Raw genomic sequence first — 115,343 nt, forward strand, 5'->3', positions numbered from 1 at the left:
GCGGTCGTCTAGTTCCAGCGCCTAGCCCCTCGGGGTCAAACAACCCTCAGAGAATAAAAGGAAAGACCGCCTTTTTTCTCTGAGGAACATTTGCCTGTCGGGGCTGACCAAGGCGCTTCCACTTTTGATGACAGGTGAGACCAAGGTTACGTACCCACTGGAACGTAACCCCGCAGGCAAATCTAGCTCCAGCGGCCAGCACCTAGCGGATTTCGGTCTCCTTCCTTGCGATAAGTCATCATCGAATCGCTTTCGCTCTTCGTGATTCCTTTATCTCATGCAGGAGCCCTACAATCCGTACGGTGCTGAACGGCCGCTTCCGCTTTTTATGAAGCCGAGGAGGCTCAGCGCCCGCCCCGCGGAGTCGTGCACCTGGAGCGGAAATCCTTTCTTTATACTCAGACACATTCTTTTGAAAAGAGCTTTTTATAAGGTTTTGTCCCAGCCTCTTTTTTGGTTGTCCTATTCTGTACATTCATTTCTCAGGTGTTAAAAGCATTATTATATCCATGCGGTTGGAGACTGTTTGTGGAAGTCAAAGTCTTTTGGACAGCCGTCAAGGAAGAAACTGTATTGTTTGTTAGATGGTCATATATACGTTCGTCAGGAAGCATTATTATTACGGAAGAGATTTTCTTGAGTAGAGGAAGACTTTATTTTATACTGAAAGGGTCAGCAAAGCTTGAAAGACGGTGCCGAATGTGAAAAATATGTACGATGTGCAGCAAATGTTAAAGAAGTATGGAGTTTTCATTTACCTGGGTGATCGAGCGGCAGATTTGGAAATGATGCAGGAAGAAGTGAGGGAGCTGTATCAAACAGGCTTGATCAGCCCTGCTGACTTCCAAACATCCATGCTTATTCTGCGAAGTGAACTCACAAAGGAAAACAATAAATAGAAACAGGGTGAAATTATTTATGTCAGATAAATGGCTTGTCGGTGTAGATTTAGGCGGAACCACAACTAAAATAGCTTTCATCAGTTTTTACGGGGAGATTGTACATAAATGGGAAATTCCCACAGATACCTCTGAAAATGGTAAGAATATCATCGTTGATATTGCAAAGTCGATCGATCAGCATCTGGACGAACTAGGAGAAACGAAATCTAAGCTGAGGGGTGCAGGAATGGGGGCACCGGGTCCTGTAGATATGGACAATGGCATTATTTATGAAGCGGTCAATCTGGGCTGGGAAAAGAATACCCCTTTAAAAGATCTGCTAGAAGTTGAAACGGGTCTTCCATGTGTCATTGATAATGATGCAAATTGTGCTGCCCTCGGTGAGATGTGGAAAGGCGCCGGAAATGGTGCAAAGGATATTGTAGCTGTAACCTTAGGAACCGGAGTAGGGGGAGGAGTCATCACGAACGGTGATATCGTCCATGGAAGTAAAGGTGCAGCTGGTGAAATCGGGCACATTACAGTAATGCCGGAAGGGGGCTTTCAGTGCAACTGCGGGAAGAAAGGCTGTCTGGAAACCGTCGCGTCTGCTACGGGTGTGGTGCGTTTGGCTCTCAAAGCTCTTGAAAAAAGCGAAGAAGCTTCTGTTCTTCGTTCACGCCTGCAGACTGAGGGAGTACTCAGTGCGAAAGAAATTTTCGATGCTGCACGTGAAGGAGATTTACTTGCAGTTTCAATCGTAGATGAGCTGGCTTTTTATTTGGGACTTGCGATTGCCAACTTGGGTAACGCTTTGAATCCCGACAAAATAGTATTGGGCGGCGGTGTTTCCAAAGCAGGGGAAATATTATTGAGCCCGGTCGATAAGTACTTTAACTCATTCGCATTCCCGACGGTTGCTTCCTCAACCGCCATTTCCATTGCCAGGCTGGGGAATGATGCAGGAGTGATCGGAGCCGCGTGGCTTGTGAAGAATAAACTTGGTTGAAAAACAGCCATATAATAGCGAGAAAAATTCACTTCAAAGAGTGCTGATCATAGACGATCAGCACTTTTTTTATCCCCTGGCAAAATAAGTTGAGAGTCGGATGGGAATTGCACCTGGAAATTTTTTTCCCTAAATGCAGGTTTTAAATTATAGTTCAGAGCAAATAATAAGCATTCACTGATTTTAGTGGGAAATTTTATCTCTGGCTTATTTGATCGACCAGGAGTATCATGGTGAACAATCATCTTTTCAATGAAAAGTGATAAAAGCTGTAGAAATCCTTATATCTAATTGAAAAAAACTAGTGATGTCATATTATCCCATTTATAAATCATAACATTACAAATATGTACTAGGGACAAGGGTGCTTAGTCTTGCTGTAAATTCGGCAGAAGAGGCTGAGACAAAAGAACGGACATTCACCTGAATTTGTTTGCGGGGAATGGGTATATGGTAGTGTTTATAAAAAAATGACCTTTATTTGAAACTTTTACCGGTTTGGCTCGTCTTATATAAGGGAATTGAAAATCACCCTAATACATTAGTATAAACTGTTTAAATTAACTTACAATTGACGGAATGTAAAAAAAGTATTAAGATATTGAATGATTATCAGATGGAGGCACCTGATAATGTAAAAATGAGTCAATGTCTTCCATCAAAAGGTTGTTGCGATTTAATACGCAGCAAGGAGGTAAAAAAATGAAAAACTTGAAAATGCCAAAAATCTCACTGGTTATCATTGCTTCAGTGTTACTCTGGCTAAAAACGTATATTGTCTATCAAACTAGTTTTGATATTAAAATTGAAAATCTGATGCAGGAATTCATCTTGCTCATAAACCCGTTAAGCTTTTTGCTCTTTATATTCGGGGTAAGCTTGTTCTTGAAGAGTGAGAAATCGAGGGTAAGGTACATTTTGATCACCAGCTTTGTCCTTTCCTTTATTCTCTACGGAAATGTCGCTTTCTACCGATTCTTTGACGATTTCCTGACACTGCCAGTATTGATGCAGACCAGCAACTTCGCAGACCTGGGTACGAGTGCCGGGGAGATCGTAAGCTGGTCAGACTCTTTGTATTTCATTGATACAGTAATTCTTGCCCTGTTGGTCAAATTTAAATCTTCCATGCTGGAAGTTAATACGTTCAGCAGAGTGAATAGAAGGGCTTACTTCTTTGTTGCAATAGCTCTTACGTTCTTCAACCTTGGTCTCGCTGAAGCTGAAAGACCACAATTACTGACGCGTACCTTTGACAGGGAAATACTTGTGAAAAACATTGGAACTTACAACTATCATATCTATGATGTGTTCCTTCAATCCAAATCTTCAGCACAGCGTGCGCTTGCAGACGGAAGTGAACTTGCCGACATTGATAATTATGTTCGTGCAAACCATACCAAACCTGATAATGATCTGTTTGGTGCCGCAAAAGGAAAGAATTTAATTGTCATTTCTTTGGAGTCGCTTCAGTCATTCCCGATCAACAACACTATGAATGGGGAAGAAGTAACTCCATTCTTGAACGATTTCATTAAAGACAGTTACTATTTCGATAATTTCTACCATCAAACGCAGCAGGGGAAAACATCCGACTCAGAGTTCATTCTGGATAATTCTCTTTATCCACTGAACCGAGGAGCGGTGTTCTTCACTCATTCCGGAAACGAATATCAATCCATGACAGACAGGTTGAATGATGAAGGTTATTTCACCTCAACGATGCATGCCAACAATAAGAGTTTCTGGAACCGCGATATCATGTATGACTCACTTGGATACGATAAGTTCTATTCACTGACAGAATATGAAGTTGATGAAGAGAACTCTGTTAACTGGGGAATGAAGGATACACCATTCTTCCTGCAGTCAGTTGAGCATATGAAAGAAATGGAAAAACCTTTCTATACCAAAATGATTACATTGACCAACCATTATCCTTTCTATCTTGATGAAGAGGATAAGTATATTAACGAATTTGATTCTAATTCAGGCACTTTGAATCGTTATTTCCAAACTGTACGCTACATGGATGAAGCAGTAAAAGAGTTCATCCAGGAATTGAAAGACAGTGGAGTGTATGATGATTCAGTAATCGTCATGTATGGTGATCACTATGGTATCTCTGAAAACCATAATGTTGCCATGAGCAAATACCTTGGAAAAGAAGTGGATCCTTTCGTTAGCACTCAACTTCAACGTGTGCCATTGATCATCCACATCCCAGGTATGGAAGATGGAAAGACAATTTCCAAGGTGGGAGGCCAAGTGGACCTTCGTCCAACCCTTCTTAACCTTCTTGGAATCGATTCAAAAGGAGATATTCAATTCGGTTCAGATTTATTCTCCAAAGATCGTGAGGACCTGGCTATCTTGCGAGACGGCCGTTTCATTACAAAGGACCATGTATATGCCGGTGGCGAGTGTTATAACAAAGAAACTGAGCAGCCGGACGATATGAAGTTCTGTGAACCTCTAATTGAAAGTACTCAGCAAGAATTGAATTATTCAGACCAAATCATTTATGGAGATTTGCTTCGATTCTACGAGCAAAAGAATGAAATGCGTTCTCCTGATGAAGAATAAGTAAAAGCCTGCGGACCCCTTCCGCAGGCTTTTTTTGTGGATGATAGGAGGGGGATAAGGAAAGGAACTTAGGTGGCTTTGGAATCCGGCTAAAGCGCACGTGGGCCCGTACCCACAGCTTTTTAGGTAATCCAGCTTCAACCCCAGACAGGTGGCAGATTTCGGTCTTCCTTATTGCTAATCTAGTGGCCAGGCTTCAACGACTAGCGGTCTTCCCTCCCCCTCCTTGCGATAAGTCAACATCAACTCACTACGTTCGTTATGTTGACTTTCCTCATACGAGATCTCTGCAATCTGGATAATGCTGAGCGGGAACTTACCTCTCTTTCTTGTCATCAATCATCATTTACAACATACATGTAGTAAGAGAGTTTGATTTCAGGAGGTATGAACAATGGAAGTACGAGTCAGAAGAGGCGATACTTTTTATTATTACAGTCAGTTGTTTTATCTTCCTCTCCAGCCCATTATTGATTCTAACTCTGAAGTATCCAGCAATTCACTGCAAATTGGTCAAATAATAAAAATTCCCGGTTTTTATATCGGACAGTATACAGTTCAGCAGGGAGATACATTCTGGGCAATAGCCAGAAGAAGGAACTTGTCAGTTGATGCTCTGCTTCTGCTGAATCAAAGCTTGAATCCTAATGCTTTACAGGTGGGAGAGAACCTGAACATACCCCTGAGGATTACACAGCCAGTGGTAATGGGACAGCAGGCGTACTCTTTTGATATTATGGATCGGGATATCAAAAGGTTGGAAAATGCATTTCCCTTTATTAGGGTCAACCAAATCGGTGAATCTGTCTTGGGGAAACCCCTTTATGAAATTCTTATTGGAAATGGTGAGAAAAAGGTGCATATCAATGCATCCTTTCATGCTAATGAATGGATTGCGACGCCCATTTTGATGCGGTTTATGAATGACTATTTATTATCTTTGGTCAATCGAGGAAGTATCAGAGGGGTTGTTACAGAGCCACTGTATTCAAAGGTTACCCTTTCATTGGTTCCGATGGTGAATCCAGATGGAGTGGATCTTGTGATTGAGGGGCCCCCTTCATCTTTAAGGGAAGAACTGATTGAGATGAACAAAGGAAAAACTAATTTTTCAGGGTGGAAGGCAAATATCAATGGCGTAGATCTGAACAATCAATACCCTGCAAAATGGGAATTAGAAAAGGAAAGAAAAGAGGAGAAGAGCCCTGCCCCGCGTGATTTCCCAGGCTATAAACCATTATCGGAACCTGAGGCTGCTGCGATGGCTGAGCTTGCAAGGAATGGAGATCTTGATAGAGTTCTTGCCCTTCATACTCAAGGAGAGGAATTTTATTGGGGATATGAAGGACTTGAACCTCCTGAATCCGAGATGCTCGCTGAGGAATTTGAAAGGGTAAGCGGGTACCGTTCGGTGAGATATATTGACAGCTATGCTGGGTATAAAGATTGGTTCATTCAAGAATTTCAGCGTCCTGGTTTTACTATAGAACTTGGGATGGGTATCAACCCTCTGCCTTTATCTCAATTCAATCGGATATATGAATCGGGACTTGGGATATTTCTTGTAGCAATCTACCGGTAAGTATATTGAAGATTGTTATATTGGCAAATGCGAGTTAAAATGTACTATAGTCATTTATTCTTATATCAAGGATGTAATTGTTTAGAGTGCTGCTTTCGAAAAATTTCAAGAGCCGGATTTTTTACTTGAAGAGAGTAACCCTTTTCTTTTCACATATATTTAAGTGAATTATGGCAGTCTTTTATAGAATTTTATATTGAACAGCAACTAAGTATACGAAAAGAACCTATATTAAAGGTTGATCAGAGGTCTATGTACCCTGACAGCCTTTTTTTAGAGCTTTTAAAAAGGGGCAAGAAAGCTCGTTATTATCTGCTTGCTTATCACAAATTAAGTATAGAAACTTGTGGTGTCTGTCCCGTTCATCACCTCTAATAGGGGAAGGAAGGCAGGCAGGGTAGAGGATAAGTTGTCATATTCTTTTAAAAAATTGAAACATTTTCGTGGAATTAACGTACTAATTAATAGGGAGTAAGAATGGGGGAGGGAATAAATATGAAAAAAACTTATAAGCTTTTTTACTTTTGTCATGCTTATTTCTATTAGCCTCATGTAGTGGCGAGACTCCTGAAAGTAATAAGTCGGAAGAAAAACCTGTTTCAGAAAACGAGCAGGTGAAGGATCAAAAAGAGGCTGAAAAAAAAGAATTAAAACCTCTTAAACTGGAGGAAACTTCTTTTCAAAGAGTTATAGACTGGATTGATAGTGACCGGGTCATTATTTTATCTAAATCCGGAAATGAGAATCAGTTACTGGATTATAATATTTTCAGTGGTGAACAAAATATTATATATTCTGATGAAGAGGTTATTGTGGATGCAAAGATAAGTCCTGACAGACAAAGGATATTGATTCACAGCGCCCCGCTTACTTATTCGGCCTCAATGACGATAATTGATCTAAACGGAGATGTGATTTTCGAAAAGGATATCGAGTCGTATGAAGTGGCTTTTGAATGGAATGACAGAAATCCTGATTTGTTATTTATATCCAGGTTTGCGGAGGATTGGACATTTGAGGTTATGCTGGCAGACTTGTCACAAGGTACTGTATCATCCGTGGACTCACCCCAGCCGTTTATTAAATGGGTTAATGAGAGCAGCTTCCTCTACCAGGAGTGGCCCGAGGAAAGCATCAGTCTAACAGCTCCTTTGTATTCCCGGAACCTGTATTCGGAAGAAAAAGTTCTTGTGGAAGAAGAAACGATTCACTTTGATACGCTGCCTCCTTACATACTATCAATCTCAATAGATGAAGGAACAGAAGGAAAGGCGGTTTATCAATTTATAACAGAAGAAGGAACGATAGCTTCCTCATTGGAACAGCCCCTGCTCAGCAGCTATTCTAACTGGGTGGTCCCTTATTATGATAAGATAGATTCTGAACGTACATTTGTCTCTTTGACCGCTGGCGAATCAATTCCTGAAGATTCCTATCAGGGTACATTCACATTGGAAAAGTGGAACATGAAAACGGGTCAGCGTGAACAAATACTGCACGGACTCCCAAATGAACCTCTTGAGTGTTCACCATCGGGGGATTATTGTTTAACAGGATATGAATTGAAGCAGGCCGTTGATCTGAAAAATAAAGAGGCAGCAGATTTAGTGATCATTAAATAGAAAGGATGATTTTTATGGCGATAGTGGATGTTACCGTTATCCCTATTGGGACTGCTACACCAAGCGTGAGTGATTATGTAGCGCAGTTACAAAAGATATTAAAAAGACATGAAGACGAAGGAACCATTTCCTTCAAACTTACTCCGATGAGCACTTTGATAGAGGGAGAGCTGCCGGATTTGTTCCGGATCGTGCAGGAAATTCATGAGGCCCCATTCAGCCAGGGAATACAAAGAGTTGCAACGAATATCAGAATTGATGATCGCAGGGATAAAAAAGAAAGATGGAGGATAAACTGACCTCTGTGGAAAACAAAATGTAAGGGTGTTGTTTTAATGAATCGGCAGCTTTGCGCAGACAAATAAAAAATGGAGCCGCTTGGCTCCATTTTTTATTTAGTGTCCGCCAGGATAACCTGAGTGAAGGACGGTCATGATTGTGAACCAGCCAAAAACGCCAAGTGTTCCTAATCCGAAAAGAATGCCTAAAGCATTTTTGTTTTTCAACGCACTTACGCTGGCGAATAGAGAAAGCAAAGTCACTAGAGCTGTAATGATAACAAAACCCATTGGTCAAAACTCCTTTCAAATTAATCCCCTTTTAACGGAAGTCCCAAAAGTGAGATAATATAATTAGCATATGTAATAATGTGCACTTACATTTATTTTATATTTTTTTATGCGTTTGTACAGTTCAAATGTTTGACACTTCTTTGTCCAATAATTCAATCCTTTAATATTTTTATGAAGTCGATTCTTCTATCCATTATTATGATAGATACAAATGCGGCAAAGGCTGGATAACTTCAACAAGAATGATTTTTATCCCTCCTGCTGGAATGATACAATAGAAACAAACGATTTTTGGAGGTGGCGCAGATGAGATGGAAGAGATTACCTTTAGGTCCTTTGCAAACAAACTGTTATTGTCTCTGGAACAATAAGAAAGAATGTGTCATTTTTGATCCAGGAGAAGAAGCGGGGAAACTTATCAATTGGCTGAAGGAAAATCAATTGAAACCTCTTGCGATACTGCTTACACATGCTCATTTTGACCATATTGGGGCAGTAGATAAGGTCAGGGAGAAGTACAATATCCCTCTTTATGTTCATGAAAAAGAAGCAAAGTGGCTTATGGAGCCGGCTCTGAATGGTTCTCAGCATTTTGCGATGAGCGGCTTGATGAGAATGAAGCCGGCGGATTACATAATAACCAATGAAAAGACTCTTTCCTTCGGGGACATCTCTTTGACATTATTCGAGACACCCGGACATTCTCCAGGCAGCCTTTCATATTATTATGAAGAGGAAGGGGTTGTATTTGCTGGTGATACTCTGTTCAAGGGCAGCATAGGGAGAACCGATCTGCCTGGCGGAAACTCCCGGGAATTATTAAAAAGCATCCATGATCATTTGCTGACTTTGCCTGAAGATACAATTGTTTTATCAGGGCATGGACCAGAAACGACTATAGCCGATGAAATGGATACAAACCCGTTCCTGAACGGTTTTTAAGGAGTCTAAAGGCAAACAGAAGACAAGAAGTAGAATCGAAGTTATCCACTAGTGTAAGACTTTATTATTCTCACCATAAAAAAATCCTTAAAGCTAAAAGCTTTAAGGGTTTTTTATTAGTGCGCTGCGCCTGGCGTCATCATGAAAACTGTCCAATATGTGAAGCCGGCAAAAAATACAGTTAAGTATCCGAAGAAAATATAAATATACATACGCTCAGATAATTTCAAGTAACCCAGCAGAATGAAGAATCCTGTTTGTCCCAAAAAGATCAGTGAAGTCGTTTTCATATCTCCCAGGAAAAACATGACTGCAAATATTCCAGTCCAAAATCCCAATACTCTGTACATACGATCCATATGTATCCCTCCTTTGCACCCTCAGTCCATCAATAAACATTATAAATGAAAAATCCATCAAAAGTAAATAATCTTTGTTGCCAGTTTGTGACGATTACGCAAACTGGCTGGAGATTTTCTTATGATTCCCTTTATTATACCCTTGCTGAAATAAGATTTACTCTTTAATTTCTTAAAATACTTGATTCTTAAGTATATCAAAAAATATTAAAGAAGAAATGTTATGTAGATTGCCGGGATTAAACTCATTAAGCCGAACTCACTGATTAATAAAGATGAAAAAATCAGAGCGGTAGGCGGCCGGAATATACGGCTTCTGAAGGCAGTGCACTCTTCTGGCGAAAATAAAAATAAAAAAGTCAGATATATTGGTGTACATTAGTTATACAGGTGGTATACAATAGGTATATAAATTAAACGATTTTAAATTTGTCCACTATTAGGGAGGTTGTAAGGATGAACAAGTTAACGTTTTTACTTATCCCAGCTGTACTTCGTGCCGAAAAGCAAAAAAATGGCTGAATTCCAATTCTATTGATTTTGAAGAAAGACATATTTTCAGGGAAACTCCAACCACACAGGAAATTATAGATTTACTCTCCATGACGACGAATGGAGTTGATGAGATTCTCGCCACCCGCAGCCAGAAATATAAGGCACTGGGAGTCGAATTAGAGGACCTTAGTTTATCTGAAGTTGTGCGGCTGATTTCAGAAGAACCTAAATTGCTGAGAAGGCCGCTGCTTACAGATGGAAAGAAGCTTGTTGTAGGATATGATCCGGAGGGACTCAGAAGTTTAACAAATAAAAGGGCGATGTATGAGCTGACCGTCTAGGGAATATCTCTAATGTCCTTCACTTCATTCCTCATTTCCTATTTCTTTTCTAGATCCCGCAAGTTATGTTCTTAATTTCCCGTTTCTTGGTCAACAAAGAGAGGAAGATTCCATTTCTGGAACCTTCCTCTCTTTTTCAATACTGGGCTAGCTGGATTCGAACCAACGCGTGTCGCAGTCAAAGTGCGATGCCTTACCGCTTGGCTATAGCCCACTGGTTGAGAACGTTACATTACTAGTATGAAAAAAAATAAAAAATATACACAAAAAAGAAGGGGAAATTAAAATCTTGTCGAATTTCTGTACTGAATAAATGAAAGGTGGTGCAGCCAATATACTACTCAATTGAAGCTTTAGCTGATTCGGTCTTGAAAAAAGCCGTATCTAAGAACGTCACAGACATCCATTTGTTTCCCCGTAAGGAAGATTACCTCATGCAGCATCGAAGCAATGGGATCCTCACCCCTAATGTTAGTATTCCCCTGCCAGAAGGAGACCGCTTGATTTCACACTTTAAATTTATGGCATCAATGGACATTGGTGAAAAGAGAAAGCCCCAAAGCGGATCTTTCACGGTCCAAATGATGAATGGAATCCTCGACCTCCGTATTTCCACCTTGCCTACTACCGGCTTGAAGGAAAGCCTTGTGATCCGTATCCTCCCTCAGCAATTGAACATGCCTCTGGAAAGATTAGCTCTGTTTCCATCTTCTGCCCGAAAACTCCTTGCTTTATTGATGAATTCCCATGGCCTGCTTATTTTCACAGGACCGACTGGCAGCGGGAAGACTACAACCCTTTATTCCCTTGTAGAACATTGCTCGTCCGTGTTACAAAGAAATGTGGTCACCTTGGAAGATCCAGTGGAGAAATTCAATGATTCCCTAATCCAGGTACAGGTAAACGAAAAGGCGGGTGTAACTTACTCCGCCGGTCTTCGTGCCATACTCCGTCACGATCCCGATATCATAATGGTAGGGGAGATAAGGGATGAAGAAACGGCAGCGATTGCAATACGTGCAGCCCTGACCGGACATTTAGTCTTATCGACCCTCCATACCAGAGATGCAAAAGGAGCTGTCTATCGGTTGATGGAGCTTGGGATACAGTGGCATGAAATCCAGCAAAGCCTGATTGGAGTTTCTGCACAACGGCTCATCAACCTGGTTTGCCCTTATTGCGGGGACACCTGCACAGAAACTTGCGAAAAAGATCCACGGGAGAAAAGGGCGGCAATCTATGAAATATTAAGTGGAAAAGCATTGAATGAAGTCCTGAAAGAAGCGAAAGGAGAACGCGCACACTATTACTACCCCACCCTGACAACTTTGCTGCGAAAAGGCTGTGCCCTTGGATATATTCCTGAGCGGGAACTGAACAGGTGGAAAATTGAGTGAAAAAGACTATAAAAGATCATGGAACCTTTTTAAAGCGACTGGGAGAACTTTTGTCCAACGGCTACTCTCTGACAGATGCCATCGAATTTGTGTTTATTGGACACTATAAGGCTCAAGGTGCCATCAGACTCATGATGTTGTCTCAGCTGCAGAATGGATCGTCCCTCTCAGCTGTCCTTCAGTCTTCCGGTCTGCCTCTTCATGTATGTTCGCAGATTTATTTTGCTGAAAGACATGGCAGAATTGCGGAAACGCTTATTCAGGCAGGTGAATATTTGACCGCCAGAAAAAAGGATAGAGAAGCCTTAATGAAAGTGCTGACCTATCCTCTCGTCCTGATTATTATATTGATCGGCGTAATGATTTTACTCAAGAGTGTTCTTTTCCCTCAATTTGAAATCCTGTATTCTTCACTGGATTATACCCCTGAAAATAACTTGCGTTTATTCCTCAACATTTTCGAGAACCTTCCCGCCATTTTTTTGGCTCTTTTAGTTGCCTCAATGACTGCAGGCGGGATCATTTATCTGCGATTCCAATCTTATACCCCTTTAAAGAAAGCAGAGCTGCTTCTCCGGGTCCCATATGTTTCTCGATATATTAGATTGCTGTATACACAGTTCTTTTCAAGGGAAGTGAGCTTCTTATTGAACAGCGGGATGTCAATCAATCAAGCACTGACAGAAATGGAGAGCCAGACATACAGGCCGTTATTCGAGGAAGCTGCAGGGCGCATGATTCAAGACTTGAAAATCGGAAAGAGCTTTCCGGAAACGATCGAGTTCTTCGGACTGTTTACTGATGGATTTTTAGAAGTAATAAGACACGGTGAAAGGAGAGGCCAGCTGCCCCAAGAGCTTTTCATCTACAGCCAATTTTGTATGGAAACCCTCGAGGAAAGCGGCAAGAATATGCTGACAGTCATCCAGCCTGTAGTATTTTTGTTCATAGGTCTGTTTATTCTTCTTATCTACTTTTCTGTCATGGTACCGATGTTTCAAGTGATGCAGTCTTTGGGTTGATTGAACTGGTGTTTATACAAAACTGTGTCGACAGGAAGCCAGGTTTACTCATAGGCCTGCATCCATTGAATAATATGTGTCCAAGAGGCCGGCTTGAGGACATGAAGAACAGCATTCCTAGAAGGTGTCCCCCAAAGAGCCGTTTAACTGCATGAAAACGGCCATCTTGGAAGCAGAACCCCTCCAGAAGACTGCTGAGTGACGAGCGCTCACCCAGTACCCATCATCCAACAAAAATATCCCATATAAGGCTATCTAACCAGAAATAAAATAATTTTTAAAAAAGGAGTTACTCAAAATGATAAATAATGAAAAAGGCTTTACCCTTATTGAAATGATGATCGTCCTGTTAGTAATTTCAGTCCTGCTGTTCATCACGATTCCCAATGTCACAAAACAGGGTACATCCATCAACAGCAAGGGCTGTGAGGCTTTTGAGAATATGGTCTCAGGGCAGGTTGAAGCCTATCGGATGGAAGAAAAAGCCCTTCCTGCTGATCTCGAAGCGCTGATTGATAAAGGGTATCTAAAAGACGATTATCAACAGTGTCCTGATGGAAGGTCTATCACCATTAACAGCGAAGGAGAGGTTATCGTTGGAAGTTAATGTGAAGGGAGAACCAAATGGATATACCATGCTTGAGATGCTGCTTGTTTTATCAATATCCATTACTCTTCTTTTCTTCACCTCATTCAGCATCCTTCCTTTTCGTGAAGCTCTAACGAAGAAGAACTTTGTTTCCACCCTGATGGCGGATCTTTACTACTTACAAAGTTATGCTATAAACCAAAAAGAAAAAGTTGTATTGCAATTTTATCCCTTTGAAGGCAAGTACTCTGGAAAAGTCTATGGAGGGAAGAGCTTATTAGTAAGAACACTGCCGGATGGAATATCCCAGGCCCCTAATTCCTCATTGGAAAAGATTGTGATTCATGCGAATGGGAACACGGATAAGTTCGGAAGTATTTATTATGCGGCCGGTGAAGAACAGATAAAGCTGTCTTTCCAGATTGGGCAGGGGCGGTTCAATGTTGAACAATGAAGAAGGATTTGGAACTGCTGAGGCACTGGTGGCGATCTCGTCCATTTTTGTTGTTGTGCTTACTTTCGTTCCTTTTATAATCGATTTGGTGGCTGATCTAGAGGAAAAAGAAAGTGCTCTGACGGCTGCCAGAATCCTATATGAACATTTGGAGGAAGACCTTTTTTCCGGCAGTACAGCCAGTCATCTTTATGAAAGGGATGGGCGGCTATATGAGATCGTTAACAATACGGAAACTGGAACACTCTGCATTAAATACCAGGAGTACTTTGGAGGCCGCCAAAGTTTCTGCCTATCGAAGGATGTGAGAGGGTGAGGGACCAAAAGGGGTATACCCTGCTGCATGCTGTCTTCACACTAAGTATTTTTCTGCTGGCTGCCATTTGCACTCCAGTCATTTTTAATGCTGTATCATATGCGGAAAACAGGCTGAGTCCCTCCAAAGAGTATGAATGGAATTTATTCAGCCAGCAATTCAGGCAGGAGTTCCATGGTTCGGAGGATATAAAGGTTAATGACTCATCAATTGTTTTCAGTAAAAACGGTGAAGTGATTTTATATGAAAGATACGGGGATTTCTTGAGGAGGAGAGTGAACCGGCGGGGGCACGAATTAGTTCTTGGTCCCTTGCAGGCATTAGAATTTTCCCCGTGTAAAAACGGAGTGGAAATAAATGCAGTTTTTGAAGGGGAGGCTGAAAAGACAGGGAGGTTCTTTACTTATGCTAAATGAAAAGGGCTATATTCTGCCGTTTGCCATGCTGCTCACAACATCCATTTTAGCTTTCTCTGTTACAGCTGCATCTGTATTTATCTCCAGGTACTCATACTTGGACGTTATGGAGACTGGTTATAAAAGAGAAAGCATGCTGCTTTTCACGATTGACAAGCTTATGGAAGAAGATCACCCGGTGAATGGTTTTTTCACATACCCTGATGGTATAGTACGATATAAGGTGGTTGAAGAAGTGGATGTCAGTACTTTGATTCTTACCACAGAGACGGATGAAAAGATATATAAGCCGGTTTTTGTTACTTACTTAAATAATACAAAGGAAATTCTTGATTGGGAGCAGGGATAACATGATTTTTTTGATAGGGTTTATGGGTTCTGGCAAGTCGACTATAGGAAGAGAGCTTGCAAAAGAATTAAACTGTGACTGTTTGGATACCGATCAGTTGATTGAAGAAAAGCAGGGAATGACAATCAAGGAGATTTTCAATCAGTATGGAGAGCATAGATTCAGAGAGATCGAAACGGAAGTTCTCAAGGAGTTGAAGGGCGGACAACAGTGTATAGTCATGACCGGGGGAGGAATGGCAGAGAGGAGAGAAAACCGCGAATTGATGAAGCGCAATGGGAAGGTGATCTGGCTGAATTGCAGCTTTGAAGAAACAGCCAGACGGATTGCCGGAGATCATGCAAGGCCGCTTATCAGGGAGAAGGGAATGGATGGTTTGAAGTCGCTGTATGAAAGAAGGGTGCCCTTCTATCAAGACGCCTCTGATTTTGAAATAGAGACAGTTGGATTAACGATTGAAGAAACAGTAGAAAAAATACTAACTGAATTACTTTAAAGGTCCCAACTTAGTTCTTGGTCTATAAGCGACTAATGAACATATAAAACTTATGGGTATTTACTGAAAAAGGCTTAGAGGTTTTTTGCATCTCTAAGCCTTTTTCACATTGTAAAGAGTTATATGGTCTTCAGTTTACCATTTTGTATCTCGCAGGCAAAGCCGCAGAGGATACTCTCTGGTTTAAAGTTATAGACACGTGGTGACACTATTGGTGAAGCTCTTAAGGATGGTGGAATCTATGTCAATTAATGATTATGTGAAATATGTGACTCAAACAGCGGTCAGGCACTTTGAGAAAACACCCCAGGAAAGGAAAACCATCAAGCAGCTGAGGAAGACGGAGAAGCAATCCTTTTTGTTCCGCTGGTTTGGTGTCATCCCCTATGCTTTAATGTTCTTTTTAAGAAAAATAAGAAATCGGGATCGAAACTCAACTGTTTCCATCCCTTTTTTTATGTCTACTGGTTGAGATAAAATAGTCCTCCGTTAATAATCTCCACTTTAATTTTTGGTTCGTATTGTTCAGAGAGTGCTTGTTTTTCAACAAAGTAGGATTCAGGCTTTTCTTCCATCCCTTCATAGAATTGATCCAGCAGATCCAGATCCTCCTGCCAACGTACTCTTGCGGACTCTGCCCAGTCCGTCGGCTGTGAGAGAAGTTCTTTTTGAATTTGTGAACGAATCCGGGCAATTCCGCTCGCTGGCTTGATAATCGGAGTCAGGGTGAAGGAAAAATCCGGTATTTTAGGAGTTAGGGTTTTTTTCATGAGGTCCCTATGGAAATTCTCCCGCATGGCTCCATTAATAAGGTTAAGTCCGATTGATTTTAGTAAGTCTTTCTTGAGATCGCATTGATAGGAAATCTTGATATTTAAACCGAGCCACGGATGCAAGGGTGTTTGCTTCCCGGTCACAGCCGCCCTGTTTTCATAAAGGCGGGTATAGCTCGCCAGCTGCCGGGCTGAGCGGAAAATCTGATGTAGGCGGGGTGAACCGAAATGCAGCACTTCGCCTTTAATTGTATCGGGTGCCTTCTCCTGGTTGGTAATCAAACACAGTCTCATCGGATTAGGGATCCCGCCGGTCTTCTCAAGATAATGCCAATAAAATGGACGGTTCATCAATTCTTTATCCATCTCGATTGTAAGTTGAACATCCATATAGCCTTGCTGGTTTTCAACTATCTGGCACTCATTGGCAGTGAAGTAACGCTCAAGAAATTGATGAATTTCGTTTTGCTGCATTTTCCTGCTCCTCCTTCATCGTTTCTGCAAACTGTATCATTGCCGACAAATTATCCATCTTGATCTTCATTTCACCTTGAGAGCGGGATTTGGTGAAGATATCCTCCATGTGATCCTCGAATTTTCCGAAATCAAGCTTTGTCAGGATATCATCAAGCTGGCCAATGACTTTTTCAAAAAGAGTTATTTTTTCATAGAGCAGTTTCAATATGTGCTCTTCGACTGTATTCTTCGTGGCAAAATTATAAATATGGACATCTTTAGTCTGGCCGAGCCTGTGGACCCTCCCGATTCTTTGTTCGAGTCTCATCGGATTCCAGGGAAGGTCGAAGTTGATGATATGATGGCAGAATTGAAGGTTGATACCTTCTCCACCGGCTTCTGTTGCAATCAGTACTTGCGCATGATTTTTAAAAAGTTCCCGCATCCAGTCTTTCTTTCCTCTCTTGAATCCCCCTCTGAATGGAACGGAGCTAATGCCGTTTTGTTTGAGAAACCACTGGAGGTACAGTTGGGTCGCCCGGTATTCTGTAAAGATGATGACCTTGTCATTTACAGACTGGATTATCTTAAGTGCCTCTTGGGCCTTGGAATTACTTTGAACATTTTCAACCTTTTTCATTAATCCATTGACCCTTTCGGTGAGAAGGGGTGAAGGATGTTCTTGGCGTTCCAGCATATTTTTCAGAGTATAGAAGACGGCCTCACGGCTGCTGCATGCTTCTCTTTGCAGAGTCAACAGAGAAAAGGAACTTGATGCCCATTCGTCATGAGGCCCTTTAAGCACGTTGAAACTGTCATAAAGATCTCTTTCCTGTTCAGTGAAATCAATGAGGACGGTTTTGACATGCCGTTTAGTCCATTCAATACCGGTGTCGCTTCTCCGGTTGCGAATCATCACCTTATTGACCAATTCCTTCAGGTGAGCATCATTCCCGACAGACCGCGACCCTTTTTTGTATTTCTCGGTAAACCCTGATTCATTCCCCAGGTGTCCCGGTTTTAATAGAGAGACCAGGTGGAATATTTCTTCTACACGATTCTGTATGGGTGTGGCAGTGAGAAGAAGGCAGAACTTCTTCTTCAGGTTTTGAACAAACTCGTAATTCTTCGTCTTATGGTTCTTTAATTTATGGGCTTCATCTATAATCACAAGGTCGTAGTCCTGTTCATAAACCTTTTCTCTATGAGGACTTCTTTTCGCTGTGTCTATTGAGGAAATGACTATATCGCATTGATCCCAGACATAGCTTTTCCTCTGGGCCACTGCCGGAATAAAGAATTTCGAGTTCAGTTCTATTGCCCATTGAGAAACAAGGGATGCCGGGACGAGGATCAATACTTTCTTGACCAGTCCCCGAATCATGTATTCTTTTAAAATAAGTCCGGCTTCAATGGTTTTTCCAAGTCCCACTTCATCTGCTAATATCGCTTTCCCATTCATGGACTCCACCACTTGTCTGGCAACTTCAAGCTGATGGGGAAGGGGAGTAAGATTAGACAAATGTTTCGGTGCCTGCAGCCCTTCAAAGTTCGGAATAACCGTATGTTCCTCAACCTCTACCGCCAGCTTGAACAGATCCCAATCTGCCCATGGGCCATCCTTCTCGATTCGGGAATCGAATTCCAGGTACCAGCTGTCATCGAATAATACTTCTACGTCCATAAAAACAACTCCTTATTTTAATCATAAAAATGATTGCCGAAAATGCTTTGTTAATGATAGGATGTAAGTAGATTTTTAAAGTTTAGAAATTTGTAAAAAACCGAACATTCTATTTCGAGCAGAATTCTTTATATTGTTAGTATGACCAATTTATTCAATGAATATTGGCGAATGAAAGCAAGAGGAGAGACTGTTGGATGACAGCGCCGAAGGAGCAAGCAAATTTCTTGTGAATCTCTCAGGCAAAAAGACTCTTGCCGGACGCATCTCTGGAGAGTGTTTCAGTTTTACGAAGCCACCCACGAAGAAAGCCATCAAGATGGTAAACTTTCAGGTGAAAGGACAGAGGATCTCTTAACAGGGGTTTTTCTGTCCTTTTTTGTGTGTTTGAATGACATCTCTTGTTAACCGGTCGGGACTAGTAAAGAAGGTTCGTAGAATGAAGATATCAGGCAAAGGGGGAAATATAATGGCAGAATTGAAACGAACGCCTTTATTCCAAGTCTACAAAGAAAATGGCGGGAAGTGCATCGATTTTGGCGGATGGGAGCTGCCTGTCCAATTCTCAAGCATTAAAGAAGAACATGAAGCGGTGCGCACCAAAGCCGGCTTGTTTGATGTATCTCATATGGGAGAGATTGAAGTCAAAGGCAGGGGTTCACTCGATTATCTTCAAAAAATGATGACAAATGATATTTCACGCATCAAAAATGGCGGTGCACAGTATACAGCCATGTGCTATGAAAACGGGGGAACCGTTGATGATCTGCTGGTCTATAAGATTGAGGATCACCATTACCTCCTGGTTGTCAATGCCTCAAACATTGAAAAAGACTATCAATGGCTTCAAGATCATGCGGTTGAAAATGCTGAACTGAAGAATTTATCCGAAGAATACGCTCAATTGGCGATTCAAGGACCACTTGCAGAACAAATCCTGCAAAAGCTGGCTAAAGGCACGGCCTTAAGCGATATCGGATTCTTTAAATTCCAAAACGAAGTAGACTTAAATGGTATCAAGTCCCTTGTATCCAGAACGGGTTACACAGGCGAAGATGGATTTGAAATCTACTGCCCGGCCGGAAGCGCTGCAGATCTTTGGAAAGCGATCCTGGAAGCAGGAGAGCCTGAAGGAATCCTGCCATGCGGTCTTGGCGCCCGTGATACTCTTCGTTTTGAAGCGAACCTTGCCCTATATGGACAAGAGCTCTCTGCGGATATCACTCCGATAGAAGCAGGCATCGGTTTCGCGGTGAAAGTTGATAAAGAAGCCGATTTCTTTGGAAAAGAAACATTGGCTCAACATAAAAAAGAGGGAGCTCCCCGTAAACTTGCCGGGATTGAAATGCTTGAGCGCGGAATTCCTCGTCACGGCTATAAAGTCTATGCCAATGACGAAGAAATTGGCGAAGTCACGACAGGCACACAGTCTCCTACACTTAAAAAGAATATCGGGCTTGCTCTCATTAAATCTGAATACAGCGGCCTTGATACAGAAGTATATGTTGAGATCCGCAACAAGAAGATTAAAGCTAAAGTAGTGCCAACACCATTCTATAAAAGACCAAAGAAGTAGCAGGGAGGGGATTCCTTATGAAACATCGTTATTTGCCGATGACAGAACAAGTTCAAAAGGAAATGCTGGACACGATTGGAGTCAGCTCGGTTGATGAGCTGTTTGAAGATATTCCTGAAAAAGTAAGATTTAAAGGGGAATATAACATTAAGAAAGCGGAACCTGAGACGACCTTGATGAAAGAGTTAAGCCGGATGGCTGCTAAGAATGCGGATTTGCGTTCTCATACTTCTTTCATTGGTGCAGGGGTTTATGACCATTACATGCCTGTTATTGTGGATCATGTGTTGTCACGTTCGGAATTCTACACTGCTTATACACCATATCAGCCGGAGATCTCTCAAGGGGAGCTGCAGGCGATCTTTGAATTCCAGACAATGATTTGTGAATTGACTGGCATGGATGTGGCTAACTCCTCTATGTATGACGGCGGTACGGCGCTTGCTGAAGCAGCGATGCTGAGCGCAGGCCAGACCAAGCGGAAGAAGGTGCTTGTTTCAAGTACCGTCCATCCAGAATCAAGAGATGTTCTGCGCTCTTATGCGAAAGGACAATATATCGAAGTAGTCGAAATCCCTCATAAAGACGGTGTGACGGACACAGCTGCTCTAGAAGAGATGATGTCTGATGAAATCGCGGCTGTCATTGTTCAATATCCTAACTTCTTTGGAAGAATTGAAGAATTAGCGAAGCTTGAGGGCATCGTACATGACAAGAAAGCGATGTTTGTTGTGTCCTCTAATCCATTGGCGCTTGGCGTGCTGACGCCTCCTGGAAAATTGGGAGCCGATATTGTGATCGGTGATGCACAGCCGTTTGGAATTCCTACTGCCTTCGGCGGACCACACTGCGGATACTTCGCTGTAACAAAGAAACTGATGCGCAAGGTTCCAGGCCGTTTGGTCGGACAGACGGTTGATGAAGACGGCCAGCGAGGATTCGTCTTGACTCTTCAAGCGCGTGAACAGCACATCCGCCGTGATAAAGCGACTTCCAACATTTGTTCAAACCAGGCTCTTAATGCTTTGGCTGCTTCTGTTGCAATGACGGCTCTTGGAAAGAGCGGCGTCAAAGAAATGGCAGTCCAGAACATCCAAAAGGCGCACTATGCAAAACAAGCCCTTAAACAAAACGGTTTGGAGACTGCTTTCGAAGGTCCTTCCTTCAATGAATTCGTCATCAAAACGAATCGTCCTGTAAAAGAAATTAATTCAGCTCTGCTTCAGAAAGGAATCATCGGCGGATATGATCTCGGTCTTACAGATTCTGACTTAAATCATCATATGCTTGTAGCGGTTACAGAACTTCGCACAAAAGAAGAAATCGATACATTTGCAAAAGAATTGGGGGATTATCATGAATAAGAACGATCAGCCTCTCATTTTTGAACTATCTAAAGAAGGACGTACCGGCTACAGCCTTCCTGAAATGGATGTTCCGCAAGTTGACTTGTCCGAATTGATTCCTGCAGGATACACTCGAGAAGCATCACCCGAACTTCCAGAGGTTTCCGAACTGGATATCATGCGTCACTACACGGCCCTGTCCAAGCGCAATCATGGGGTGGACTCCGGTTTTTACCCATTAGGTTCATGTACAATGAAATACAATCCGAAAATTAATGAAAATGTAGCGAGATTCAATGGATTTGCCCATCTGCATCCTCTTCAGGAAACAGAAGGTGTCCAAGGAGCATTGGAATTGATGTTCGATTTACAGGAGCACTTGAAAGAGATCACAGGAATGGATGAAGTGACGCTTCAACCAGCAGCAGGTGCTCACGGAGAGTGGACAGGATTGATGATGATCCGTGCCTACCATGAAGCAAATGGAGACACCAAACGTACGAAGGTCATCGTTCCTGACTCTGCGCATGGTACTAACCCTGCTTCGGCAACAGTGGCAGGATTTGAAACTGTGACAGTGAAATCCGACGAAAATGGATTGGTTGATATGGAGGACCTTAAACGTGTAGTAGGTGATGATACTGCCGCGTTAATGCTTACTAATCCGAATACACTGGGCTTATTTGAAGAAAACATCCTGGAGATGGCTTCAATCATCCACCAGGCCGGCGGCAAGCTTTACTATGATGGCGCCAACCTTAATGCCGTTATGTCGAAAGCACGTCCAGGAGACATGGGCTTCGATGTCGTTCATCTTAATCTTCACAAAACCTTTACAGGACCTCACGGGGGCGGCGGTCCTGGAAGCGGACCAGTCGGTGTCAAAGCTGATTTGATTCCGTATCTTCCTAAGCCTATCCTGGTGAAGCGTGAAGACGGATATGAATTCGACTATGACCGTCCTCAGTCAATCGGACGAGTGAAGCCTTACTATGGGAACTTCGGCATCAATGTCCGTGCCTATACGTATATCCGCACAATGGGTCCTGACGGGTTGAAAGCGGTGACGGAAAATGCGGTCATCAATGCCAACTATATGATGAGAAGGCTGGCTTCTCACTTCGACCTGCCGTATGACCGCCACTGCAAGCATGAATTTGTCATCAGCGGAAAGCGTCAGAAGAAATTGGGAGTCCGCACCTTGGATATCGCCAAGCGTCTGCTTGATTTCGGCTATCATCCGCCAACCATCTACTTCCCATTGAATGTAGAGGAATGTATGATGATCGAGCCGACTGAAACAGAGTCCAAAGAAACCATCGATGATTTCATCGATGCCATGATCCAAATTGCCAAAGAAGCAGAAGAAAATCCTGAAATTGTACAGGAAGCACCGCATACGACTGTCATCAAGCGTCTAGATGAAACTCTTGCGGCACGTAAACCTGTTCTGCGTTATACAAAAGAAGGTTAACAGTAAAAGGATGTCCTCTAAGGGCATCCTTTTTCGTGTTTAAACTGGGCGGTGATTCACTTTCTTCAAGAGATCATAAGTCCAAAAATGCCCGGAACATTAAATGAAATATTTTTTAAAATGGGTATTGCTAAAACCTGGAAGAACTGATAAATTAAACTTAACCGGTAAAAATAATTTAACCGAGTTAAAAAAAAACTAGTGGTGAAAAAAATTGGAACCTATGATGATTATCAGGGATTATAATCAGCTGAAAGCTTTGAGTGACCCATTCAGAGTGAAGCTGATGTTAAGGTTGGTCGAGAGTGCATTTACCGGGCAGCAGCTTTCAGAGATATTCGATCTTTCCCGGGCAAGAATTCATTATCACCTTCGCGAGCTTGAAAAGCTGGGTTTGATTGAAATTGTGAAGACAGAAGAGAAGAATGGAATCATTCAAAAATTCTATCAATCTGTCGCCAGCGGGTTTTATCCAGATGCCAGTCTTATGCCTCATACAGAAGAAATCAGCAATACAAAAAGACAAATGATGTATGGCATGCTGGACCGAACCATGACCAGGCTGCTGGAGGCACCCAATGATGCATTTGAAGAAGCGGGGCCGAAAGATCCTGCTGAATGGAACATCCTAGCTACCTCATGGGAAACGAAGGTGACAGAAGAGAATTTCAGGTGGTATACGAATAAATATTTTGAGCTGCTGGAAGAGTTTCAGAACCGGGCAAAAGAGGATACCGACAATCCCGAAGCCAAACATTATTATATGTCTGGTTATGGTTTCCAGGTAAATGAATCTAATTTTTCAAAAAGGATTTCCAGCTCAGATGAAAATGAATAATTCAAAGGGGATTCAGCCATGAATCTCCATCTTTTAACCCTGACAGTAAAATTAATTTAACCGAGAAAAGTATTTTGTCGGACAGTATCCAAGACAGTGAAAAAATTCAATCGGATGGAAAGGAGTTTTAAAGATGAAAGAACTGTTAATGAGAAATCGGAATTTTGCTGCTTTATTTTTCGGAAGAATGGTAACCAATATGGGTGACAGTCTTTATTATGTAGCAGCTATGTGGCTTGTATTTGAATTAGGTGGAAGTGCCTTTTACACTGGCTTAGCAGGATTTCTGACCCTTCTGCCTGGAACTTTGCAATTCTTGACGGGGCCGGTTATTGATAAATTGCAGATTCAGAAACTTCTTGTATGGACTCAGATACTACAGGCGTTGCTGGTGCTGCTTATTCCTATAGCCCACTATGCAGGGTTTCTCACTATAACCTTTATCCTAGTGATCATGCCGGTTATATCTGCTATTGAACAATTTGCTTATCCTGGGCAATCGGCCCTGCTGCCGAGGCTTATCCGGAAAGACCAGCTTGTGAAGGGCAACTCGCTTTTTTCTTTCGCTTATCAAGGGGTCGACCTGGCATTTAACGCCATTGCGGGCATATTGGTCGCTTTGGTGGGTGCAATTACTCTGTATATGATCGATGCCGTTACATTCATCATTACGGCCATTCTATTCAGAATGATTAATGTTAAGGGGGAGAAGCAAATAAATGGGCAAAATGGAACTTCGGTTAAAGAAAAAGCTGTTTCGTATAAGAAAGATTTAGCTGAAGGATTTGGCATTGTCTTCCGATCAAAGCTGGCGAAATTCTTATTAGGATCCGTTGTGGCAAATTTCGCTATTGGTTCAACATACGCGGTGCTGCCTGCCTTTGCGGAACTAAGGGGAGGTTCTGAAGCCTATGGGCTTTATTTAGCAGCCATATCGGGAGGGGCATTGATAGGTGCTCTGTCTGCTTCTTTGTTGGAAAAATACTCACTAGGAAGACTTGTGATCATATTATTTTTTCTCGGAGGCAGCTGCTGGATGATATCAGGATTCATTCCATCCACCACTGTCAGTATTCTTTTCTTCGGAATATCTTGGATTCCGATTGGAGCAACGAATGTCATCATGGGAGCAGCGATTCAATCGATTGTTCCTCAACATTTAATGGGAAGAATTTTTTCGGTCACTGCTTCTCTTGGGGCAGCCGCTATGCCATTTGGCTCTTTGCTGGGAGGATACCTGGCCGATGCGGTCAACCCGGTGGCGGTATTTGCCGGCTCAGCTGCAGGAGTGATTTTTGTTTCAATCGTTTGGTTACTGGACCGGGCTTTGCGGACACTTCCCAGCTCTGTCAATATCAACCCGGAAGAGCTTGGGCTTTCAACTGATATGAAGCTGACTTCTTGAATGAAATTTCATGGGGAGGGTGAGCTTGATTTCAAGCTGAAAAAAAGCCGATTTCAGTTGAAATCGGCTTTGGTGCATTATTTCTTCTTTTTAATTTTTCCAGTCCATTTCTTGAACCCGCCCTGTAATTGGTGAAGGTCCCTGTATCCATTGCGGCGAAGCATCTGCGCTGCCCTGCCGCTGCGCATGCCGCTCTGGCAGTATAGATATACCGGCTGGTCATTGCGGACTTCCTGCTTCCTTTGTTTAAGCTGGGAAAGCGGGATATTTCTAGCACCAAGGATATGGCCGTTTTCATATTCGTTCGGTTCCCTGACGTCAATAAGCTGGGCTTTACGGTATCCTGAACGGAACTCTTCTTCCGTCAGGTTATTTACAATACGTTTTTGCAAGAAAAACGTAATTATGGAATAGACGATGATCGCCCCTAAAACGACTAGTAAAAAATATAAACCTGACAAAATTTCTGACCCCTTTCACAATTCCCTATTATCTATTATATTCTCTCTTTTGTTCAGATACAAAAGAAATCTATTTCTATTATATTATTCTCTATTAGGGAGAACAAGAATTCTTTTTGAAAGGTGTGTGACTTTTGAAGGACAGGGTGTTTTCCACGCTCTTTTTGCGAAGATCCTAATTCGTTTCCCGGCTAATCGTGCCAATAACTTTTTGTTTCCCTGATTTAACGGTGCGATTCCCGGCTAATCATGCCAATAACTTTTTGTCTTCCTGACTTAATGGTACGTTTTCGAGGGAATCATACCATTAACTATTTGTTTCCCTGACTTAATGGTGCGATTCCCGGCTATTCGTGCCAATAACTTTTGTCTTCCTGACTTAATGGTACGTTTTCGAGGGAATCATACCATTAACTATTTGTTTCCCTGACTTAATGGTGCGATTCCGCGCTAATCATGCCATAAACTTTTTGTCGTCCTGACTTAATGGTACGTTTCCGAGGGAATCATACCATAACTATTTGTTTCCCTGACTTAATGGTGCGATTCCAGGCTAATTATGCCAATATCTTTTTGTCTTCCTGATTTAATGGTACATTTTTCTATATTAACTCATCTCCCCCGGCATGCGCCCTATCTTATGGTAAAATTCATCTTCTGCTGATCTACTGTCATATCCAGTCACCATTCAACCAGGCCGGGCTTTTCTTCTTTGTTTTTTCTTATACTTTGATAGACTAGAAATCGACTTAAAAAGAGTAAAAGAGGTATGAGGTTATGACCAAAGAAGTATGGCGATATATCGATTCGGGGAATTGTTCTCCCTCTTATAACATGGCATTGGATGAAGCCTTGCTTGACTGGCATAGTGAAGGGAAAATCCCCCCCGTTATCCGTTTTTACGGATGGGATCCTGCCACTCTGTCGATAGGCTATTTCCAAAAGGTTGAAAAAGAAATCAATATGGAGGCTGTGAAGGAACACGGGTTGGGCTTTGTGCGTCGTCCGACTGGCGGCAGGGGTGTCCTCCATGAACATGAACTTACATATAGCGTGATTGTAACGGAAGAGCATCCGGAAATGCCTAAGACGGTTACAGAGGCCTACCGGGTAATATCAGAAGGGATTCTCAGGGGATTCAGGGCTTTAGGGCTTGAGGCTTATTTTGCGGTGCCGAGAACTGAAGAAGAGAAGCAGGGGTTGAAAAGTCCGCGGTCGGCTGTCTGCTTTGACGCTCCGAGCTGGTATGAACTGGTGGTGGAAGGACGGAAAGTCGCCGGAAGTGCCCAGACCCGCCAAAAAGGTGTCATCCTTCAGCACGGTTCTATTTTGCTTGATCTCGATGAAGATAAATTATTCAGCTTGTTCAAATACCCGAATGACCGGGTGAAGGAACGAATGCAGCGTGCCTTTAAGAGCAAAGCTGTGGCTGTCAATGAGATCAGCAGCGAAACCGTCACCCTCGAGATGGCGAAAGAGGCTTTCAAAAAAGGGTTTGAGCAGGGACTAGAAATAGAGCTCGAGCCATATGTGCTTTCCCAGGAAGAAACACAATATGTAGAGGACCTTGCAAGGAGAAGGTACGAATCAGATGAGTGGAATTTTAAACGGTAACTTTTTTGTGTATGAAGAGAAAACCAAATAACTTTTTTTGAATTTCAAAAAGCGATGAAAATCGCTTTTTTCCTTTTCGTAAAAGGGTTAGTAGAAGCGCGATAATTTTCAACCTTGAAAATTGTCGGGTTTTGTTGATTTGTGCTGGCTAATCTATGATTCCCTTCCAATCCCTCCTCTTTCCAGCATATTTTCAGTTTGACAAAAAAGTTTCCACATGAACGAAACACAATATGTAGTGTGTCGAAAAATATTTTACACACTATATATAGTGTGTATTGGTTGATTTTCATTACAGGCTGTGATAAATTTATTTTTGAAATTAACAACCTTGAGAGAAACAGAAACCATTCAATATAGTAGTTTAAGGAGTTGTATTTATGTCTGTCGTATCCAAACAAGAAATGATAGTTAACAGAGAGAGTCTGAATAAAGCGATCGGTATGTTTCCGCAAGTCCATCCCATTACCCCGGATATGCACATTACTCATAAGGGTGTGTCCCGCCTCGTAATGATTGACCGCTATTCATTTAAAGATACGGAAAAGATTACCCTTACTGAAGGAGATTTCGTTGTATTAACAATCAAGGAAGATCCTAAATTCCCGGCGAGGGGACTTGGCTTCATTAAAAGCCTTGACTGGGAGAACAAGCAGGCAGAGGTTTTAATCATTGAGGAGTACAGAAGTTCAATCGATAACCCTGTGGAATCTGAGAGCGGCGTTGTCAGGCGTTCTTTGGATGTTATTGAAAAGCCGCTAGAAATTTTCTATGAGCAAATAGCGAAGAGAAACGCAACTGGGCTTGCGAGTGTAGAGACGACAGAAGAAAAAAGGCAGGAATGGTTCGAGAAATTCTACCACGAACTCGTCAATATGAATTTTGTGCCGGCCGGCCGTGTATTGTACGGAGCAGGTGCTGATACGGATGTCACCTATTTCAACTGTTATGTCATGCCTTTCGTGAAAGATTCCAGGGACGGAATTTCCGACCACCGCAAACAGGTGATGGAAATCATGAGCCGCGGCGGCGGAGTCGGAACGAATGGATCTACTTTGAGACCGCGAAACACATTGGCGCGGGGAGTGAACGGAAAGTCATCTGGATCTGTATCATGGCTGGACGATATTGCGAAGCTGACTCATCTTGTGGAGCAGGGTGGATCAAGACGTGGTAAATAAGTGCCTCGTCTATAAATAAACCTCGTGAATTGCTGGAAACTCTTTAATAGTAATCATGTATATGTCATCCGAAAATGAAAATGGAGGAGACAAACATGAAACTATATGACGCTAATATTTTGCAAATTAAAGGTTCTAAACAGTACTCTAATAAAAAATTAGCGCATAAATGACTTACTGGCTACAACGCAGCTGGAAACGGCAAACGTGAATGCTAAAAAACAGTAAGTGGAAAAAGACAATCAGCAGCCAAGCTCCTTTAAAATGGAGAAGGTTCAACGACCATCGAAAGCACGCTGTAACAGCGGAAGCAAGTAGAGTAGGAATCAAGCGGTTCCCAAGTGCGAGGACACTCAAAAGAGTGTAAGATATGGTCTGAACTCTAAGGTGACTTAGAGAGTTGATGTAGCGTATCAACGTAACGTATTGGCCCAAATGATTATGTTGTCGGATTGGCACCCTGACATCATTGAATTCATCATTTCAAAGATGCAAAACCCGCGTATTCTGCGCTATCTTCTTGAAAATACAGAAGATGAGCATATCAAAAAAGCTGCTCAGGATAAATTGAAATTCACGCCTCTTACAGCACAAGAACAAGATATGTACCAAGGAATTATTAATTACAAGCAGATTCCCGGGCTGGGAGGATTTTCGGACAAGATCATCAAGGAAGCTGAAGAGAAGCTTAGAACGGGCGGTACTTACTCTGTCCATAATTCTGAATTTCTTACAGGCGCGAATATTTCGGTCTGCCTGACAAGTGATTTCATGGAAGCTGTGGAAAATGACGAAGAATACAGCCTTCGTTTCCCTGATGTTGAGAAATATAACGAAGAAGAAATGAAATTTTATAATGAAAACTGGCATGAAATCGGTGATGTAAGAGAATGGGAAGAGATGGGCTACAAGGTCCGTACGTATAGAAAGATGAAAGCGAAAGAATTATGGAATCTGATTAATGTATGTGCGACTTATTCGGCTGAACCAGGTATTTTCTTTATTGATAATGCCAACGACATGACGAATGCAAAAGCATATGGACAGAAGGTTGTTGCGACTAATCCATGTGGGGAACAACCACTCGCACCATTTTCCGTCTGCAACCTCGCAGCTGTTAATCTTGCACAATTTGCGGACAAAGAAAATAAAACAGTCGATTTTGAAAAGCTGAAGAGGACAGTAGAAGTCGGCGTGCGTATGCAGGATAACGTAATCGATGCCACTCCTTATTTCCTTGAACAGAACAAAAAACAGGCACTCGGAGAACGCCGTGTCGGCCTTGGGGTTATGGGACTTGCTGATTTATTGATCTACTGCGAAAAAGAATATGGTTCTGAGGAAGGCAACAGGCTTGTGGATGAAGTATTCGAAACAATTGCCGTGACAGCTTACCGTGCATCTGTAGAATTATCGAAGGAAAAAGGCAGCTTCCCATTCCTTCAAGGTGAGACAGAAGGGGAAACGAACCGCCTTAGAGAGGCATTCATCAATACAGGATATATGAGCAAAATGCCTGAGGATGTCCGCCAGTCTATCATGGACAACGGTATCCGAAACTCTCATCTTCTCACTGTTGCCCCAACTGGCAGTACAGGAACGATGGTAGGTGTCGCGACCGGTCTTGAACCATACTTCTCCTTCACTTATTACCGAAGCGGACGCCTGGGTAAATTCATCGAGGTGAAGGCTGAAATTGTACAAGAGTTCCTTGAGCGTAATCCTGAAATAGATCCAGATGCCCTTCCTGAATGGTTCGTCTCTTCGATGGAACTGGCACCTGAAGCTCATGCTGATGCACAGTGTGTGATCCAGCGCTGGATTGACAGCTCTATCTCGAAGACAGTCAACGCGCCAAGGGGTTATACAGTGGACCAAGTACAGGGAGTGTACGAAAGATTGTATAAAGGCGGAGCGAAAGGCGGCACAGTCTACGTGGATGGAAGCCGTGATTCTCAGGTTCTGACTTTGAAAGCAGAAGAAAACAGTTTTGATGAAGAAGAAACTGAACCACAAACACCACAAGGCAAAAAGCCTGTTGTACTAGTTGATACTATCCAGGATGTCAGGTCAACAGATGTAACAATTGGATCTGAAGTAGGCAACACCTGCCCGGTCTGCCGAAAAGGTACAGTTAAAGATATGGGCGGATGCAACACATGTACCAACTGTGGAGCACAATTGAAGTGCGGACTATAATCTAACAAAGAAGGAGGGATCTGTTCCTCCTTCTTTTTTGGTTTCGATCCTTTTCTGCATTAAAGCGTTAAAAGGGACAGTCCCTTTTAATGCTGCGATGTGATGAAGTGCACCGGCGGAATTTGGCTTGTTCTTATTCTAAAACCCTTCGAAATGAATAAGAAAGTTATAAGGATACTTCGAAGGGGATGATTCCCATGAACATCGATGGCGTGTTTTCAGGCGGCGGAATCAAGGGGCTTGCGCTGATAGGGGCTTACCGGGCAATCGAAGAAAAAGGCTTTCGATTCAAGAGGCTTGCGGGGACGAGTGCAGGCGCAATCATAGCCGGATTCATTGCAGCAGGTTATAACAGTGAAAATCTGCTCAGTATAATGGATGAAATTGATTTGTCTGATTTACTGGATAAGAATCCATTGCTCTCTTCTGTGCCCTTTGTCCGATGGCTGAAAGTGTACTGGAAGCTTGGTCTTTATAAAGGGGATGCCCTCGAGCAGTGGATTGAAGAAAAGTTAAGGGTGAGGGGGATATACACCTTTGCCGACCTGAGACCTGGAGCATTAAGGGTCGTTGCTTCAGACTTATCAAATGGCCGCTTGATAGTGCTGCCTGATGACCTGGAGAAATACGGTATACCCAAAGAAACCTTCCCAGTGGCAAGGGCGATCAGAATGAGTGCAAGTCTGCCTTATTTCTTTGAACCAGTAAGATTAAAATCTCTTGATGGATTGAACCTAGTCGTCGACGGAGGGGTATTAAGCAATTTCCCTATGTGGCTTTTTGATAAAGAAAATACAAAGAAGGTAAGACCTGTCCTGGGTATCAAGCTCAGTCATGATGCCCAGGAAAGACCTAAAAACAAAATCCAAAATGCCATAGAACTGTACGCTGCCCTGTTTCAGACCATGAAGGATGCACACGATTCCCGCTATATTTCAAGGAAGCATTCTACCAATGTTATTTTCATACCCACTGAAGGCGTATTGACAACAGAATTTGAACTGACAGATGAAAAGAAAAGAGAACTTGCAGGGTATGGTTATAATATGGCGAAAGAATTTTTGAGGGGATGGAGTTTTGGCTAGGATAGGGAGGATAAGCATCAAAGCTGTTATTTGTTACTGTTAGAGCCGCAGGGCTCCCTTTAATTCCCACAGTGATTTAGAGAATTATTTAGAAGGGCATTCATAGTGATACACTTAAAATTATCTGTTTTATCAATATTTAATTCTATCAAGCCAAATAAAAAAATCGAGCTTAGAGAGAGGCTCGATTTTTTCTATTTTTTTACCTTCAATTACCGTGAGGTTTGCCTGTGATTTTTTTCGATGGGACTTTTTGCGGAACGGATTTGGCGCGCTTGCTTTAACTGCTGCAGTGGTTTTTTTATGATTATAACGCTTCTTGGATTGTTTTGCTGCTTTCAGGAAAGCTTTTTGATCTTTGTTTTTTCCATGGCCGCCACCGCCCATCATCACTTTCCGGAATACAAAATAAATGACTCCGGCAATCACTGCAAAAATCACGATCCTTTGAAGAAGGGCAAGGGGATCTCCTATAAGCATGGAAACCAACCCTATGGATGCAAAAAGAATAATAACTCCTGCAATTATTGTACGAGCACTCAAGAAGGTCACCTCCTTTGTAACAGGATATAAGAGCATAGTAGTCCTTTATCTATATTTTAGACTATTTCTGTTGTTTTTAACCGTAAATCTGTTTATTTTACACATTTGTTTTCTAATTACGAAGAATGAAATAGATCTGGAAATTTGCAGATTGATCCTTGGAGATAGGGTAATGAGACTGGCCGCGCTTCAGTTTTGATACCTTGCAAGCGGGAATGTGTTTAAGACGGGATGCACCAAAACCTTCATTCCAGCTTAAATATGAAAGACTTTCAAGGAAATGGACATACTACCCAAAGGAGGTGTTTATATGTCTGCAAGAGAAGAAGAACCATCAAGTGATAAGAAGCTGGAACAGAATAAGCAGGAGAAGCCGTTCTCGTTCATTGGAATGGTAGTCACTACCGGATTTGCGGGAGGAATCCTGTGGAGCCTGATATCTTACATCTGCTACATGTTCTCCTTTACAAAGCTTGAGCCGAATATCATTCTTGAGCCATGGGCTGCAGGGAATTGGAAAGACAGCTGGCTTGGAATTGTGATATCCATAGTGGCGTATGGACTGATTTCCATTGGGGCTGCGCTCGTATACTATGCCACATTGCGAAAGCTAACATCCATGTGGGTGGGAGCGGGATATGGAATAGCCTTGATGCTGGCTGTGTTTCTGGTGCTGAACCCTCTGTTCCCCAGTATGAAAGCGTTGACCGACACCGATTACAATACCCTGATCACGGCTGCCTGCATTTATATCCTGTATGGAGTATTCATTGGCTACTCAATCTCATATGAAGAAAACGAACTCCGCCATCAAAATGAAAAAGAAGAAGGCGTAAGCCATTAAGAGTTCAGACATTGTAGTAGGTTTGTCAATTAGTTTGTGTTAGAATGTTCATGTTGAACATTCTATTTTTATGGGTGAATACATATGCACAAGATTCTTCTGCTTAATGGTCCGAACCTTAATCGATTAGGGAAACGCGAACCAGATATTTATGGAACTGCCACGCTAGATGAGCTTGAAGGCAATTTGAAAGAAGCGGCCATACAGGCTGGATATGAACTGACAGCCCAGCAATCGAACCATGAAGGGGTACTTATTGACTTTATCCATATGGCTGAAGATGCTGGATACGCGGGTATCATTTTTAATCCCGGAGCGTTCACTCATTACAGCTATGCGATAAGGGACGCTGTAGCTGGTGTCGATTTACCCGTTATTGAAGTTCATATTTCAAATGTTCATAAAAGAGAAGCTTTCAGGCACAAATCTGTTCTCGCAGAAGTGACCGCTGGACAGATTGTCGGTCTGGGTCTCTTTGGATATGAACTCGCCCTGCAGGCTCTTATAAAAAAACATAAGGGAGATGAAGAGGTTGAGCAAACTTGATAAATTAAGAGAGAAATTTACAGGGAACAACATTGATGGGATACTGATCACTAGTAATTATAACCGCCGTTATATGACAGGTTTCACTGGATCTTCAGGGGTGGCCCTTGTTACTGCTGACAACGCGGTTTTTATTACGGATTTCCGCTATACAGAGCAAGCTGCTGAACAGGCGCAGGGATTTGAAATCGTCCAGCATAAAGGACCAATCCCTAATGAAGTGGCGGCTCAAGCCGAAAAACTGGGCATCAAAAAACTCGGCTTTGAAAAGAATTACCTTACCTTTTCTGCATATGAAAGCTATAGCAGCAAAGTTCAAGCCGAACTTGTGCCGATCAGCGGCCTGATCGAAGATATCCGTTTAGTTAAGACAGAATCAGAACTTCAAGTAATTAAAGAGGCTGCCGATATCGCTGATGCCGCATTCAAGCATATCCTTGATTTCATTGCTCCCGGCAAAACGGAACTTGAAGTGTCAAACGAACTCGAATTCTTCATGAGAAAAGCAGGGGCGACGTCTTCTTCTTTTGATATCATCGTAGCTTCCGGTCTTCGTTCGGCTCTTCCGCACGGTGTCGCCAGCGACAAGGTCATCGAAAAAGGTGATTTCATCACATTGGATTACGGCGCATACTACAAAGGGTACTGCTCTGACATGACAAGAACGGTTTCAGTAGGCGAGCCTTCAGATAAGCTGAAAGAAATCTATGATGTTGTTCTTCAATCACAGCTGAAAGCAATGGATGGAATCAAACCGGGTATGACAGGTGCTGAGGCAGATGCCATCGCAAGGGATTACATTAAAGAAAAAGGCTATGGTGATAACTTTGGCCACTCACTAGGTCATGGCATCGGCCTGGAAGTTCATGAAGGACCAGGACTATCCCACCTTTCTGAAACAGTATTGAAGCCTGGCATGATTGTTACTGTTGAGCCGGGGATCTATGTTCAAGGTGTAGGCGGAGTGCGTATCGAGGATGATACCGTTATCACAGAAAATGGCAATGAAACACTAACGCACTCAACAAAAGATTTGATCATTCTTTAATAAAATCTTTGCCGCAAGAAAACAATATGGCATAATGAACATGCAGTAAATAGTCACTCTTCGGCTATTCAAATATTAGGAGGAACACTCATGATTTCAGTAAATGATTTTCGTACAGGTCTTACAATCGAAGTAGATAACGGAATTTGGCGCGTAATGGACTTCCAGCATGTTAAGCCAGGTAAAGGGGCAGCATTTGTCCGTTCTAAATTAAGAAACCTTCGCAATGGTGCGATTCAGGAAAAAACATTCCGTGCGGGTGAAAAAGTAGCGAAAGCTCAAATTGACAACCGCAGAATGCAATATCTATACGCAAATGGAGATATGCATGTATTCATGGATACAGATTCATATGAACAAATCGAATTGGCTGCATCTGCGATAGAATATGAATTGAAATTCTTGAAAGAGAACATGGAAGTTCAAATCATGATGTATCATGGTGAGACACTTGGTGTTGAGCTGCCGAACACAGTTTCCTTGACAGTGACGGAGACAGAGCCGGGCATCAAAGGAGATACGGCTACAGGCGGATCGAAGCCGGCGACGGTGGAAACGGGCTTGACAGTAAACGTACCATTCTTCGTCAATGAAGGTGACGTTCTTGTCATCAATACAACGGATGGTTCATACGTTTCACGTGGTTAATACTGATTGACCAAAAAGCTGGAGGGCTAAGCCTTCCAGCTTTTTTTGTTGTTTGGGAACACGTCCATGGTCAGCGCCCGAAAGCCCCATCTTCATACACATCTCAACCAAAATACATCTTTCCTGACCAAGCAGCCCCGTCTTCATACATATCCCACTAAAAATACATCTCTCCCGACCGAAGCAGTCCCGTCTTAATACACATCCCACTGGAAATACATCTCTCCCGACCGAAGCAGCCCCGTCTTCATACACATCTCAAGGAAAATACATCTCTCCCGACCGAAGGAGCCTCATCCTCATACACATCTCAAGGAAAATACATCTCTCCCGACCGAAGCAGCCCCGTCTTCATACACATCTCAACCAAAATACATCTTTCCTGACCGAAGCAGCTCCATCTTCATACACATCCCACCGGAAATACATATCTCCTGGCCTGCATAAAAACCTCAACAGAATCATTGGCTAGGAGGGGCAGGCCAAAGAGCCTGAGCCTTTGTTCTGTTATAGCTTCACCTCTTTAAAGCATAAAAAGGGACAGTCCCTCTTCGTGCTTTAAAGCGATATAGTCCGATTTCTTATATTGCCTCCCCATAATAAAGTCATATTCTCCTAATCTCCGAATAGATTTTAATAACTAAAGGCATGTACTAAAATTTTTAAAAGTACTTGCACCAAAATTAGGAGGAGGGAATATGGAAGAGATTCTATCAATCGTTCCATCCATTATCGCAGAAAAAATCATTAGCATGCCATCCCATATCCAGCCGCTGATCGAAGAGATAAGAATAAGGATTGACCGTCCGTTGGAAGTGACGGCCAGGGGTATACCTTATTTTCTTCCCTATGTTGTGACAAGGAAAGATGGAGAACAGCTTATCAACAAGCTGGCTAACCATTCGTTTTATACATTGGAAGAAGAATTGAAAAGAGGATATATCACGATAGAAGGCGGCCACCGTGTGGGACTAGCCGGCAAAGTCATCCTTGACGGTGGCAGGGTGAAAGCGATCAGGCATCTCGCCTCATTTAATATAAGGGTTGCCAGGGAAGCCATTGGTATAGCGGATCCGCTGATTCCCTACCTATTTGATGGAGGCTGGAAACATACCATGATTATCGGGGCTCCTCAAACAGGAAAAACCACTCTGCTCAGGGATATTGCCAGAAGTGTATCGACGGGTCTTTCTGAGAAGGAAATCGGACCTTACAAAGTTGGAATCGTAGATGAACGTTCTGAGATTGCCGGCTGTGTACACGGGGTGCCGCAGCTGCAGTTCGGACCGCGTGTGGATGTGCTGGATGCTTGTCCGAAAGCGGAAGGGATGATGATGCTGATCCGCTCGATGAGTCCGGAGGTCATCATTGTCGATGAAATCGGGCGCCAGGAAGATGGCCAAGCCATTCTGGAAGCAGTAAATGCGGGAATCTCCCTGATTATGACAACTCACGGCCATTCCTTAGAGGAAATTTCAAAGCGGCCGAACCTGAAAGAGATTGTGGAATTGAATGTGATAGAGAGATTTGTTGAATTGGCAAGAGGAGACCATCCCGGTCAGATAAAAGATATCAAAAATCAAGCGGGATATTCGCTTTTGAGAAAAGTGAGTGTGACATAAATGATTAAGATCATCGGTGCGGTTTTTATCATCCTTTCTACTTCCTGGGCGGGATTTGAAGCTTCAAGATATCTGAGTGAACGGCCACGGCAATTAAGAATATTGAAATCAGCGCTGCAATCATTGGAAGCTGAAATCATGTATGGACATACTCCTCTGCATGAAGCTTCACGCAAGCTTTCGAAGCAGCTTCAGCGTCCGGTTGCCTGGTTTTTTGAAGTATTCGCTGAAAAGATCACCACGGAGGAAACAACTGTACATGAAGCTTGGGAGGCCAGTCTTAAAGAGGTTTGGAAGATGACAGCACTTAAGTCCAGGGAGTATGAAATACTCAGCCAATTCGGCGAAAGCCTGGGTAAGCATGACCGGTTAACGCAGCAAAAGCATATTTTATTGACTCTGACCCATTTGGAACGGGAAGAATCGGAAGCGCTGGATAAGCAAAAGAGATATGAAAAAATGACGAAAAGTTTAGGGTTTCTTTCAGGCCTGCTTCTCATCATTTTACTGTTGTAATGATCAGGAGGGGAAAAGATGGGAATTGACGTAGATATGATTTTCAAGATTGCTGGTGTCGGTATTGTGGTGGCTTTTCTTCATACAATACTCGATCAGGTCGGAAAGAAGGAATATGCCCAGTGGGTCACGTTGTTTGGCTTTATCTACATTTTATTCATGGTCGCTTCAGTAGTAGATGACTTGTTCCAAAAAATCAAGTCAGTGTTTCTATTCCAAGGTTGAGAGGGGGAATAGGTCATTGAAATCATACAAGTAGTGGGAATAGCTCTGGTTTCCACTTTCCTCGCCTTGATTATTAAAGAGCAAAAGCCTAACTTTGCTTTTCTGCTCGTTGTATTTGTCGGCTGTGCGATCTTCCTCTTCCTGGTCGATCAGATTTACGAAATTATCCGCATGATCGAGAAGCTGGCAGCTAACGCGAACATTAATATGATTTATGTAGAAACGATTTTAAAAATCATTGGAATTGCCTATATAGCGGAGTTTGCGTCCCATATTACAAAGGATGCGGGGCAAGGAGCGCTCGCCGCAAAGGTGGAATTGGCTGGAAAAATTCTTATTTTAGCAATGGCAGTACCGATCTTGACTGTCATCATCGAAACCATCATCAATATGATTCCGACCAGTTAAGGGAGCTGGTGCTGCCTTTAGAGGTGAAAAAATGCGTCGATTATTACGAATAATTTGCTGTACTTTACTTTTACTTATTCTTGGAATCGTGCCGGCACAAGCTGAAGGAGAAGACGCAGAACCAAATACTCCCATGGGAGAAAAACTTTTGGAAGAGCAATTGGAAAAACTGGAACTGGATGAGCTGAAAGTGTATTGGGAAGAGGTCATGACCCAATATGGCGGCTTTTTGCCCGAGAGCCAAAAAGGAAGTTTGGTCGATTTTATCAAAGGGGACAAGCAGTTTTCTTTCAAGGCATGGTTTTCGGGGATCTTCCATTTTGCTTTCCAAGAGCTGATCATGAATGGAAAGCTGCTTGGAACCTTGATATTGTTGACGATCTTCAGTACGTTCCTGCAATCTCTGCAAAATTCTTTTGAAGGAGGCAGTGTCAGTAAAGTTGCCTATGCCATTGTTTTTATGGTTTTGATCATCATTGCCCTCAACAGCTTCCATGTTGCGATTGATTACACCAAGGAAGCAATCGCGACGATGACTAATTTTATCATCGCCCTGATTCCGCTGCTTCTGGCGCTTATAGCTTCTTCTGGAGGTCTGATATCAGCAGCCTTTTTCCATCCCGTGATCATTTTCCTCATGAATACGAGCGGCCTTCTTATACAGAATATCGTTCTTCCGCTCCTGTTTCTATCAGCGCTGCTCAGCATTGTCAGCACTTTGTCGCCGCAATATAAGGTAACCCAGCTGGCGAATCTTTTAAGAAACTGGAGCATCGGCCTGCTCGGGATTTTCATGACCGTTTTTCTTGGTGTCATTTCCGTTCAAGGCGCAACTGCAGCCGTCACGGACGGAATTACGGTCAGAACGGCCAAGTTTGTAACAGGTAATTTCGTTCCTGTCATCGGAAGGATGTTTACGGATGCCGCAGACACTGTCATCAGTGCGTCAGTCCTGTTGAAGAACACAGTTGGAATCGCCGGAGTTGCCATCCTCTTGATGATTGCCGCGTTCCCTGCGATGAAGATCCTCATGATTGCCTTGGTCTATAAGCTGGCAGCCGCTCTGTTGCAGCCTTTGGGAGGGGACCGGTCATCGCGTGCCTTGATACGATCAGCAAGAGTGTCATTTATGTGTTCGCGGCACTCGCCATTGTATCTTTTATGTTTTTTCTCAGCATCACCATCATGATAGCTGCAGGCAATATTACTCTAATGGTCAGGTAAGGGGGGAAGAAGATGTCGTTTTTAACAGAGTGGATCACCAATATTATCGTTTTTATCTTATTGGCCAGTGTGGTTGATATGCTTCTCCCCAGTTCCAATATGCAGAAATACACCAAGATCGTCACCGGGCTGCTGCTCATTACAATTATACTCACCCCGCTCATGAAATTATTCAGTGCAGATTTTGAAGAAGCTATTGCCGAAATCAACCTGGAGGGTCCAATTCAGACGGCTTCACTAGAAAATTCAGTAGAAATGAAGAAAAAAGAAATACAAGCCTCACAACGTGCATATATTTTAGAACAGATGGCTGTCCAAATGAAAAATGACGTAGAAAAGGAGATGATAGACAAACATAACTTGACGGTAAAACATATCGAACTGGAAGCGGAAGACCTTGAAAATCTGCCGGAAAGCATCTTGTCCGTCTCCATCCACTTGGATACCTCCAAGGAAGAAGCAGTCACAGCAATTAAACCAGTAGATATCGATACTTCTAAAAGTGTTCCTGAAGATGATGAAAGCAGCCAGGGAATCCAAAGCATGCTTTCGGAAAAATGGAATATACCAGAAGACAAACTAGTGATCATGATTGAAGGAGGTGCAGCAAAGAAAAATGAAATTTGACAAAGGTCCGCTCCAATTCTTGAAAGATTTATTTGCGAAAGAATCAGAAGAGAAGACAGAGCCAGGAAAGAAAGCGGGAAAGTACCATTACTTTTTAATTGTGCTTCTGTTCGGAGTCGCGATCATGCTCATAAGCGATATGTGGAGCGGCGGGAACCAGGAGACGGCGATGGTGATGGAAACCGGTACTCAGCCTGAAGAAGAGGATGTCCCGGCCTTTGGAAAAAAAGACTCCAAGGATTCTGTGATGGAAGAATATGAAGATCGGTACGAAAACCAGCTGAGGGAAGCACTTGAAGATATAGCAGGCGTGAGCGATCCTACCATCGTCATCAATGTAGAATCAACCGAGCGGAAGGTCTATCAAAAGGATACCTCTTCCCAAACTCAGTTGACCAAAGAAACAGACCGGGAAGGCGGAAACCGATCCATCGAAGATAAAACATCTGATGAAAAGCTTGTCATTATTAGAGATGGCGAAAAGGAAGTGCCTGTTATATTGGAGACGAAAAACCTAAAATCAGCGGCGTTCTTGTAGTAGCCAAGGGCGCTGATAACATACAAGTAAAAAAATGGATCATCGAATCTGTGACCCGTGTGCTTGACGTTCCTAGCCACAGGGTAGCGGTAATGCCTAAAAATTAAGGGGGAAATTTATATGTTATTGAAAAAGCAAACGGTATGGTTATTGACAATGTTGAGTCTGGTGATTGTTCTATCAGTGTATTACATTACATCTCCTACACAGCAGGCAACTGATATGGCTGCTGGTGAAGAAGAATCTTCAGCCCAAACTGAAGAAACATCTGCTGAAAATGAAGAAGCGGCTGCTGAAGGTGAAGTGGATATCGTAACAGAAGCTGCCGGTGATGAAGTCTTTGAAACTCTTCGTATGGAGTTCCTGGATCAGCGCTCTAGAAGCAGAGAAGAATTGGAAACAAAAGTAGCATCAGCGGACCTGTCAATCGAGGAAAAAAATGAAGCCATTGAGCAAATGGATAAACTAAAAGAGCTTGCTACTACAGAAACGGTCCTGGAAACAATGATCAAAACAATGGGATATGAAGATGCGTTGGTGAGAGCGGACGGAGAACAGGTTCGTATCACTGTGAAAGCAAAAGAACACTCCGCTGCGGATGCGAATCAAATCATCCGTCTAGTGAATGATGAACTCGGTGGAGCCATGCAAAAAGTGGCTGTCAAATTTCAGCCAGCAAACTAACATTAACTAGAGCCGGCGCCTTCATAGGCGGCGGCTTCTTTTTGTATTGGCTGAATAAAGATTATCCCGCCTGAACAAGTGGTGGCTTTCCGCTGGATACGGTTTGCCCGCTAGTTCAACGGGAGGTGGTTCTACTGTCGCAATGTTCCTCTAAATAAATAAGCAGGAGGTAGAATGGTATTTTAAAGAAACAAGCCATTAGGAAGCCTCTATGCGAGAACTTTGTTGCTATTCGAAATGAATTCAACACGATCGACTTAATTCAGGGGAAGTAATCTGGTAAGTAAGTAAGTAAGAAAGAAAGGAGCTGCTCTCCCTGTTTAGAGAGAATGCTCCCACTTCAAGAGCGGGGATTCCGCACTGTGGTTTATTCAGAAGCAGTAATTTATGAGAAAAGTAACCAGCGGTAAAATAAGGGAATTTGTTTCCTCTATTTAAGCTGATTTCGAGGTTATTTAATAATTATGGGAAATTCTTTCCTCTATTTTACAGAGGTACCTATTTTTGCCCCTGTTTAGCGAGCGGGGTGAACAGGACCCCGCTGGTTCCAAAGGAGGTCGCCACTCTAATCAAGACTTAAATATTGAAAGTAATATAAATGGTATTGAGTTAAAACCTGCCCAACAGAAAATAAGGCCCAGCAATAACTATGTTATGACGTTTTTAAGCAAGATATCATTTGGAAAGCATGAGAACCCCTGGCTCTCCCGTTCCTCTAAAAAACATTTTATGAAACTGGTTCCTCTTTTTAAAAATGGTACAACATTTTAAGACTGCACAATAATCAAGACTTTAATTGTAAGAACATATTAAGAAGAATGCCTCCCTGCGGCTTTGAAAATATGAAAAAGAAGCTTACAATAGAAGGAGGACTACATGCAGGATGGTTTTCTAACAAAACAAGGGTTCAATAAGATTAGTTGTATTATCATATTGAATTCTTACTAGGTCTTATCGTATGATATTAGTAGCTAGTCCTAATTTTGAATAATTACTCTAAGGGGTGTCATTATGTTAAAGATTCAAGAAATACGCGAGTTGATAAAACTTGTTGATCAATCAAGCATTGATGAGTTTTCATACGAACTGGATGGCAGCAAAATAAAAATGAAAAAGAATAAGGCTGTTACTTATGTGGAAGAAAAAGCAGCAATACAAAATAACGAAGTACATAAAGCTGAAGAAGTAGTCTCTGCACCGGCGGCCGCAGCACCTGCGCAAGCACCTAAAGCACAAGAAGCTTCGGTTCAAGAAGAAGCGCCTGCCCCTGCAGCGGATGAGAACCTTCATAAAATCGTCTCTCCGATGGTGGGAACTTTCTATCAATCTCCTTCACCAGATGCGGGTGCTTATGTGAAAGCAGGAAGCAAAGTCACTGACGATTCAGTAGTGTGCATTGTGGAAGCAATGAAGCTTTTCAATGAAATTGAAGCGGAAGTGAAAGGTGAAATTGTAGAAATACTAGTGAAAGACGGACAATTGGTAGAATACGGTCAGCCGCTATTTTTGGTTAAGCCTGAATAAGGAGCGAACATTCTATGATAAAAAAGCTGTTAATAGCAAATAGAGGAGAAATAGCTGTACGTGTTATTCGTGCTTGCCGGGAAATGGGAATAGACAGCGTGGCTGTTTATTCCGAAGCTGATAAAGAAGCGCTTCATGTCCAATTAGCTGACGAAGCTTATTGTATCGGACCCACAGCAAGCAAGGACAGTTATTTGAATTTTACTAACATCATCAGTGTGGCCAAGCTTACTGACTGCGACGCCATCCATCCCGGATACGGCTTCCTTGCGGAGAATGCTGATTTTGCAGAGTTATGCCGTGAGTGCAACATTACTTTTGTCGGTCCGTCACCGGAAGCGATCTCCAAGATGGGTACGAAGGATGTAGCAAGAGAGACGATGAGAGAAGCGGGAGTGCCAATTGTGCCTGGTTCGCAGGGAATCGTGAAGGATGCCGAGGAAGCGGTTTCATTGGCGGAACAAATCGGTTACCCTGTCATCATTAAAGCTACAGCTGGAGGCGGAGGAAAAGGGATCCGTGTAGCCAAAACAGAGCAGGAACTTGTTAAAGGGATCAATATCACACAGCAGGAAGCGGCAACAGCTTTCGGCAATCCCGGTGTATATATAGAGAAGTTCATTGAAGATTTCAGGCATGTTGAAATACAGGTCCTCGGAGACAACTTTGGAAACGTCATTCATCTTGGTGAAAGAGACTGCACAATCCAAAGGCGGCTGCAGAAACTGATTGAGGAAACTCCTTCACCTGCTCTGGATGAGAATATCAGGAGCGAGATGGGGCAGGCTGCGGTTAAAGCAGCTCAGGCTGTTGACTATTCAGGTGCGGGTACAGTGGAATTCATTTTTGACCATGTGAACAAAAAGTTTTACTTCATGGAAATGAATACACGTATCCAAGTGGAGCATCCTGTTACGGAACAAGTAACAGGGGTCGATCTTATCAAGCAGCAGATAAAAGTGGCTTCCGGGGAACAATTGGAGTTAAAACAAGAAGCCATCGAATTCAATGGATGGTCCATTGAATGCCGGATAAATGCCGAAAATCCTGAGAAGAATTTCATGCCATCAGCCGGTAGGATTGAACTGTATCTTCCTCCAGGCGGATTGGGTGTAAGGGTTGATTCAGCAGCCTATCCCGGCTACATGATCCCTCCTTATTACGATTCTATGATAGCCAAGCTGATCACATATGGTGCGACAAGGGAAGAAGCCATCGCCAGGATGAAAAGGGCATTGAGTGAGTTCGTCATTGAAGGCGTTCATACCACTATTCCATTCCACCTTAAAGTATTGGAGCATGAAACGTTCGTAAGCGGTGATTTTAATACGAAATTTTTGGAGATACATGAGGTAATGAAGTCCTAGTCAAAGCTGTGATATAATAAAATATAAGTATTCAGGCGAAATCAGTGGAGGTGTACATTCATGGCTGAAAATCAAAACCAAAACCAAAGCCTATTGCAAATGTCACATGGTAAAGACGGTTTAGGGAAAATTGAAATAGCACCGGAAGTAATCGAGGTCATTGCCGGCATTGCTGCTTCAGAGGTAGAAGGAGTTGCGTCAATGCGCGGTAACTTTGCCAGCGGTGTCGTTGAAAGGCTCGGAAAGAAGAACCATGGCAAGGGAGTTAAAGTCGAGCTTGCCGAGGAAGGTATCCAAGTGGATGTTTATTGCACCATGCAATTCGGTGTATCCATTCCGAATACCGCCCAAAAGATCCAGGATAACATTAGACAGGCACTTCTTAACATGACGGCTTTAGAAGCTGATGAAGTTAATATTCATGTTGTGGGAGTTCAGTTTGAAAATCAAAAGACAGAGCAGGAACTGGCTGAAGAAGAATAAGCTGGTGAGAAAAGAATCACTGAATGATAAAAACCAAAGGCTGCAGCCTTTGGTTTTTATTTGTAAACCGGGAGCCTGAGAAGTTTAAGGAATCTTCATTTGTGATAATTTTTATAGAAAGAACCTTTTTGGTTGGCTCTTTTCGTAAACTTTGTGGCTGTTTGATATTAATTGCGAAAGATAGCGCCATAATTAACCCGGAAAATCCTGTTAAACAAGAGAGAAAAGAGCTTCTCTCTTCGTCTAGAGCGAAAAAGCCTAGTATCCAGGGGGAAAATCCGGCTTTAGGGATTTTTCCGAAAGCAACAATGTATGCGAAAATAGCCTTTTGGTTTTAGTCACCGCAGCTCTAACCAGGATAAGAACCAATATATTTCATGTTTTATTTCAAGACGAACATTTTTCAGAATAGCGGATTTATTGGTGTTTGCGTGCTTTCATGGACTGGGTTATGCTATTATCATTGATATGACGAAATTTGATGAGAATAAAAGGAGTACAAAGGAATGAAAAGACGTACAGCGCGTGAAAAAGCTTTACAAGCATTGTTTCAAATGGATATGTCCGGAATGACGGCAGAAGAGGCATTAACGAATATCTATGAAGGTGCCCCATCAGATGAATATTTAGACAGCCTTGTGAACGGGGCTGCAGACAATAAAGAAAAAATTGATGGATTGATCAAGGAGAATCTTGAAAAGTGGTCTTTTGATCGATTGGCGAAAGTGGATAGAAATATCCTCCGTGTAGCTGTTTTTGAATTATTGGAAGTAAATGATGTACCTAATAAAGTTGTCATTAATGAAGCGATAGAGATTGCCAAGTCTTATGGAGACGACCAATCAGGAAAGTTCATTAATGGTGTGCTCTCAAAAGTCAATTCAATGATTGAAGAGCAGGGTGAACAAGGGGGATTATAATGCCCGCAAAATTGATCGACGGAAAGAAAATTGCACAGTACTATAGGGATTCCATTAGCGAGGAAGTTCAACTGCTAAGGCAGGAAGGGCTGGTTCCGGGGCTTGCTGTCATCCTTGTGGGCAAGGACTCCGCTTCTCAGACTTATGTCAGAATGAAACGGAAAACCTGCCAGGAGATGGGTATCCATTCAGTTTTAATAGAATACGGTGAGGAAGTCAGCGAGAACGAACTGCTTGAAAAAATTCAACAGCTGAACGGCGATAAAACGATTCACGGTATTCTGGTTCAACTGCCTCTTCCTAAAGGGATTCAGACAGAAAAAGTATTAGAGCAAATTTCTCCTGGCAAGGATGTTGATGGCTTTCATCCTGTGAATATAGGAAGAATGATGATAGGTGAAGATTCCTTTCTTCCTTGTACCCCATATGGAATTATGAAGATGCTTCAATATGAGGAAATATCACCGTCCGGAAAGCATGCAGTTGTAATAGGTCGCAGCAATATTGTCGGAAAGCCTGCGGGTCAGCTGCTTCTTAGGGAGAATGCAACCGTAACGTACTGCCATTCAAAAACGGAGGATCTTGCCTCCCATACAAGAAGTGCCGATATATTGATATCAGCTGCCGGCCGGCCTAATTTCATTCATGGAAAAGATATCAAACCGGGTGCTGTTGTCATTGACGTAGGAATGAACCGTGATGAGAGAGGCAAGCTGTGTGGAGATATAGATTTTGACAGCGCCAAAGAAAAAGCAGGGTATATCACACCGGTTCCAGGCGGCGTTGGACCGATGACTATTACCATGCTCATGTTCAATACAGTCAAATCTGCGAGGCACGTGTTCAGCAAAAAATAACTTCAGAGTGTTTTCCCTACATCCTGACCAATTTTTTGTTAAAATAATAGTATCCAGAAGGCTGCATTCCAGACAACGGAAAGCAGCTTTTTGTTAAGGTCAGCTTACATAACAAAAGAAATGAATGGAATGAGAACATAAGGCTGAGGGGAGACGGATAATGGATAATTCCCAATACCTGACGATTCAGGCATTAACTAAATATATCAAAAGAAAATTTGACAAAGACCCTCATCTTTCTAGTATTTATGTGAAGGGCGAGATTTCAAATTTTAAACGCCACTCTAGCGGGCATATGTATTTCACTTTGAAGGATGAGCGGGCGAGGATACTGGCTGTCATGTTTTCTTCCGCGAACGCGTCGATGAAATTCAACCCTGAAAATGGGATGAATGTTCTGGTGAGGGGCGATATTTCTGTCTATGAGGCAGGAGGGCAGTATCAGATTTATGTAAAAGAGATGCAGCCTGATGGAATCGGCGATTTATTCCTGGCCTACCAACAATTAAAGGAAAAGCTGGAGAAACAGGGATTATTCGCAGAATCTCGAAAGAAGCCGCTGCCCAAATTTCCTCGCAAAATCGGTGTGATTACCTCTCCTACTGGTGCTGCTGTCAGGGATATCATCACGACCATTGAGCGAAGATATCCTATTGGGGAGATCGTTGTTTATCCCGCTTTGGTTCAAGGAGAAAGGGCGGCACAATCGATCGCCGAATCCATTAAAAAAGCCAATGAAAATGCAGAAATGGATGTGCTGATCGTCGGGAGAGGCGGAGGTTCGATTGAAGAGCTATGGGCTTTTAATGAGGAGCAGGTGGCGCTTGCTATTTCGAACTCAGAAGTTCCGGTTATTTCTGCTGTCGGACATGAAACAGATTTTACAATTGCCGATTTTGCCGCAGATATGAGAGCTCCTACTCCCACGGCTGCAGCTGAATTGGCTGTTCCTCATATCGATGACCTCCTGGAAAGGGTATTAAACCGAAAAATCATGCTGCTCAGGGGAATGAAGACGAGGTTGAAGAGTGAAAGGGCAAGATTGAAAAGTGCCAGCTCTTCCATTATTTTTAGAAATCCACGCAGGTTGTATGAACAGAAGATCGAGGCTGTTGACCGTTTGATAGAGAAATTGAACAAAAACCAGCAGTTGAGGATGCAGGCAGGTAGAGATAAACTCGGACATCTGGATTCGAATTTAAAGAGAGTCCACCCGGGAAGGCTTTGGGAGCAAAAAAAGAGCAGCACCTTCGTGCGGCCAAACAGCTTGAAGCTAATTTCAACTCCATTTTAAGACAGAAACAAAACGATTTTGGCAGGACCGTTTCCACATTGGAAGCCTTAAGTCCGCTGAAAATAATGGATAGAGGGTACAGTCTCGTATACTCAAAAGAGGAAAAGCTCGTTAAATCAAAAGAAGCCGTACAAGAAGGAGAAAAAGTAACAGTTCACCTTCAGGACGGAAAGCTGCATTGTCGTGTAGATTCAATAGAGGAGAGTGAAAAATGATGGCTGAAGAAAAGAAGATGTCATTTGAAGAAGCAATGGAAAGGCTGGAGAGCATTGTCCAGCGCCTTGAAGAAGGAGAGGTTCCTCTTGAGGAGGCACTCCAGCAATATCAAAAAGGCGTGGAGCTGTCAAAGTATTGCCATGATACGCTTAAACATGCCGAGAAACAAATGACCAAGCTGATGACTGATGAAGGAGAAAAAGAATTCTCATTATCCGAGGAGGAGAGTTCGTGAGTGCTGTAACATTAGCAAGTTTTATGGAAAAATATAAAGCACTGGTAGAAACCAAATTGGATGAGTTGGTTGCCGGACTCCAAGCTCCTGAAAAAGTAAAAGAGTCCATGGCTTATTCCTTGCAGGCTGGAGGCAAAAGAATTCGGCCGGTTCTCTTATTTGCAACTCTCCATGCTTTTAGGAAAGATCCGGTAATCGGCCTTGAAGCAGCTGCTGCACTTGAAATGATTCACACCTATTCCCTTATTCACGATGATCTTCCTAGCATGGACAATGATGATCTCAGGAGGGGGAAACCCACAAACCATAAGGTGTTTGGTGAAGCAACAGCCATTCTTGCAGGTGATGGACTGCTCACTTACAGCTTTGAAGTACTGTCCGGAATTAAAGGTGTCTCACCAGAGAAAATCGTACGGCTTGTGTCCCTTCTGGCAAAATCCGCTGGTCCGGAAGGCATGGTGGGCGGGCAGGCTGCCGACATGGAAGGCGAAAATAAAACCTTGACGGTTGAAGAGCTCCAATACATACATAAGAATAAAACCGGCAGACTCCTGGCTTTCAGCGTCATGGCTGCAGCGATCCTCGCAGATGCATCCGAAAGCCAAGTGGAATTATTGGAGGAGTATGCCAGCCATATCGGTCTGGCTTTCCAGATTCAAGATGATATTCTGGATGTCGAGGGCAGGGAGGATAAGATGGGGAAGAGAGTAGGGAGCGATGAGAACAAATTCAAAAGCACATACCCTGCACTCCTGACTCTCGGCGGTGCAAAAGAGAAGCTGGGAGGCCACCTTCAAAAAGCCAAGTCCGCCCTTTCATCATCTGATCTCGACCACGGTCTTCTCGTCGAAATTGCGGATATGATAGCATCAAGAGATCACTAGTCCGCGTATTTGAGAAAAAAGCCAATTCATGATACAATGAATATAATTGAATAAGGGATGGTGCAGTATTCTAGTCGATCTACCAGTTCTGAAGGTGGGCCTAAAAATCCACTAAAGGGCACATCGATGAAGTTCCTTGTTTTGGCTTGAGGCGCCCAGCCTTGGGTCGAAGCTGGGAGTAAGGCACAAGGGCGATCCACAATGGCATGTGGGCGTTGACCCTTGCGCCGCGGAGGTTCCGTTTCTAGGCCGGCACGATGCATGAGCAATAGAACGGAGTATAGACCTGCGATGCGGTGACAATCGCTAGCAGCGTAGCCTGCCTTGAGTGAAGTGTGAGGGGATTATGGTTACAAGGTACACATCAGTTGGCCATTGATATGTGCTTTTTCGCCCATATGAAATCCTCTTTGCAAAAGAGGCTAAGAACTTGGTTAAAGGTTGTTGAGGAAAACTCCTAGACTGTTCCCATTTGTGACATATGTTGAGGATTATAGTGCGGACTAAGTGGTAATCCAGTCTAACTGCTGGTGACACAGTTAAATCGGGTTTAAAGGGAAACCGCCGGTATGGCGACATCCGGTATCTGATTGGGAAAACCTACTGGACCTAAGCTGCAATTTTTACTCAATATATGACCATCCTTTTACATATGAAGATTTCCAGGATTGCCTGACATAGATTATATAAAAAGAAACGGTGTGTAATTGCCTAATGAAGGACGTTTTAAAAAACTCAATAAAATGGAGTCTTAGCATTGCCGTTATCACGTTTGTGTTAGCGGCAATTTTTTCAATCATTTCAAATTTAATCTTGAACGAAGTTACCTGGGTGATTGGTCTGATTGTTGTGCTTATCATTGTTTTTATAGGTATCTTTTTTGATATGCTTGGAATAGCCGCCACTGCTGCAGATGAAACTCCTTTCCATGCAATGGCTGCCAAAAAGGTCTACGGTTCCAAGCCGTCTATCCGTATTGTCCGCAATGCAGATAGATTTGCCAGCTTTTGTAACGATGTAATTGGGGATATATCCGGGATTATAAGCGGAGCAGCCGCTGCAATCGTGCTGATAGGCCTGACCATCGATCTGCAAATCAACAACGGTTCACCTGCGGAGTATGCGATAAATGTAATATTGACCAGCTTTCTGGCGGCTTTGACCGTAGGGGGGAAAGCTATAGGGAAAACTATGGCTATTCAATACTCTAAGGATATTATCTTTCAAGTAGGAAAAGTGTTACAATTTGTGGAGGATAAATTCCACATTACCATCATAAAAGATAAAAAAGATAAAAAGCGAAAACAACGTGAAAAGACGAAACAAAACATTTAGGTATGAAAGTTGGTGAACTGGATGGATCTGTTATCAATTAAAGACCCTTCCTTTCTTAAATCATTATCTCAGCAAGAACTTGAACTTTTGAGCAAGGATATCAGGAAATTTCTAATAGAAACTTTATCCAAGACCGGCGGGCATATCGGCCCTAATTTAGGTGTGGTGGAACTTACAGTTGCTCTTCATAAATGTTTTGACAGCCCCAAGGACAAAATCCTTTGGGATGTCGGCCATCAATCTTATGTCCATAAGATTCTGACCGGCCGTGCGGGACAATTTGGCACTTTACGGCAATATAAGGGTTTATGCGGCTTTCCGAAAATGGTGGAAAGCGAGCATGATGTGTGGGAAACAGGACACAGTTCAACCTCCTTATCAGCTGCAATGGGGATGGCGATTGCCAGGGACGTGAAGAAAGAGGATTCTTTCATTGTGCCGGTTATCGGTGATGGAGCCTTGACTGGCGGTATGGCATTGGAGGCATTGAACCATATTGGCCATGAGCAGAAAGATATGATAGTCGTCCTGAATGATAATGAGATGTCGATTGCTCCCAATGTCGGTGCGCTGCATAATGTGCTTGGACGGCTGCGGACTGCCGGGAAATACCAATGGGTCAAAGATGAACTGGAATATATCCTGAAAAAAATTCCTGCAGTCGGAGGCAAGCTGGCGGTAACAGCGGAGAGGGTTAAAGACAGCCTGAAGTATTTGTTTGTATCGGGCATGTTCTTTGAAGAAATGGGCTTCACTTATCTTGGACCGATCGACGGGCATGATTATAATGATTTAATGGAGAACATCCAGTATGCCAAAAAGACGGAAGGCCCTGTCATCTTGCATGTCATCACCAAAAAAGGGAAGGGCTTTCACCCAGCCGAAGCAGATAAAAAAGGTACTTGGCATGGGACAGGCCCATATAAAATGGATTCTGGTGATTTAATCAAGCCGGTAAACGCTCCTCCTTCCTGGAGCGGCTTGGTAAGTGAAACTGTACGGAGATTGGCCAGGGAAGATGAACGGATCGTTGCCATCACTCCAGCGATGCCGGTCGGCTCAAAACTGGAGGGATTCGCAAGCGAATTCCCTGACCGTATGTTTGACGTTGGAATAGCCGAACAGCATGCTGCTACCGTTTCCGCAGGTCTGGCGACTCAAGGAATGAAGCCATTCCTTGCTATATATTCCACCTTTCTCCAAAGAGCCTATGACCAGGTTCTTCATGACATATGCCGCCAAAACCTGAACGTCTTCATCGGTATTGACCGGGCAGGTCTGGTAGGGGCTGACGGTGAAACCCACCAAGGTGTCTTCGATATTGCCTTTATGCGCCACCTTCCAAACATGGTACTTATGATGCCTAAAGATGAAAATGAAGGCCAGCACCTTGTCAATACGGCTATTCAATATGATGGCGGTCCAATCGCGTTGAGATTCCCTCGAGGCAATGGACTTGGCGTGCAAATGGACAAGGAATTAAAAACGATACCTATCGGACAGTGGGAAGTGTTAAGAGAAGGCGATGATACTGCAATATTGACCTTCGGGACAACGATTCCTATGGCTCTTGAAGCAGCAGAGCAGCTTGAGAAGCAAGGAATTTCCGTTAAGGTTGTGAATGCGCGGTTCATCAAACCTTTGGACGAAGCGATGCTTTCCGGAATCATGAGGGACGATATGTCGATTTTGACGATCGAAGAAGCGGTCCTGCAAGGCGGATTTGGAAGTGCAGTATTGGAGTTTGCCCATGACCAGGGATTCAAAGAGGCTGTCATTGAGCGTATAGGAATACCAGATAAATTTATTGAGCATGGCAGCGTTAACGATCTTTTGAAAGAAATTGGCATGACAACAGAAAATGTAGTGGACCGCATCCTATCAATGACACCAAAAAACAAAAAAGGGCTTAAACATGAAAGTAAAAAACAACGATTAGACGTACTCCTCGTTGAACGGGGATTGGCTGAAACAAGAGAAAAAGCGAAAAGAGCCGTTATGGCCGGCTTGGTTTACAGCAAGGAATCCAGACTTGATAAGCCTGGAGAAAAAGTGAATGAAGATATTCCACTTACAATAAAGGGAAAAGTGCTTCCTTATGTGAGCAGAGGCGGACTGAAGCTGGAGAAGGCATTGAACCGCTTTGATTTAAATGTGGACGGGAAAACGATGATCGATATCGGTTCATCCACAGGAGGATTTACAGATTGCGCCCTCCAAAACGGAGCGAAAATGTCCTACGCCCTTGATGTAGGCTATAATCAACTTGCCTGGAAATTGAGACAGGACGAGCGGGTGGTCGTCATGGAAAGGACCAACTTCCGTTATGTTAAACCGGAAGACCTTTCCGCCGGAATGCCTGACTTTGCCACAATCGATGTCTCCTTCATTTCTTTATCACTGATCTTGCCGGTATTGAAAGCACTCCTTATTCCAGGCAGTGATGTTATGGCATTGATCAAGCCGCAATTTGAAGCGGGCAAAGACCAGGTTGGAAAGAAGGGAATCGTCAAAGACCCTAAAGTCCACCATGCTGTTATAGAAAAGATTGTACAGCTAGCCATTCAAGAAGGCTATGATGTCCGGGACCTATCCTTTTCCCCGATTACCGGCGGAGAAGGAAATATTGAGTTCCTCATCCATTTATCATGGAACCAAAAAGAGACTGGTGAAAATAAGCTTTCATACACCATCCAATCAATCGTGGATGATGCGCATGGTGAGTTTAAATCGAAGGAATAGTCGTTTTTATATTGAGGGAAGATACGGGTAGCGAGATTTAAGAAGCTATACACAAAGATATATTAAGGGGAAAAGAATAAACTCAACGTTTATTCTTTTTTCTGTTAGTAAAGGCATATTCTAAGCTGTTCATTGGTTAACCAAGCCTCAAATGTGGAGTATTAGGATTAAAACACGTTTCTGTAACTTTTTTACATAATAATATAGGTCACTGAGAGCAAAAACACCTTCTTGAACGGCCCTTGTGACCAGGACAAGCCCGCCCGAGCCAGCCGTGGTGGTCTCTAAAACGTCTCTTGAGCCCACAAGAACGCAATCAGCCGTAATAGGTGTCTCTAGAACACTAAACCAATAAACCTTCAGGAATATACGGGTATAAAAACTATGAAGGATGTTGTCAAAAGAGTTTCAAAGCCCGCCTTTTTTTCTCTTGAAAACATTTGCCTGTCGGGGCTGTTCAAGGCGCTTCCACTTTTGGTGGCACATACAGCATTGTTTTTTATTGAGTTAATAATTCAAATAAGCTAACATGAATAGTGAAGTATAAATATACAGCAGTTAATTGAGTAAAAGGTGTGGGTAATAATGATGAACAAAGGGCAAAGGTTGATAAAGATCCGGGAACTCATTTCCAATCATGATATAGAGACACAGGATGAACTTGTCGACCGATTGAAGAATGCCAATTTCAATGTGACACAAGCTACTGTTTCACGGGACATTAAAGAACTGCACCTGGTTAAGGTTCCGCTGATGGACGGCCGTTATAAATACAGTCTTCCGGCTGACCAGAGGTTCAATCCCCTGCAAAAATTGAAAAGGACATTGACGGATGCGTTCGTAAAAATTGATTCCGCTGGACATATGCTCGTAATGAAAACGCTGCCAGGAAATGCTAATGCGATAGGTGCCCTTATCGACAATCTCGATTGGGAAGAGATACTTGGAACCATTTGCGGTGATGATACATGTTTAATCATCTGCAAAACAGAAAAAGATACGGAGAAAATATCGCAGCAATTTCTTGATATGCTTTAAATGAGGTGAATCAGTATTGTTACAGGAACTTTCGATCAAAAACTTCGCTATCATTGACGAACTGACAGTATCCATCGAGGAGGGGCTGACGGTACTTACAGGTGAAACGGGTGCCGGTAAATCCATCATCATCGATGCCGTCCACTTGCTTGTCGGCGGCAGGGGCTCATCCGAGTTTGTCAGACATGGTGAAAAAAAGGCTGAAATTGAGGGGTTATTTACTCTGGAAGATGAAAAACATCCCTGCTATAAAAAAGCGGCAGAATTCGGGATTGAAGTAGAAGAAGGAATGATCATCCTCAGAAGAGATATTTCCGCCCAGGGGAAAAGCGTCTGCAGGATAAATGGAAAACTGGTTACGATTGCAATACTAAGGGAACTTGGGTCAACCCTTATAGATATCCATGGCCAGCATGAACATCAGGAGCTCATGAATGAAACGCTTCATCTTACATTGCTGGATCAGTTTGCTTCGGCTCAGCTGAAAACATCCCTTCATAACTATAGAGAAGTATACAAAGAGTTTGAAGCCGTTCAAGGCCGTCTTAAGAAATACAACGAGAATGAGCAAGAAATGGCCCATAGACTTGATTTGATTCAATTCCAGCTCACTGAAATTGAAAAAGCCTCTCTAGTGCCGGGAGAGGATGAGTCACTCATGGAAGAGAAAAATAAGCTGATGAATTTTGAAAAGCTCTTCCAGTCCCTTCAGAATTGCTATAACAGCATACAGGGGGAAGGGCGTGCTTTGGATTGGACGGGCCTTGCCATGAGCCATATTGAAGGCGCAGCGGAAATCGACTCTAAATATGACAGTCTTATGGAAGCTGTTACCAACAGTTATTACCTGCTGGAAGAAGCTGCTGGCACAGTGCGTTCAGATTTGGATGAACTGGAATTTGAGCCGGACAGGCTGAATGTCATTGAAAGCCGCTTAAACGAAATTAATACTCTGAAAAGAAAGTATGGTTCGTCGATTGAAGAAATTTTGGAATACAGTTCTGCAATCGAGGAGGAAATTGAAACAGTTACAAACAAGGATACGCTCATCCACGATTTGGAAAGTAAATTGAAGTCTTTGGAACAGGATTTATACTTAGAAGCAGAGCAGCTTTCATCTATACGTAAAAAAGCCGCAAAAAGGCTCACAGGAAAAATTCATGAACAATTGAAGGAACTTTATATGGATAAAACAACATTCGAAGTGCGTTTTATTCAAGAGCCTTCCAAGTCGGCACAATTCAAATATAGAAAAGATGGAGCGGATCAGATAGAGTTCTATATCTCCACCAACCCTGGAGAACCGTTGAAGCCCCTTTCGAAAGTGGCTTCAGGAGGGGAGCTGTCCAGGGTCATGCTTGCGTTAAAAACGATTTTTTCTAAGCATCAGGGCATTACTTCCATTATCTTTGACGAGGTGGATACCGGTGTAAGCGGGCGTGTTGCACAGGCGATTGCTGAGAAGATTTATCAAGTATCGGTAAATTCACAGGTTATGTGCATATCCCATCTGCCGCAAGTAGCTGCAATGGCTGATTCCCATCTTTATATTGCAAAAAAATCAACAGGAGGACGGACAAGTACTTCTGTCACGTCCTTGAATGTTGAAGAAAAAATACGTGAAATAGGCCGGATGATATCAGGTGTTGAAATTACAGATTTGACAAGGGAGCATGCTAAAGAATTGCTTGGTCTTGCTGAATCAATTAAAAGCAAATAAATAGGAAGAGCTTCAGAACCTTAAAGGTTATGGAGTTTTTTTTGTTTTTCTTGTATAATCTTTCGTCAGCTGTGTCAATTTAATCCTATTATGTCTGTTGCACAAAGATTTATTCATCTTTTACAGCATTCCCACTGCTATCCAAAATGGGTAGCTTTTTTTACTGAACGGCTGTTATAAATGTTCTCTTTCAAGGCAAAATTAAAACTGTAGCCAAGAAGAAAGTGTGTGTGGATTAGAAGCGAGGAGAGTGAAAAAATGAATTCAGAATTACTAAGGAAATTGATTGGTGGAATTCTCCTTGTTTCACTTTGCTTCATAGGATTTTTGAAACCTGTTCAACAATATATACAAATACCAAATGAAATAGTCATGATGCAGGGTGAAGAAGTTACTCTTCCAAAGGCAGCACCTGTATCGGCAATGTCTGCTTCCAATTCTAAACTGGCAATGAAGGATACGACGGAAGCTTTAACGATTCAGGGCAATGCTGCAGGAAAAGAAGAAGTTCTCCTTGAGCTTGCGGGTGTTCCGATAAAGAAGGTTGATGTAGAAGTAATCAAGGATTTCAAAGTCATTCCAGGAGGGCAGTCCATCGGAGTGAAGTTGAATACAGTGGGTGTGCTGGTTGTAGGTCACCATTTGGTACAAACTGAAGAAGGCAAAGTATCCCCTGGTGAGAAGGCGGGAATACAAGTCGGAGACATGATCACAGAAATAAATGGAACAAAAATTGAAGAGCTTTCAGATGTGGCACCTTTTGTTCAAGAGGCCGGCGAAAGCAAAGATGCTCTGGATGTAGTTGTAAGAAGGGATAAAGAAACGATACAAACAGAATTAAAACCAATAAAAGACAGTAATGAAAAGTCCTATAAACTTGGATTATACATCCGTGATGCTGCGGCAGGAATCGGGACGATGACCTTTTACGATCCTCAATCGAAGAAATATGGTGCCCTTGGCCATGTTATTTCTGATATGGATACCAAAAAGCCGATCGTGGTCGAAGATGGAGAGATCGTCCACAGTACTGTCACTTCGATTGAGAAGGGAGCTAATGGCAAGCCGGGGGAAAAGCTGGCCAGGTTCACCGGAGATAAGGAAGTAATTGGAGATATTACACGCAACAGCCCATTTGGTATTTTTGGAAAGCTGAACAGAGACATCCAAAATGGGATGGTTGATAAAGCTTTGCCGATTGCATTGTCACATCAAATCAAAGAAGGACCGGCTCAGATTTTAACAGTGGTAGATGGAGAAGAAGTAGAACTATACGATATTGAAATCGTCAGTACCATCCCTCAAAAATTCCCTGCAACAAAAGGAATGGTCATCAAGGTGACAGACCCAGCCCTTTTAGACAAAACAGGGGGAATTGTACAGGGAATGAGCGGCAGCCCGATTATCCAGGATGGTAAGCTAATCGGCGCAGTGACACATGTTTTTGTAAATGATCCAACCTCAGGCTACGGAGTCCATATCGAATGGATGCTGAATGAAGCCGGCATTAATATCTACGAAGAGGAAAGAGAAAAAGCAAGCTGACAGGCGGGTGAAACCGTCTGTTTTTTGATGTTGATACCCGTTGAACCTAACTGTAATTAAAATCTAAGCTGAAGAGACCTGTTACTTTTGGTTTTTCAATCCTCAAAATTCTGTTAAGATAAACACATAAAGATTTTTCGACAAACCAATAACCCTCATATCGAATCAGGTCGAAAATGAGAGAAAAATTGAGGAAATAAGAGAAAATATATTATTCTTGAGATTTTTTCTAAAATTTAGAGGATTTCTTATTGCTTTGTCGAAAATTTACTTTAGAATGGAAAATAGAGATTGGATATGGATCATATCGGATTGAGGAGGAAAACTGTAGTGAATTCAATTAAAGTGTGTGTGGTAGATGATAATCGTGAGTTAGTATCGTTACTGGAGGAGTATATTTCATCCCAAAATGACATGGAGGTCGTTGGGGTCGCTCATAATGGACAAGAATGCTTAGAAATGCTGGATGAAGTGCAGCCGGATGTTATTGTGTTAGATATCATCATGCCTCATCTTGATGGCTTGGCTGTACTTGAGCGCATCAGGGAACGCAATGTCATTCCAAATGTAATCATGCTGACGGCTTTCGGACAGGAAGATGTAACAAAGAAAGCTGTGGACTTAGGGGCTTCCTATTTTATTCTAAAACCCTTTGACATGGAAAATCTGGTCAGTCACATCCGTCAGGTAAGTGGAAAATCAAGTCCGGTCTTCAGAAAATCATCTATGACACGATCTGCTGCAGAATCAAAGCCTAGGAATCTTGATGCCAACATAACAAGCATTATCCATGAAATTGGTGTTCCTGCCCATATTAAAGGATATCTTTATTTAAGAGAAGCCATCTCCATGGTGTATAAAGATATTGAACTGCTGGGTTCAATCACGAAAGTTCTGTATCCTGACATAGCCAAGAAATTCAACACGACTGCCAGCCGTGTGGAACGTGCCATACGCCATGCCATCGAAGTTGCGTGGAGCCGCGGTAATATTGATTCCATTTCGAATTTATTCGGGTACACGGTAAGCATGAGCAAAGCGAAACCTACCAACAGCGAATTCATCGCAATGGTTGCCGATAAGCTTCGTTTGGAGCATAAAGCTTCTTGAAAGAGTGAGGATTAATATAAGCAATAATACTATCTTTTAAAGTTAATCATAATCAAAACCTGGTAAATCTTTTGATTTATCAGGTTTTATTTTTCGTGTGACAGGATAGAGGTATAAACGGAAAACGATTTCGATTATGAATTTTAGTTCATCATGAAATGGAGTTGCTCTATATGACCTTAATTTTTGCCCACCGGGGATCTGCAGGGACTCGCCCTGAAAACACAATGGAAGCTTTTGTGGAAGGAGAGCGTGCAGGTGCAGATGGAATGGAGCTGGATGTTCAGCTTTCAAAAGATGGAGAAGTTGTGGTGATCCATGATGAAACAGTGGACAGGACGACGAATGGAAAAGGATTTATAAAAGATTTAACACTTAAGGAAATTAAGAAATTGGATGCAAGCTACAAGTTCAAAAAGTTTTTGCAGAAGGTCCGTATTCCGACTTTAAGGGATGTTTTTGACTGGATGGAGACAAATGAAATGATTTGCAATATCGAATTGAAGAATGGGATCATTCCATATCCTCAGCTGGAAGAAAAGGTGGTATCGCTCATTGAGGAATATGGTTTTCAAAAAAGGACCATCATTTCATCGTTTAATCACTATTCGATTGTGCATTGCTACAGACTTAACCCGGATGTAGAGATTGCCCCGCTATACTCTAACGGTTTGTTTATGCCCTGGGTATATGCTCAATCAATAAATGCCAAAGCGATCCATCCCAACGTAAAGGTGGCGCCTGATGCACTAATCATTGACTCCATGAAGGCTGGAATTAAAGTGAGGCCTTATACCATAAATAGTGAGACTCTTATGAAACGGCTGTTTACGATTCAGTGTTCAGCCATAATTACGGATTATCCCGAGAAAGCTGTCAACCTGAAGAAGTCCATGGGAGTGTAAGGATTACTTTGAATCAAGCAATAGGTAGAGGGGAATTATCAATAGTACAGAAAAAGAAATTTAGCGCTGAGAGAACTAACAATTAATATCAATGAAATCAAAAAATCTATCCATTAAACGGATAGATTTTTTGTATTAGGAATCCCTGTTCCTGAAACGGTCCTGAACTTTATTTCTTTTTCGATCTCTATGAAGGATGAAACCGGCAATGAAACCCAGGCCGCCTAAGAAAAACAGGAGTCCCAGAACGAATTGCAGCCATAATGCCGGAAAAGGCGGCTGAAGTATTCCAAACAGCATATCTCTCATCAGTTTTATTCCCAGTGCTGCAAGTGCTCCGGGTATAAGCATGATGATTAATGCGATCAATCTTTGCATAGCTTTATTCTCCTCTAATCTTTGTTTCTGGAGATATTATATCACAGAAGAAATTTGTCAACCAAAGGAAGTTGCGCTAAAATGAGAGAGTATGAAAGATATTGCAGTCTCAATACCAAGAGGTGGAAAGAACTTGCAAAAGGTTTTAGTAGTTGGCGGTGGAAAAGGCGGAATAGCGATTCTTAGAATTTTGAGGGAAACCTCGATGCTCGAAGTCGCTGCTGTTTGCGACCTGAATGAGGACAGTCCGGGTATCCGTTATGCAAAAGAAAACGGAATACCTTTCGGAAATGACTGGACAGAATTTCTCGATGAAGAAATAGATATCATTATAGAAGTCACGGGAGACCAGGCGGTATTCGAGGCCCTGAGAGAGGCCAGGGGGAAAAATGCTGTCGTCATTCCTGGAAGTGTAGCCTATTTGACGGCAAAGCTTCTTAAAGAAAAGGAACACCTTATTGACGAAATGAAGTTTGGCAATTTCAAACGCGATCTCATCCTGAATTCGACGGGTGATGGCATGGTAGGGATCGATACCAGCGGAACGATTATTTTGTTCAATAGAAGTGCTGAAAAAATGATCGGGACAGCTGCTGCAGATGCTTTGGGGAAACACATCTATGAAGTGATACCTAAAAGTGAACTGCCCAGGGTGCTTGAGTCCCGTAGAAATGAAGTCAATAAAGAACTGGTTTTGGAAAATGGGCTGAAAATCATTACAAACCGAATCCCGATGATCACAGAGGATAATGAGGTCGTAGGTGCTTTTTCTGTATTCAAAGATATAACGGAAGTCGTTAATTTGGCAGAGGAAATTACCGATCTTAAAGAAATCCAGACGATGCTTCAAGCGATCATTCAATCAAGTGATGATGCTATATCGGTTGTGGATGAAGAGGGAAAAGGAATAATGATTAACCCTGCCTATACGAGGATAACAGGCCTCGCTGAGGAAGAAATCATTGGAAAGCCTGCAACTGCCGACATATCCGAGGGTGAAAGTATTCATTTGAAGGTGCTTCAAACTAGGAGGGCAATCAGAGGAAGCAAGATGAGGGTAGGGCCAAACAAAAAAGAGGTCATCGTCAATGTGGCACCCATCATTGTGGATGGGAAACTTAAAGGCAGTGTCGGCGTCATTCATGACGTATCTGAGATTCAATCATTGACCAACGAATTGGATAGGGCTAGACGGATTATCAGGACCTTGGAAGCCAAATATTCCTTTGATGATATTGTTGGTGTTTCAGAAGAGATGAACCTCGCAGTCGAACAAGCGAAACTAGGTGCCAAGACACCGGCAACTGTTTTACTTAGAGGGGAATCCGGGACAGGGAAAGAGCTGTTTGCCCATGCCATCCATAACGCCAGTGACAGAAAATATAATAAATTTATACGAGTGAATTGCGCTGCGATATCCGAGAACCTGCTAGAAAGCGAACTTTTCGGATATGAAGAGGGAGCCTTCTCGGGTGCCAAGCGCGGCGGGAAGAAAGGATTATTTGAAGAAGCGAATAACGGCAGCATCTTCCTTGACGAAATAGGTGAATTGAAAGCGGATACGCAAGCTAAGCTCCTAAGGGTCCTGCAGGAAAGTGAAATTGTAAGAGTGGGCGGCACGAAGTCGATCAGCATAAATGTAAGGGTCATTGCCGCGACCAATGTGAATCTTGAAAAAGCTATCTCCAGCGGAAGCTTCCGGGAGGATCTTTACTATAGGCTGAACAGGATGCCGATTCAGATACCTCCTTTGCGGACGAGAAAAATAGACATCCCGTCTCTAAGCGAGGTGCTCATCCATAAGATCAACCAGGATTATGGACGGAATGTTGAAGGGATTAATCCTTCCGCGATGGACAGGCTGATGGATTATCATTGGCCCGGAAATGTTAGGGAGTTGGAAAACATCCTCGGCCGGGCAATAATATTCATGAAATATAATGAAACGATCATTGAACCGAATCATCTGCCGTTTTTAGAGACAGCTCCGGAACGCAAGGATGCGTTGAATCTTCCTGCAGGTCCGGAGGGCGGTGACCTGGCTTCCATGCTGATTCAGTACGAAAAGAATATTATTAAAGAAGTTTTAGAGCATAATAAAGGCAATAAAACGGCTGCCGCCAAATCACTTAATATATCAGTGAGAAATTTGTATTATAAGCTGGAAAAACATAAAATTGAATCAGATAGCACGCAAGATCTTGCAGACTAAGAAAAAGATTGCGCATTATAATTATTAAAAATGAAGCGTTTTCAATAGTTGTTAGTTGGCACGATTCTTGCATGTATATAAGAGTGTGAAGGTGAGATTTAGGAAAGGGGTTGAAACAACTTATGAATTTAGACCATTTAATAGAACAGGCAACCCATTTGAAAGACGCTACAGTTGCAGTAGCGGCAGCAGAAGACAAGGAAGTCCTGGAAGCTGTTTCCATGGCAGTGGACCGCGGAATGGCCAAGTTTTTGCTGTTTGGAGACAGTGGGAAGATAAACGAAATTTTGAAAGCTGTTTCACCTGAGCTTTTGGACAGTCCGGCTGTATCTATTCTTCACGCTGACAGCATAAAAGAAGCTGCTGAATCCGCTGTAAAAGCTGTGAGGAACAACGAGGCAACCGCATTGATGAAAGGAAATATCGCCACTGCGGTGATTTTGAAGGCGGTTTTAAATAAGGAATTCGGACTAAGAACCGGCAGTGCACTATCACATGTGGCCGTTTTCGAAATTCCGGGCTATGACAGACTGATTGTTTTGACTGATGCCGGAATGAATATTGCGCCGGATCTTGAGCAGAAGGTTCAAATCATCAATAATTCGGTTGGCGTTGCCAAAGGAATCGGCATCGAGAACCCGAAAGTTGCTCCGCTTGCAGCTGTTGAAGTGGTGAATCCATCCATGCAGGCAACAGTGGATGCTGCCGTTCTTACTCAAATGAACAGGAGAGGGCAGATCAAGGGCTGTGTAGTAGATGGACCGCTTGCACTCGACAATGCTGTTTCACTTGAAGCGGCCGAGCATAAAGGAATTCACAGCGAGGCTGCCGGCAAGGCTGATATATTACTGGTCCCGAATATAGAGACAGGTAATGCACTATATAAATCACTTATTTATTTTGCTGGGGCAAAGGTTGGAGCAGTCATTGCGGGAGCAAAGGCACCGATTGTCCTTACCTCAAGGGCAGACAGTGCGGAAAGTAAATTGTATTCATTGGCACTGGCGATCTGTTCTGCCTCTAGATAAAACTTAAAATATAAAACATACTCAGGGAGGAAACAAAAATGAAAATTTTCACTTATATGGAGAAATACGATTACGAGCAACTATTATTCTGCCAGGATGAAAATTCCGGATTGAAAGCGATTATCGGTATTCACGATACTACACTCGGACCAGCTCTTGGCGGTACTCGCATGTGGACCTATGATTCTGAGGAAGCAGCTATTGAAGATGCTCTTCGCCTGGCAAAAGGTATGACATACAAGAATGCAGCGGCAGGACTTAACCTTGGTGGAGGAAAGACTGTTATCATCGGAGATCCCCGCAAAGATAAAAACGAAGAGATGTTCCGTGCGTTCGGACGTTTCATTCAAGGTTTGAACGGCCGCTACATAACAGCGGAAGATGTGGGAACTACAGTGGCTGATATGGATCTTATTCATGAAGAAACTGATTATGTAACTGGAATTTCCCCTGCTTTCGGTTCTTCCGGGAACCCTTCTCCAGTAACAGCTTATGGTGTTTACCGCGGAATGAAAGCCGCTGCCAAAGAAGCTTTTGGAACTGATTCTTTAGAAGGCAAAACAATAGCCGTCCAAGGTGTAGGAAACGTGGCATTCACACTTTGCCGCCACTTGCATGAAGAAGGCGCTAAATTGATCGTGACAGACATTAACAAAGAAGCTGTTCAGCGTGCTGTAGATGAGTTCGGTGCCAAAGCAGTAGACATCAATGAAATCTACAGCGTGGATTGTGATATATATGCGCCATGTGCTTTGGGTGCCGTAATTAATGATGAAACAATCCCTCAAATAAAAGCAAAAGTAATCGCTGGTGCTGCCAACAATCAGCTTAAAGATACAGCACATGGTGACACCATTCACGAAATGGGTATCGTTTATGCCCCTGACTATGTAATCAATGCCGGCGGGGTAATCAATGTTGCAGATGAGCTTTATGGTTATAACCGTGACCGTGCGATGAAAAAGGTAGAAGGCATTTACAATAACGTAGAACGTGTAATCGAAATCGCAAAACGTGACGGCATTCCGACATACCTTGCAGCTGACCGCATGGCTGAAGAGAGAATCGAAAGAAACCGCAAGTCACGCAGCCAATTCCTGCAAAACGGAAAGCATATCTTAAGCTACCGCTAAGCTGCAGGAAGAAAACGCTTGGCTTCTTGGAAGCGAAGCGTTTCCCGGTTGGTAAGTGAGCATTCCCAGCCGGCTGTAATTTCCTTTAAAGATGAACAAGGGGTGCAGGAACAGAAAGAGAAAAAGGGGCCACTAAAGAAAGGCAAATGCTTTTCTACATTGGAGGTAACAACATTGGAAGCGAAAGAACATCGAATTCTGGTCATCAATCCTGGTTCTACATCTACGAAGATTGGTGTATTTGATAACGAAATCTCAATTTTTGAAAAGACATTGAGGCATGATGCTGAAAAGATCAATGAATTTGAAAGCATCATCGATCAATATCAGTTTAGAAAAGAAACGATACTTGAAACCCTTGATGAAGAAGGGATCAACATTTCTAAGCTCAGTGCAGTTTGCGGACGCGGGGGTCTTTTGAAACCGATCGAAGGTGGAACATACTCGGTCAATGAAGAAATGCTGAAAGACTTGCGTGAAGGATATTCTGGCCAGCATGCCTCCAACCTCGGCGGCATCCTTGCCTATGAAATTGCAGAAGGACTCAACATCCCTTCTTACATCGTCGACCCGGTGGTAGTGGACGAGCTTGCGCCGATTGCAAGAATATCAGGTGTTTCCCTTATCGAGAGAAAAAGTATTTTTCATGCCCTTAACCAAAAAGCGGTTGCCAGAAGGGTTGCCAAAGACCTGGACAAGAAATATGAGGATCTTAACCTGATCATCACTCATATGGGCGGAGGTATTACTGTAGGAGTCCATAAGAACGGCAAGGTTATTGATGTAAATAACGGCCTTCACGGAGATGGTCCTTTCAGCCCTGAGCGCGCCGGTACAGTTCCGGCTGGTGATTTGGTCGATCTGTGCTTCTCAGGTAACTATTACCGTGATGAAATTATGAAGAAGCTTGTTGGACAAGGCGGTTTGGTTGGATACCTTGGAACCAATGACGCTGTCAAAGTAGAAAAAATGGTGGAAAAAGGCGATGAGAAAGCTAAGCTCGTGTACGATGCGATGTCTTATCAGATTGCCAAGGAAATCGGGTCCGCCAGTGCTGTGCTGCAAGGGAAAGTGGATGCGATAGTCCTCACCGGAGGCTTGGCTTACGGAAAAGAGTTTGTTAAACAAATCAGTGAAAGAGTCAACTGGATAGCAGATGTCATCGTTCATGCCGGCGAAAATGAGCTTCAGGCACTTGCCGAAGGAGCGCTTCGCGTATTGAAGGGTGAAGAGCAGGAAAAAGACTATCCGGGAAATGTGAAAACAAAAGCGACAGTTTAATATACAGGAGGAGGAATACCATTGGCTGAAGAGTATGATTTGGTCATCCTGGGAGGCGGGACCGGCGGTTATGTTGCGGCTATCCGTGCTTCTCAATTAGGACTGAAAACAGCAATCGTCGAAAAAGGAAAACTTGGCGGGACATGCCTGCATAAAGGCTGTATCCCCAGTAAAGCGCTTCTTCGCAGTGCCGAAGTGTATGCAACTGCCAAAGACGCTGAAAGCTTTGGAGTCATGATCAATGATGTGAAGCTGGACTTTACACGCGTCCAAGAGAGAAAAGAAAAAATCGTTGAGGGTCTTCATAAAGGTGTTCAGCACTTAATGAAGCAAGGAAAGATTGACGTATTTGAAGGCATGGGAAGAATTCTCGGGCCATCCATTTTCTCTCCTATGCCTGGAACAGTCTCTGTTGAAATGAATAACGGAGAAGAGAACCCAATGCTGATCCCTAAGAATGTCATCGTTGCTACGGGCTCCCGCCCAAGGACGCTGCCAGGGCTTGATATCGATGGAGAATTTGTTCTTTCTTCTGATGAAGCGCTTGAACTCGAGAACCTTCCAGAGTCCATGATAATCGTCGGCGGCGGAGTGATCGGAATTGAATGGGCTTCCATGCTTTCTGACTTTGGCGTGGACATAACTGTCATCGAATATGCTGATAGAATCGTACCGACAGAGGATCACGAAATCTCCAAAGAAATGAAGCGCCTGATGAAGAAAAAAGGCGTCAAGATTGTAACAGATGCAAAGGTACTGCCTGAAACTATTGAAAAAGACGGCGGAGTGAAGATCAAAGCTGAAATCAAAGGAGAGCAAAAAGAATTCTCTGCAGATCAGCTGCTGGTTTCTGTAGGGCGTCAGGCTAACACAGAAGGAATTGGGCTTGAAAACACTGATATTATAGTCGAAAAAGGCTTCATTAAGGTGAACAAGCATATGCAGACAAAAGAGTCTCATATATACGCGATTGGTGATGTAATCGGCGGCCTTCAACTGGCTCATGTCGCATCACATGAAGGGATTTCAGCTGTTGAGCATATGGCGAATGAAAATCCAGAGCCGATTGATTACAACCTTGTTTCAAAGTGCATTTACAGCAATCCCGAAATCGCGAGCGTTGGATTGACTGAAAATCAAGCTAAAGAAGCAGGCCATAACCTTAAAATCGGGAAGTTTTCTTTCCGTGCCATTGGGAAAGCACTGGTTTACGGTGAGTCTGATGGCTTTGTGAAGATCATTGCTGATAAAGACAATAATGATATCCTCGGCGTTCATATGATCGGCCCTCATGTCACAGATATGATTTCAGAAGCAGGGCTTGCAAAAGTCCTGGATGCGACACCTTGGGAAGTAGCGCATACTATCCACCCGCATCCGTCGCTGAGCGAAGCAATTGGGGAAGCTGCATTGGCAGTAGACGGCAAGGCGATTCACTCATAAGTTTTTTGATAGTTTTTCCCACACCCATTAAGGGATGTGAGCACATAAGAGGAGTCGGAGAGCCAGCAGGTTCTCCCCCTATAAATGTTTGGGAGGTAAAATAAATGGCTGAAAATCGTCATGATGCTCTTGGTTTATCCAATGAGAAAGTATTAGAAATGTATGAAACTATGTTGATGGCACGTCGTATTGATGAGCGGATGTGGTTATTGAACCGTTCGGGTAAAATTCCATTCGTTATTTCCTGCCAAGGCCAGGAAGCTGCGCAAATAGGTGCCGCTTTTGCATTGGACCCAGAAAAAGATTACGCTCTGCCTTACTACCGTGATATGGGGGTTGTACTCACATTCGGTATGACGGCAACAGAACTAATGCTTTCAGGATTTGCGAAAGCGGAAGACCCGAACTCCGGCGGACGCCAGATGCCTGGTCACTTTGGGCAGAAGAAAAACAATATCGTAACAGGATCTTCACCGGTTACAACACAAGTACCGCATGCTGTAGGGATCGCCCTTGCAGGGAAGATGGAGAAAAAGGACCTTGTCACATTCGTTACTTTCGGTGAAGGTTCATCCAACCAGGGTGATTTCCATGAAGGCGCTAACTTTGCGGGAGTACATAAGCTTCCTGTTATCTTCATGTGTGAAAATAATAAATATGCGATTTCTGTTCCTATCGAAAAGCAATTGGCTTGTGAAAATGTTTCCGACCGTGCAATTGGTTACGGCATGCCGGGTGTGACAGTAGATGGAAACGACCCTCTAGAAGTATACAAAGCGGTGAAGGAAGCAGCAGACCGCGGACGCAGAGGCGAAGGCCCTACTTTAGTTGAAACAATCTCTTATCGTCTGACTCCTCACTCCTCGGATGATGATGATCGCAGCTACCGTTCTCCAGATGAAGTGGCGCAGGCGAAAACAAAAGATCCAATCATCACTTTTGGTGCTTACTTGAAAGAAACAGGCGTTATGAACGACGAACTTGAAAAAGAAATCAATGACCGTGTTATGAAAATTGTCAATGAAGCAACGGATTATGCAGAAAATGCACCATATCCAGAGCCTGAGAGCGCACTGAAACATGTGTACGCAGAAGAGAAGTAAGGGGGAATAATTCATGGCAGTAATTTCTTATATTGATGCAGTTACAAAGGCAATCCGTGAAGAAATGGAAAGAGACGAAAAAGTATTTGTTCTTGGTGAAGACGTCGGTAAGAAAGGCGGAGTGTTTGGCGCAACTAGAGGCCTTTATGATCAATTTGGCGAGGACCGTGTCCTGGATACGCCGCTTGCCGAATCTGCCATCGCTGGTGTTGGGATCGGTGCGGCTATGTACGGCATGCGTCCGATAGCAGAAATGCAGTTCGCTGACTTCATCATGCCTGCAGTAAATCAGATTATTTCTGAAGCTTCTCGTATCCGTTACCGTTCTAATAATGACTGGAGCTGTCCAATGGTTATTCGTGCCCCTTATGGCGGCGGTGTCCATGGAGCACTTTATCACTCTCAGTCGGTTGAAGCAGTATTCGCTAACCAGCCTGGGCTGAAAATAGTCATGCCTTCTACACCTTATGATGTGAAAGGGCTGCTAAAAGCAGCCATTCGTGATGAAGATCCTGTTATGTTCTTTGAGCACAAGCGTGCTTACCGATTGATCAAAGGTGAAGTTCCTGATGATGACTACGTTCTTCCTATCGGGAAAGCAGATGTTAAGCGTAAAGGGGAAGACTTGACTGTCATCACTTACGGACTATGTGTCCATTTCGCTTTGCAGGCTGCAGAAAGACTTGCTGAAGACGGCATCGAAGCAGAGATCCTTGACCTTAGAACCATATATCCATTGGATAAAGAGGCGATCATCGAAGCAGCTTCTAAAACAGGTAAAGTACTTCTTCTTACAGAGGATAACAAAGAAGGAAGCATTATGGGTGAAGTAGCGGCTATCATTTCCGAAAACTGCCTGTTTGACCTCGATGCTCCTATCATGCGTCTTGCCGGCCCTGATGTTCCTGCTATGCCATATTCACCGACAATGGAGAAATACTTCATGGTGAATCCTGATAAAGTTGAAAAAGCGATGCGTGAGCTTGCGGAATTTTAATAGGCTCTTTTCGTAAACTATGTTGCTTTTTCACATGAATTAAGTGATTACACCATAATTCACCTGGGATATCCTGGTAAGAAAGATAGAAAAGAGCTGCTCATTCTGAATAGAGAGAGTATCTGAGTATCCGGGGAAAAATCGGGCTTTTGGGATTTTTCCGAAAGCAGCAATTTATGTGAAAAAGCCTTTTAATAAAAGCTACTAAACCAAAATGCAGTTAAGGAGGGTTCCTCTTTGGGTATTGAAAAAATGAAAATGCCTCAGCTCGGGGAAAGTGTTACAGAAGGTACAATCAGCAAATGGCTTGTAAGTCCTGGAGACCACGTCAATAAGTATGATCCAATTGCTGAAGTCAATACAGATAAAGTGAATGCGGAAGTGCCGTCTTCTTTTACAGGAACAATTAAAGAGTTGATCGCTGAAGAAGGAGACACATTGGAAGTAGGCGAATTCATCTGCTCCATCGAAGTGGAGGGCGGCGGTTCAGCTGAAGAAGCTCCAGCCCAACAAGATCCTGTTAGTGATTCTGCTCCTCAGGAAGAAAAGACAGAAGCTAAGAAACCAGTAAAGAAAGCTGAAAAAGGCCAAGGGAAAGTACGCTTTTCGCCAGCGGTCTTAAGATTGTCACAAGAGCATGACATCGATCTTGAACAAGTCGAAGGCAGCGGCAAAGAAGGAAGAATCACTCGTAAAGACCTTCAAAAGCTGATTGACTCAGGAAATATTCCTAAACCTGGCGATGCAAAAGCTTCTGCACCGGCTAAAGAAGAGCCTAAGCAAGCTCCTGTTGAGGAGGCACCGGCGCCGGCTGCTGCAGCACCTTCAAAACCAGCTGCAGCTTCGAATGTACCTGTTATGCCTGGCGATATTGAAATCCCGGTTACAGGAATCAGAAAAGCGATCGCTTCCAACATGCTGCGCAGCAAACATGAAGCTCCCCATGCGTGGACTATGATGGAAATAGATGCTACAAACCTTGTGGAATACCGCAGCAAGATCAAAGGTGAATTCAAACAGCGTGAAGGATACAACCTTACTTTCTTTGCGTTCTTTGTAAAAGCAGTAGCGCAGGCTCTTAAAGAATTCCCAATGATCAACTCAATGTGGGCAGGGGACAAAATCATCCAGAAGAAAGACATCAATATCTCAATCGCCGTGGCGACAGATGATGCACTCTTTGTTCCGGTCATCAAGAATGCTGATGAAAAAACAATCAAAGGCATTGCCCGCGAAATCACTGAACTTGCCGGAAAAGTCAGAAGCGGCAAGCTGAAATCAGAAGATATGCAAGGTGGAACTTTTACAGTGAACAACACAGGTTCATTCGGTTCCGTTCAATCAATGGGAATCATCAACTACCCTCAAGCGGCCATCCTGCAGGTAGAATCCATTGTTAAGCGCCCTGTCGTAATGGACAATGGCATGATTGCTGTAAGAGACATGGGTAACCTTTGTATGTCACTTGATCACCGTGTTCTGGACGGATTAGTATGTGGACGCTTCTTGCAGCGCGTGAAAGAAATCATCGAAAACATTTCTAAAGAAAATACATCCATCTATTAATAGAAGAAAACCGGTTTGCCCAGCGCAAACCGGTTTTTTAAATTGCTTAGCAAGAAAAGGGCCAGTCCCTCTTAGTACTTTAAAGCAGTGAAGCGCATTTTCTAAAGTTTAGTCGCTATTATTGAAGTGCGGGCCTATTTTTTATATACTAAAATAGCATTAGTGAAAAAATTTTGAATAATTTACTGGTTTTATGAAACCGATTACAATCAATCGGGAGGGGGAAGCGTTAAGCGAATATATGGACATATATAATATGAAAAAAACTTCATTTGAACAAGTGAGTCTCCAAGACTGGCAGGTTAAGGCCGAAGAATCCCTTAAGGGAAAGCCAATAGAGCAATTATACAAGGAAGCATATGAGGGCATTACGTTAAAGCCGCTGTATACAAAAGATGATATACACGGAAAGCGAAGCTCCAGCCGCAATTCTTCCAATAGAGACTGGAAGGTAGCACAGAGAATCACAGCAGAAGACATAAAGAGTCTGCCCGAACTGCTTCAAACCTCATTAACAAGAGGCCAGGATACCGTTTCTTTTGCTGACCGCAGCGGAGAGCTCACCAAAGATGTCATGGAAAAGATTTTCACCTTGGCCATCAAAGAAAAAGCACCGTTATTACATATTACCTCACTATCTTCAGAGGGCTTCAGCTTGCTAAAAGACGGATATTCTGAACTGACAGGTGTATTTGGCGGAGATCCCATTCCTGAGATGGTGGTCGATGAATCTTCTTCCGTGGTGAACTCCTGGATAGAAAACATTACATATTTAAAGGATAGCACTCCTGAATTAAGAACCATTATTGTGGATACTTCCTCATTAAATGAAGCGGGAGCCAATGCCATTCACGAATTGGTCTATGCACTCGCTGCAGCAGTCGCTGTGATAGAGAGATTGAAAACAGAGGGATGGTCAGCAGAACAGGCTGCAGGAAAGTTGGTCTTTAATTTCTCCATAGGCAGCAATTTTTTTACAGAAGTAAGCAAGCTGCGTGCTTTCAGGACTCTTTGGAAGACTGTTGCCGGAGCGTATGAAATAAGCGATACAGGGGCTATCATAAGTGCCGAAACTTCCGGGTTCACTAAGTCTAAGCTGGATTCTTATGTCAATATGCTGCGCGCCGGGAATGAGACCTTTTCAGCGGTAATTGGCGGTGCAGACTTCATTCACACAGCACCGTTTGATGAAGTGTCAGGAACTACGACTCCATTTTCTGAGAGAATCGCCCGTAACACCCAATTGATTCTTAGCCAGGAATCCCATCTGAACAAAGTGAGCGACCCGGCAGGCGGTTCATATTACATTGAATCCTTGACGAATACTTTGGCAGAACACTCTTGGAAAAAGTTCCAGGAAATAGATGGAGTCGGCGGACTGCTAAATGTATTGAGGAATGGGCAGTTTCAGAATGAAATAACACAGATCTTCGAAAAAAGGCAGAAGGACGTTGCTGTCAGAAAACAAAATTTGATCGGAACAAATATCTTTTCCAATCTTGAGGAATCCACTGAAGGAATCTTGTCACCAGAGCAAAAGGAGCAATTACAGGGAATAAAGCGGCAGCGCCTGTCTGCTGACTTTGAAAATCTTCGCGAGAGAGCTTTGAGATTAAAAGACAAACCTCTCGCCGGCTTGATCCTTCTCGGAAAGATCAAGCAGCACAAACCGAGGGCTGACTTTGTGAGCGGTTTCCTTGCTGCTGGTGGTATAGGTGTTCTTCAGAGCGGTGAGTGCATGACGGTTAACGATGCGGTTACATTTATTGAAGAATCCAAAGCAGATTACTTTGTGATATGCGGACGAGATGAAGAGTATGAAGCCATGGCAAAGGATATCTTGGATTCTGATAATTCCAAGGGGCGGAAGATAGATTTAGCTGGAAGACTCAATAATGAAGTAATGGCAGATTTAAAGGCTGCCGGATTGGACGGGTACATTTACAGCGGCCAGAACATGGTAGAGAAATTAGATGCTCTATTAGGCAGATGGGAGGGGACTTCAAATGCAAAGTAAGCCGGATTTTCAAAAGATAGACATAAAGTCAACAAACCATGCTGCCGGTCACCAAGGTTCGGATTCAGTCTTTGAGACCAATGAAAAAATCAATGTAAAGCCTTTTTACACAGAACAAGATACAAAAGATATCTCTCATGGTGACGACATGCCCGGAATTGCTCCATTTACAAGGGGGCCTTATCCGACGATGTATGTGAACCGGCCGTGGACAGTGCGGCAGTACGCAGGCTTTTCTACTGCGGAAGAAAGTAATGCGTTTTACCGCCGCAACCTTGCTATGGGCCAGAAGGGATTATCGGTTGCCTTTGACCTTGCGACTCACCGCGGGTACGATTCAGACCATCCCCGTGTTGTCGGCGATGTTGGCAAGGCTGGTGTGGCCATCGATTCCATTTTGGATATGAAGGTCCTGTTTGATGGGATTCCGCTTGATCAAATGTCTGTATCGATGACTATGAATGGTGCCGTATTGCCGATTCTTGCCTTCTATATCGTGACAGCTGAAGAGCAGGGGGTTTCTCCGGAAAAACTGTCTGGAACTATACAGAATGATATTTTAAAAGAGTATATGGTGCGCAATACTTATATCTATCCGCCTGAGATGTCGATGAAAATCATAGCGGATATATTCGAATATACGTCCAAAAATATGCCGAGATTCAACAGCATCAGCATATCGGGGTATCATATGCAGGAAGCGGGAGCACCGGCGGACATTGAACTCGCCTATACACTGGCAGACGGCCTTGAATATGTAAGGACAGGCCTTAAGGCAGGCATCCCGATTGATAAATTTGCGCCAAGACTTTCATTTTTCTGGGGTATCGGCATGAACTACTTTATGGAAGTGGCAAAAATGAGGGCAGCCAGAAGGATTTGGGCAAGCATGATGAAGACGTTTGAACCTCAGAACCCTAAGTCAATGGCGCTGAGGACACATTCTCAAACATCTGGGTGGAGCTTGACAGAACAGGATCCGTATAACAATGTTATCAGAACATTGATTGAAGCGCATGCTGCTGCCATGGGCCATACGCAGTCCCTTCATACCAATGCGCTGGATGAAGCCATTGCCCTGCCGACCGATTTTTCAGCAAGGATTGCAAGAAATACACAATTATATCTGCAGGAAGAGACCGGCATAACAGATGTCATTGACCCATGGGCGGGATCCTACTATGTTGAAAGTCTTACAGAACAGCTGATGGATAAAGCATGGAATCATATTGAAGAAATCGAAGAATTGGGCGGCATGACAAAAGCGATTGAGACAGGCTTGCCTAAAATGAGGATAGAAGAAGCAGCTGCTGAAAGACAGGCAAAGATTGATTCCGGAAAAGAAGTCATCATAGGTGTGAACAAATACCGCCTGGATAAAGAGGATGACCTGGATGTACTGGATATCGATAACACCGAGGTTCGCCGCAAGCAAATTGAAAGGCTGGAGAGATTAAGGTCCCAGCGTGACGACAGCAAGGTGAAAGCGGCATTGGAGGCACTGGCAAACGCTGCAAAAACAGGAGAGGGCAACCTTCTTGAATTTGCAGTGTCAGCCGCCAGGGAACGCGCTACTCTTGGAGAGATATCGGATGCGATCGAAAATGCGTCAGGTCGTCATAAAGCAGTGATCCGCTCTATAAGCGGTGTCTACAGTTCCAATTTTTCAAATGAAGATGAAATCAACAGGGTGAAAAGAATGGCGGAAGAATTCAGTGAGGATGAAGGGCGCCGGCCAAGGATCATGATTGCCAAGATGGGACAGGACGGCCATGACCGCGGTGCTAAAGTAATTGCCACCGCATTTGCCGACCTCGGCTTCGATGTGGATATCGGACCTCTTTTTCAGACACCTGAAGAGACAGCACTGCAAGCGGTGGAGAACGATGTCCATGTCATAGGGGTCAGCTCCCTGGCAGCCGGCCATAAAACACTGCTCCCTGCTCTTAAGAAAGAGCTTGCGAAGCTGGGAAGGGAAGATATCATCATCGTCATCGGCGGCGTTATTCCACCAAAGGATTACAGCTTCCTTATGGAAAATGGAGCTGCAGCTATTTTCGGCCCGGGAACAGTCATCCCGGTTGCTGCACAAAAAGTGATAGAGGAAATCTACCGCAAACTCGGTTATGAGGAAGTGACAGAGTAAATGCCGGATTCCTTCAATCAGGGAAAGAAGACAAAGAGATTCAGAAAAAACCACAGGCCCATCAACCAATTGAGGAACTGACACAAGGAGTCAGATCAGGAAACAGGCGGGATCTTGCAAAAGCGATCACACTGATTGAAAGCAATTCACAGGAACATTTTCAGCGCGGCCAGGAGCTGCTCAAGGATTTGACTCCATATACAGGAAAGAGCATCAGAATTGGCATTACAGGCGTCCCCGGCGCAGGGAAAAGCACTTTTATCGAGACCTTCGGTGAATCGCTTTGTGAACAGGGATATAAGGTAGCAGTGCTGGCGGTGGATCCCAGCTCTACCGTAACGGGAGGCAGCATCCTCGGTGACAAAACAAGGATGGAGAATCTGTCTCGAAACCCGAATGCTTTTGTCCGGCCATCTCCTTCAGGAGGGGTACTGGGCGGTGTACACCGGAAGACCCGTGAAACGATGCTTCTATGTGAAGCGGCAGGCTATGATGTCATATTGGTAGAGACAGTAGGGGTAGGGCAAAGCGAGGTCATTGTCAGAGGGATGGTCGATTTTTTCATGCTGCTCGTCATTACAGGAGCGGGAGATGAACTTCAAGGCATGAAAAAAGGGATCATGGAGCTTGCCGATTTGATTGTTGTCAACAAAGCGGATGGAGACAATCTGCCGGCAGCTGAGAAAACGAGAAGAGAATATAAAGGGATCCTGCATTTCCTGCAGCCCGCGACAAAAGGGTGGGAAACCCAGGCCGTTACCTGTTCGGCGCTGCACGGGAAAGGTATTGGCGACATCTGGCAAACCATCTCAGATTTCCAAACTGAAACAAAGGAGAGCGGAGTGTTCTCCGTTCGAAGGAAATCACAAACAAAAGAATGGCTTCATTCCATGATATCTGACAGGGTCCTGAACAGCTTTTTTCATGACCCTGATATAAGAAGCAGCTTTCCGGACATTGAAGCAGAAGTAATCTCTGGGAGCAAGACTGCCTCCCAAGCGGTAGAAACGTTAATGGAGCTCTATAAAAAATGACACCAGGCAGCCTGTCTTTAGATCTTTCCGGATCTGGTCAGGCTGCCATTGTTATTTTGTTAAGAGTAAATTAGTTCATGGATACATCTTAAGAAATCTTGGGGAAAGTTTCTCTTCTACTAATTAGTACTGGCGGCGGTCCTTGTTTGACCGAGCCGGCATTTTTATTGACTAAGCTATTTTCGTCATCGTTATTTCTATTATTTCATACGGCAGCCCTAAAATCTTTTCGTCGCTGAACGGCGCTTCCGATTATACTTGACTGCCAGCCCTTCGAGTCGTCCCACTGGACAATCAGAATTTTCAACAACTTAACTCTTTGAAAAAGGTTCTTTTCGTAAAATTTGCCTTTACATATGAACTTGGTGGGGTAACGCCATAATTCCCTGACACATCCTGGTAAGTAAGAAAATAGCTAATCACTCAGAAAGCATGTATTTATGTAAAACAGCCTTCGATCAATATGTATCGGATTCTATCTTCCAGGTTAGGTTAAGTCTGCAGAAACTATACTGAGCTGGAGCAGACAGGAGAATGAACGAAATGAAAAAAATAATCAATCTTCCCGCATTATTGATTTTGGATGTACAAAAGGGTTTTGATGATCCCAGCTGGGGACAACGAAATAACCCGCAAGCTGAACAAAATATGGCAAAGCTGCTGACTGAATGGAGAAAAAGAAGCGGCACGGTGCTCTACTCTAAACATTTATCCTTGCAGCCCGATTCACCTCTTTACCATCGAGACCCGGTCGGCACTGAATTCAAAGAAATTATTCAGCCGGCAGCAGGAGAAAAAATCTTTCCGAAAAATTTCAATAGCGCTTTTATTGGAACAGATCTCCAATCCTACCTTGATCAGCATGAAATAAAATCAGTCATGATAACTGGCTTATCCACGCAGCATTGTGTTTCCACATCAACCCGAATGAGCGGCAACTTTGGCTATCAGACCTATCTGGTATCTGATGCCATAGCGGCATTTGAAGTCACTGATGCCAATGGTAAAAAACATTCAGCAGAGTCTATCCAAGAGGCTGAGCTAGCGATGCTTCACAAAGAATTTGCCACTATTATTACCACAGATGAAACACTTAATCAGTTACACCAGTTACCTTACAGTAGCAGGTAGGAAGGAGAAGATCCTTTCCCCACACCGCTGATTTATAAGCATGAGAAGTGTTATGTTCTATAGAACCCCTGTCAGCGATTCTGCCTGAACCAATTTCTTGGCGGTTCCGGGTATTCCTCCCGCCACACCTAAAGGTTTTTTTCGTAAACTTTGTTACTATTTTATAGGAACTTTGTAAGGCAACGAAATTATTAATAGGAAATATTCTGTTCAGCAAGAAGAAAAGAGCTGCTTCCCCTTTTCGAAAGAAAACTTTGGTATTAGGGGGAGAATCTTTAATCCCACTTTACGTAGGAGGATTGGAGCGGAAGGCGTACGACCTCCTGCGGGACTAGCGGGACAGGTGAGACCCCGCAGGCGCAGCCGAGGAGGCTCACCGCCCGCCCCGCGGAGTCGTGCGTCTGGAGCGGAAATCCATTACTTCTTAATAGCCACAATCTTTGCGAAAAGTGCGTAACTAAAAGAAGCTCGTCTTTTTGAAGGTATTTGCCTGCAAATAAAGAATTAGTAGGTAGAGAAAACACATAAAGGAGACGAATTGCATGGACAGCATTATTTTTGATTTGGATGGAACTTTGTGGGACTCTATGGATACAGTCCTCACTGCATGGAACAGCATAACCAAGGAACACCCTCAAGTAGAAAGGGAGTTCAACAGGGAGGAATTCAGCTTTACAATGGGGCTGCAAATCGAGGAAATTGGAGAGCGGCTTTTTCCTGCATTGTCTGCAGTGGAACGGAAGACTCTTCTGAAAGAGTGCTGTGACCTTGAAAGTGAATATTTGGGAAATCAAGGCGGGGACTTATATGAAAATATCGAAAAAGTTCTTGAGGTACTTTCAAATAAATACAAATTATTCATTGTCAGCAACTGCCAGGATGGATACATAGAAGCGTTTTATAAATACCATGGGCTTGAAAAGTTTTTTGTGGATTATGAGAATCCGGGCCGCACGGGGCTTTCCAAAGGAGAAAATATTAAGTTGATCATGGAAAGGAACAATCTTTCCAGCCCTGTTTATGTTGGCGATACTGAAGGAGACCTGCAGGGGGCAAAATATGCAGGCATTCCCTTTGTTTATGCTCATTATGGATTTGGGGAAGCAAAGGAGTATGATTTTTCCATAGAAAAGTTTGAAGATCTAATCGAGTTGTTTGGATAAAATTCAAATAAAATATTCAAAATAATGAAACTTTTTCCATTTGGGAATCTTCCAATTAGAAAGACCAATTAGAAGGGGACCAAGAAGATGAAAAACTATAAACTTCAAGAGAGCGCTTCTATAAGATCAGGCAAAAGAAAATTTTGGTTTGCGAAAACATTGTCAGGTGTCTTCATAGCTGCCTGTCTCTCTTTGTTTGTGTTTTTTGGTGCAGCTAATCTAGGATTAATTGAAACAGAAAATGGAGATTCTGTTCCCTCTGGTTTTTACAAGACGGACCGGGATCAGCTGGAGCTGCCCGCTGAGTTGAAATTTCCTGAAATCATTCCCTTTGTGATGACAGAAATTTCACTAGTTGAAAATGCAGGAATGGAAGCTCATTCTCCAGCCCCTTACTGGATTAAGATAGAAGGAAAGGAAGAGCAGGTTCTTCATCTCAGTTATACACCAGGTGCCAGGTTCGTTGATCAGACGGACGAAGACCTGCCGGAATCGATAAGGGAAACTTCAGTGGAAATAGAAGCGTTGAAGGTCAATGGAACAGTTGGGAATTACCATGAAACAAGATTTTCCAGCATTCTTTCATGGCAGGAAGAAGATGTTTCAGTCACAGTTTCGTATGAAAAGGGCGGATCTGATAAAATGATTGGCAGCTCTGAACTCCTTGCTGTGGCTGAGTCCTTTAGATAATTATTGACAGAATAGAGGCCATCAGAAAACAAGCGGCCTCTTTCTTTATGCATTCTCATAAACTTTTTGATTGTAGAATATGAAATTCGAAACCCAACTTCGATTATTAAGAAGAAATCGTTATAGACTAGCAGTACGAATGGAGTCAGAAGAATGAACTTTAATATAGAAGAACTCCACTGACTCTGCATAGTTTGGTGTTCGGATTATCGGACAAATGGCTGGTTTCTGACGAAGGGGAAGGAACCTGGAATGCTATACAGGCGGCCGACCATCTTATTGAATGTGAAAATTACAACTGGATTCCGAGGCTGGAGACGATTCTGGAGGAAGGGGAGAAGACAGTTTTTCCTCCGTTTGATCGTTTCGCCCATTTAAATAACGTACAAAGTGTGCCGCTGAAGCAAAAGTTAGAGGAGCTCCAAAAGAGGAGGGAGAAAATCTTAAGATGAAAGAGCTGGTAATGCCTGAAGCAGATTTAGACCGCACCGGACTTCACCCTGCCTTTGGAGTAGTAAAAGCCAGGGATTTGCTTTCCACCTGGGTAGTTCATGATTTGACTCACATTGCACAGATTTCCAGGATACTGGCGGAAGGATACCGGGAAGAGGTTGGTCCCTGGAAGGAATATCTTGGGATTTTGAAGAACGGATCATAAATTTTTGTTAAACAGAAATACATTATAAATAGAAAGTTTTTTAAAAACTCATCCCTTTAGAATGCACATGTTTGTGGGAAGATAACTGTTGAAATTCATAAACAGTGAAGAAAACCATTACGCAGAACTGTACAGTTTAAGAGAAAGCGAGTATACTTACGCTGAGGTGATTTATTTGGGAAGTTGTATAAGATAGGTGAACTGGCTAAAGTCTGTGAAGTATCCAGGCGCACGATTGATTACTACACGAGAATGGGGCTTCTGGAATGTACGAGATCGGCCAATAACTACCGGTATTACGACCTCAACGCCCTTGAGAACTTAAAGATGATTGAACACTGCCAGCAAAATCATATGACACTGGCCGAAATAAAACAGAGATTGTTATTAAAGAAAACAGATAATATAGATTATAGAGTTGTTGAGGAACAGGTCAACCATATCAAAATTGAGATGGATCATCTCAATGGTGAAATAAATGACATCCTCCATTTTGTGAATTCTCTTAATGAAGAAGATAAAAAGAAGGTTTTGAACAAAGTTTCCCCTCAAGCAGTAGCATTGCTGCAATCGCTGGTGATGCTTTCTGTTTGATTAGTTTAAATATAATAGATGAAAATATTTTAGGAGCGTGACGTTTTTTTGGACGATATACCACTGTATTCATTGATTTTGCTAGGTGTTTTAATTTTGCTTTCTGCCTTTTTCTCCTCTGCAGAAACTGCGTATTCAAGTGTGAATAAAATCAGGTTAAGGAATTATGAAAGTGAAGGCGCCAGAGGCAGCAGGAAGGCCCTCTACATTGCTGATAACTTTGATCGTGCCTTATCCACAATCCTGGTTGGAAATAATATTGTAAATATAGCAGCAGCAAGCATTTCAGCTAAACTTGCAACCGATCTTTTTGGAGGAAACACCGGATTGATCATCAGTACATTTGGCATGACTATATTAATCCTGATCTTTGGAGAGATACTGCCTAAATCATTGGCTAAAGAGAATGCTGAAACGTACTCTTTGCAAATATCTGGAATTCTATATCTTTTAATAAAAATTCTAACTCCGGTTAATTTCTTCTTTATCAAATTAAAGGAATGGGTATCTAAGGTTTTTTCCAAAAACGCTTCTATGCCATCAGTCACTGAGGAAGAGTTAAAAGTGATGCTTGATATAAGTGAGGAAGAAGGCGTAATTGATAAAGAGGAAAGGGAATTGATTCACCGGTCAATGGATTTTGATGATATCATGGTATCTGAAGTTTTGACACCGAGAATTGACGTCATGGCAGCAGAAGTGAACCAGTCTGTTGAGGAAATCAAGGAGATCTTTTTTGAAGAGCGTTTTTCCCGTATTCCCATTTATGAAGACCACATAGATAATGTCATCGGTATCCTTTCGGAGAAAGAGTTCTTTACCCATTTGTTAAAATATGGGGAAGTGAACGTTAGAGAATTAATCCGAGAACCGATGTTTGTGTTTGAATCTGCCAAGATTTCTACCCTGCTATCTAAATTGCAAAAAGATAAGGTCCATATGGCAATTGTGGTGGATGAATTCGGAGGAACAACCGGATTGATCACCCTTGAGGACATTCTTGAAGAAATTGTCGGGGAGATTTGGGATGAACAAGATGAGAAATTCCATTCCATGACGAAAGTCAGCGAAAATGTTTACAAATTTGATTCCCAGTTTCAATTGGACGAATTCACAGATTTATTAGATCTGCCAGAACCGGAAAGCTCCTACCATACGATAGGAGGATGGGTTGTGGAAAGTTTTGAGGATATCCCTTCTGAGGGTGAAAGCTTTGACTACGAAAATGTGAAGATCACAGTTGAAGAAGTTGATAACCGAAGAATTAGGACCATTAAAGTGGAAGTCTCAGAAGAGGCAGCAGCTGAATAAATAGAATCATCAAAGACGTCAGGCACATCCTGACGTCTTTTTTTGTTGAAGAAAAAAATCTCTTTCGGATATGAGTTAAAGACTTCTAATGCCAACTCAGACGGAGGATTTTTTTATGATTAACTTGTGTAGCTTCCCTGAATATTGAACGCATCATATTCATTTGACGCGTTATTGCTCATACTAGCCTTTAAATTATCACCTAATTTACGTTCTATTTTTATTGAATTTTACATTCTATTATTATAGAATGTAAAAAAGGAGGTTTTAGAATGGATATTTATTCTATAGGAAGCAGGAAAAGAGAAACATACAGGATTGAGCTGAAATCTTCCCTTTTGTGGGAGGCCGCACTGGGGATTGCGGCAATCACCAATGAATCTCTGGTTGAAACGCTTGATTTTTCCAAGGAAGAACTGAACGGGATAAGCACGTCCTTCTCCAGGAAACTAAATGACCAGCTTACATATGTCAAAGAAAACAACACCTGGAAAACACTTCTTCAGTTGCTTCATCAGGAGGACTTTCAAGACTTGGCCTCTTTTGCCTCCTATGTCAGAGATTTATCTGAGGAAGAGCTCAAGGGGGCTGCCATTCCTTACTTAGGGAAAAACCTGAACCCAGCAGTTTCACAGCTTTTACAAGGCTCTAGGGAAGCGTTGGAGATGCTGCAGGATGAAACTAGGGAGAACTCATTTATTCCGGCCTATTTAGAGTTCATTTTTACAGTAGAGGCGGAAGAGTTAAAACACCATTTGATTACAGTTTTGAGGGGCTGGTATGACTCTGTGATAAAGCCCCGGGAAGGTACCTTGGAGGCGATTCTTCGAAGAGATATGGAAGCGAAGCGTAACATGAGTGAGAAGATGGAACCGGAGCATTTTGTCGAGTGGGCAACGGATGGCATTAAATATAGGCCGGAACCAAGTGTGTTCACTGTTTTATTGATTCCTCACTATTTTTATCGTCCATGGAATGTTGAGGCTGACCTGGAAGGCACCAAGGTTATATATTATCCTGTAGCGAATGAAAGTCTTTCACCAGACAGCCAATATGTTCCCGATAAAATGCTCGTTCAACGGTATAAAGCATTGGGAGATGCTAACCGTTTGAAAATCCTGAAACTGATCAGCGAAAAAGAGAGAACCCTTCAAGAACTGACCGAGATAATGGGAATGGGAAAAACGACTGTCCATCATCACTTGAAGCTATTGAAATCGGCCCGTCTTGTATCCGACAGTGCATCGAAATACTATATAAACGAGCAAATTCTTCATTCAGCGGGAGAAGAACTTAAAAATTTTTTAAAAAGTAACGGGCAGGGGGAGACGGAATGGAAGAGTCAATTAGCAAGGTGCCAATCGAGGAGGAACAGCCCCAATTTAAAAAGAATTATCAGGTGTTTAGGTTTATCGGGGGAAACCTGGTGTCATTCTTTGGAGATCAAATTTACATGATCGCTCTGCCGCTCATCGTGCTGGCTATTACCGGCTCTCCGTTGAGCATGGGAATCGTGGCTGCGCTTGAAAGGCTGCCGATTCTATTACAGCCGCTTGCGGGTGTTTTTGCTGACAAACTGAATAGAAAAAGGATCCTGCTTTTCTGTGATGCGGGGAGGTTCATAATAAGCGGGATAATGGGAATTCTTTATTTGCTGGACAATCTTTATATCTGGGAAATCTACCTTGCAGCACTCGTGATGGGGATTTTGACTCAACTCTATAATACTTCTCAATTTGCATCCGTTCCAAAGCTGGTGCGGAAAAATGATCTGCAGCTGGTGAATTCCATCAATACAGGGATTTTTCAAACAGCTGTTTTCATTGCCCCCGGGCTCGGCGGCATTTTGATCAGCATATTTAATCCAGGGGTTGGTTTGCTGATCAACAGTTTATCGTTTGCGATGGGATTCTTGGTTGTGTTGAGCTTGAATATTACTCATGAAAAGCTTGAGAAGGGAAGCGGATGGCTGGCTGAGTTAAAAGAAGGCTTTGTGTTTGTAATTAAGGAAAAGCCGATTCTTTATACCAATCTGGCCATGCTCTTTTCGGTTTTTGGAACCACGCTTTTTATTACCATGCTGGTGGTCCACCTTAAGTTGTCAGCAGGTTTCAGTTCCGCCGAAATCGGATACCTCTTGTCAATTGGAGGCGGTGCAGCCATTGCGGGTGCTTTGCTGACGAACTTCATCAAGAAGGCTTTTACATACAGGATGATTCTTTTTACAGGAGGAACGATTGGAGGAGTTTCGATCATCGGATTTGGACTGGCCGACTCATTTGTTCTTCTGGCAGTGATGAACGCAATCGGGACAATTTCGGCAGCCATTATGAGCACCTGCATCGTGACGATCCGCCAAATCTTAAGTCCGGAGCAATTGCTGGGGCGTGTTGGAGCGACAAGCCGGTTCATGACCTGGCTGTTGATGCCCCTGGCAGCATTGACAGCCGGGGTGATAGCTGAAACGTTTGGAACCGGTCATGCTATTGTCATTGGCGGTTTGATAGCAGCCCTGTCTTCATTCATTTACTTGGCGCCATCACTTAAAGCCATTAACTAATGTCTGGATTAATGTGGTAGAGAGGCTGTTACTGTGGCCGCTTTTGCTTAGCGGGACCTGCCCTTCGGATAGAAGGGCTTAAGGTCTGTAGGTAGAAGGAGTGGAATCCATAACTTTTAAAACAGCCACAATCTTGCAAAAACAGCTTTTTAAAGGCTGTTTTTACACATACTTTTGCTTTCGGAAAAATCCAAAGGATACTAAGTTGTTCTCTCTCTAAAATGGAGAACAACTTTTTCAATTCTGCTTACCAGGATATTCCCCATGCAATAGGATGCTCTCTTAAAAAATTCTTAATAACAAAGTGTACTAAAAGAGCCTCCTAAAAGGCTCCTTAAGAAGATATAAGTTCTTCAGTCGATACTGTACCGGCAAACCAGCGCAAAACCTCGTTATGATGCTCAATGATAGAAGAGGCTGAAAGGGTTTCCTTATGGAAAGTCGAATGAGCATCCTTAACCAAGGTCATCTTGTAGCCAAGACTGAACCCAATTCTGCAGGCTGTATCGACACAGGCTTCAGTCTGGATACCGGTTACGATCAGGTGCTCAATTTTCAGTTGACTCAAGTATTCCTGCAGGCTGGTTTCGTAAAAGCTGTCAGGCGTTTTCTTATGTATGATAATATCCTCTGCTTGGGGCGATAAAGTGTCATAAAGGTCCCAACCCTCTGTATTTTTCTCTAGGGGACTGTTATTCGGGCCGGAATGTTGAACGAATATGAGATAGATATTTCTATCTCTCGCATAGGAAATCATTTTTTGGATATTTTCAAGTAATTCATTTCCTTTATGAACAGGTGGCTCCATTGTAAACATAGCGTTTTGAACATCTATGATTAGTAATGCTGTCTTCATCTTATTCCTCCTGATTTACAGTTTAAACTTTAAGCTGGGAGTAATCATTACGCTATTGGCTGTTGTCTATCCCGTTGTTTCTTACTATTATACTTTAACGTTAATGGTAATGGGGTGGAAGATGAGTAAAATTTGAAGGTGAATTGAGAAAGTGGAAGCAGGCAAAAAAAAGAGGATAGCTCCTGTATGAGCTATCCACCATCTAGGGAGTTTAGGGGTATGGATCTAGATGTATTTTTATAGTACCCGGCATGCAGGTTAATAAACCTATCTTTTAATTTTTTTAGGATAAATTCTCCAAGTTTTATTGAAGGCAGAATGAAGGGAATAAAAAAGATTATTTGATTGATAAGGGACAGGTAAAATTGATATGATATAGATACTGTATGATTAGCATTTTATAAAAGATGCTACTTTAGCAAAAAGGAGAGTGCAACACATGGAAATGGATTTCGATTTATTCATGAATGACGTTGTCCGTCAGGCGCGTCAAGAGATGGAGATTTCAGGATATAAACAGCTGACTTCTGCCGAGGAAGTGGAAGAGACGCTTTCCCAAAAAGGTACAACTCTTGTTATGATCAATTCTGTATGCGGTTGTGCCGGCGGTATTGCCCGTCCGGCAGCGGCACATGCTGTACATTATGATAAACGCCCTGATAACCTGGTAACTGTTTTTGCCGGCCAGGATAAAGAAGCAACTGCGAAAGCACGCAGCTACTTCACGGGATACCCTCCATCCTCCCCTTCTTTCGCGCTGCTGAAAGATGGAGAGATTTTGACAATGGTTGAGCGCCATGAAATTGAAGGGCATGACCCTATGTCGGTTGTAAATAAGCTTCAGGGCTATTTCGACGAGTATTGCGAAGAAGTATAAGCTTAAAAAAGAGTGATTCTGTCACTCTTTTTCTTTTTCAATCTTCCTCCTCAAATGGAAGATCCTTTAAAGAGAAGGTAAATGGGCAACACTACATAAGAAAAGTAAATTAGTACAGGAGCTGCCAATTATGTTTCGAATAGGTTATCGTACAGCCAAGACTGCTGTTGGTACAGCGGTTGCTATCTTGATTGCCCAATGGTTTGGCCTCGAGAACTTTGCTTCGGCAGGGATCCTGACCATTTTATGCATACAAGATACGAAGAAAAAGTCCTTGAAAGCAGCCTGGAGCAGGTTCCTGGCTTGTATACTGGCAATAGTTTTTGCCTCCATTCTGTTTGAATTGATTATGTATCATCCGGTTGTTATTGGACTGCTGCTTTTATTCTTTATTCCTACTACAGTTATGCTGAAAATCACTCAAGGGATTGTCACAAGCAGTGTCATCATCCTTCATGTTTATTCAGCTCAAAATGTCACAACAGATTTGATTTTGAATGAACTTGGCATCATTGCCATTGGAATCGGGGTTGCTCTTCTGGCAAATCTTTATATGCCTAGTGTTGAAAGCAAGCTGATTGCCTACCAGGAACAGGTCGAAGATAATTTTCACCGGATCTTCACTGAAATTGTCCGATATTTAAGAACCAATGAAGACAAGGGCTGGGCGGGCAAGGAAATCACTGAGGTAGAAGATCTGATTAATGAAGCCAAGACGCTGGCTTTTAAAGATGTGGAAAACCATTTTCTTCGCCATGAAAATCTCTATTATCTATACTTTAAGATGAGAGAAAAGCAATTTAATATCCTGCAGCGGCTTCTTCCTCTTGTGACTTCCATCTCCCTTAAAGTGGAGCAGTCTAAAATGGTAGCTGACTTCATGGAAGAATTGAGTGAACACATCCATCCTGGAAATACGGCGTTATTATATTTAAAAAAGCTTTATGATATGAGGGTCAAATTCGAAGAAATGGAGCTTCCCCAAACAAGGGATGAGTTCGAAGCAAGAGCAGCTCTTTATCAGTTCTTAAAAGAAATGGAAGATTATCTCCTGATCAAAAGTTCCTTTAAAGGAATCCGCCATAACAAAGAGAATGAGATTAACACACAAGAAGCAAACTAATTCCTACTAAGCCTTGAGAGGGTGAGAAGGAATTGCGTTTGCTTCTTTCTATTTTACTTATTGTTTCTCCTATTTGGCCGCTGGGCAAAAATCCGCTGCCGGGTGATCCGTTTTTGATTATCAATAAACAAACGAATGAGATTGCGTATATACAAGGGGAGAGGATCGTTGAACAGTACAGTGCTGCAACAGGCAAGACGGATGAACCGACACCTCAGGGACTCTTCACCATTATTGTAAAAGCAAAAAATCCCTACTATCGAAAATTGGATATACCAGGCGGAGATGCTGAAAACCCGCTCGGAACCCGGTGGATGGGCTTCGATGCTGAAGGAACGGACGGCAGGATATACGGAATCCACGGGACCAACCGTCCTGACAGCATCGGCAAATACATCTCAAACGGCTGTATCCGGCTTAATAATGCCGATGTGGAGACTCTCTTTGACAAAGTGCCTTCCGGTACAAAAGTCCTGATAGTCAAAAGCGGAAAATCCTTTGAAGAGCTGGGCAGGGAAAATGGTGCGATGAGGTGAGGAGAAATGTTGTGGTAAGCAAGAAGAAAAGAGCTGCTTTCCAGTCCAGAAAGAAAAACCTTAGTATCTGAGGGAGAATTCTGTATAAGATTTTCCCGAAAACCAATAAAAATTCTATCTTATTGTTTTTTAAAAATAACTGTTGCTTTAGACTGTTATTTCAATGTCCTGAGAACCCCTGGCTGTGCGTAGGGGGCAGCGAGCTTACAACGAGGTAGAGAAAATCTCCCTTCATGAGGGATAAGCAGGTTTTCCTAACACTTCTTACCAATCAAGCAGGCGGTTTGTGTGAAGGACATAAATAATTTAAAATAAGCGGAATTTTTCCGGTTAAGCTGCGAAAATGCATTCTATATGGGGTATATAAGCGGAATTTTTCCGCTTAAGCACAGCTAAATGGGACAAATTTCACATCTTTTTAACAAATAAGCGGAATTTCCCCCCTTATTTCTTAAAATTTTTCATTGGGGATAAATTGCTGATGAAATCATTCAGTGGGCCTTTTAGGCCGAGGCCTGTAAGAACTTCAAGCCGCAGAGCAAACCACCAATCCACACTGGCAGTTTTGATTTAATTTCATCCCCTATACATAGAGGTATTGGAGCGGAATATTTGCCTTTTCGGACTGACCACGGTGCTTCCACTTTTTTATACAGGCCTGCCCAGCGAAGGAGCAACGCCCGCCACGCGGAGTCGTACGGCTGGAGTGGAAATCCATTACTTTTCCCTAGCCACAATTTTTCGGAAAGCAGCCTAAGAAAAAGAGGTGCATCCCCATAAGGGAAACACCTCTTTTTAGTATTTTTATAAGAACATGGAAAGTCCCATCATGATAGTTGAAGTGATCATAGCGAATAACATTACATAAACAACTGTTTTTTGAAGTTTTTTATTGTTCATTTTTTCAACTCCCGCAGTGAAAATCTATTTCTCCCTTATTTTATCCTCACTTGTGCAGATTGACAACCCCTGTTTGAGAAGAAACCGCTTTCGGAAATTTGGGTTTTTTGAAGGAATTTGAATTATTTTATCGAATTTATTACATGTTAAGCTTCTTAATGAAGGAGAGATATTCATGGAAAAAGTCGATCATATTGGGATAGCTGTCAAATCTATTGAGAAAGCATTGCCTTTTTATACAGAAACATTGGGGCTTTCTCTACTTGAAATCGAAGAAGTTCAATCTGAAAAAGTGAAGGTAGCTTTTATAGATGGAGGAAATATAAAACTGGAGCTGCTGGAACCACTGGACGAATCGAGCGCCATCGCCTCTTTCCTTTCAAAAAAGGAGAAGGCATCCATCATGTGGCATTTGGCGTTGCCGGTATCCAGGAGAGAATCCACGAACTGCAGGAAAAAGGGGTCAGGATGATCCACGAACAGCCTAAGCCTGGTGCAGGAGGTGCGGAGGTAGCATTCTTGCATCCAAAGTCGGCTCACGGCGTTTTATACGAACTTTGCGACAAGACCAACATCAAGGGGGAGTAGGAAAGAATGGATATCTATGAAAAAATCAATGAATTATATGACCGCCGCAGAGAAGTTCAACTTGGCGGAGGAGATGAAAGAATTGAAAAACAGCATGACAAAGGGAAGCTGACGGCAAGGGAGCGAATTGACATCCTAGTGGACGAAGGCTCATTTGTCGAACTTAATCCGTTCATTGAACATAGAAGTACAGACTTCGGTCTCGATGGGATGAAGGGCCCTGGAGATGGAGTGGTAACCGGCTACGGAAAAGTGAACGGGAGGCCGATCTACTTATTCTCCCAGGACTTTACCGTGTTCGGCGGTGCACTTGGTGAAATGCATGCGAAGAAAATTGCTAATGTAATGGATTTGGCTGTTAAAAATGGAGCACCGTTCATCGGGCTGAATGATTCCGGCGGAGCACGTATTCAAGAAGGAGTCGTGTCTCTGGATGGATATGGCCATATCTTCTACAGAAATTCGATCTATTCAGGGGTGATTCCCCAGATTTCAGTCATCATGGGACCATGCGCAGGCGGAGCTGTATATTCCCCGGCTATCACTGATTTTGTCTTCATGGTGGATAAAACAAGCCAGATGTTCATCACGGGGCCAAAGGTGATTGAAACCGTGACGGGAGAAAAGATCAGCTCTGAAGATCTCGGCGGCGCGAAGGTACATAATACAATCAGCGGGAATGCCCACTTCAGGGGTGAATCTGAAGAGGAAGTTCTTCATTCAGTCAGGGATCTCCTGTCTTATCTTCCGCAGAACAACGAAGAAAAGCCTCCTATGTTAACGGCCGATGAGGAAGACGACTACCGTCCTGATCTGACAGATCTTATTCCTTTCGATGCCATTCGCCCCTATGATGTCAGGAAGGTCATCGGGCAGGTAGTGGATGAGGGTTCTTTCATGGAAGTGCAAAGGGAATTTGCCAAAAACATTGTCGTAGGCCTTGCCCGTATCAAAGGGGAAGTAGTGGGGCTCGTCTGCAACCAGCCAAAAGTGATGGCAGGAGGACTTGATATTGATTCTTCTGACAAAGCCTCCCGTTTTATCCGTTTTTGTGACAGCTTTAATATTCCGCTGATCACGTTTGAAGACGTTACAGGATTCTTTCCCGGAATCAAGCAGGAACACGGCGGGATCATCCGACACGGCGCCAAAATCCTGTATGCGTACTCTGAAGCGACGGTTCCAAAAATGACTGTCATCCTTCGAAAAGCATACGGAGGAGCCTATGTAGCATTGAATAGTAAATCGATTGGAGCTGACCTTGTCTTCTCCTGGCCGAATGCAGAAATTGCGGTTATGGGACCACAAGGGGCAGCGAACATCATCTTTGCAAGAGAGATTCAAAAAAGTGAAGACCCTGAAGCCGTCAGGGAGCAGAAGATCGAAGAATACCGCGAAAAATTTGCAAATCCCTATGTCGCTGCGGCAAGGGGAATGGTTGATGATGTCATCGATCCCCGGGAAACGAGAATTAAGCTGATTCAGGGCCTTGAAATGATGCGAAATAAAAAGGAAGAACGCCCGAAGAAGAAGCATGGCAATATCCCGTTATAAAGCCAGGATTTCTAACATTTGTAGACCTTCACTATAAAAGCTATACTTATCTAGTGACTACATAACTGGAGGTAAAAGTATGATTAATCATGAACGTTTACTGAATGAATTTTTAGAACTGGTACAAATCGATTCTGAAACAAAATATGAAGCGGAAATCGCCAAAGTCCTCACGAAAAAATTCGAGGACCTCGGGGTGGATGTTTTTGAAGATGACACAATGGAACAGACAGGGCATGGAGCAGGAAACCTGGTCTGCACTCTTCATGGAACTAAGGAGGGAGCAGATGCCATCTACTTCACTTCCCATATGGATACAGTGGTTCCGGCTGTAGGCGTCAAGCCTTCTGTAAAGGATGGATATGTGTACTCAGATGGTACGACGATTCTCGGGGCGGACGACAAAGCCGGACTTGCGGCAATGCTGGAAATGGTTCGTGTGTTGAAAGAGCAGAACATCTCTCACGGTACAATCCAGTTCATCATTACAGTTGGTGAAGAATCCGGACTGGTTGGCGCAAAGGCACTTGATTCTTCTTTAGTGAAAGCAAATTACGGCTTTGCCTTGGATAGTGACGGAAAAGTCGGCAACATCATCGTTGCTGCACCAACACAGGCTAAAGTGAAGGCAATCATCAATGGAAAAACTGCTCATGCGGGGGTTGCTCCTGAAAAAGGTGCATCGGCTATCACTATGGCATCAAAAGCAATTTCAAGGATGCCGCTTGGCAGAATCGACGAAGAAACGACAGCTAACATCGGCCGTTTTGAGGGAGGCGGAGCCACAAACATTGTTTGCGACCGTGTGGATATTCTGGCAGAAGCGCGCTCACTTGTTCCGGAAAAAATGGAAGCTCAAGTAGCAAAAATGAAAGAAGCATTCGAATCAGCTGCTAGTGAATTGGGCGGAAGCGCTGAAGTAGAAGTGACGGTAATGTACCCTGGATTCAAATTCGGAGAAGGCGATCACGTTGTCGAAGTTGCCCGCAAAGCCGCACAGCGGATCGGCCGTCCGAGTGAGTTGCTGACAAGCGGCGGAGGAAGCGATGCAAATGTCATTGCCGGCTTTGGCGTACCGACAGTAAACCTTGCAGTAGGTTATGAAGAAATTCATACGAAAAACGAAAGAATGTCTGTTGAAGAACTTTCCAAACTGACTGAAATGGTAGTTGCGATCGTTCAAGAGGTTTCAGGCGAATAATAGGAATCAGAGCAGACCCTGCTTCTCAATGCAGGGTCTGTTTTTTCGTTTAGTAGATTTTTAAGCCAGCCGATATCCCAAATGGAAAAATCTTAGCGGAACACTATATATGTTGTTTTTTAAAACCGATAAAAAAGAGGAGTATTTCTTAGCTCCTATTTAATTCTCACAAAGATTAATTTGTATGGTAAATTAGTTATATACATAAAACTTGAAAGCTTACCTAGTAAAGGAGCGTCACTATGGATATAAACAAAAAAGCAATTATTTTTCATGCGGGAAAAGAAGAGTACGCCATTCCGGTCGGTCATGTAATATCAATTGAAAAACCTGAGAATATCACCCCAATCCCTCAGCTTCCTCAATATGTATTAGGTATTACAAAGGTAAGGGGAGAGCTGGTGCCGGTTATCGATTTTGCCAATATTCTTTATGGAAGAACAGAATCCACTTCAGATAAAAAACTGATAGTATTGAAGTCGGAAATTCTTTCACTGGGGATTATCGTGAATGAAGCAAAGGAAATACTGGACATTCCTGAAGGAGCCCTGACACAAATGGGATTAATGGCATACTCCCGGACGAAGTATTTCTCTGGTGTCATCAACCTTGAAGACAGGCTGATCACGATGGTCGACCCAGATATTCTAGTCGAGAGCCTGGATGGAATCAGGGAAATCCAGGATTATATGAGAGCTCAACAAGTATAAAACTTGGAGAGTCAAAGCTGTACCTCCTAAGGCAGGCCTGAAGATCCAGGTTGCGGTACGAGGATAATTATTCTATTGGGATGTACCTTGTTTCGTCTGCGAGGTACATCATCTTAAGTTTATTCTCTTTTAATGTCCCTCGCTTCTCAAGCTATCTTCCTAAACTTCCCTTAGAATACCCAACATGCAGCCCTTTCGAATCCCGAACGTGTGCTCTGAGAGATTATATAGTACACTAATAGAGAGGGAAAAGGGCAGGTTGTCCTTTTCAAAGAGTATCTGAAAAAAGGGCTGGTTTGCATGCATCCTCACTATCCTAAAAACGGAAGAGTCATACTTCATGTCGATATGAACAGCTTTTACGCATCTGTTGAGGCTGCCTACAACCCTGAACTGAAGGGAAAACCCCTGGCGATTGCTGGGAACCCTGATGAAAGGCGCGGAATCATCGTGACCTGCAGTTATGAGGCGCGCAAGTTCGGGGTCAAGACCACGATGACATTATGGGAAGCGAAAAAGCTTTGTCCGCAGATGATCATCATGCGTCCGAATTTCGATCGATATCGTGCTGCCTCTCAGGGGATGTTCGAGATATTAAGGCAGTATTCCGAACTCGTAGAACCCGTTTCGATCGATGAAGGATATGTTGATATAACAGACAGCCATACTTTAGGGAGTCCGTTATTTATTGCTGAATCCATCCAGAACCAGATTATGTCCCAGTTGGACCTGCCTTCAAGTATCGGTATCGCGCCCAATAAGTTTCTTGCCAAGACTGCTTCTGATATGAAGAAGCCAATGGGCATCACGGTGCTCCGCAAGAGGGATTTACCAGATAAGATTTGGCCGCTTGATGTAAAAGAGATGCATGGTATTGGAGAGAAAACAGCTCAGAAATTATATACATTGAAGATCAACACAATCGGGGAACTGGCCAAAGCAGACGAAATTCAATTGAAAGCACAGCTGGGCATCAATGGACTCCGCTTGAAAGCGAGAGCCAACGGGCGGGATGACAGGCCGGTGGATCCTGATTCTGTTTACGATTTTAAAAGTGTCGGCAATTCGACGACTCTCCCAAGGGATACCGCCAATCAAAAGGAATTGTTGAATACGCTGAATCAACTGTCCAAAAAAGTGGCATCGAGGATGAAATCGAAAGAGACACTTGCCTCAACGGTTATGATTACGATGAGATTCAAGAATCGAAAGACCATAACAAGAAGCAAGAAGATGAAGAACCCTGTCGGCTCGCAGGAGGAAATTTTTACAGCAGCTAAAACGCTGTTTCTTCAGCATTGGAATGGCAATTCAATCCGTTTGCTGGGAGTGACGGGCCAGGATCTTGTGGAGCGGAATGATGCCGCTCTCCAGCTTGATATCTTCTCGTTTGAAGAACATGCCAAGAAGGAGCCCCTGTACCTTGCATTAGAAAAACTTCAGACCAAGTACGGAAAAGATATGATTAAAAGAGGAATCTCGGCGAAACAGGAGAAGCGGGATCCCCATAATGATACGAGTTTTAATAAGGATTTTTTGCGTAGAGATAAATAACCGGCAGCGGATAGTATTTTCCAGATTATTTTATCAGGCCTAATGCAACAATAAGGATGAGGTGTATTGTTTGCACTTGGCCCGCTGTCTTTGTTAAATTTATAAGGATTGTTTACTTAACTAAATACACAAATGAAAGGACGTATGAACATGTCGAAACAACAAATCGGTGTGATCGGCCTTGCGGTAATGGGTAAAAACCTGGCATGGAATATTGAAAGCAGAGGATATTCAGTGTCTGTTTATAATCGTTCTCGTGAAAAAACGGATGAAATGCTTCAAGAATCAAAAGGTAAAAATGTGGTTGGTACATACAGCATTGAGGAATTTGTACAGTCTCTTGAAACACCAAGAAAGATCTTGCTTATGGTAAAAGCAGGAGGACCTACAGATGCAACAATTGAACAGTTGAAGCCGTTTCTTGATAAAGGAGATATCCTGATTGATGGGGGTAACACATTCTTCGAAGATACGCGCAGACGGAATCACGAGCTGAGTGAATCTGGAATTCACTTTATCGGTACCGGCGTTTCCGGCGGTGAAGAGGGTGCGCTTACAGGTCCGTCCATCATGCCGGGCGGCCAGAAAGAAGCGTATGAACTGGTAGCGCCAATCTTTAAGGATATCGCAGCGAAAGTTGATGGTGAAGCTTGTACCACATATATCGGGCCGGACGGTGCCGGACACTATGTGAAAATGGTCCATAACGGGATTGAATATGGCGATATGCAGCTGATCGGGGAATCTTATTTCCTATTGAAGCATGTAGCTGGATTCAGTGCTGAAGAACTGCATGAAACGTTTGCCGAATGGAACAAAGGCGAATTAGACAGTTACCTGATTGAAATCACGGCTGACATTTTCACCAAGTATGATGATGAAACAGGAAAGCCGATGGTCGATGTGATCTTGGATAAAGCAGGACAAAAGGGAACAGGCAAATGGACAAGCCAAAGCGCGCTTGACCTGGGAGTTTCTCTGCCAATCATCACAGAATCCGTTTTCGCGCGCTTTATCTCAAGCATTAAAGACGAGAGAGTGAAGGCAAGCAAGATTCTTTCCGGACCGGAAACGAAACCATTCGAAGGCGATAAAAAAGAATTGGTTGAATCGATCCGTAAAGCGCTTTACATGAGTAAAATCTGTTCTTATGCACAAGGATTTACACAAATGCGTGCTGCTTCTGAAGAATACGGCTGGGATCTCAGCTATGGCGAAATCGCGATGATTTTCCGCGGCGGCTGTATCATCCGCGCCCAGTTCCTTCAAAAGATCAAAGATGCCTATGATAAAGAGCCGGGCTTGTCCAACCTCCTTCTTGATGACTACTTCAAGGAAATCGTTGAAAGCTACCAATATGCACTTCGTGACGTCATCTCTACAGCAGTGCAAAACGGTATCCCGGTACCAGGATTCTCTGCTGCTCTTTCTTACTATGACAGCTACCGCACAGAAACTCTTCCTGCTAACCTTATCCAGGCGCAGAGAGATTACTTCGGGGCCCATACGTATGAGCGCACAGACAAGGAAGGAATCTTCCATACAGAGTGGATGTCCAAATAAACTAGAAAGGCTCTTCAGACCATGCTGAGGGAACTGAAAAAGTCTAACATAAAAGGCAGAATCACTTCAGAGAGTGATTCTGCCTTGTTCAGTTCAAGGTGTCCGACACCGCTGGGATGGCGCACGATGGTGGGCTTTATAGTGGAAGTCGCCTACGCCTTAATTAAGTATTCAGCGAAAAAAATAAGGGGAGATTTTCCCGCTAAATTGCAATTTGCAGCTCATATTGGAGAAAATAGAGGGAGTTTTTCCCCTTATATGAAAAAAAGCACCTATTTTCTAGTGTTTTAATTCATATAAGGGGAACTTTTCCCTCTATTTTAGCTATTTCTCAGTGCTTTTTAGTATATAAGGGGAATTTTTCCCTCTATTTATTAACATGCATTGAACCTTGCGGATAAGTGCCTCTGATTAGTTCCTTTCTAAAATTCGGTAGATTTTCAGTGGTTTCGGCTTGCTGGAGAGCTTTTTTAATGATTTTCCTCATCTTTATAAGAAAAGAGGATCATTTTATAAGGTTTTACCCCGTCTTTATTTTCGTTCTTCACCTCGCGTTTATCCACGAGCTTCCTTACCTCATCATTCAGGTGCTGCCATTCTTCAGAGGTCAGCTCCAAACCATACTCAGTGAACATTGCGCTGTTCTCCTGCCTTGCCGGATCACCATCCAAATCATGTTTTAAAACGTTTAATCCCTTATTTAAACTGAACATTATCTTGGAAATCAAAAACTCCCTGTGATCCATGGCGAAATCGCCTTCGAAATTGAATGTGATGTCATCCTCATAGAGATGCCTGGATGAATAATATTTTTCTAGGATATTGCCTACTTTTCTTTCCTCTGTAACCATGATCAAACCGAGATTCTGCAACTTTTGGATGGGATAATACAGGCGGGATTGCTTTTCATCGAGCTCTGAAGCAATCTCTTTTACTGTTTTGCTGCTGAATTTCACACTTGTGATAATCCTTTCCAGCTTCGGATCAAAAATGGCTTTAGCCACTTCCAGATTATCAATCTTCAAGCCAATCACCTCTCACTTTGTTTTCCTCTATCTATTTTATCAGATTAGTACGCTGAAAAATATTAAAGCGTTAAAATTAATTTTAACAATACACGTTTACAAAAATATTTTTCGTTTAAAATTATTTTAACGATAAAATACATTTAATTAATGGAGGAGATGTCTTTGTTCCAATTACTCAAAAACCGTTCTTATCGTCGTTTATGGTCTGCTCAGGTGATATCTGAATTAGGAGATGGAATTTCACATTTACTGATTTTATTCCTTGCTTCCAAGTTGACCAGCAATCCCATGGTGTTTGGTTACATTCTGATTGCCCGTCACCTTCCTGGAATGTTGTTCGGGACACTCGTTGGCCCGTTGGTCGATCGGTTCTCAAAAAAGTGGATGATGATTGGTGCCGATTTATACCGATTTGTGATTGTTTTATTGATGATTGCCGGTCAGTCATCCATCACGCTGCTGCTCCTCCTGATATTTTTTCAGGGAATCGGTGCGGTGTTTTTTGAACCAGCGAAGTCCGCCGTCATACCGACCATCATGAGAAAGGATGAGATACCCGCAGCTGTGAGCCTTTCTCAATCCACCTACATGATGATGATGATCATTGCTCCTTCCATTGGAGGATTTCTTTTGCTGGTTGACCATATTTCACTGATTTTCATATTGGATGCAGCTACTTTTCTCATATCGGCGTTGTTTCTGCTGGGGGTGAAGCTGGATAATAGAGAAGAAGAGAAGAGTCATCAAGAGGCGGGGATCTCTTATCTGGAATCCCTGAAGCAGGGACTTCAGTCAGTAACCAGTAACCGGTTTATTACAGGAATATTCATTCTTCTTACCTCTGCTGTTTTCGTGCTGAGTATTGTAAGCGCCAATGTATACGCGATTATCCTGAATGTTTTTGAAGTAGGCCAGGTGCATTTCGGAATGATGGAATCACTTGAAGGGGCTTTTGGCATCCTTGGTGCCCTTGCTGTTCCACTCCTTATGAAAAAGGTCAGCAATAAAGCGCTTATCATGTATTCTTTTGGTTTTTCCGGACTATTAGCGGCGGTGGTCATTCCTGTATACGTTTTACATACAGTGGTTCCGCTGGTATCCCTATATATATGGATGAGCTTGATCGGGGCGACTAATCCTTTCATCAATATCCCTCTGAACAGCATGCTGATGCAGGGAGTGCCGGAAGAACTTCTCGGGAGGATCTCCGGAATCCTGACAACCTGTTTCAATGGAAGCCTTCTAGGGGGTCTCCTGCTTGGAGGTTGGCTCGCCTCCCTCGTTGGACCATTATGGACAGTAACCGCAGGCGGTTTTTGTCTGATCGCAGTCAGTCTGATTTTTCCGCTGTCCAAATTTTACGGCTATCTTACAGTGGCAGTTTCTGCTAAAACTGCTGAAAGGGCGGGGTGAGAGGAAGGGTGTTACTTAAGATTGCAGTAGTAAATAATGCTGCTGCAGCCGAAAATCGTTAAAGCAAAAGGGAACCTTACTGGATTTGATTCGTATATGAAGTTATTAACCTATAGATGGAGTTGGGAAAGAGTGATCATTGAAATCCTCGCCAATATCGGTATGGCAATGCAAATGTTCTTGCGTGGTATGCCGGAAGAAGAAAAAATCAACCAAAATATTGAACAGCTTCTATCCTTAGAATGGTTTCAGCAGGTGTATAGTGAACATAAGGGAGCTATAGAAGAAGACCCTGATGTTCGTTACCTGATTGGATGGACAAAGGTGGATAAGGTTAAGAGAAGTGAATATCGCTCTGAGAAGTTGAGAGGAAAAATCTTAGGTATCATAAATAATCAATAGATTTTATTTGTATGTGATAATAACCAGCAGGGATATTACAAATGACTTTGACAAGTGCAACGATAAAGGATATAATCTTTAGAAAATTCGATATAATCGAGCGTTGATGAGAACAGTAGTCAGGAAGTAGATATTCACAGAGAGCTCCCTCCCGCTGAAAAGGAGCAATATCCGCCTTGATGAATAAAGCCTTGGAGCTTCTTGCCAATCTAATGAACCGCATTAGGGATAGCGAGACGGGTTCTTCCGTTATGAAGATAGGGTATGACAGTACCTGAAGAGGTTGGTATGGCGACATATCAACAAACTGAGGTGGTACCGCGAAGTGATAACTTTCGTCCTCAAGAATCATTTTCTTGGGGGTGGGAGTTTTTTTATTGAGCAATTTTCAATGGGTGTGTTTTCTAAACGACGTTGTGCTTTTTTGATCCGGCTTAACTATAAATTATTATTTCAGAAAGGTGAGTTATATGAATCCAATATTATTAGATGTTCCATTAAAAGTTGAAACAGAAAGACTGATCCTTCGGGCACCGCACCAATCCGGGGATGGTGAAGTTGTTAATATGGCAATCAGAGAATCCTTTCCCGAGCTAAAAGCATGGCTGCCATTCGCGCAGGAAATTCCAGCTGTTGAGGAAACAGAGGTTAATTTGAGAAATGCTCATATTAAATTCCTTCAGAGAGATAGCTTTCGTTTTCTTATCTTTCTTAAAGAGACCAATGAATTCATAGGAACAACCAGTCTCCAGGGGATCGATTGGGACATTCCAAAATGTGAAATCGGCTATTGGATTAACACAGTATTCAGCGGTAATGGATACATGACCGAAGCTGTTAAGGGCATAGCGGATCTGGGTTTGAATCACGTTGGGTTCAGGAGAATTGAAATCAGGTGTGAATCAACCAATCTCAAAAGCCGTTCTATTCCAGAGAAACTGGGTTTCACTTTTGAAGGTACGCTGAGAAATGATGACCTATCAGCAGATGGCAGCAAGCTCACTGACACTTGTTTTTATTCGGTGATAAAATAAATGAAAATAGACTCTCATTAAGGAGTGGGCTGAATCCTTTTGTCCCTCCTTCAGCTGTTTCATTAGAAAGAATCATTTTGTTTTGTTAAAGGAGAGGGGTAAATTGCTTGTAGGTCAAATATTATATGTATTGGGTATAGCTTTTGTCTTTTTTAGTACTGTATTTATGATTATGAATTTAATCTTGGGTGGCGGCGGAGGAGTTGTCATTCCGCTGTTTGCTTTGCTGAATGGACTCATCGCAATGGGGGTCGGAGATATTGTTATCGACCTCAATTATAAGAAAAAACTTGAAAAGAAAGAATAGTATCTGAGAGGACATATCCAGGCGTGAACTCAGTAATCCATAATTTCTGAATGAGAAGAACTGTATTCATAGGCAGCGCATCAAACTGTTAGTCATCTAAATTATACAGGTGAGCTTTTGGAAAGCGGGGGATCTAATTTGAGGTTGATTTATCTCGGTATATATTTTATTAGTGTGTTGGCGACAATAATGATGTTTATCTTAGGAAACATCCTGACCGAACCTTTAGTGACTGATAGCGGAATGAGTGGAGGAGGCGGCAACGGCAATCCAGGCCTTTTTCCTCTCATGGTATTGTTTCCATTTTTCCTCATCTTCATTTACGGAACTTATTGGCTTTTCAAAAAGTTGATTGCATCTCTGGCAACAAAGGCAGTAAGGAACTTAACTATCATCAGTAGTGCTGTAATTGGCTGCCACAATAAAAAAAGCTGCTGAACTCCGCTTGCTGATTGTCGAGCAGAACCCATCGTTTGAGAATGTGTCGCAGGTTGATCTTATAAATACTTATTCTAATTCAATTTTCTTTAATTTCTATACTTTTCTTGCAATGCTTCTCCTCCTTTTATCCTTGACTTGTATTCGAATGCTCTTTATGAGAAGAAATTCAATCCATTAACCTTAGCCGGTAAAAGAGTTTATCTGAGCAGTCTTTTGAACACTTTACTCAGGCAGCAGAAGGTTGTTACTATTAAGGGAAAAAAGAGGTGCACATGTTGACGGCTAAAGTGAAGCTGGAAGAAATAGTTGAACATATGGAAATCCACATTGATGAATGGAGTAATTTATTGAATATAAAAACAGGAAAAATTATTTCTGTTTCTGCGGATGAACTGGCTGCCGCTGAAGACGAGGAGCCATTTGATCATCTGCCTCAGTGGAAGCAGGAACAGCGGATGGAGGCTATGGAAGTGGTCGAGAACTTTGAAGACTACAGAGAACTTCCAACCAAGTTTGATATCAATGAGTACGACATCATGGAAGGTTTTTGCTTCTCTATTTCAAATGAAGAACAGAAAAATGACCTTTTAAGTGCGATTAGAGGGAGAGGCGCTTTCAGAAGATTCAAGGATACAATCGCCGAGTGGGATTTAAATGACCAGTGGTATTCCTACAGAACAAAAAAGTTTAAACAAATTGCCATCGAATGGTGCAGGGACAATGAGATAAGCTATGCTTAAAAAGATTTGAGAAGACAGAAAAGGCTGGTGTCGCATATGTTGCTGCTGTTTTGTAAGAGCTTCGTAAGATTAGGCTCTTATTCATAGGAAATATTCTGGTAAGCAAAAAGAAATAATTTGGTCCCCATTTAGAGAGAAAAAATATAGAATTAGGCGGAGTTCTTGGGGTTTTAAAAGCCAAAATATATACGTAAACAGTCTATTTAACTAAATGATTGATGCTTTAGAATGCACCTTTACCTTCATCCCCTTTACGTAGGAGGATTGGAGCGGAAGACGTACGATCTCCCGCGGAGTCTTGCGGCTGGAGCGGAAATCCATTAATCTTAAACAGCCACAATCTTTACGAAAAGAGCGTTTCGAAAACATACTTGCGAAAACAACCTATAAAAAAGACTCGCCAGAATATCTGACGAGTCTTTTACTATAAATATTTTCTTATCCGATCAACTCATCCATCAAAATGACACGTGCAGGTGATGCATCCGTGCCTTCGATTTTTAATGGTGCAGCTACCATGAAGTAGGAGCCTTCTTCAATTTCTTTCAACTGAAGGCCTTCCATGATGATGATGCGGCTGCCCATCAAGGTTCTGTGAGTCGGATGTCCTTCTTGTGCTCTTTCGATGCCAAGAGAATCGATTCCCGTTCCGGCCACTTTCTTTTCCTTCAAGTATGCAGCTGCGTCTTCCGCTACATAGATGAATTCAAAGTTGAACTCTGTATCCCAGGAGTTCTTTGTTTTGAAAAGGAGGAAATCATTTTCCTGGATATCATAGTTTTCAATATCTTTCTTAGTGATCTTTTCTTCGACAGAGGTCAGGTCCAGTACTTTAACCGGGCGGACAAGCTGCTCGATATCGATCGTTTCGATTGTTTCGCCGTCATTGATCATATGAAGAGGGGCGTCGACATGGGTTCCTGTATGAACATCCATGGAGATCCTTGACTCTGTCACATGTCCATTTGTATTCGTGTTGATTTCCGGCTGTTTTTCCGGCTTGTTTTTATAAACCGGCATTCCGTTAAAAATGGGTGCAGTAATGTCATAAATTTTCATCCTGTATCATCCTTTCAAAAATATTAACATTCGTCGACTTCAAGTTCAGAGAATGGCCACCAGAAGAATCCGTCCTGTGCCAGCAGTTTGTCTGCGGCAAGCGGACCCATTGTTCCTGATTCATAATTAGGGAATTCTTCTTCCGTTGTGTTTTCCCAAACATTTGATATGGTATCCGTAAATGCCCAGGAAAGTTTCACTTCATCCCAATGCGTAAAGTTCGTTGCATCACCGCGCATGCAGTCATGCAGAAGCTTTTCGTAAGCTTCAGGTGTGTTCATGCCGTCGACTCCATTGTTCACAAAGTTAAGTTTGACCGGTGTCGTTTCAATGTTCTGGCCGGTTTTCTTGGCATTCAAGTGAAGGGTGATTCCTTCTTCGGGCTGGATATGAATGACCAAAAGGTTCGGCGACAATTGTTTATCGGTATTGTAATAAAGGTTCATCGGAATATCCTTGAACTGGATGACAATCTTGGTCGACTTGGCTTTCATTCTTTTTCCTGTACGGATATAGAATGGCATGCCGGCCCAGCGGAAATTATCGATCATCAGTTTTCCAGCGACAAACGTTTCTGTATTAGACTCAGGATCGACATTGCTTCCTGCACGGTACCCGGGAACTTCTGCATTGTTAATGAATCCAGCATCGTATTGTCCTCTGACAAAATAATCTTTCACTTCTTCCTGTTTCATCGGGCGAAGGGCTCTAAGCACCTTGACCTTTTCGCTTCGGATCTCATCTGTCGTCAATTTGATCGGCGGTTCCATTGCCAGAAGGGCGACCATCTGCATCATATGGTTTTGCACCATATCTCTTAGTGCTCCGCTCTTTTCATAGTAACGGCCGCGGTCCTCGACTCCCAGTTCTTCACTGGATGTCACCTGGATGTTTGAAATGAAGCGGCTGTTCCATAAAGGTTCAAAAAGGGCATTTGCAAAACGGATGACTTCGATGTTCTGAACCATTTCTTTCCCAAGGTAATGATCGATACGATAGATCTCTTTTTCAGAGAATGCTGCGCGAATTTGATTGTTCAGGACTTCTGCGGAAGGAAGGTCATGACCGAACGGTTTTTCGATTACCAGGCGTTTGAATCCTTGCGTGTCCGTCAGTCCGTCTTGTTTCAGGTGGTCTGTGATGGTACCGAAGAACTCCGGTGCCATGGCAAGATAGAAAATTCGGTTTCCTTGCAATTCGTACTGTTCATCCAATTGAACAGCCAGTTTATTTAACTCTATGTATGAATTGCTGTCGGCAACGTCGTTGGACTGATAATAAAAATGAGAGACGAATTCTTCGATGTTCTCATCTTTGCCGATGGATGTCAGGACCGATTCCTTCACATGTGCCTGGAATTCCTCATTGGAAAGCTCACGTCGTGCCACACCTATAACGGCGAAGTTTTTAGCAATTTTTCCTTTTCTGAAGAGGTGATACAGAGAAGGAAAAAGCTTTCTTTTAGCCAAATCTCCAGTTGCACCGAAAATCATTAGTAAAGTTGATGGCGTATCATTATGTTTCACTGCTAAGACCTCACTTTTTCCTATTAAATAACTGTTCCGCTAGAAAGGACCACTCGTTGCTCGGCTCATGATACCCTGCCATGCGAAAAGTCTATTATATGCTGTACCTTTTTCTGAAAAACACTCCATACAAGTACTTAATTTTAAAGACTTAAAACATATTTAGCAAATCATATGCTGTATGATTTCAGACAGGCCCTTCTATATAGTACACAATAATTCTTCTTAGTGACATACTAATTTTGAAATAAGTTATGCTGTATTGAATGTCAGTACCTTTTTAATAGTGTCTCCAATTTTGTTCTGATTATTTTAGGTGCTGCTTTCGTGCAGAGTACGGAATTTCCCCTTAATCAGGTTTGCGGAGATAGAAGCTTTAATACCACGCAGTGTGCCGGGTTGTGCTATTATGAAGGGGATAAAAATCAGGAGAGGAGGATCTTCAATGGACTTGCTTTTTTTGGGAACAGGTGCCGGCGTGCCAGCCAAATCAAGAAATGTTACCTCAATTGCTTTAAAGCTTTTGGAAGAGAGAGGGGCCGTCTGGCTGTTCGATTGCGGTGAAGCGACGCAGCATCAAATCTTACATACAACGTTAAAACCGAGAAAGATAGAGAAAATTTTCATCACTCATTTACATGGTGATCATATTTACGGACTGCCGGGATTGCTGGGAAGCCGTTCTTTTCAAGGAGGAGAAACTGAATTGACGGTTTATGGTCCTCCGGGGATCAGGGAGTTCATCCAGGTTTCCTTATCCATCAGCGGAACTCATCTGCTTTATCCTTTACATATTGAAGAAATAGAAGAAGGGCCCATTTTTGAAGATGAACTGTTTTCTGTAGAAGCGCGTCTGCTTGATCATGCGATTCCTTGTTTTGGGTACCGTATTGTAGAAAAAGACAAGCCGGGCGTTCTCCAGGCGGAAAAACTGAAAGATTTGGGGGTCAAGCCTGGACCTATTTTTAAAAAGCTGAAAGAAGGTGAGACAGTCACCTTGGAAGACGGCAGGGTGATAGATGGAACCGACTTTCTCGGCCCTCCTGTAAAAGGAAGGGTTGTTACGGTCCTTGGTGACACCAGAGTTTCTTCTGCGGCAGAAAAACTTGCGGAGAAGGCTGATGCCCTCATTCATGAAGCCACTTTCAGTGGGGACCAGGAAAAAATGGCTCATGATTACTTTCATTCCACAACGAAGCAGGCAGCTCAAACCGCTTTGTCAGCCGGTGCAAAGAAATTGTTTTTAACCCATATCAGCTCGAGGTTCACAGAAGCGGAATGGCCTGAACTTCAGCAGGAAGCACGCGAAATCTTTCCTGAAAGTTATATAGCGAGTGATTTTTTTGAAGTTTCCATAACTAAAGAGTAGATTTTTCGGTGCGAATGAGCAGGCAGTGTGTTAGCTGCGGGTTTGTCGGCGCCGATATCTTTGAGGGAATATTCTAGACAACGGATAGAAGGCGGGGATGGTAGATGAAACACTTATATATTGTACGACACGCAAAAGCGGAAGGGCAGCCGGCAGAAGCAAAGCTTACGGCTCTTGGTGAGGAACAGGCCCGTTCTCTGGCTGATTTTTTTGAAGGAAGGCAAATTGATGCCGTGTACAGCAGCCCGTTCTTGCGTGCCAGGAAGACGATTGAGCCGCTCGCAGAAAACAGAGGCCTTCCTGTTATAGAGGATGCCCGGTTGGGTGAAAGGATATTGAGCGGCACTGATCTTGATGACTGGATGATGCATCTTGAAAAGAGTTTTGAGGACTATGAATATACACTAGAGGGAGGCGAGTCAAATCGTACAGCTTTCGAGAGGGCTTCCTCGTTTCTGGAAGAAATCCTCGAGAGCGGTGACGACCATGTTGCTGTTGTGAGCCATGGCAACCTGACTACGCTGCTTCTAAGATACTTTGATGAGTTGTTTGGCTACAAAGAGCTTATGAAACTATCCAATCCTGATGTTTTTCATGTGAGGTTTGAAAATGGGGAAACTTCTGTCGATCGGATATGGAGTGAATGATAGATTAGAGATGGCAGGCGGCTTCCTTTTTGGTTCTAACTCGCTTAGGCTCAGTATGGTCTTGAGAGACACTATGAGAGGAAAAAGGGGTCTCAGGTGTCCTTCTGGAAGCAGCCGAGAGACACGCGGGCTGGAAAAAGGGCTGCAGGTTTCCTCGGGAAGTGGATGAGAGACACTTGGGCTGGTAAGAAGGGTCTCTGGTGTCCTTCGGGAAGCCTCCGAGAGACACCAGAGCAGAAAATAGCAAAACTCACACCCCCAAATTAAGCTGTAAATCCTCCATCCCGAAATCAAACAAAAAAGAGTGCAAACGCCATGTTTGCACTCTTAATATTAGGCTATTTTCGCATACATTGTTGCTTTCGGAAAAATCCCAAAAGCCGGATTTTTCCCCTGGATACTAGGCTTTTTCGCTCTAAACAAAGAGAGAAGCTCTTTTCTCTCTTGTTTAACAGGATTTTCCGGGTTAATTATGGCTCTATCTTTCGCAATCAATATTAAATAGCCACAAAGTTTAAGAAAAGAGCCTTATATTACCAAGCCCTGTCATATTGCTTAGGCGGTTCGATTTCGACCCCAAGTTCTTTAGCAGCAGTTCTTGGCCAGTACGGGTCGCGAAGGAATTCCCTTGCCAGCAGAATAAGATCAGCACGCTCATTTTGAAGGATTTCTTCTGCCTGAATACCAGATGTGATCAGGCCGACTGCGCCTGTCGGAATCTCTGCCTTGCTTCTGATGGTTTCGGAGAGTTTGACCTGATAACCTGGATAGACATCGATTTTCGCCGGAACTACGGCCCCGGAGCTGACATCAATTAGATCGACTCCCTGTTCTTTCATCCACGATGAGTAAACGGCATAATCCTCTGCATCCAAACCGCCATCTGCATAATCTTTTGCCGATACACGGACGAAGAGAGGGCCGTTCCAAACCTCATTGACCGCTTCAAGCACTTCGCGCAGGAATCGGTAGCGGTTCTCAGCAGAGCCGCCATATTCGTCGCTACGCTTGTTGGAAAGAGGAGAGAGGAACTCGTTGATCAAGTATCCATGTGCTGCGTGGATCTCGATTACGTCATATCCCGCTTTCTTCGCTCTTTCTGCTCCTTGCTTAAAAGCAGTGACCGTTTCTTCTATATCCCTTTTACTCATTTCCAATGGTGTTTTCATCTTCTCGTTGAATGCGATGGAGGACGGAGCAATGATGTCTCCTTCAATCACAGCTTTCCTTCCTGCATGTGCCAGTTGGATACCGGTATGGGCGCCTTGTTCTTTCATCAGAGATACGAGTTCGCTGAGTCCCTCAATATGGTCGTCGCTCCAGATGCCCAGGTCCTGCGGGGAAATCCGCCCCTGTGCAGTCACAGCCGTTGCCTCCTGAATGATCAGGCCGACTCCGCCGACCGCCCTGCTGGTATAATGGGTTTTATGCCAATTCTCCACTTTTCCGTCTTCATTATGTGAAGAGTACATGCACATTGGGGCCATGACGATTCTGTTCTTCAAAGTAAGATCTTTGATTTTATATGATTCAAATAATTTGGCTGTCACGCTATCCGCTCCTTTTTGATAGTCTCTTTTCTTTCTTGCTTACGAGGTTATATCTCGAATTACGTCGGTGATTTTCGAGATTCATATTACGAAAAGAGCCTTTTTGATATTTCGTCTTCCTAAATACATGCTTATTATATCAGCAGAAAATTTTCTGAAAAAGGATTTTGCCTTAGTCCTTCTCCATACTGCGGAGTTCTTCTAAGGAATATTTTGTGCCCCTCCAGATCACGCCGCCTCTGGCAAAGGTCAGGACAACGGCTCTGATGATGCTGAAAATGAAGATGAGGGCCGTCACCGGAAGTGCAAGGAACAGTCCCGGATGAAAGTCAGTCATTTTTTTGATGACTGATGTATAGCTGCCTAATATCAAAAGGATTACCGCCAAGCTCAGCAGCCTGACAGTGGCATCCGATGACAGAAGCGTCAGGAAAGGGAACACCTGCGAAAAAAACACTCCGGCAACGGCCAGAAGTACCATTGAATAGCGGTAGTAAAGGCCTGCGAATGTATTCTTCTCCAGTCCTTGAAAAGCGGCTTTCAATGTAGGGTACCATTCAACCCGCAGGAGGCTGATGGCAGTCACCATTCGTTGATTTAATTTATGCTCTTTGACTTTGAATCCGAGCTGCAAGTCATCATCCGGCCGGTTCCTCAAGCTTTTATGTGTGCCGATTGTTTCATAGGCTGACCGGGTCATCAGGTTGAAAGCGCCTATTCCCATTCCGATGGAAGAACGTTCATCGTTCGCTTTCCATGGCCGTTTAAAATATGAAAACCCAAACAGGAAGAAGGCAATGAATGATTGCAGCCAAAATCCCTTCGCTGTCAGAGAAGGGGCTGCCGTGAGATGATCGGCACCCTCGGTTTTCAGAACACTCACTGCTTTTGAGATAGCATCAGGATTATAATGGACATCGGCATCGGTAAAGAGAAGAAGCTCACCTTCCGAGTGAAGATATCCCTGATAGAGGGCATGGTTCTTTCCAAGCCATCCCTTTGGCAGCTGAGTTAAATGAAGCGTCTTGATCCTCTTATCCTTAGAAGCGATTCGCTCTATTTCTGCACCTGTTTCATCAACAGAGCGGTCGTTCACGATTATCCACTGAATTCTCTTATACGTGGATTTCAACTGTGATTCTATACTCTTCATGATGGTGTGGGCTTCATTTCTGGCAGGAACAATGATGGAAATCAGCGGCCCCTCGTGATCAGGCTCAGCCTTTTCCAATGAATCGATCTTCCTCAGCCCCAAGGCTATATCCGTGAATAAGATGGCCCAGCCAATCAAATTGATCGCAAGCAATACTAAAAGCATTTATCACTTCTCCTGTACTCTATTTTCTAACATTGCAATTCAGTGCATTTTTATCTATTGTAGCAATTAGTATCTTATCATGCAGTCTTCAGTGTTTTTCTTAGAATATCTATTGCTGTTTAGAAAAAATCATTTCACCCCATGACATCTCGTAAGAAAAGAAGTAAAATAAAAGAATGAATACTCATTCATTTTTAAATAAGGCTCATTTCGTAAACTTTGTTGCTATTTAATATGAATTTCCTAAAGAAGCATCATATTTAACCTGAAATATCCTGATAAGGAAGAAAGAAAAGAGCTACTCCCTCCGTTTAGAAAAAATCCCTAATATCCGGGGGGAAATCCGGCTTTTGGGATTTTTCCTAAAGCAACAATTTATGCGAAGACAGCCTTAAATATAGAAAAAGTGGTGAAATATATGAATGCCTATTGGGCTGGAGATATAGCTAAAATAGTGCTCCCGACGCCTTTTGCAGTCGGGGACGTAAATGTCTACCTTGTAAAAGGGGAAGCGCTGAGTCTGATTGATGTCGGTCCGCAAACCGCGGAAGCCAGAAAAGTCCTCGAGTTAAATCTTGCGGAATTAGGGTATTCAATACAAGACATTGAGCAGGTCATCCTGACTCATCATCACCCTGATCATGCCGGGATGCTTGACTGGATGCCCGACCACATCGATATAATCGGCCACCCCGCCAATGAAAGATGGCTGGTGAGGACCGATAATTTTGTGGAAGAGCATGATCGCTTTTATGTAAAATTATTTTTGCAGTCCGGACTTCCGCAAGAATACTTGCACTTCATCCATAAAATCAGGGCTCCCCTTGAGTTCATGGGAAACAGGGGATTGACTCGTACACTAATGCAAGGGGATTCGATTCCCGGAATGAAGGAATGGACTGTATTGGACACACCGGGCCACGCCCAGAGCCATATTTCTTTTTGGCGCGAGAAGGACGGCACGATGATTGCCGGGGATCACATTCTCTCTCATATCTCGCCCAATCCGCTGATCGAACCACCTGAGAGAGAGGAAGAAGAGCGGCCTAAGCCTCAGCTTCAATACAATCAATCCTTGCAGGAACTGCTGCAAGTCGATATCAGCCTGGCTTATACAGGGCATGGGGAAGAGGTTTCGGACGTTCATTCACTTATACATAAACGGTTGAAAAAACAGCACGACCGGGCTATGCATGTGAAAGAACTGCTGAAGAATGATCCACAGTCACTCTTTTCACTGTGCCGAAAACTTTTTCCATCCGTTTATCGTAAAGAGCTTGGTTTGACGTTGTCGGAAACACAGGCTCAAATTGATTATTTAGAAGCGAGACACGAGATATCCCGTGAAGAACGGGACGGTGTCCTGCTGTATTTCTGTTAAAAAGAAGGTGAAACCGTGAATCAGCGTTTAATAAATAAAAATGTAGTCATTACCGGTGCGTCCGGCGGAATTGGTGAAAAAATCGCCCTCAAAGCAGCGGAAAGCGGTGCGAATGTCGTGCTGATGGCACGTAACGAAGACCGCCTAAAAGAACTGCAGAAAACGATCGAGAGCCGTTATAAGGTGAAAGCCTTTATCCACAGTGTCGATGTATCCCGGTTTGAATCAATCCCCTCCGTTTTTCAATCGATTTACAGAGAGGTGGAAAATGTGGATATCCTCGTCAATAATGCCGGTTACGGGATTTTTGATGAAGCGGACCAAGCAAGCTTTGAGGATATCAAAGGGATGTTTGATGTAAATGTACTGGGGCTCATCGCCTGCACCAAGCATGTATTGCCGATCATGAAAAAAGAAACTCAGGGCATATCATCAACATCGCTTCGCAGGCAGGCAAGCTGGCAACACCTAAATCCAGCGCCTACTCCGCATCAAAGCATGCTGTGCTCGGGTACACGAACAGCCTGCGCATGGAAGCAGCCTCTTCAAATATCTATGTTACGGCCGTCAACCCGGGGCCGATTGCGACTAACTTCTTCAATGTCGCAGACCGTTCCGGAACTTATGCCAAAAATGTGGAACGGTTCATGCTCGACCCGGATGCTGTTGCCGGCAAAATTGTCGGCAAAATGCTGACCAATACCAGGGAAATCAATTTGCCTCGCTGGATGAATGCCGGAAGCGTCCTCTATACCCTGTTTCCAGGAATCGTCGAGCGTCTGGGGAGAAATGCTTTTTTCAAGAAATGATGAGAAACCCAGGCCTATTTGGTCCTGGGTTTTTTCATTGTTTGCTCTCATCCTCTATAACTACACTATAAGAAATATTTAGTTTATCCCAAACCCAAGCTTGAAATATTTTATCCATTTGTATCTTCAATGCTTTATCATCCATCTCCTCGTCGATGCCTAACTCTTCAAGAGTGAATGTTTCGGCTGCCCCTGTACCTTCATAATTTGTACTGCTAAAAGAAAAAGTGACTGTTTTACTCAATTTGTCTCCTCCAATTAATTTCAAATATTTATAATTTTATCACAAAGAACTTGCTGGAATTGGTTCTTTAAATAGTAAAGGGTACTGTTTTTAACGGGACGCTTGGTATTGTCCAGCCCTGTCAACTTTCTAATTGAACTGTATTTCCTCGTTTGCCCTCAATTGTCCATTCCTTGCTGTTTACCCTTATTTGTCCAAAACCTCAAAATTTTTCACTGTGTGCCAACAAATAATATTTGAAAACGAACGTATATTCGTATACAATTTTAGATAAAATAGAACGAATGTTCCCTTCAGGAAGGAGTGGAGAAAAATGACTGTCGACTATGGTGAGCTTCCCGACCAGAAGATTTTATGCATCGATATGAAGAGTTTTTATGCAAGCTGCTCGGCTGTCATAAAGGGGCTGGATCCATTGGACTGCTACCTGGCGGTGGCGGGGAAACTGGACCGTCCCGGAAGCGTCATCCTGGCTGCTTCCCCAAAATTAAAAAGGAATTCGGCATCAAAACCGGTTCCCGTCTGTTCGAAGTACCAAAGGACCCCAAAATCCTGGTAGTTGAACCTGCTATGGCTACCTACATCCGCATTTCCACCGAGATCACCCGTCTGTTTCACCGGTATGTACCCAAAGATGCGATTCATACGTATAGTGTCGATGAAAGCTTTTTGAAAATAGATGGAACCTCCCATCTCTGGGGTGACGCCCATACCATCGCCTGGAAAATCAAACAGGACATTGAAAGGGAGTTCCAGCTTCCCTGTGCCATCGGAATCGGCCCGAATATGCTGATGTCGAAGCTGTGCCTTGACTTGGAGGCCAAAAAGCATGGAGTCGCTGAGTGGACCTATGAAGATGTTCCTGAGAAATTATGGAGTGTTTCCCCGCTGAGTGAAATGTGGGGAATCGGCAGGCGGCTTGAGAAAACCCTGAACCGCATGGGGATCTTCAATGTCGGCCAGCTTGCCAAATATGAACTGCAGAAACTTGAAAGCAAATTCGGAATCATGGGCAACCAGCTGTATTATCATGCATGGGGAGTCGACCTGTCGGAAATCGGAGCGCCGATCATGGATGGGCAGGTCAGCTTTGGCAAAAGCCAGATCCTTCTGCGTGATTATAAAGAAGAAGAGGAAATCAAAAGCGTCATGCTTGAGATATGCGAAGAAGTGGCTCGGCGGACCCGTAATCACCGGCAGGCAGGACGGACCATCAGCTTGAGCATAGGCTACAGCCAGGAGGAATTTGGCGGAGGATTCAACCGGTCACGATCCATAGAAGAGCCCACGAATATCACCATGGACTTATACAAAGTCTGCCTTCAACTCTTTAAGGAAAATTACAACGGCAAAACCGTCCGCAGTATCTCCATCAGCCTCAGCAACCTCTTTCCGGACGAAAGCATGCAGGTCAGCCTGTTTGAACCAGACCGCTGGAAGAAAAGGGAGCTCGGATATGTCGTCGATCAAATCCGCCATAAATACGGATCGGGTGCTTTGCTGCGGGCCATTTCCTACACCGCTGCCGGCACTGCCAAGCACCGTGCGACCTTGGTGGGGGGGCATAAGGCGTAGAGTGAAGGACCGCCCAATTAGGTCTGTCCTGCGTCCCCTGGCTCGGCCTGAAGGAAAAGCCGCACAGAATCTGAAATCAAGCCGAAATAGTCAAATTGAAAGAGAAAGAGGGGATGAACATGAACCGCGACCGTGGAAGGATCAAGTGGACCTCCATGATGCTGCCTGAACATGTAAAGCTGCTGAGGGACTGGGCACACGAAGACAGTTTTGAGCAGCAGAAGAAAGTGGATGAACAGCATCTTGAGGAGTTGAACGAAATCACAGCGGAAGCCATGGAGTTCAGCCGCCTGGTCACCATTACCCATTATGCCGGCCGGCGCCATGAATTGCTCATCGGCCGCATTCATTATTACGATGGATTGAAGGGAAAGCTTCATATCCTTGACCGCTTCGAAAAGAAATATTACCTGTCAATCAACGACATAGCAGACATTCGTTTTACGGAAGAATAGAACAAAAAAGCCTGAAAGAAAAGGAAAAACCTTTTTCAGGCTCGTGCAGTACTTATTTGTCATCCAGGACTTTTTCTGCACGTACACATGATTCAAACTTGCCTTTATGAGAAGCATCACAGAAAGGCATTCTCGTTGAAAGTCCGCAGCGGCAAAGAGAAAATACGTTCTTCGTCGGAAAAACATTGCCCTCAGCGTCCACAAGCTCCACGTCACCAGTTACTTTTAAAGATCCATTGTCATTCACTTTGATTTGCACTTTTGTCATAAAAATCATCCTTTCTGTATGTAACAAAGAGTCCCCACCTTGATAGTAAGTGGAAGGTTGGAAAAATGCAACATTTCTGTGATACTTTATAGAAGCTTTTGAAATGTCTGCGAGTGGAAATAATAAATGAGCGCAGTTTAAAAAGGACTTATCCTTCATAATCCCTAAAAATGAAAAACAGCCAAGTCATATGGTAAACTAACGCCAAGAGCAGAACGTCAAGGAGGTTTACAGATGAACATCACGATAACCAATGAAGCACAAGAGGTTTTAAAGGCAAAAATAGGCGGTCAAAAAGGCTATTTAAAAATAAAGTATGAAACAGAAGGCTGCGGATGCGTCATGAGCGGAATACCTGTTTTGGAATACGTCACTCAAAAGGGCTGGGATGATATCGAAATCAGTACAGAAGCAATGCCGGTACTGGTCGAGAAATCAAAAACAGTCTTTTACGACAAGGATTTGAAAATCGACTTTTCCTCTTCCGCTAATACGTTTCAGTTGAAGAGCCCCAGCCAGATATTAAACGGAAGAATGAGCTTTATCATTCATTAAATCAAAAAGAGGCTGGGACAAAAGTAGAAAAATAATTGATGCAAGTAGAAATCATCGAAAACAAAACCGCATGAGATCAAGGTTATATACTTGATCTCATGCGGTTCATTTTTGTTATTAGGCTCTTACCTTAAAGATGTTATTTTTTAGATTAGGTTATCCGCCGTTCCTGATCGCAGGCGGATTGGAGCGGAAATCCTTTCTTTATACTCAGACACATTCTTTTGAAAAGAGCTTTTTATAAGGTTTTATCCCAGCCTCTTTATTAATGTACCGAATTAAGAGACTTGATTGACAGCAAGTGCGTCCTCCAAAAATTCATCTATAGCTTTTTCATACTCTTCCTTATTCTCATTATAGGATTGCGCATGAAGGCCATTTTCAGCAAGGTATAATTTTTTAGGACCATTTTTTTATCAAACAGTTCCTGCGTCATGGATGAAAGAATGAAGTCATCCGGGGTGCTGTGAATGAAGAGCACCGGTTTTTCGATATTTTCCACAACCGACCGGGGTGAGATATCCTTCAGGGTATATCCTTCGCGAAGCTTCAAAAACAAATTGGCAAGAGGAAGGAGGAGCCCCTGGATCGGCAGCCTGACTTCCTTCGTCATCCGGTAGGAAAGCTGTTCACCGAAGTCGGAATAAGGGCAGTCCGCAATATAAAAGTCTGCGCGGTCTTCCACAGAACCTGCATAAAGAAGCATGGTGGAAGCCCCCATTGATTCTCCATGGATACCAAAGAAAACATCCTCACCCTGGCGCCTGATGAGCTCCTCGACTACCGCCTGCAGGTCATGCTTTTCAAAAAAGCCATAGCTCGAAGTTTTGCCGCCTGACTCCCCATGCCGGCGATGATCATAGACAACGGCATTGAAGCCCCTTTTCAGAAATAGGTTCATGTACTTTAATGAATTAAACTTGGTCTCAGTGACGCCATGGCAAAAAATCATATATTTATTGCCGGGGTTGGGATTCACAAAGACCGCTTTGATCCTATAGCCAAAGGGAGAGGGGATGCTGACCTCCTCCTTGGGCAGTGCATTGTAGTCCTCCATATTCAGGCGTCCGGCTGAAATTTCACGGTGAAGTATTTCTTGTTCATTCTTTTTCTTTAAGTACATAAATTGGTTCGTTAAATAAACGCCGAGACCGGCGGCAGCTGCAAGAGCACCGCCCACAGCAGGAATCCACTTTTTCATGATAAAAGCCTCCAAGATTTAGTTCTCTATATTTTACCACTTCCTCTAAAACAGGGACAGGAAACGCGCTCTTAGCAGGGGGAGGGAAGGCGGCGGTATAGGTAACGGGTCTTTAGCGGCGGGAGTGAGGTACATCAAAAGCTAAAAAACTCAAGATGATGTCCCTCGGACGTGAAGCGAAGTAAATATAAAGCGAAAAAAGACAATAAGATGTCCCCCGGATGGGATCACCAATCCCTCCTTCCCTCCACCAACAAACACTCCAGCCAAAAACAGCCGGCCCGCATAAACATACGGACCGGCCATTTCCAATAGAGTAAATCTCACATCACTGTTCAGAGTTCTGGCGGTTTGTTGGATGAACTGCTTTTTCCAGTTCTTCTTTTGAAATCACATTCTGCACGATATCAGCATTCGGTTTCCCTTTTTGGCTGTATCCCTTTTCGCGTTTTTGGCTCATGTTATTCTTCCTTTCCTAAATAGATACAGGATTAGGATGCTCAAGGGAGTGGGAGCTATTCAGGTTATTGACCGGCAGTCTGCAGCTTGTAGTAGCCGGTGTCGATGCTGCGGGAAAGATGAGGCGTAACAATATTCACCGCTGCAACAAGTCCGTCGAGATCTACTCCGGTATCGATGCCCATTTGTTCAAGCATAAAGACTACATCCTCCGTCGCCGCATTGCCTGAGGCCCCGGGGGCGAATGGACAGCCTCCGAGTCCGCCGGCGGAAGTATCGAATCGATCGACTCCGGCCTGAAGGGATGCAAGGATATTAGCAAGCGCCATTTTACGTGTATCGTGGAAATGCGCTGTTATCAAAACATTCGGAAGGGAGTTCTTCAGCAAAGAAAAGAGCTCATGGGACTCTTTTGGATTGGCCATGCCGATTGTGTCCGCGACACTCAGTTCATCCACACCCATATCAGCGAATTCCCTGCACAACT

At 43.2% G+C, this 115,343-nt stretch carries 103 protein-coding genes, 1 tRNA gene, 13 pseudogenes, 2 riboswitches and 1 other annotated feature (1 of these 120 running past the window's edge); of the genes and pseudogenes, 97 read left to right on the top strand and 20 right to left on the bottom strand.

Translation table 11 applies throughout. The annotated features are described in order from the left end of the window. The first annotated feature begins 701 nt into the window (after positions 1-701). The 6 genes from B9Z54_RS23885 (at position 702) to B9Z54_RS23910 (ending at position 7,979) form a co-directional block, all read left to right on the top strand. Positions 702-899, top strand: a complete 198-nt coding sequence (locus B9Z54_RS23885; RefSeq protein ID WP_113930845.1) for a YqgQ family protein — start codon at positions 702-704, stop codon at positions 897-899. Positions 900-918: 19 nt separating this feature from the next. Then, a complete protein-coding gene (locus B9Z54_RS23890; protein ID WP_113930846.1) occupies positions 919-1,890 on the top strand; it encodes an ROK family glucokinase in 972 nt (323 codons plus the stop codon). A 702-nt stretch (positions 1,891-2,592) separates the two neighbouring features. After that, positions 2,593-4,476 (top strand): LTA synthase family protein, encoded by a 1,884-nt coding sequence (locus B9Z54_RS23895; RefSeq protein WP_113930847.1) that lies wholly within the window; start codon positions 2,593-2,595, stop codon positions 4,474-4,476. A gap of 394 nt (positions 4,477-4,870) precedes the next feature. Continuing rightward, a complete protein-coding gene (locus tag B9Z54_RS23900; RefSeq protein WP_113930848.1) occupies positions 4,871-6,058 on the top strand; it encodes a M14 family metallopeptidase in 1,188 nt (395 codons plus the stop codon). 614 nt (positions 6,059-6,672) lie between these two features. Beyond that, entirely contained in the window at positions 6,673-7,680 is a 1,008-nt protein-coding gene (locus B9Z54_RS23905) for a YqgU-like beta propeller domain-containing protein (RefSeq protein WP_113930849.1), read from the top strand. 14 nt (positions 7,681-7,694) lie between these two features. Continuing rightward, positions 7,695-7,979, top strand: a complete 285-nt coding sequence (locus tag B9Z54_RS23910) for an MTH1187 family thiamine-binding protein (RefSeq protein WP_113930850.1) — start codon at positions 7,695-7,697, stop codon at positions 7,977-7,979. A 96-nt stretch (positions 7,980-8,075) separates the two neighbouring features. Here the strand turns inward: B9Z54_RS23910 and B9Z54_RS23915 are convergent, their stop codons facing one another. Continuing rightward, positions 8,076-8,249, bottom strand: coding sequence for a DUF2759 domain-containing protein (locus tag B9Z54_RS23915; protein ID WP_113930851.1), 174 nt, complete (start codon positions 8,247-8,249; stop codon positions 8,076-8,078). Between the two features lie 309 nt (positions 8,250-8,558). Here B9Z54_RS23915 and B9Z54_RS23920 point away from each other — a divergent pair, with 309 nt between their 5' ends. After that, a complete protein-coding gene (locus B9Z54_RS23920) occupies positions 8,559-9,194 on the top strand; it encodes an MBL fold metallo-hydrolase (RefSeq protein ID WP_113930852.1) in 636 nt (211 codons plus the stop codon). A gap of 116 nt (positions 9,195-9,310) precedes the next feature. Here the strand turns inward: B9Z54_RS23920 and B9Z54_RS23925 are convergent, their stop codons facing one another. Next, positions 9,311-9,553 (bottom strand): DUF2626 domain-containing protein, encoded by a 243-nt coding sequence (locus tag B9Z54_RS23925; RefSeq protein WP_006837891.1) that lies wholly within the window; start codon positions 9,551-9,553, stop codon positions 9,311-9,313. Positions 9,554-10,029: 476 nt separating this feature from the next. Here B9Z54_RS23925 and B9Z54_RS23930 point away from each other — a divergent pair. Continuing rightward, a pseudogene (locus B9Z54_RS23930) lies at positions 10,030-10,389 on the top strand (Spx/MgsR family RNA polymerase-binding regulatory protein); the annotation flags it as partial. Between the two features lie 142 nt (positions 10,390-10,531). Here the strand turns inward: B9Z54_RS23930 and B9Z54_RS23935 are convergent. Then, positions 10,532-10,603: transfer RNA gene (locus B9Z54_RS23935), tRNA-Gln, on the bottom strand. Positions 10,604-10,709: 106 nt separating this feature from the next. Here B9Z54_RS23935 and comGA point away from each other — a divergent pair. The 9 genes from comGA (at position 10,710) to B9Z54_RS23980 (ending at position 15,900) form a co-directional block, all read left to right on the top strand. Beyond that, positions 10,710-11,786, top strand: coding sequence for a competence type IV pilus ATPase ComGA (gene comGA / locus B9Z54_RS23940; RefSeq protein ID WP_113930853.1), 1,077 nt, complete (start codon positions 10,710-10,712; stop codon positions 11,784-11,786). Beyond that, positions 11,783-12,808, top strand: coding sequence for a competence type IV pilus assembly protein ComGB (gene comGB / locus B9Z54_RS23945; RefSeq protein ID WP_113930854.1), 1,026 nt, complete (start codon positions 11,783-11,785; stop codon positions 12,806-12,808). Before comGA ends, comGB begins: the two co-directional genes overlap by 4 nt. 298 nt (positions 12,809-13,106) lie before the next feature. Next, positions 13,107-13,415, top strand: coding sequence for a competence type IV pilus major pilin ComGC (comGC, locus tag B9Z54_RS23950; RefSeq protein WP_148953090.1), 309 nt, complete (start codon positions 13,107-13,109; stop codon positions 13,413-13,415). Next, positions 13,405-13,851 (top strand): competence type IV pilus minor pilin ComGD, encoded by a 447-nt coding sequence (gene comGD, locus B9Z54_RS23955; RefSeq protein ID WP_113930855.1) that lies wholly within the window; start codon positions 13,405-13,407, stop codon positions 13,849-13,851. Before comGC ends, comGD begins: the two co-directional genes overlap by 11 nt. Beyond that, complete coding sequence (locus tag B9Z54_RS23960; protein WP_113930856.1) at positions 13,838-14,167, top strand: hypothetical protein; 330 nt, start codon at positions 13,838-13,840, stop codon at positions 14,165-14,167. Before comGD ends, B9Z54_RS23960 begins: the two co-directional genes overlap by 14 nt. After that, complete coding sequence (comGF, locus tag B9Z54_RS23965) at positions 14,164-14,583, top strand: competence type IV pilus minor pilin ComGF (RefSeq protein ID WP_162785351.1); 420 nt, start codon at positions 14,164-14,166, stop codon at positions 14,581-14,583. Before B9Z54_RS23960 ends, comGF begins: the two co-directional genes overlap by 4 nt. Continuing rightward, entirely contained in the window at positions 14,573-14,932 is a 360-nt protein-coding gene (comGG, locus tag B9Z54_RS23970) for a competence type IV pilus minor pilin ComGG (protein WP_162785352.1), read from the top strand. Before comGF ends, comGG begins: the two co-directional genes overlap by 11 nt. A gap of 1 nt (position 14,933) precedes the next feature. Beyond that, positions 14,934-15,428 carry a shikimate kinase gene (locus B9Z54_RS23975; protein ID WP_113930859.1) on the top strand — a complete coding sequence of 165 codons (495 nt, stop codon included), beginning with the start codon at positions 14,934-14,936 and terminating at the stop codon, positions 15,426-15,428. A gap of 241 nt (positions 15,429-15,669) precedes the next feature. Further along, complete coding sequence (locus B9Z54_RS23980; RefSeq protein WP_113930860.1) at positions 15,670-15,900, top strand: YqzE family protein; 231 nt, start codon at positions 15,670-15,672, stop codon at positions 15,898-15,900. On the opposite strand, the gene B9Z54_RS23985 is transcribed toward B9Z54_RS23980, so the two are convergent. Both B9Z54_RS23985 and B9Z54_RS23990 read right to left on the bottom strand, forming a co-directional pair. Beyond that, positions 15,890-16,675, bottom strand: a complete 786-nt coding sequence (locus B9Z54_RS23985) for a YqhG family protein (protein WP_113930861.1) — start codon at positions 16,673-16,675, stop codon at positions 15,890-15,892. The two genes, B9Z54_RS23980 and B9Z54_RS23985, sit on opposite strands and share 11 nt — an antisense overlap. Continuing rightward, positions 16,644-18,341: a DEAD/DEAH box helicase gene (locus tag B9Z54_RS23990; RefSeq protein WP_113930862.1), complete on the bottom strand. Its 1,698-nt coding sequence runs from the start codon at positions 18,339-18,341 to the stop codon at positions 16,644-16,646. Before B9Z54_RS23990 ends, B9Z54_RS23985 begins: the two co-directional genes overlap by 32 nt. Before the next feature lie 171 nt (positions 18,342-18,512). Further along, a riboswitch (glycine riboswitch) is annotated at positions 18,513-18,605 on the top strand. A 3-nt stretch (positions 18,606-18,608) separates the two neighbouring features. Beyond that, a riboswitch (glycine riboswitch) is annotated at positions 18,609-18,689 on the top strand. 121 nt (positions 18,690-18,810) lie between these two features. On the opposite strand from B9Z54_RS23990, the gene gcvT reads away from it, so the two are divergent. The 5 genes from gcvT to B9Z54_RS24015 all read left to right on the top strand — a co-directional run bounded on the left by gcvT (position 18,811) and on the right by B9Z54_RS24015 (position 24,980). Next, the gene (gcvT, locus tag B9Z54_RS23995; RefSeq protein WP_113930946.1) at positions 18,811-19,917 is read left to right on the top strand and encodes a glycine cleavage system aminomethyltransferase GcvT; all 1,107 of its coding nucleotides are present in this window, start codon (positions 18,811-18,813) and stop codon (positions 19,915-19,917) included. 17 nt (positions 19,918-19,934) lie between these two features. Beyond that, positions 19,935-21,281 carry an aminomethyl-transferring glycine dehydrogenase subunit GcvPA gene (gcvPA, locus tag B9Z54_RS24000; RefSeq protein WP_113930863.1) on the top strand — a complete coding sequence of 449 codons (1,347 nt, stop codon included), beginning with the start codon at positions 19,935-19,937 and terminating at the stop codon, positions 21,279-21,281. Then, positions 21,274-22,737, top strand: a complete 1,464-nt coding sequence (gene gcvPB, locus B9Z54_RS24005) for an aminomethyl-transferring glycine dehydrogenase subunit GcvPB (RefSeq protein ID WP_113930864.1) — start codon at positions 21,274-21,276, stop codon at positions 22,735-22,737. The genes gcvPA and gcvPB overlap by 8 nt, the downstream gene beginning before the upstream one ends. 223 nt (positions 22,738-22,960) lie before the next feature. Further along, the gene (locus B9Z54_RS24010; protein WP_240190078.1) at positions 22,961-23,575 is read left to right on the top strand and encodes an ArsR/SmtB family transcription factor; all 615 of its coding nucleotides are present in this window, start codon (positions 22,961-22,963) and stop codon (positions 23,573-23,575) included. A gap of 133 nt (positions 23,576-23,708) precedes the next feature. Beyond that, a complete protein-coding gene (locus B9Z54_RS24015; RefSeq protein ID WP_113930866.1) occupies positions 23,709-24,980 on the top strand; it encodes an MFS transporter in 1,272 nt (423 codons plus the stop codon). A gap of 77 nt (positions 24,981-25,057) precedes the next feature. On the opposite strand, the gene B9Z54_RS24020 is transcribed toward B9Z54_RS24015, so the two are convergent. Further along, positions 25,058-25,441 (bottom strand): rhodanese-like domain-containing protein, encoded by a 384-nt coding sequence (locus B9Z54_RS24020; RefSeq protein WP_113930867.1) that lies wholly within the window; start codon positions 25,439-25,441, stop codon positions 25,058-25,060. A gap of 777 nt (positions 25,442-26,218) precedes the next feature. Here B9Z54_RS24020 and B9Z54_RS24025 point away from each other — a divergent pair. The 4 genes and pseudogenes from B9Z54_RS24025 to B9Z54_RS24040 all read left to right on the top strand — a co-directional run bounded on the left by B9Z54_RS24025 (position 26,219) and on the right by B9Z54_RS24040 (position 31,520). Further along, the gene (locus tag B9Z54_RS24025) at positions 26,219-27,055 is read left to right on the top strand and encodes a lipoate--protein ligase family protein (RefSeq protein ID WP_113930868.1); all 837 of its coding nucleotides are present in this window, start codon (positions 26,219-26,221) and stop codon (positions 27,053-27,055) included. A gap of 380 nt (positions 27,056-27,435) precedes the next feature. Further along, positions 27,436-28,230: pseudogene (locus B9Z54_RS24030) on the top strand (ribonucleotide reductase N-terminal alpha domain-containing protein); the annotation flags it as partial. Positions 28,231-28,665: 435 nt separating this feature from the next. Further along, positions 28,666-30,435, top strand: a pseudogene (locus tag B9Z54_RS24035) (vitamin B12-dependent ribonucleotide reductase); the annotation flags it as partial. A gap of 197 nt (positions 30,436-30,632) precedes the next feature. Next, complete coding sequence (locus B9Z54_RS24040) at positions 30,633-31,520, top strand: patatin-like phospholipase family protein (protein WP_113930871.1); 888 nt, start codon at positions 30,633-30,635, stop codon at positions 31,518-31,520. Positions 31,521-31,652: 132 nt separating this feature from the next. On the opposite strand, the gene B9Z54_RS24045 is transcribed toward B9Z54_RS24040, so the two are convergent. Continuing rightward, entirely contained in the window at positions 31,653-32,063 is a 411-nt protein-coding gene (locus B9Z54_RS24045; RefSeq protein WP_162785353.1) for an SA1362 family protein, read from the bottom strand. A gap of 310 nt (positions 32,064-32,373) precedes the next feature. Between B9Z54_RS24045 and B9Z54_RS24055 the strand changes: the two genes are divergently transcribed. The 29 genes and pseudogenes from B9Z54_RS24055 to B9Z54_RS24195 all read left to right on the top strand — a co-directional run bounded on the left by B9Z54_RS24055 (position 32,374) and on the right by B9Z54_RS24195 (position 59,168). Further along, complete coding sequence (locus B9Z54_RS24055; RefSeq protein ID WP_113930874.1) at positions 32,374-32,907, top strand: YqhR family membrane protein; 534 nt, start codon at positions 32,374-32,376, stop codon at positions 32,905-32,907. An 84-nt stretch (positions 32,908-32,991) separates the two neighbouring features. Beyond that, a complete protein-coding gene (aroQ, locus tag B9Z54_RS24060) occupies positions 32,992-33,453 on the top strand; it encodes a type II 3-dehydroquinate dehydratase (RefSeq protein WP_113930875.1) in 462 nt (153 codons plus the stop codon). Continuing rightward, positions 33,440-34,501 (top strand): M24 family metallopeptidase, encoded by a 1,062-nt coding sequence (locus B9Z54_RS24065; protein WP_113930876.1) that lies wholly within the window; start codon positions 33,440-33,442, stop codon positions 34,499-34,501. Before aroQ ends, B9Z54_RS24065 begins: the two co-directional genes overlap by 14 nt. Before the next feature lie 90 nt (positions 34,502-34,591). Continuing rightward, on the top strand, positions 34,592-35,149 hold the full coding sequence (gene efp, locus B9Z54_RS24070) for an elongation factor P (protein ID WP_113930877.1): 558 nt from the start codon (positions 34,592-34,594) through the stop codon (positions 35,147-35,149). Positions 35,150-35,847: 698 nt separating this feature from the next. Beyond that, entirely contained in the window at positions 35,848-36,771 is a 924-nt protein-coding gene (spoIIIAA, locus tag B9Z54_RS24075; protein WP_113930878.1) for a stage III sporulation protein AA, read from the top strand. Further along, positions 36,772-37,287: a stage III sporulation protein SpoIIIAB gene (spoIIIAB, locus tag B9Z54_RS24080; RefSeq protein ID WP_113930879.1), complete on the top strand. Its 516-nt coding sequence runs from the start codon at positions 36,772-36,774 to the stop codon at positions 37,285-37,287. It begins immediately after the preceding gene. A gap of 18 nt (positions 37,288-37,305) precedes the next feature. Continuing rightward, complete coding sequence (spoIIIAC, locus tag B9Z54_RS24085; RefSeq protein ID WP_113930880.1) at positions 37,306-37,512, top strand: stage III sporulation protein AC; 207 nt, start codon at positions 37,306-37,308, stop codon at positions 37,510-37,512. A gap of 15 nt (positions 37,513-37,527) precedes the next feature. Next, on the top strand, positions 37,528-37,920 hold the full coding sequence (gene spoIIIAD, locus B9Z54_RS24090; RefSeq protein WP_240190079.1) for a stage III sporulation protein AD: 393 nt from the start codon (positions 37,528-37,530) through the stop codon (positions 37,918-37,920). 31 nt (positions 37,921-37,951) lie between these two features. Continuing rightward, positions 37,952-39,144, top strand: a pseudogene (gene spoIIIAE / locus B9Z54_RS24095) (stage III sporulation protein AE). A 12-nt stretch (positions 39,145-39,156) separates the two neighbouring features. Next, positions 39,157-39,771, top strand: a complete 615-nt coding sequence (spoIIIAF, locus tag B9Z54_RS24100; RefSeq protein ID WP_113930882.1) for a stage III sporulation protein AF — start codon at positions 39,157-39,159, stop codon at positions 39,769-39,771. Further along, positions 39,761-40,416 (top strand): annotated as a pseudogene (gene spoIIIAG, locus B9Z54_RS24105) (stage III sporulation protein AG). The gene spoIIIAF and the pseudogene spoIIIAG overlap by 11 nt, the downstream one beginning before the upstream one ends. 13 nt (positions 40,417-40,429) lie before the next feature. Further along, the gene (locus B9Z54_RS24110) at positions 40,430-40,993 is read left to right on the top strand and encodes a SpoIIIAH-like family protein (protein WP_113930883.1); all 564 of its coding nucleotides are present in this window, start codon (positions 40,430-40,432) and stop codon (positions 40,991-40,993) included. Between the two features lie 1,011 nt (positions 40,994-42,004). Beyond that, positions 42,005-42,517: an acetyl-CoA carboxylase biotin carboxyl carrier protein gene (gene accB / locus B9Z54_RS24120; RefSeq protein ID WP_113930885.1), complete on the top strand. Its 513-nt coding sequence runs from the start codon at positions 42,005-42,007 to the stop codon at positions 42,515-42,517. 14 nt (positions 42,518-42,531) lie between these two features. After that, on the top strand, positions 42,532-43,884 hold the full coding sequence (gene accC, locus B9Z54_RS24125; protein WP_113930886.1) for an acetyl-CoA carboxylase biotin carboxylase subunit: 1,353 nt from the start codon (positions 42,532-42,534) through the stop codon (positions 43,882-43,884). 60 nt (positions 43,885-43,944) lie between these two features. Further along, positions 43,945-44,367: an Asp23/Gls24 family envelope stress response protein gene (locus B9Z54_RS24130; RefSeq protein WP_113930887.1), complete on the top strand. Its 423-nt coding sequence runs from the start codon at positions 43,945-43,947 to the stop codon at positions 44,365-44,367. 23 nt (positions 44,368-44,390) lie between these two features. Beyond that, positions 44,391-44,705, top strand: a complete 315-nt coding sequence (locus B9Z54_RS24135) for a hypothetical protein (RefSeq protein ID WP_113930888.1) — start codon at positions 44,391-44,393, stop codon at positions 44,703-44,705. A gap of 168 nt (positions 44,706-44,873) precedes the next feature. Further along, a complete protein-coding gene (gene nusB / locus B9Z54_RS24140; RefSeq protein WP_113930889.1) occupies positions 44,874-45,287 on the top strand; it encodes a transcription antitermination factor NusB in 414 nt (137 codons plus the stop codon). Further along, positions 45,287-46,144: a bifunctional methylenetetrahydrofolate dehydrogenase/methenyltetrahydrofolate cyclohydrolase FolD gene (gene folD, locus B9Z54_RS24145; RefSeq protein ID WP_113930890.1), complete on the top strand. Its 858-nt coding sequence runs from the start codon at positions 45,287-45,289 to the stop codon at positions 46,142-46,144. Before nusB ends, folD begins: the two co-directional genes overlap by 1 nt. Before the next feature lie 160 nt (positions 46,145-46,304). Continuing rightward, positions 46,305-47,653: pseudogene (gene xseA, locus B9Z54_RS24150) on the top strand (exodeoxyribonuclease VII large subunit). After that, positions 47,653-47,889 carry an exodeoxyribonuclease VII small subunit gene (gene xseB, locus B9Z54_RS24155; RefSeq protein WP_113930947.1) on the top strand — a complete coding sequence of 79 codons (237 nt, stop codon included), beginning with the start codon at positions 47,653-47,655 and terminating at the stop codon, positions 47,887-47,889. The pseudogene xseA and the gene xseB overlap by 1 nt, the downstream one beginning before the upstream one ends. Beyond that, complete coding sequence (locus B9Z54_RS24160; protein ID WP_481747825.1) at positions 47,886-48,773, top strand: polyprenyl synthetase family protein; 888 nt, start codon at positions 47,886-47,888, stop codon at positions 48,771-48,773. The genes xseB and B9Z54_RS24160 overlap by 4 nt, the downstream gene beginning before the upstream one ends. 714 nt (positions 48,774-49,487) lie before the next feature. Beyond that, positions 49,488-50,108, top strand: a complete 621-nt coding sequence (locus B9Z54_RS24165) for a hypothetical protein (protein ID WP_113930891.1) — start codon at positions 49,488-49,490, stop codon at positions 50,106-50,108. 21 nt (positions 50,109-50,129) lie between these two features. After that, positions 50,130-52,019 (top strand): annotated as a pseudogene (gene dxs / locus B9Z54_RS24170) (1-deoxy-D-xylulose-5-phosphate synthase); the annotation flags it as partial. Next, complete coding sequence (locus tag B9Z54_RS26000; RefSeq protein WP_240190080.1) at positions 51,993-52,850, top strand: TlyA family RNA methyltransferase; 858 nt, start codon at positions 51,993-51,995, stop codon at positions 52,848-52,850. The pseudogene dxs and the gene B9Z54_RS26000, both read left to right, overlap by 27 nt. Before the next feature lie 588 nt (positions 52,851-53,438). Next, positions 53,439-53,888, top strand: a complete 450-nt coding sequence (ahrC, locus tag B9Z54_RS24175; RefSeq protein ID WP_113930949.1) for a transcriptional regulator AhrC/ArgR — start codon at positions 53,439-53,441, stop codon at positions 53,886-53,888. Between the two features lie 16 nt (positions 53,889-53,904). After that, positions 53,905-55,608 carry a DNA repair protein RecN gene (recN, locus tag B9Z54_RS24180; RefSeq protein WP_113930892.1) on the top strand — a complete coding sequence of 568 codons (1,704 nt, stop codon included), beginning with the start codon at positions 53,905-53,907 and terminating at the stop codon, positions 55,606-55,608. Positions 55,609-55,866: 258 nt separating this feature from the next. After that, a complete protein-coding gene (gene spoIVB, locus B9Z54_RS24185) occupies positions 55,867-57,153 on the top strand; it encodes a SpoIVB peptidase (protein WP_113930893.1) in 1,287 nt (428 codons plus the stop codon). Positions 57,154-57,483: 330 nt separating this feature from the next. Further along, positions 57,484-58,263: a sporulation transcription factor Spo0A gene (gene spo0A, locus B9Z54_RS24190; protein WP_113930894.1), complete on the top strand. Its 780-nt coding sequence runs from the start codon at positions 57,484-57,486 to the stop codon at positions 58,261-58,263. A 173-nt stretch (positions 58,264-58,436) separates the two neighbouring features. Beyond that, complete coding sequence (locus B9Z54_RS24195) at positions 58,437-59,168, top strand: glycerophosphodiester phosphodiesterase (protein ID WP_113930895.1); 732 nt, start codon at positions 58,437-58,439, stop codon at positions 59,166-59,168. 135 nt (positions 59,169-59,303) lie between these two features. Here the strand turns inward: B9Z54_RS24195 and B9Z54_RS24200 are convergent, their stop codons facing one another. Next, positions 59,304-59,546 (bottom strand): DUF2627 domain-containing protein, encoded by a 243-nt coding sequence (locus B9Z54_RS24200; protein WP_113930896.1) that lies wholly within the window; start codon positions 59,544-59,546, stop codon positions 59,304-59,306. A 91-nt stretch (positions 59,547-59,637) separates the two neighbouring features. On the opposite strand from B9Z54_RS24200, the gene B9Z54_RS24205 reads away from it, so the two are divergent. The 19 genes and pseudogenes from B9Z54_RS24205 to B9Z54_RS24295 all read left to right on the top strand — a co-directional run bounded on the left by B9Z54_RS24205 (position 59,638) and on the right by B9Z54_RS24295 (position 83,613). After that, complete coding sequence (locus B9Z54_RS24205) at positions 59,638-61,758, top strand: sigma-54 interaction domain-containing protein (RefSeq protein WP_481747826.1); 2,121 nt, start codon at positions 59,638-59,640, stop codon at positions 61,756-61,758. Positions 61,759-61,880: 122 nt separating this feature from the next. Next, complete coding sequence (gene yqiS / locus B9Z54_RS24210) at positions 61,881-62,786, top strand: phosphate butyryltransferase (protein WP_113930898.1); 906 nt, start codon at positions 61,881-61,883, stop codon at positions 62,784-62,786. A 38-nt stretch (positions 62,787-62,824) separates the two neighbouring features. After that, the gene (gene bcd, locus B9Z54_RS24215) at positions 62,825-63,919 is read left to right on the top strand and encodes a branched-chain amino acid dehydrogenase (protein ID WP_113930899.1); all 1,095 of its coding nucleotides are present in this window, start codon (positions 62,825-62,827) and stop codon (positions 63,917-63,919) included. 174 nt (positions 63,920-64,093) lie between these two features. Next, a complete protein-coding gene (gene buk, locus B9Z54_RS24220; RefSeq protein WP_113930950.1) occupies positions 64,094-65,200 on the top strand; it encodes a butyrate kinase in 1,107 nt (368 codons plus the stop codon). Positions 65,201-65,221: 21 nt separating this feature from the next. After that, positions 65,222-66,643 (top strand): dihydrolipoyl dehydrogenase, encoded by a 1,422-nt coding sequence (gene lpdA, locus B9Z54_RS24225; protein ID WP_113930900.1) that lies wholly within the window; start codon positions 65,222-65,224, stop codon positions 66,641-66,643. 104 nt (positions 66,644-66,747) lie between these two features. After that, a complete protein-coding gene (locus tag B9Z54_RS24230) occupies positions 66,748-67,746 on the top strand; it encodes a thiamine pyrophosphate-dependent dehydrogenase E1 component subunit alpha (protein WP_113930901.1) in 999 nt (332 codons plus the stop codon). Positions 67,747-67,759: 13 nt separating this feature from the next. Then, positions 67,760-68,743, top strand: a complete 984-nt coding sequence (locus B9Z54_RS24235; RefSeq protein WP_113930902.1) for an alpha-ketoacid dehydrogenase subunit beta — start codon at positions 67,760-67,762, stop codon at positions 68,741-68,743. A 237-nt stretch (positions 68,744-68,980) separates the two neighbouring features. Beyond that, positions 68,981-70,309, top strand: a complete 1,329-nt coding sequence (locus tag B9Z54_RS24240; protein ID WP_113930903.1) for a dihydrolipoamide acetyltransferase family protein — start codon at positions 68,981-68,983, stop codon at positions 70,307-70,309. Positions 70,310-70,565: 256 nt separating this feature from the next. Further along, positions 70,566-72,326, top strand: coding sequence for a methylmalonyl-CoA mutase family protein (locus B9Z54_RS24245; RefSeq protein ID WP_162785355.1), 1,761 nt, complete (start codon positions 70,566-70,568; stop codon positions 72,324-72,326). Beyond that, positions 72,316-74,472: a methylmalonyl-CoA mutase gene (gene scpA, locus B9Z54_RS24250; protein WP_113930905.1), complete on the top strand. Its 2,157-nt coding sequence runs from the start codon at positions 72,316-72,318 to the stop codon at positions 74,470-74,472. Before B9Z54_RS24245 ends, scpA begins: the two co-directional genes overlap by 11 nt. Positions 74,473-74,474: 2 nt before the next feature. After that, a pseudogene (meaB, locus tag B9Z54_RS24255) lies at positions 74,475-75,506 on the top strand (methylmalonyl Co-A mutase-associated GTPase MeaB); the annotation flags it as partial. A 534-nt stretch (positions 75,507-76,040) separates the two neighbouring features. Continuing rightward, positions 76,041-76,637 carry an isochorismatase family protein gene (locus tag B9Z54_RS24260; RefSeq protein ID WP_397541216.1) on the top strand — a complete coding sequence of 199 codons (597 nt, stop codon included), beginning with the start codon at positions 76,041-76,043 and terminating at the stop codon, positions 76,635-76,637. Positions 76,638-77,179: 542 nt separating this feature from the next. Next, positions 77,180-77,800, top strand: coding sequence for an HAD family hydrolase (locus tag B9Z54_RS24265; RefSeq protein ID WP_113930908.1), 621 nt, complete (start codon positions 77,180-77,182; stop codon positions 77,798-77,800). Between the two features lie 87 nt (positions 77,801-77,887). Continuing rightward, positions 77,888-78,490 (top strand): hypothetical protein, encoded by a 603-nt coding sequence (locus B9Z54_RS24270; protein WP_113930909.1) that lies wholly within the window; start codon positions 77,888-77,890, stop codon positions 78,488-78,490. Between the two features lie 179 nt (positions 78,491-78,669). Next, positions 78,670-79,148 (top strand): annotated as a pseudogene (locus B9Z54_RS24275) (DinB family protein). A 183-nt stretch (positions 79,149-79,331) separates the two neighbouring features. Then, positions 79,332-79,742 carry a MerR family transcriptional regulator gene (locus B9Z54_RS24280; protein ID WP_113930910.1) on the top strand — a complete coding sequence of 137 codons (411 nt, stop codon included), beginning with the start codon at positions 79,332-79,334 and terminating at the stop codon, positions 79,740-79,742. A 48-nt stretch (positions 79,743-79,790) separates the two neighbouring features. Then, positions 79,791-81,053, top strand: coding sequence for a hemolysin family protein (locus tag B9Z54_RS24285; RefSeq protein ID WP_113930911.1), 1,263 nt, complete (start codon positions 79,791-79,793; stop codon positions 81,051-81,053). Between the two features lie 272 nt (positions 81,054-81,325). After that, positions 81,326-82,510 (top strand): ArsR/SmtB family transcription factor, encoded by a 1,185-nt coding sequence (locus B9Z54_RS26005; protein ID WP_113930912.1) that lies wholly within the window; start codon positions 81,326-81,328, stop codon positions 82,508-82,510. Further along, complete coding sequence (locus B9Z54_RS24295) at positions 82,408-83,613, top strand: MFS transporter (protein WP_240190081.1); 1,206 nt, start codon at positions 82,408-82,410, stop codon at positions 83,611-83,613. The genes B9Z54_RS26005 and B9Z54_RS24295 overlap by 103 nt, the downstream gene beginning before the upstream one ends. 334 nt (positions 83,614-83,947) lie before the next feature. On the opposite strand, the gene B9Z54_RS24300 is transcribed toward B9Z54_RS24295, so the two are convergent. After that, a complete protein-coding gene (locus tag B9Z54_RS24300) occupies positions 83,948-84,469 on the bottom strand; it encodes a cysteine hydrolase family protein (protein ID WP_113930914.1) in 522 nt (173 codons plus the stop codon). A gap of 439 nt (positions 84,470-84,908) precedes the next feature. Here B9Z54_RS24300 and B9Z54_RS24305 point away from each other — a divergent pair, with 439 nt between their 5' ends. From B9Z54_RS24305 to B9Z54_RS24315, 3 genes are all read left to right on the top strand, one after another. Then, positions 84,909-85,346: a BrxA/BrxB family bacilliredoxin gene (locus B9Z54_RS24305; protein ID WP_113930915.1), complete on the top strand. Its 438-nt coding sequence runs from the start codon at positions 84,909-84,911 to the stop codon at positions 85,344-85,346. Between the two features lie 130 nt (positions 85,347-85,476). Continuing rightward, positions 85,477-86,469 carry an aromatic acid exporter family protein gene (locus tag B9Z54_RS24310; protein ID WP_113930916.1) on the top strand — a complete coding sequence of 331 codons (993 nt, stop codon included), beginning with the start codon at positions 85,477-85,479 and terminating at the stop codon, positions 86,467-86,469. Between the two features lie 32 nt (positions 86,470-86,501). Further along, positions 86,502-87,005 (top strand): L,D-transpeptidase, encoded by a 504-nt coding sequence (locus B9Z54_RS24315; RefSeq protein ID WP_113930917.1) that lies wholly within the window; start codon positions 86,502-86,504, stop codon positions 87,003-87,005. 804 nt (positions 87,006-87,809) lie between these two features. Here B9Z54_RS24315 and prli42 read toward each other — a convergent pair. Beyond that, complete coding sequence (prli42, locus tag B9Z54_RS26320; protein ID WP_148945853.1) at positions 87,810-87,905, bottom strand: stressosome-associated protein Prli42; 96 nt, start codon at positions 87,903-87,905, stop codon at positions 87,810-87,812. A 175-nt stretch (positions 87,906-88,080) separates the two neighbouring features. Here prli42 and mce point away from each other — a divergent pair. The 6 genes and pseudogenes from mce (at position 88,081) to gndA (ending at position 95,075) form a co-directional block, all read left to right on the top strand. Next, positions 88,081-88,493 (top strand): annotated as a pseudogene (gene mce, locus B9Z54_RS24320) (methylmalonyl-CoA epimerase). 6 nt (positions 88,494-88,499) lie between these two features. Next, complete coding sequence (locus tag B9Z54_RS24325) at positions 88,500-90,047, top strand: acyl-CoA carboxylase subunit beta (protein ID WP_113930918.1); 1,548 nt, start codon at positions 88,500-88,502, stop codon at positions 90,045-90,047. A gap of 79 nt (positions 90,048-90,126) precedes the next feature. Further along, entirely contained in the window at positions 90,127-91,248 is a 1,122-nt protein-coding gene (locus tag B9Z54_RS24330; RefSeq protein ID WP_113930919.1) for a tripeptidase T, read from the top strand. 242 nt (positions 91,249-91,490) lie between these two features. After that, entirely contained in the window at positions 91,491-91,958 is a 468-nt protein-coding gene (locus B9Z54_RS24335; RefSeq protein WP_113930920.1) for a chemotaxis protein CheW, read from the top strand. Positions 91,959-92,258: 300 nt separating this feature from the next. Further along, the gene (locus tag B9Z54_RS24340; RefSeq protein ID WP_113930921.1) at positions 92,259-93,512 is read left to right on the top strand and encodes a DNA polymerase IV; all 1,254 of its coding nucleotides are present in this window, start codon (positions 92,259-92,261) and stop codon (positions 93,510-93,512) included. Positions 93,513-93,662: 150 nt separating this feature from the next. Next, positions 93,663-95,075, top strand: a complete 1,413-nt coding sequence (gndA, locus tag B9Z54_RS24345; RefSeq protein ID WP_113930922.1) for an NADP-dependent phosphogluconate dehydrogenase — start codon at positions 93,663-93,665, stop codon at positions 95,073-95,075. Between the two features lie 470 nt (positions 95,076-95,545). Here the strand turns inward: gndA and B9Z54_RS24350 are convergent, their stop codons facing one another. Beyond that, the gene (locus B9Z54_RS24350) at positions 95,546-96,109 is read right to left on the bottom strand and encodes a winged helix-turn-helix domain-containing protein (RefSeq protein ID WP_113930923.1); all 564 of its coding nucleotides are present in this window, start codon (positions 96,107-96,109) and stop codon (positions 95,546-95,548) included. 150 nt (positions 96,110-96,259) lie between these two features. Between B9Z54_RS24350 and B9Z54_RS24355 the strand changes: the two genes are divergently transcribed. The 6 genes from B9Z54_RS24355 (at position 96,260) to B9Z54_RS24380 (ending at position 100,440) form a co-directional block, all read left to right on the top strand. Further along, a complete protein-coding gene (locus B9Z54_RS24355; protein ID WP_481747827.1) occupies positions 96,260-97,516 on the top strand; it encodes an MFS transporter in 1,257 nt (418 codons plus the stop codon). 36 nt (positions 97,517-97,552) lie between these two features. Then, on the top strand, positions 97,553-97,918 hold the full coding sequence (locus tag B9Z54_RS24360; RefSeq protein WP_113930925.1) for a hypothetical protein: 366 nt from the start codon (positions 97,553-97,555) through the stop codon (positions 97,916-97,918). A 94-nt stretch (positions 97,919-98,012) separates the two neighbouring features. Continuing rightward, positions 98,013-98,264: a binding site (T-box leader), on the top strand. Between the two features lie 124 nt (positions 98,265-98,388). After that, a complete protein-coding gene (locus B9Z54_RS24365) occupies positions 98,389-98,952 on the top strand; it encodes a GNAT family N-acetyltransferase (protein ID WP_113930926.1) in 564 nt (187 codons plus the stop codon). A gap of 103 nt (positions 98,953-99,055) precedes the next feature. Further along, positions 99,056-99,259 (top strand): hypothetical protein, encoded by a 204-nt coding sequence (locus B9Z54_RS24370; RefSeq protein ID WP_113930927.1) that lies wholly within the window; start codon positions 99,056-99,058, stop codon positions 99,257-99,259. Positions 99,260-99,403: 144 nt separating this feature from the next. Continuing rightward, on the top strand, positions 99,404-99,697 hold the full coding sequence (locus B9Z54_RS24375; RefSeq protein WP_162785356.1) for a hypothetical protein: 294 nt from the start codon (positions 99,404-99,406) through the stop codon (positions 99,695-99,697). Positions 99,698-99,975: 278 nt separating this feature from the next. Beyond that, on the top strand, positions 99,976-100,440 hold the full coding sequence (locus B9Z54_RS24380; RefSeq protein WP_113930951.1) for a UPF0158 family protein: 465 nt from the start codon (positions 99,976-99,978) through the stop codon (positions 100,438-100,440). 438 nt (positions 100,441-100,878) lie between these two features. Here B9Z54_RS24380 and B9Z54_RS24385 read toward each other — a convergent pair whose 3' ends face one another. Further along, complete coding sequence (locus tag B9Z54_RS24385; RefSeq protein ID WP_113930929.1) at positions 100,879-101,499, bottom strand: cyclase family protein; 621 nt, start codon at positions 101,497-101,499, stop codon at positions 100,879-100,881. A gap of 23 nt (positions 101,500-101,522) precedes the next feature. Further along, positions 101,523-103,025, bottom strand: coding sequence for a glucose-6-phosphate dehydrogenase (gene zwf / locus B9Z54_RS24390; RefSeq protein ID WP_205207761.1), 1,503 nt, complete (start codon positions 103,023-103,025; stop codon positions 101,523-101,525). Between the two features lie 445 nt (positions 103,026-103,470). On the opposite strand from zwf, the gene rnz reads away from it, so the two are divergent. Then, positions 103,471-104,394: a ribonuclease Z gene (rnz, locus tag B9Z54_RS24395; protein ID WP_113930931.1), complete on the top strand. Its 924-nt coding sequence runs from the start codon at positions 103,471-103,473 to the stop codon at positions 104,392-104,394. Positions 104,395-104,498: 104 nt separating this feature from the next. Beyond that, positions 104,499-105,041 carry a histidine phosphatase family protein gene (locus B9Z54_RS24400; protein WP_113930932.1) on the top strand — a complete coding sequence of 181 codons (543 nt, stop codon included), beginning with the start codon at positions 104,499-104,501 and terminating at the stop codon, positions 105,039-105,041. A 533-nt stretch (positions 105,042-105,574) separates the two neighbouring features. Here B9Z54_RS24400 and namA read toward each other — a convergent pair. Both namA and B9Z54_RS24410 read right to left on the bottom strand, forming a co-directional pair. Then, the gene (gene namA, locus B9Z54_RS24405; protein ID WP_113930933.1) at positions 105,575-106,591 is read right to left on the bottom strand and encodes an NADPH dehydrogenase NamA; all 1,017 of its coding nucleotides are present in this window, start codon (positions 106,589-106,591) and stop codon (positions 105,575-105,577) included. A 172-nt stretch (positions 106,592-106,763) separates the two neighbouring features. After that, entirely contained in the window at positions 106,764-107,909 is a 1,146-nt protein-coding gene (locus tag B9Z54_RS24410) for a glycosyltransferase family 2 protein (RefSeq protein ID WP_113930934.1), read from the bottom strand. Positions 107,910-108,327: 418 nt separating this feature from the next. On the opposite strand from B9Z54_RS24410, the gene B9Z54_RS24415 reads away from it, so the two are divergent. The 3 genes and pseudogenes from B9Z54_RS24415 (at position 108,328) to B9Z54_RS26840 (ending at position 110,099) form a co-directional block, all read left to right on the top strand. Beyond that, complete coding sequence (locus B9Z54_RS24415) at positions 108,328-109,290, top strand: MBL fold metallo-hydrolase (protein WP_113930935.1); 963 nt, start codon at positions 108,328-108,330, stop codon at positions 109,288-109,290. Between the two features lie 15 nt (positions 109,291-109,305). Next, a pseudogene (locus tag B9Z54_RS24420) lies at positions 109,306-109,853 on the top strand (SDR family NAD(P)-dependent oxidoreductase); the annotation flags it as partial. Positions 109,854-109,937: 84 nt separating this feature from the next. Beyond that, positions 109,938-110,099, top strand: a complete 162-nt coding sequence (locus B9Z54_RS26840) for a hypothetical protein (protein WP_481747828.1) — start codon at positions 109,938-109,940, stop codon at positions 110,097-110,099. 34 nt (positions 110,100-110,133) lie between these two features. On the opposite strand, the gene B9Z54_RS24425 is transcribed toward B9Z54_RS26840, so the two are convergent. Then, positions 110,134-110,343 carry a hypothetical protein gene (locus tag B9Z54_RS24425; protein WP_113930936.1) on the bottom strand — a complete coding sequence of 70 codons (210 nt, stop codon included), beginning with the start codon at positions 110,341-110,343 and terminating at the stop codon, positions 110,134-110,136. 313 nt (positions 110,344-110,656) lie between these two features. On the opposite strand from B9Z54_RS24425, the pseudogene B9Z54_RS24430 reads away from it, so the two are divergent. Together B9Z54_RS24430 and B9Z54_RS24435 are read left to right on the top strand one after the other, a co-directional pair. After that, positions 110,657-111,918 (top strand): annotated as a pseudogene (locus tag B9Z54_RS24430) (Y-family DNA polymerase). 119 nt (positions 111,919-112,037) lie between these two features. Next, positions 112,038-112,373 carry a YolD-like family protein gene (locus B9Z54_RS24435; protein WP_113930937.1) on the top strand — a complete coding sequence of 112 codons (336 nt, stop codon included), beginning with the start codon at positions 112,038-112,040 and terminating at the stop codon, positions 112,371-112,373. Between the two features lie 52 nt (positions 112,374-112,425). Here the strand turns inward: B9Z54_RS24435 and B9Z54_RS24440 are convergent, their stop codons facing one another. Then, positions 112,426-112,641, bottom strand: a complete 216-nt coding sequence (locus tag B9Z54_RS24440; protein ID WP_113930952.1) for a CDGSH iron-sulfur domain-containing protein — start codon at positions 112,639-112,641, stop codon at positions 112,426-112,428. A gap of 234 nt (positions 112,642-112,875) precedes the next feature. On the opposite strand from B9Z54_RS24440, the gene B9Z54_RS24445 reads away from it, so the two are divergent. Continuing rightward, positions 112,876-113,196 (top strand): iron-sulfur cluster biosynthesis family protein, encoded by a 321-nt coding sequence (locus B9Z54_RS24445; protein WP_113930938.1) that lies wholly within the window; start codon positions 112,876-112,878, stop codon positions 113,194-113,196. 278 nt (positions 113,197-113,474) lie between these two features. Here B9Z54_RS24445 and B9Z54_RS24450 read toward each other — a convergent pair. The 3 genes and pseudogenes from B9Z54_RS24450 to B9Z54_RS24455 form a co-directional block, all read right to left on the bottom strand. Beyond that, a pseudogene (locus tag B9Z54_RS24450) lies at positions 113,475-114,397 on the bottom strand (alpha/beta hydrolase). A gap of 328 nt (positions 114,398-114,725) precedes the next feature. Continuing rightward, positions 114,726-114,857, bottom strand: a complete 132-nt coding sequence (locus tag B9Z54_RS26325) for a hypothetical protein (protein ID WP_262370795.1) — start codon at positions 114,855-114,857, stop codon at positions 114,726-114,728. A 64-nt stretch (positions 114,858-114,921) separates the two neighbouring features. After that, positions 114,922-115,343, bottom strand: partial view of a hydroxymethylglutaryl-CoA lyase gene (locus B9Z54_RS24455; RefSeq protein ID WP_205207762.1) — the 3' end only. Its footprint extends 475 nt past the window's final position; 422 of the gene's 897 nt are visible here — the last part of the coding sequence; its start codon lies off the right edge, out of view; the stop codon is at positions 114,922-114,924.

It is taken from the genome of Bacillus sp. P14.5, assembly GCF_003316765.1.
GTDB lineage: Bacteria > Bacillota > Bacilli > Bacillales > Bacillaceae_B > Rossellomorea.

Coding starts and splice junctions, on each gene's coding strand:
- comGG (WP_162785352.1), top strand. CDS start 14,573: ATGCTAAATGAAAAGGGCTATATTCTGCCGTTTGCCATGCTGCTCACA.
- B9Z54_RS24040 (WP_113930871.1), top strand. CDS start 30,633: ATGAACATCGATGGCGTGTTTTCAGGCGGCGGAATCAAGGGGCTTGCG.
- B9Z54_RS26840 (WP_481747828.1), top strand. CDS start 109,938: ATGCTCGACCCGGATGCTGTTGCCGGCAAAATTGTCGGCAAAATGCTG.
- B9Z54_RS23960 (WP_113930856.1), top strand. CDS start 13,838: ATGTTGAACAATGAAGAAGGATTTGGAACTGCTGAGGCACTGGTGGCG.
- B9Z54_RS24055 (WP_113930874.1), top strand. CDS start 32,374: ATGTCTGCAAGAGAAGAAGAACCATCAAGTGATAAGAAGCTGGAACAG.
- gcvPB (WP_113930864.1), top strand. CDS start 21,274: ATGAATAAGAACGATCAGCCTCTCATTTTTGAACTATCTAAAGAAGGA.
- yqiS (WP_113930898.1), top strand. CDS start 61,881: ATGAATTTAGACCATTTAATAGAACAGGCAACCCATTTGAAAGACGCT.
- B9Z54_RS23895 (WP_113930847.1), top strand. CDS start 2,593: ATGAAAAACTTGAAAATGCCAAAAATCTCACTGGTTATCATTGCTTCA.
- ahrC (WP_113930949.1), top strand. CDS start 53,439: ATGAACAAAGGGCAAAGGTTGATAAAGATCCGGGAACTCATTTCCAAT.
- B9Z54_RS26000 (WP_240190080.1), top strand. CDS start 51,993: ATGACACCAAAAAACAAAAAAGGGCTTAAACATGAAAGTAAAAAACAA.
- B9Z54_RS24270 (WP_113930909.1), top strand. CDS start 77,888: ATGAAAAACTATAAACTTCAAGAGAGCGCTTCTATAAGATCAGGCAAA.
- B9Z54_RS24410 (WP_113930934.1), bottom strand. CDS start 107,909: ATGCTTTTAGTATTGCTTGCGATCAATTTGATTGGCTGGGCCATCTTA.
- B9Z54_RS26005 (WP_113930912.1), top strand. CDS start 81,326: ATGGATATTTATTCTATAGGAAGCAGGAAAAGAGAAACATACAGGATT.
- accC (WP_113930886.1), top strand. CDS start 42,532: ATGATAAAAAAGCTGTTAATAGCAAATAGAGGAGAAATAGCTGTACGT.
- B9Z54_RS24135 (WP_113930888.1), top strand. CDS start 44,391: ATGATAAAAACCAAAGGCTGCAGCCTTTGGTTTTTATTTGTAAACCGG.
- B9Z54_RS24335 (WP_113930920.1), top strand. CDS start 91,491: ATGGATATAAACAAAAAAGCAATTATTTTTCATGCGGGAAAAGAAGAG.
- B9Z54_RS24415 (WP_113930935.1), top strand. CDS start 108,328: ATGAATGCCTATTGGGCTGGAGATATAGCTAAAATAGTGCTCCCGACG.
- B9Z54_RS24310 (WP_113930916.1), top strand. CDS start 85,477: ATGTTTCGAATAGGTTATCGTACAGCCAAGACTGCTGTTGGTACAGCG.
- B9Z54_RS23980 (WP_113930860.1), top strand. CDS start 15,670: ATGTCAATTAATGATTATGTGAAATATGTGACTCAAACAGCGGTCAGG.
- prli42 (WP_148945853.1), bottom strand. CDS start 87,905: ATGAACAATAAAAAACTTCAAAAAACAGTTGTTTATGTAATGTTATTC.
- B9Z54_RS24445 (WP_113930938.1), top strand. CDS start 112,876: ATGAACATCACGATAACCAATGAAGCACAAGAGGTTTTAAAGGCAAAA.
- B9Z54_RS24440 (WP_113930952.1), bottom strand. CDS start 112,641: ATGACAAAAGTGCAAATCAAAGTGAATGACAATGGATCTTTAAAAGTA.
- spoIIIAF (WP_113930882.1), top strand. CDS start 39,157: ATGTCGTTTTTAACAGAGTGGATCACCAATATTATCGTTTTTATCTTA.
- B9Z54_RS24165 (WP_113930891.1), top strand. CDS start 49,488: ATGAAGGACGTTTTAAAAAACTCAATAAAATGGAGTCTTAGCATTGCC.
- spoIIIAC (WP_113930880.1), top strand. CDS start 37,306: ATGGGAATTGACGTAGATATGATTTTCAAGATTGCTGGTGTCGGTATT.
- folD (WP_113930890.1), top strand. CDS start 45,287: ATGCCCGCAAAATTGATCGACGGAAAGAAAATTGCACAGTACTATAGG.
- B9Z54_RS23990 (WP_113930862.1), bottom strand. CDS start 18,341: ATGGACGTAGAAGTATTATTCGATGACAGCTGGTACCTGGAATTCGAT.
- aroQ (WP_113930875.1), top strand. CDS start 32,992: ATGCACAAGATTCTTCTGCTTAATGGTCCGAACCTTAATCGATTAGGG.
- spoIIIAB (WP_113930879.1), top strand. CDS start 36,772: ATGATTAAGATCATCGGTGCGGTTTTTATCATCCTTTCTACTTCCTGG.
- B9Z54_RS23900 (WP_113930848.1), top strand. CDS start 4,871: ATGGAAGTACGAGTCAGAAGAGGCGATACTTTTTATTATTACAGTCAG.
- B9Z54_RS24205 (WP_481747826.1), top strand. CDS start 59,638: ATGAAAGATATTGCAGTCTCAATACCAAGAGGTGGAAAGAACTTGCAA.
- accB (WP_113930885.1), top strand. CDS start 42,005: ATGTTAAAGATTCAAGAAATACGCGAGTTGATAAAACTTGTTGATCAA.
- B9Z54_RS24110 (WP_113930883.1), top strand. CDS start 40,430: ATGTTATTGAAAAAGCAAACGGTATGGTTATTGACAATGTTGAGTCTG.
- gndA (WP_113930922.1), top strand. CDS start 93,663: ATGTCGAAACAACAAATCGGTGTGATCGGCCTTGCGGTAATGGGTAAA.
- B9Z54_RS24300 (WP_113930914.1), bottom strand. CDS start 84,469: ATGAAGACAGCATTACTAATCATAGATGTTCAAAACGCTATGTTTACA.
- bcd (WP_113930899.1), top strand. CDS start 62,825: ATGAAAATTTTCACTTATATGGAGAAATACGATTACGAGCAACTATTA.
- B9Z54_RS23915 (WP_113930851.1), bottom strand. CDS start 8,249: ATGGGTTTTGTTATCATTACAGCTCTAGTGACTTTGCTTTCTCTATTC.
- B9Z54_RS24340 (WP_113930921.1), top strand. CDS start 92,259: ATGCATCCTCACTATCCTAAAAACGGAAGAGTCATACTTCATGTCGAT.
- B9Z54_RS24265 (WP_113930908.1), top strand. CDS start 77,180: ATGGACAGCATTATTTTTGATTTGGATGGAACTTTGTGGGACTCTATG.
- B9Z54_RS24435 (WP_113930937.1), top strand. CDS start 112,038: ATGAACCGCGACCGTGGAAGGATCAAGTGGACCTCCATGATGCTGCCT.
- B9Z54_RS24360 (WP_113930925.1), top strand. CDS start 97,553: ATGCTGCTGCAGCCGAAAATCGTTAAAGCAAAAGGGAACCTTACTGGA.
- B9Z54_RS26325 (WP_262370795.1), bottom strand. CDS start 114,857: ATGAGCCAAAAACGCGAAAAGGGATACAGCCAAAAAGGGAAACCGAAT.
- rnz (WP_113930931.1), top strand. CDS start 103,471: ATGGACTTGCTTTTTTTGGGAACAGGTGCCGGCGTGCCAGCCAAATCA.
- B9Z54_RS24025 (WP_113930868.1), top strand. CDS start 26,219: ATGACCAAAGAAGTATGGCGATATATCGATTCGGGGAATTGTTCTCCC.
- B9Z54_RS24015 (WP_113930866.1), top strand. CDS start 23,709: ATGAAAGAACTGTTAATGAGAAATCGGAATTTTGCTGCTTTATTTTTC.
- gcvT (WP_113930946.1), top strand. CDS start 18,811: ATGGCAGAATTGAAACGAACGCCTTTATTCCAAGTCTACAAAGAAAAT.
- B9Z54_RS24330 (WP_113930919.1), top strand. CDS start 90,127: ATGATTAATCATGAACGTTTACTGAATGAATTTTTAGAACTGGTACAA.
- B9Z54_RS24235 (WP_113930902.1), top strand. CDS start 67,760: ATGGCAGTAATTTCTTATATTGATGCAGTTACAAAGGCAATCCGTGAA.
- B9Z54_RS24400 (WP_113930932.1), top strand. CDS start 104,499: ATGAAACACTTATATATTGTACGACACGCAAAAGCGGAAGGGCAGCCG.
- B9Z54_RS24245 (WP_162785355.1), top strand. CDS start 70,566: ATGAAAAAAACTTCATTTGAACAAGTGAGTCTCCAAGACTGGCAGGTT.
- spoIIIAA (WP_113930878.1), top strand. CDS start 35,848: ATGGAAGAGATTCTATCAATCGTTCCATCCATTATCGCAGAAAAAATC.
- B9Z54_RS23985 (WP_113930861.1), bottom strand. CDS start 16,675: ATGCAGCAAAACGAAATTCATCAATTTCTTGAGCGTTACTTCACTGCC.
- B9Z54_RS24230 (WP_113930901.1), top strand. CDS start 66,748: ATGGCTGAAAATCGTCATGATGCTCTTGGTTTATCCAATGAGAAAGTA.
- nusB (WP_113930889.1), top strand. CDS start 44,874: ATGAAAAGACGTACAGCGCGTGAAAAAGCTTTACAAGCATTGTTTCAA.
- scpA (WP_113930905.1), top strand. CDS start 72,316: ATGCAAAGTAAGCCGGATTTTCAAAAGATAGACATAAAGTCAACAAAC.
- B9Z54_RS24385 (WP_113930929.1), bottom strand. CDS start 101,499: ATGAAAATTTATGACATTACTGCACCCATTTTTAACGGAATGCCGGTT.
- spoIVB (WP_113930893.1), top strand. CDS start 55,867: ATGAATTCAGAATTACTAAGGAAATTGATTGGTGGAATTCTCCTTGTT.
- B9Z54_RS23910 (WP_113930850.1), top strand. CDS start 7,695: ATGGCGATAGTGGATGTTACCGTTATCCCTATTGGGACTGCTACACCA.
- B9Z54_RS23890 (WP_113930846.1), top strand. CDS start 919: ATGTCAGATAAATGGCTTGTCGGTGTAGATTTAGGCGGAACCACAACT.
- B9Z54_RS24355 (WP_481747827.1), top strand. CDS start 96,260: ATGTCTTTGTTCCAATTACTCAAAAACCGTTCTTATCGTCGTTTATGG.
- xseB (WP_113930947.1), top strand. CDS start 47,653: ATGGCTGAAGAAAAGAAGATGTCATTTGAAGAAGCAATGGAAAGGCTG.
- efp (WP_113930877.1), top strand. CDS start 34,592: ATGATTTCAGTAAATGATTTTCGTACAGGTCTTACAATCGAAGTAGAT.
- B9Z54_RS23920 (WP_113930852.1), top strand. CDS start 8,559: ATGAGATGGAAGAGATTACCTTTAGGTCCTTTGCAAACAAACTGTTAT.
- gcvPA (WP_113930863.1), top strand. CDS start 19,935: ATGAAACATCGTTATTTGCCGATGACAGAACAAGTTCAAAAGGAAATG.
- B9Z54_RS24195 (WP_113930895.1), top strand. CDS start 58,437: ATGACCTTAATTTTTGCCCACCGGGGATCTGCAGGGACTCGCCCTGAA.
- B9Z54_RS24325 (WP_113930918.1), top strand. CDS start 88,500: ATGGATATCTATGAAAAAATCAATGAATTATATGACCGCCGCAGAGAA.
- B9Z54_RS23975 (WP_113930859.1), top strand. CDS start 14,934: ATGATTTTTTTGATAGGGTTTATGGGTTCTGGCAAGTCGACTATAGGA.
- B9Z54_RS24200 (WP_113930896.1), bottom strand. CDS start 59,546: ATGCAAAGATTGATCGCATTAATCATCATGCTTATACCCGGAGCACTT.
- B9Z54_RS24305 (WP_113930915.1), top strand. CDS start 84,909: ATGGAAATGGATTTCGATTTATTCATGAATGACGTTGTCCGTCAGGCG.
- B9Z54_RS23925 (WP_006837891.1), bottom strand. CDS start 9,553: ATGGATCGTATGTACAGAGTATTGGGATTTTGGACTGGAATATTTGCA.
- comGC (WP_148953090.1), top strand. CDS start 13,107: ATGATAAATAATGAAAAAGGCTTTACCCTTATTGAAATGATGATCGTC.
- B9Z54_RS24130 (WP_113930887.1), top strand. CDS start 43,945: ATGGCTGAAAATCAAAACCAAAACCAAAGCCTATTGCAAATGTCACAT.
- B9Z54_RS24010 (WP_240190078.1), top strand. CDS start 22,961: ATGATGATTATCAGGGATTATAATCAGCTGAAAGCTTTGAGTGACCCA.
- B9Z54_RS24365 (WP_113930926.1), top strand. CDS start 98,389: ATGAATCCAATATTATTAGATGTTCCATTAAAAGTTGAAACAGAAAGA.
- B9Z54_RS24260 (WP_397541216.1), top strand. CDS start 76,041: ATGAACGAAATGAAAAAAATAATCAATCTTCCCGCATTATTGATTTTG.